The organism is Halomonas sp. JB37, assembly GCF_002332255.1.
GTDB classification, from domain to species: Bacteria; Pseudomonadota; Gammaproteobacteria; order Pseudomonadales; family Halomonadaceae; genus Vreelandella; species Vreelandella casei.
Window position 1 is genome coordinate 283,832 of sequence record NZ_NRGW01000001.1, and the last position, 115,343, is coordinate 399,174.

Annotated in this window: 100 protein-coding genes, 4 tRNA genes, 3 rRNA genes, 1 other RNA gene and 1 pseudogene (2 of these 109 running past the window's edge); 54 read left to right on the plus strand and 55 right to left on the minus strand. The window is 54.3% G+C overall.

Going from position 1 to position 115,343, the window contains the following annotated elements:
* From fusA to CIK78_RS01545, 17 genes are all read right to left on the minus strand, one after another.
* Nucleotides 1–797 carry the start of an elongation factor G gene (gene fusA, locus CIK78_RS01465; RefSeq protein WP_096276534.1) on the minus strand. 1,327 nt of this gene lie to the left of the window's left edge, so only the first 797 of its 2,124 coding nucleotides appear in the window; it begins with the start codon at nucleotides 795–797; its stop codon lies beyond the left edge, outside the window.
* Nucleotides 798–1,020: 223 nt separating this feature from the next.
* Nucleotides 1,021–1,491, minus strand: coding sequence for a 30S ribosomal protein S7 (gene rpsG / locus CIK78_RS01470; protein ID WP_096276536.1), 471 nt, complete (start codon nucleotides 1,489–1,491; stop codon nucleotides 1,021–1,023).
* 132 nt (nucleotides 1,492–1,623) lie between these two features.
* Complete coding sequence (rpsL, locus tag CIK78_RS01475) at nucleotides 1,624–1,998, minus strand: 30S ribosomal protein S12 (protein WP_008959173.1); 375 nt, start codon at nucleotides 1,996–1,998, stop codon at nucleotides 1,624–1,626.
* 237 nt (nucleotides 1,999–2,235) lie between these two features.
* Complete coding sequence (rpoC, locus tag CIK78_RS01480; RefSeq protein WP_096276538.1) at nucleotides 2,236–6,450, minus strand: DNA-directed RNA polymerase subunit beta'; 4,215 nt, start codon at nucleotides 6,448–6,450, stop codon at nucleotides 2,236–2,238.
* Nucleotides 6,451–6,460: 10 nt separating this feature from the next.
* Nucleotides 6,461–10,537: a DNA-directed RNA polymerase subunit beta gene (rpoB, locus tag CIK78_RS01485; protein WP_096276540.1), complete on the minus strand. Its 4,077-nt coding sequence runs from the start codon at nucleotides 10,535–10,537 to the stop codon at nucleotides 6,461–6,463.
* Between the two features lie 278 nt (nucleotides 10,538–10,815).
* Nucleotides 10,816–11,184 carry a 50S ribosomal protein L7/L12 gene (rplL, locus tag CIK78_RS01490; RefSeq protein ID WP_096276542.1) on the minus strand — a complete coding sequence of 123 codons (369 nt, stop codon included), beginning with the start codon at nucleotides 11,182–11,184 and terminating at the stop codon, nucleotides 10,816–10,818.
* Between the two features lie 111 nt (nucleotides 11,185–11,295).
* On the minus strand, nucleotides 11,296–11,802 hold the full coding sequence (gene rplJ / locus CIK78_RS01495) for a 50S ribosomal protein L10 (RefSeq protein ID WP_096276544.1): 507 nt from the start codon (nucleotides 11,800–11,802) through the stop codon (nucleotides 11,296–11,298).
* A 327-nt stretch (nucleotides 11,803–12,129) separates the two neighbouring features.
* Nucleotides 12,130–12,822 (minus strand): 50S ribosomal protein L1, encoded by a 693-nt coding sequence (rplA, locus tag CIK78_RS01500; protein ID WP_096276546.1) that lies wholly within the window; start codon nucleotides 12,820–12,822, stop codon nucleotides 12,130–12,132.
* 2 nt (nucleotides 12,823–12,824) lie between these two features.
* A complete protein-coding gene (gene rplK / locus CIK78_RS01505; RefSeq protein WP_007112017.1) occupies nucleotides 12,825–13,256 on the minus strand; it encodes a 50S ribosomal protein L11 in 432 nt (143 codons plus the stop codon).
* Nucleotides 13,257–13,366: 110 nt separating this feature from the next.
* Nucleotides 13,367–13,900 (minus strand): transcription termination/antitermination protein NusG, encoded by a 534-nt coding sequence (nusG, locus tag CIK78_RS01510; RefSeq protein ID WP_096276548.1) that lies wholly within the window; start codon nucleotides 13,898–13,900, stop codon nucleotides 13,367–13,369.
* Nucleotides 13,901–13,908: 8 nt separating this feature from the next.
* Nucleotides 13,909–14,292: a preprotein translocase subunit SecE gene (gene secE / locus CIK78_RS01515; RefSeq protein ID WP_096276550.1), complete on the minus strand. Its 384-nt coding sequence runs from the start codon at nucleotides 14,290–14,292 to the stop codon at nucleotides 13,909–13,911.
* A 71-nt stretch (nucleotides 14,293–14,363) separates the two neighbouring features.
* Nucleotides 14,364–14,439 (minus strand) — tRNA-Trp (locus CIK78_RS01520).
* A 164-nt stretch (nucleotides 14,440–14,603) separates the two neighbouring features.
* Nucleotides 14,604–14,678 (minus strand) — tRNA-Thr (locus CIK78_RS01525).
* Nucleotides 14,679–14,691: 13 nt separating this feature from the next.
* Nucleotides 14,692–14,765, minus strand: a tRNA-Gly gene (locus tag CIK78_RS01530).
* Between the two features lie 145 nt (nucleotides 14,766–14,910).
* Nucleotides 14,911–14,994, minus strand: a tRNA-Tyr gene (locus tag CIK78_RS01535).
* A 131-nt stretch (nucleotides 14,995–15,125) separates the two neighbouring features.
* Nucleotides 15,126–15,965 (minus strand): type III pantothenate kinase, encoded by an 840-nt coding sequence (locus CIK78_RS01540; RefSeq protein WP_096276552.1) that lies wholly within the window; start codon nucleotides 15,963–15,965, stop codon nucleotides 15,126–15,128.
* On the minus strand, nucleotides 15,962–16,969 hold the full coding sequence (locus CIK78_RS01545) for a biotin--[acetyl-CoA-carboxylase] ligase (protein ID WP_096276554.1): 1,008 nt from the start codon (nucleotides 16,967–16,969) through the stop codon (nucleotides 15,962–15,964). Before CIK78_RS01545 ends, CIK78_RS01540 begins: the two co-directional genes overlap by 4 nt.
* Before the next feature lie 234 nt (nucleotides 16,970–17,203).
* Here CIK78_RS01545 and typA point away from each other — a divergent pair, with 234 nt between their 5' ends.
* The 6 genes from typA (at nucleotide 17,204) to CIK78_RS01575 (ending at nucleotide 24,781) form a co-directional block, all read left to right on the plus strand.
* The gene (gene typA, locus CIK78_RS01550) at nucleotides 17,204–19,054 is read left to right on the plus strand and encodes a translational GTPase TypA (RefSeq protein WP_096276556.1); all 1,851 of its coding nucleotides are present in this window, start codon (nucleotides 17,204–17,206) and stop codon (nucleotides 19,052–19,054) included.
* Nucleotides 19,055–19,328: 274 nt separating this feature from the next.
* A complete protein-coding gene (locus CIK78_RS01555; protein WP_096276558.1) occupies nucleotides 19,329–20,777 on the plus strand; it encodes a sodium-dependent transporter in 1,449 nt (482 codons plus the stop codon).
* A 46-nt stretch (nucleotides 20,778–20,823) separates the two neighbouring features.
* Entirely contained in the window at nucleotides 20,824–21,594 is a 771-nt protein-coding gene (locus tag CIK78_RS01560; protein WP_096276560.1) for an ABC transporter ATP-binding protein, read from the plus strand.
* A gap of 181 nt (nucleotides 21,595–21,775) precedes the next feature.
* Nucleotides 21,776–22,435 carry an ABC transporter ATP-binding protein gene (locus CIK78_RS01565; protein ID WP_225734381.1) on the plus strand — a complete coding sequence of 220 codons (660 nt, stop codon included), beginning with the start codon at nucleotides 21,776–21,778 and terminating at the stop codon, nucleotides 22,433–22,435.
* Nucleotides 22,436–22,451: 16 nt separating this feature from the next.
* Nucleotides 22,452–23,456 carry a branched-chain amino acid ABC transporter permease gene (locus CIK78_RS01570; protein WP_096276563.1) on the plus strand — a complete coding sequence of 335 codons (1,005 nt, stop codon included), beginning with the start codon at nucleotides 22,452–22,454 and terminating at the stop codon, nucleotides 23,454–23,456.
* On the plus strand, nucleotides 23,456–24,781 hold the full coding sequence (locus CIK78_RS01575) for a branched-chain amino acid ABC transporter permease (RefSeq protein ID WP_096276565.1): 1,326 nt from the start codon (nucleotides 23,456–23,458) through the stop codon (nucleotides 24,779–24,781). The genes CIK78_RS01570 and CIK78_RS01575 overlap by 1 nt, the downstream gene beginning before the upstream one ends.
* A 107-nt stretch (nucleotides 24,782–24,888) precedes the next feature.
* Here CIK78_RS01575 and CIK78_RS01580 read toward each other — a convergent pair whose 3' ends face one another.
* The 6 genes from CIK78_RS01580 to CIK78_RS01600 all read right to left on the minus strand — a co-directional run bounded on the left by CIK78_RS01580 (nucleotide 24,889) and on the right by CIK78_RS01600 (nucleotide 30,273).
* A complete protein-coding gene (locus CIK78_RS01580; protein ID WP_096282223.1) occupies nucleotides 24,889–25,869 on the minus strand; it encodes a Fic family protein in 981 nt (326 codons plus the stop codon).
* A 290-nt stretch (nucleotides 25,870–26,159) separates the two neighbouring features.
* Nucleotides 26,160–26,807 (minus strand): YdcF family protein, encoded by a 648-nt coding sequence (locus CIK78_RS01585; protein WP_176483344.1) that lies wholly within the window; start codon nucleotides 26,805–26,807, stop codon nucleotides 26,160–26,162.
* A 49-nt stretch (nucleotides 26,808–26,856) separates the two neighbouring features.
* Nucleotides 26,857–27,078 carry a hypothetical protein gene (locus tag CIK78_RS17725; RefSeq protein ID WP_141393017.1) on the minus strand — a complete coding sequence of 74 codons (222 nt, stop codon included), beginning with the start codon at nucleotides 27,076–27,078 and terminating at the stop codon, nucleotides 26,857–26,859.
* Nucleotides 27,079–27,134: 56 nt separating this feature from the next.
* On the minus strand, nucleotides 27,135–28,343 hold the full coding sequence (locus CIK78_RS01590) for an ABC transporter substrate-binding protein (protein WP_096276569.1): 1,209 nt from the start codon (nucleotides 28,341–28,343) through the stop codon (nucleotides 27,135–27,137).
* Between the two features lie 159 nt (nucleotides 28,344–28,502).
* Nucleotides 28,503–30,050: a phospholipase D family protein gene (locus CIK78_RS01595; protein WP_225734363.1), complete on the minus strand. Its 1,548-nt coding sequence runs from the start codon at nucleotides 30,048–30,050 to the stop codon at nucleotides 28,503–28,505.
* A complete protein-coding gene (locus tag CIK78_RS01600) occupies nucleotides 30,037–30,273 on the minus strand; it encodes a hypothetical protein (RefSeq protein WP_096276573.1) in 237 nt (78 codons plus the stop codon). The genes CIK78_RS01595 and CIK78_RS01600 overlap by 14 nt, the downstream gene beginning before the upstream one ends.
* A 77-nt stretch (nucleotides 30,274–30,350) precedes the next feature.
* Here CIK78_RS01600 and CIK78_RS01605 point away from each other — a divergent pair, with 77 nt between their 5' ends.
* A complete protein-coding gene (locus CIK78_RS01605; protein ID WP_096276575.1) occupies nucleotides 30,351–31,154 on the plus strand; it encodes a TlpA disulfide reductase family protein in 804 nt (267 codons plus the stop codon).
* Between the two features lie 112 nt (nucleotides 31,155–31,266).
* Entirely contained in the window at nucleotides 31,267–34,212 is a 2,946-nt protein-coding gene (gene rapA, locus CIK78_RS01610) for an RNA polymerase-associated protein RapA (RefSeq protein ID WP_096276578.1), read from the plus strand.
* 13 nt (nucleotides 34,213–34,225) lie between these two features.
* On the opposite strand, the gene CIK78_RS01615 is transcribed toward rapA, so the two are convergent.
* On the minus strand, nucleotides 34,226–35,128 hold the full coding sequence (locus tag CIK78_RS01615) for a TIGR01777 family oxidoreductase (RefSeq protein WP_096276580.1): 903 nt from the start codon (nucleotides 35,126–35,128) through the stop codon (nucleotides 34,226–34,228).
* Between the two features lie 225 nt (nucleotides 35,129–35,353).
* Between CIK78_RS01615 and CIK78_RS01620 the strand changes: the two genes are divergently transcribed.
* From CIK78_RS01620 to fabB, 11 genes are all read left to right on the plus strand, one after another.
* A complete protein-coding gene (locus CIK78_RS01620) occupies nucleotides 35,354–35,527 on the plus strand; it encodes a hypothetical protein (RefSeq protein ID WP_176483345.1) in 174 nt (57 codons plus the stop codon).
* Nucleotides 35,528–35,773: 246 nt separating this feature from the next.
* A complete protein-coding gene (locus CIK78_RS01625) occupies nucleotides 35,774–36,694 on the plus strand; it encodes a MerR family transcriptional regulator (protein ID WP_176483346.1) in 921 nt (306 codons plus the stop codon).
* Between the two features lie 77 nt (nucleotides 36,695–36,771).
* A complete protein-coding gene (gene phrB, locus CIK78_RS01630) occupies nucleotides 36,772–38,184 on the plus strand; it encodes a deoxyribodipyrimidine photo-lyase (RefSeq protein WP_096276584.1) in 1,413 nt (470 codons plus the stop codon).
* 37 nt (nucleotides 38,185–38,221) lie between these two features.
* Nucleotides 38,222–38,653, plus strand: a complete 432-nt coding sequence (locus CIK78_RS01635) for a nuclear transport factor 2 family protein (RefSeq protein WP_096276586.1) — start codon at nucleotides 38,222–38,224, stop codon at nucleotides 38,651–38,653.
* A 36-nt stretch (nucleotides 38,654–38,689) separates the two neighbouring features.
* Entirely contained in the window at nucleotides 38,690–39,475 is a 786-nt protein-coding gene (locus tag CIK78_RS01640) for an SDR family NAD(P)-dependent oxidoreductase (protein WP_096276588.1), read from the plus strand.
* The gene (locus CIK78_RS01645; protein WP_096276591.1) at nucleotides 39,472–40,839 is read left to right on the plus strand and encodes an FAD-dependent oxidoreductase; all 1,368 of its coding nucleotides are present in this window, start codon (nucleotides 39,472–39,474) and stop codon (nucleotides 40,837–40,839) included. The genes CIK78_RS01640 and CIK78_RS01645 overlap by 4 nt, the downstream gene beginning before the upstream one ends.
* A 17-nt stretch (nucleotides 40,840–40,856) precedes the next feature.
* A complete protein-coding gene (locus CIK78_RS01650; protein ID WP_225734364.1) occupies nucleotides 40,857–41,612 on the plus strand; it encodes a DUF1365 domain-containing protein in 756 nt (251 codons plus the stop codon).
* Nucleotides 41,609–42,877 (plus strand): cyclopropane-fatty-acyl-phospholipid synthase family protein, encoded by a 1,269-nt coding sequence (locus CIK78_RS01655; RefSeq protein ID WP_096276593.1) that lies wholly within the window; start codon nucleotides 41,609–41,611, stop codon nucleotides 42,875–42,877. Before CIK78_RS01650 ends, CIK78_RS01655 begins: the two co-directional genes overlap by 4 nt.
* Nucleotides 42,878–43,387, plus strand: coding sequence for a DUF2878 domain-containing protein (locus tag CIK78_RS01660; RefSeq protein ID WP_096276595.1), 510 nt, complete (start codon nucleotides 42,878–42,880; stop codon nucleotides 43,385–43,387). It begins immediately after the preceding gene.
* 294 nt (nucleotides 43,388–43,681) lie between these two features.
* Entirely contained in the window at nucleotides 43,682–44,197 is a 516-nt protein-coding gene (fabA, locus tag CIK78_RS01665) for a 3-hydroxyacyl-[acyl-carrier-protein] dehydratase FabA (protein WP_096276597.1), read from the plus strand.
* Between the two features lie 13 nt (nucleotides 44,198–44,210).
* Complete coding sequence (gene fabB / locus CIK78_RS01670) at nucleotides 44,211–45,434, plus strand: beta-ketoacyl-ACP synthase I (protein WP_096276599.1); 1,224 nt, start codon at nucleotides 44,211–44,213, stop codon at nucleotides 45,432–45,434.
* Nucleotides 45,435–45,575: 141 nt separating this feature from the next.
* Here the strand turns inward: fabB and CIK78_RS01675 are convergent, their stop codons facing one another.
* From CIK78_RS01675 to CIK78_RS01690, 4 genes are all read right to left on the minus strand, one after another.
* Entirely contained in the window at nucleotides 45,576–46,310 is a 735-nt protein-coding gene (locus CIK78_RS01675) for a lysophospholipid acyltransferase family protein (protein ID WP_096276601.1), read from the minus strand.
* Nucleotides 46,307–47,197 carry a sugar nucleotide-binding protein gene (locus CIK78_RS01680; protein WP_096276603.1) on the minus strand — a complete coding sequence of 297 codons (891 nt, stop codon included), beginning with the start codon at nucleotides 47,195–47,197 and terminating at the stop codon, nucleotides 46,307–46,309. The genes CIK78_RS01675 and CIK78_RS01680 overlap by 4 nt, the downstream gene beginning before the upstream one ends.
* A 52-nt stretch (nucleotides 47,198–47,249) precedes the next feature.
* A complete protein-coding gene (ssb, locus tag CIK78_RS01685) occupies nucleotides 47,250–47,915 on the minus strand; it encodes a single-stranded DNA-binding protein (protein ID WP_096276605.1) in 666 nt (221 codons plus the stop codon).
* A 78-nt stretch (nucleotides 47,916–47,993) separates the two neighbouring features.
* Nucleotides 47,994–49,373 carry an MFS transporter gene (locus CIK78_RS01690; protein ID WP_096276607.1) on the minus strand — a complete coding sequence of 460 codons (1,380 nt, stop codon included), beginning with the start codon at nucleotides 49,371–49,373 and terminating at the stop codon, nucleotides 47,994–47,996.
* A gap of 204 nt (nucleotides 49,374–49,577) precedes the next feature.
* Here CIK78_RS01690 and uvrA point away from each other — a divergent pair, with 204 nt between their 5' ends.
* From uvrA to CIK78_RS01710, 4 genes and pseudogenes are all read left to right on the plus strand, one after another.
* A complete protein-coding gene (gene uvrA / locus CIK78_RS01695) occupies nucleotides 49,578–52,424 on the plus strand; it encodes an excinuclease ABC subunit UvrA (RefSeq protein WP_096276609.1) in 2,847 nt (948 codons plus the stop codon).
* 162 nt (nucleotides 52,425–52,586) lie between these two features.
* Nucleotides 52,587–53,330: a Crp/Fnr family transcriptional regulator gene (locus CIK78_RS01700; RefSeq protein WP_096276611.1), complete on the plus strand. Its 744-nt coding sequence runs from the start codon at nucleotides 52,587–52,589 to the stop codon at nucleotides 53,328–53,330.
* Between the two features lie 47 nt (nucleotides 53,331–53,377).
* Complete coding sequence (locus tag CIK78_RS01705; protein ID WP_096282225.1) at nucleotides 53,378–53,908, plus strand: hypothetical protein; 531 nt, start codon at nucleotides 53,378–53,380, stop codon at nucleotides 53,906–53,908.
* Between the two features lie 155 nt (nucleotides 53,909–54,063).
* Nucleotides 54,064–54,330 (plus strand): annotated as a pseudogene (locus tag CIK78_RS01710) (short-chain dehydrogenase); the annotation flags it as partial.
* Between the two features lie 52 nt (nucleotides 54,331–54,382).
* On the opposite strand, the gene rrf reads toward CIK78_RS01710, so the two are convergent.
* From rrf to CIK78_RS01725, 3 genes are all read right to left on the minus strand, one after another.
* Nucleotides 54,383–54,498 (minus strand): 5S ribosomal RNA (gene rrf / locus CIK78_RS01715).
* Nucleotides 54,499–54,661: 163 nt separating this feature from the next.
* Nucleotides 54,662–57,559: ribosomal RNA gene (locus CIK78_RS01720) — 23S ribosomal RNA — on the minus strand.
* A gap of 245 nt (nucleotides 57,560–57,804) precedes the next feature.
* Nucleotides 57,805–59,337, minus strand: a 16S ribosomal RNA gene (locus tag CIK78_RS01725).
* The 16S, 23S and 5S rRNA genes sit together here, the layout of an rRNA operon.
* Before the next feature lie 22 nt (nucleotides 59,338–59,359).
* Between CIK78_RS01725 and CIK78_RS17730 the strand changes: the two genes are divergently transcribed.
* Complete coding sequence (locus CIK78_RS17730; RefSeq protein ID WP_141393013.1) at nucleotides 59,360–59,689, plus strand: hypothetical protein; 330 nt, start codon at nucleotides 59,360–59,362, stop codon at nucleotides 59,687–59,689.
* 250 nt (nucleotides 59,690–59,939) lie between these two features.
* The gene (locus CIK78_RS01730) at nucleotides 59,940–60,965 is read left to right on the plus strand and encodes an aspartate carbamoyltransferase (protein ID WP_096276613.1); all 1,026 of its coding nucleotides are present in this window, start codon (nucleotides 59,940–59,942) and stop codon (nucleotides 60,963–60,965) included.
* Here CIK78_RS01730 and ruvX read toward each other — a convergent pair whose 3' ends face one another.
* The 7 genes from ruvX to CIK78_RS01765 all read right to left on the minus strand — a co-directional run bounded on the left by ruvX (nucleotide 60,966) and on the right by CIK78_RS01765 (nucleotide 65,636).
* A complete protein-coding gene (ruvX, locus tag CIK78_RS01735; RefSeq protein WP_096276615.1) occupies nucleotides 60,966–61,421 on the minus strand; it encodes a Holliday junction resolvase RuvX in 456 nt (151 codons plus the stop codon). It abuts the gene before it with no gap.
* Nucleotides 61,421–61,978 (minus strand): YqgE/AlgH family protein, encoded by a 558-nt coding sequence (locus tag CIK78_RS01740; protein WP_096276617.1) that lies wholly within the window; start codon nucleotides 61,976–61,978, stop codon nucleotides 61,421–61,423. The genes ruvX and CIK78_RS01740 overlap by 1 nt, the downstream gene beginning before the upstream one ends.
* A 71-nt stretch (nucleotides 61,979–62,049) precedes the next feature.
* Entirely contained in the window at nucleotides 62,050–63,006 is a 957-nt protein-coding gene (gene gshB / locus CIK78_RS01745) for a glutathione synthase (RefSeq protein WP_096276619.1), read from the minus strand.
* An 89-nt stretch (nucleotides 63,007–63,095) separates the two neighbouring features.
* Nucleotides 63,096–63,788: a S1-like domain-containing RNA-binding protein gene (locus tag CIK78_RS01750; RefSeq protein WP_096276621.1), complete on the minus strand. Its 693-nt coding sequence runs from the start codon at nucleotides 63,786–63,788 to the stop codon at nucleotides 63,096–63,098.
* Between the two features lie 124 nt (nucleotides 63,789–63,912).
* Nucleotides 63,913–64,668 carry a 16S rRNA (uracil(1498)-N(3))-methyltransferase gene (locus CIK78_RS01755; protein WP_096276623.1) on the minus strand — a complete coding sequence of 252 codons (756 nt, stop codon included), beginning with the start codon at nucleotides 64,666–64,668 and terminating at the stop codon, nucleotides 63,913–63,915.
* A 3-nt stretch (nucleotides 64,669–64,671) separates the two neighbouring features.
* Nucleotides 64,672–65,172: a protein-export chaperone SecB gene (gene secB / locus CIK78_RS01760; protein WP_096276625.1), complete on the minus strand. Its 501-nt coding sequence runs from the start codon at nucleotides 65,170–65,172 to the stop codon at nucleotides 64,672–64,674.
* A gap of 41 nt (nucleotides 65,173–65,213) precedes the next feature.
* On the minus strand, nucleotides 65,214–65,636 hold the full coding sequence (locus CIK78_RS01765; protein ID WP_096276627.1) for a rhodanese-like domain-containing protein: 423 nt from the start codon (nucleotides 65,634–65,636) through the stop codon (nucleotides 65,214–65,216).
* A 202-nt stretch (nucleotides 65,637–65,838) separates the two neighbouring features.
* Here CIK78_RS01765 and gpmI point away from each other — a divergent pair, with 202 nt between their 5' ends.
* The 3 genes from gpmI (at nucleotide 65,839) to CIK78_RS01780 (ending at nucleotide 70,047) form a co-directional block, all read left to right on the plus strand.
* Complete coding sequence (gpmI, locus tag CIK78_RS01770) at nucleotides 65,839–67,431, plus strand: 2,3-bisphosphoglycerate-independent phosphoglycerate mutase (protein WP_096276629.1); 1,593 nt, start codon at nucleotides 65,839–65,841, stop codon at nucleotides 67,429–67,431.
* Nucleotides 67,432–68,577 (plus strand): peptidoglycan DD-metalloendopeptidase family protein, encoded by a 1,146-nt coding sequence (locus tag CIK78_RS01775; RefSeq protein ID WP_096276631.1) that lies wholly within the window; start codon nucleotides 67,432–67,434, stop codon nucleotides 68,575–68,577.
* A 159-nt stretch (nucleotides 68,578–68,736) separates the two neighbouring features.
* The gene (locus tag CIK78_RS01780) at nucleotides 68,737–70,047 is read left to right on the plus strand and encodes a S41 family peptidase (RefSeq protein WP_096276633.1); all 1,311 of its coding nucleotides are present in this window, start codon (nucleotides 68,737–68,739) and stop codon (nucleotides 70,045–70,047) included.
* Here the strand turns inward: CIK78_RS01780 and CIK78_RS01785 are convergent.
* The 4 genes from CIK78_RS01785 to CIK78_RS01800 form a co-directional block, all read right to left on the minus strand.
* The gene (locus CIK78_RS01785; RefSeq protein ID WP_225734528.1) at nucleotides 70,044–71,339 is read right to left on the minus strand and encodes a UbiH/UbiF/VisC/COQ6 family ubiquinone biosynthesis hydroxylase; all 1,296 of its coding nucleotides are present in this window, start codon (nucleotides 71,337–71,339) and stop codon (nucleotides 70,044–70,046) included. The genes CIK78_RS01780 and CIK78_RS01785 overlap by 4 nt on opposite strands.
* A gap of 25 nt (nucleotides 71,340–71,364) precedes the next feature.
* Complete coding sequence (gene ubiH, locus CIK78_RS01790) at nucleotides 71,365–72,594, minus strand: 2-octaprenyl-6-methoxyphenyl hydroxylase (RefSeq protein ID WP_096276635.1); 1,230 nt, start codon at nucleotides 72,592–72,594, stop codon at nucleotides 71,365–71,367.
* 90 nt (nucleotides 72,595–72,684) lie between these two features.
* Nucleotides 72,685–74,025, minus strand: coding sequence for a Xaa-Pro aminopeptidase (pepP, locus tag CIK78_RS01795; RefSeq protein ID WP_096276637.1), 1,341 nt, complete (start codon nucleotides 74,023–74,025; stop codon nucleotides 72,685–72,687).
* A gap of 20 nt (nucleotides 74,026–74,045) precedes the next feature.
* A complete protein-coding gene (locus tag CIK78_RS01800; RefSeq protein WP_096276639.1) occupies nucleotides 74,046–74,624 on the minus strand; it encodes a YecA family protein in 579 nt (192 codons plus the stop codon).
* Between the two features lie 158 nt (nucleotides 74,625–74,782).
* Between CIK78_RS01800 and CIK78_RS01805 the strand changes: the two genes are divergently transcribed.
* The 3 genes from CIK78_RS01805 to CIK78_RS01815 all read left to right on the plus strand — a co-directional run bounded on the left by CIK78_RS01805 (nucleotide 74,783) and on the right by CIK78_RS01815 (nucleotide 75,987).
* Nucleotides 74,783–75,082 (plus strand): cell division protein ZapA, encoded by a 300-nt coding sequence (locus CIK78_RS01805; protein ID WP_096276641.1) that lies wholly within the window; start codon nucleotides 74,783–74,785, stop codon nucleotides 75,080–75,082.
* Between the two features lie 53 nt (nucleotides 75,083–75,135).
* Nucleotides 75,136–75,319: non-coding RNA, 6S RNA (gene ssrS / locus CIK78_RS01810), on the plus strand.
* Nucleotides 75,320–75,357: 38 nt separating this feature from the next.
* Nucleotides 75,358–75,987, plus strand: coding sequence for a 5-formyltetrahydrofolate cyclo-ligase (locus CIK78_RS01815; protein WP_096276643.1), 630 nt, complete (start codon nucleotides 75,358–75,360; stop codon nucleotides 75,985–75,987).
* A 449-nt stretch (nucleotides 75,988–76,436) separates the two neighbouring features.
* Here the strand turns inward: CIK78_RS01815 and ilvA are convergent, their stop codons facing one another.
* A complete protein-coding gene (gene ilvA / locus CIK78_RS01820) occupies nucleotides 76,437–77,951 on the minus strand; it encodes a threonine ammonia-lyase, biosynthetic (RefSeq protein ID WP_096276645.1) in 1,515 nt (504 codons plus the stop codon).
* Between the two features lie 149 nt (nucleotides 77,952–78,100).
* On the opposite strand from ilvA, the gene rpiA reads away from it, so the two are divergent.
* On the plus strand, nucleotides 78,101–78,772 hold the full coding sequence (gene rpiA, locus CIK78_RS01825; protein ID WP_096276647.1) for a ribose-5-phosphate isomerase RpiA: 672 nt from the start codon (nucleotides 78,101–78,103) through the stop codon (nucleotides 78,770–78,772).
* Between the two features lie 75 nt (nucleotides 78,773–78,847).
* Here the strand turns inward: rpiA and waaA are convergent, their stop codons facing one another.
* The 3 genes from waaA to CIK78_RS01840 are packed head-to-tail and all read right to left on the minus strand — an operon-like array spanning nucleotide 78,848 to nucleotide 82,658.
* Entirely contained in the window at nucleotides 78,848–80,140 is a 1,293-nt protein-coding gene (gene waaA, locus CIK78_RS01830; protein ID WP_096276649.1) for a lipid IV(A) 3-deoxy-D-manno-octulosonic acid transferase, read from the minus strand.
* Entirely contained in the window at nucleotides 80,140–81,570 is a 1,431-nt protein-coding gene (gene hldE, locus CIK78_RS01835) for a bifunctional D-glycero-beta-D-manno-heptose-7-phosphate kinase/D-glycero-beta-D-manno-heptose 1-phosphate adenylyltransferase HldE (RefSeq protein ID WP_096276651.1), read from the minus strand. Before hldE ends, waaA begins: the two co-directional genes overlap by 1 nt.
* Nucleotides 81,567–82,658: a glycosyltransferase family 9 protein gene (locus CIK78_RS01840; protein WP_096276653.1), complete on the minus strand. Its 1,092-nt coding sequence runs from the start codon at nucleotides 82,656–82,658 to the stop codon at nucleotides 81,567–81,569. The genes hldE and CIK78_RS01840 overlap by 4 nt, the downstream gene beginning before the upstream one ends.
* Here CIK78_RS01840 and CIK78_RS01845 point away from each other — a divergent pair.
* A complete protein-coding gene (locus CIK78_RS01845; protein WP_096276655.1) occupies nucleotides 82,657–83,361 on the plus strand; it encodes a 3-deoxy-D-manno-octulosonic acid kinase in 705 nt (234 codons plus the stop codon). The genes CIK78_RS01840 and CIK78_RS01845 overlap by 2 nt on opposite strands.
* Nucleotides 83,362–83,384: 23 nt before the next feature.
* Here the strand turns inward: CIK78_RS01845 and CIK78_RS01850 are convergent, their stop codons facing one another.
* On the minus strand, nucleotides 83,385–84,314 hold the full coding sequence (locus CIK78_RS01850) for an IS30 family transposase (protein ID WP_052703882.1): 930 nt from the start codon (nucleotides 84,312–84,314) through the stop codon (nucleotides 83,385–83,387).
* A gap of 93 nt (nucleotides 84,315–84,407) precedes the next feature.
* Here CIK78_RS01850 and CIK78_RS01855 point away from each other — a divergent pair, with 93 nt between their 5' ends.
* Genes CIK78_RS01855 through CIK78_RS01865 form a run of 3 tightly spaced genes read left to right on the plus strand, consistent with a single transcriptional unit; the run spans nucleotide 84,408 to nucleotide 86,629 of the window.
* Complete coding sequence (locus tag CIK78_RS01855; RefSeq protein ID WP_096276657.1) at nucleotides 84,408–84,620, plus strand: hypothetical protein; 213 nt, start codon at nucleotides 84,408–84,410, stop codon at nucleotides 84,618–84,620.
* Nucleotides 84,617–84,973, plus strand: a complete 357-nt coding sequence (gene tnpB, locus CIK78_RS01860; protein WP_096276659.1) for an IS66 family insertion sequence element accessory protein TnpB — start codon at nucleotides 84,617–84,619, stop codon at nucleotides 84,971–84,973. The genes CIK78_RS01855 and tnpB overlap by 4 nt, the downstream gene beginning before the upstream one ends.
* Before the next feature lie 45 nt (nucleotides 84,974–85,018).
* Nucleotides 85,019–86,629, plus strand: a complete 1,611-nt coding sequence (locus CIK78_RS01865; protein WP_096276661.1) for an IS66 family transposase — start codon at nucleotides 85,019–85,021, stop codon at nucleotides 86,627–86,629.
* A gap of 198 nt (nucleotides 86,630–86,827) precedes the next feature.
* On the opposite strand, the gene CIK78_RS01870 is transcribed toward CIK78_RS01865, so the two are convergent.
* Nucleotides 86,828–87,727, minus strand: coding sequence for a glycosyltransferase family 9 protein (locus CIK78_RS01870; RefSeq protein ID WP_096276663.1), 900 nt, complete (start codon nucleotides 87,725–87,727; stop codon nucleotides 86,828–86,830).
* Complete coding sequence (locus CIK78_RS01875; RefSeq protein ID WP_225734395.1) at nucleotides 87,724–88,761, minus strand: glycosyltransferase family 4 protein; 1,038 nt, start codon at nucleotides 88,759–88,761, stop codon at nucleotides 87,724–87,726. Before CIK78_RS01875 ends, CIK78_RS01870 begins: the two co-directional genes overlap by 4 nt.
* Nucleotides 88,762–88,843: 82 nt before the next feature.
* Between CIK78_RS01875 and CIK78_RS01880 the strand changes: the two genes are divergently transcribed.
* Both CIK78_RS01880 and CIK78_RS01885 read left to right on the plus strand, forming a co-directional pair.
* Nucleotides 88,844–89,596, plus strand: coding sequence for a glycosyltransferase family 2 protein (locus tag CIK78_RS01880; RefSeq protein WP_096276667.1), 753 nt, complete (start codon nucleotides 88,844–88,846; stop codon nucleotides 89,594–89,596).
* An 87-nt stretch (nucleotides 89,597–89,683) separates the two neighbouring features.
* Nucleotides 89,684–91,327 (plus strand): sulfatase-like hydrolase/transferase, encoded by a 1,644-nt coding sequence (locus CIK78_RS01885; RefSeq protein ID WP_096276669.1) that lies wholly within the window; start codon nucleotides 89,684–89,686, stop codon nucleotides 91,325–91,327.
* Here the strand turns inward: CIK78_RS01885 and waaF are convergent.
* Together waaF and rfaD are read right to left on the minus strand one after the other, a co-directional pair.
* Nucleotides 91,317–92,360, minus strand: a complete 1,044-nt coding sequence (waaF, locus tag CIK78_RS01890; protein ID WP_096276671.1) for a lipopolysaccharide heptosyltransferase II — start codon at nucleotides 92,358–92,360, stop codon at nucleotides 91,317–91,319. The genes CIK78_RS01885 and waaF overlap by 11 nt on opposite strands.
* Complete coding sequence (gene rfaD, locus CIK78_RS01895; protein ID WP_096276673.1) at nucleotides 92,353–93,309, minus strand: ADP-glyceromanno-heptose 6-epimerase; 957 nt, start codon at nucleotides 93,307–93,309, stop codon at nucleotides 92,353–92,355. Before rfaD ends, waaF begins: the two co-directional genes overlap by 8 nt.
* A 109-nt stretch (nucleotides 93,310–93,418) precedes the next feature.
* Here rfaD and glyQ point away from each other — a divergent pair, with 109 nt between their 5' ends.
* The 5 genes from glyQ (at nucleotide 93,419) to gmhB (ending at nucleotide 98,207) form a co-directional block, all read left to right on the plus strand.
* Nucleotides 93,419–94,378 carry a glycine--tRNA ligase subunit alpha gene (gene glyQ / locus CIK78_RS01900; RefSeq protein WP_096282227.1) on the plus strand — a complete coding sequence of 320 codons (960 nt, stop codon included), beginning with the start codon at nucleotides 93,419–93,421 and terminating at the stop codon, nucleotides 94,376–94,378.
* Nucleotides 94,379–96,445, plus strand: coding sequence for a glycine--tRNA ligase subunit beta (gene glyS / locus CIK78_RS01905; protein ID WP_096276675.1), 2,067 nt, complete (start codon nucleotides 94,379–94,381; stop codon nucleotides 96,443–96,445). It abuts the gene before it with no gap.
* Between the two features lie 396 nt (nucleotides 96,446–96,841).
* Nucleotides 96,842–97,135: a hypothetical protein gene (locus tag CIK78_RS17980; protein ID WP_225734394.1), complete on the plus strand. Its 294-nt coding sequence runs from the start codon at nucleotides 96,842–96,844 to the stop codon at nucleotides 97,133–97,135.
* A 36-nt stretch (nucleotides 97,136–97,171) separates the two neighbouring features.
* Nucleotides 97,172–97,630, plus strand: a complete 459-nt coding sequence (locus CIK78_RS17985) for a hypothetical protein (RefSeq protein WP_225734393.1) — start codon at nucleotides 97,172–97,174, stop codon at nucleotides 97,628–97,630.
* Between the two features lie 13 nt (nucleotides 97,631–97,643).
* A complete protein-coding gene (gmhB, locus tag CIK78_RS01915) occupies nucleotides 97,644–98,207 on the plus strand; it encodes a D-glycero-beta-D-manno-heptose 1,7-bisphosphate 7-phosphatase (protein WP_096276677.1) in 564 nt (187 codons plus the stop codon).
* A 130-nt stretch (nucleotides 98,208–98,337) separates the two neighbouring features.
* Here the strand turns inward: gmhB and gyrB are convergent, their stop codons facing one another.
* From gyrB to dnaA, 4 genes are all read right to left on the minus strand, one after another.
* A complete protein-coding gene (gene gyrB, locus CIK78_RS01920; protein WP_096276680.1) occupies nucleotides 98,338–100,758 on the minus strand; it encodes a DNA topoisomerase (ATP-hydrolyzing) subunit B in 2,421 nt (806 codons plus the stop codon).
* Between the two features lie 51 nt (nucleotides 100,759–100,809).
* Nucleotides 100,810–101,913: a DNA replication/repair protein RecF gene (gene recF / locus CIK78_RS01925; protein ID WP_096276682.1), complete on the minus strand. Its 1,104-nt coding sequence runs from the start codon at nucleotides 101,911–101,913 to the stop codon at nucleotides 100,810–100,812.
* A gap of 138 nt (nucleotides 101,914–102,051) precedes the next feature.
* On the minus strand, nucleotides 102,052–103,155 hold the full coding sequence (gene dnaN / locus CIK78_RS01930) for a DNA polymerase III subunit beta (RefSeq protein WP_096276684.1): 1,104 nt from the start codon (nucleotides 103,153–103,155) through the stop codon (nucleotides 102,052–102,054).
* A 60-nt stretch (nucleotides 103,156–103,215) separates the two neighbouring features.
* On the minus strand, nucleotides 103,216–104,685 hold the full coding sequence (gene dnaA / locus CIK78_RS01935; protein WP_096276686.1) for a chromosomal replication initiator protein DnaA: 1,470 nt from the start codon (nucleotides 104,683–104,685) through the stop codon (nucleotides 103,216–103,218).
* 534 nt (nucleotides 104,686–105,219) lie between these two features.
* Between dnaA and rpmH the strand changes: the two genes are divergently transcribed.
* From rpmH to CIK78_RS01990, 11 genes are all read left to right on the plus strand, one after another.
* A complete protein-coding gene (gene rpmH, locus CIK78_RS01940) occupies nucleotides 105,220–105,354 on the plus strand; it encodes a 50S ribosomal protein L34 (RefSeq protein ID WP_008959105.1) in 135 nt (44 codons plus the stop codon).
* Nucleotides 105,355–105,367: 13 nt separating this feature from the next.
* Nucleotides 105,368–105,760, plus strand: a complete 393-nt coding sequence (gene rnpA / locus CIK78_RS01945; RefSeq protein WP_096276688.1) for a ribonuclease P protein component — start codon at nucleotides 105,368–105,370, stop codon at nucleotides 105,758–105,760.
* 121 nt (nucleotides 105,761–105,881) lie between these two features.
* Complete coding sequence (gene yidC, locus CIK78_RS01950) at nucleotides 105,882–107,570, plus strand: membrane protein insertase YidC (RefSeq protein ID WP_096276691.1); 1,689 nt, start codon at nucleotides 105,882–105,884, stop codon at nucleotides 107,568–107,570.
* Nucleotides 107,571–107,723: 153 nt separating this feature from the next.
* Nucleotides 107,724–109,094: a tRNA uridine-5-carboxymethylaminomethyl(34) synthesis GTPase MnmE gene (gene mnmE / locus CIK78_RS01955; protein WP_096276693.1), complete on the plus strand. Its 1,371-nt coding sequence runs from the start codon at nucleotides 107,724–107,726 to the stop codon at nucleotides 109,092–109,094.
* A 411-nt stretch (nucleotides 109,095–109,505) separates the two neighbouring features.
* The gene (locus CIK78_RS01960; RefSeq protein ID WP_096276695.1) at nucleotides 109,506–110,828 is read left to right on the plus strand and encodes a tyrosine-type recombinase/integrase; all 1,323 of its coding nucleotides are present in this window, start codon (nucleotides 109,506–109,508) and stop codon (nucleotides 110,826–110,828) included.
* Complete coding sequence (locus CIK78_RS01965; RefSeq protein WP_096276697.1) at nucleotides 110,828–111,442, plus strand: hypothetical protein; 615 nt, start codon at nucleotides 110,828–110,830, stop codon at nucleotides 111,440–111,442. The genes CIK78_RS01960 and CIK78_RS01965 overlap by 1 nt, the downstream gene beginning before the upstream one ends.
* Before the next feature lie 135 nt (nucleotides 111,443–111,577).
* The gene (locus CIK78_RS01970; RefSeq protein WP_096276699.1) at nucleotides 111,578–111,787 is read left to right on the plus strand and encodes an AlpA family transcriptional regulator; all 210 of its coding nucleotides are present in this window, start codon (nucleotides 111,578–111,580) and stop codon (nucleotides 111,785–111,787) included.
* A 10-nt stretch (nucleotides 111,788–111,797) separates the two neighbouring features.
* Nucleotides 111,798–112,118 (plus strand): helix-turn-helix domain-containing protein, encoded by a 321-nt coding sequence (locus CIK78_RS01975; RefSeq protein ID WP_217990261.1) that lies wholly within the window; start codon nucleotides 111,798–111,800, stop codon nucleotides 112,116–112,118.
* On the plus strand, nucleotides 112,111–114,615 hold the full coding sequence (locus CIK78_RS01980) for a DUF3987 domain-containing protein (RefSeq protein WP_176483347.1): 2,505 nt from the start codon (nucleotides 112,111–112,113) through the stop codon (nucleotides 114,613–114,615). Before CIK78_RS01975 ends, CIK78_RS01980 begins: the two co-directional genes overlap by 8 nt.
* Nucleotides 114,612–115,073 carry a hypothetical protein gene (locus CIK78_RS01985; protein ID WP_096276703.1) on the plus strand — a complete coding sequence of 154 codons (462 nt, stop codon included), beginning with the start codon at nucleotides 114,612–114,614 and terminating at the stop codon, nucleotides 115,071–115,073. Before CIK78_RS01980 ends, CIK78_RS01985 begins: the two co-directional genes overlap by 4 nt.
* Nucleotides 115,070–115,343 carry the 5' portion of a DUF5681 domain-containing protein gene (locus tag CIK78_RS01990; protein ID WP_096276705.1) on the plus strand. It continues 140 nt past the right edge of the window, so the window shows 274 of its 414 coding nt (coding positions 1–274); the start codon lies at nucleotides 115,070–115,072; the stop codon falls past the right edge of the window. Before CIK78_RS01985 ends, CIK78_RS01990 begins: the two co-directional genes overlap by 4 nt.

Here is a 115,343-nt window from a genome sequence, read left to right on the forward strand (position 1 = left end):
CAGGTGACTAGCACGATGTCGTTACGCAGAGTACGCGCGCGCAGACCAGCCTTGATCTCTTCGATGCTGAGCTCAGTACCGTCGAGATACTTCTCCATCAGCTCATCAGAGCCTTCGGCAGCGGCTTCAACCATTTCTTCGCGATACTTCTCAGCCGTTTCTTGCAATTCAGCTGGAATATCGACGAGCTCATAGTTCATACCCAGACTTGCCTCATCCCAAAGGATGGCTTTCATCTGAATAAGGTCGATAACGCCTTTAAAGTCTTCTTCCGTACCCCAATTGATTTGGATCGGTACGGCGTTGGCACCCAGGCGCTCTTTCAATTGGTCAACAACCATGAAGAAATCAGCGCCGGTACGGTCCATCTTGTTGACGAAGACCATACGCGGCACTTCGTACTTGTTGGCCTGACGCCATACGGTTTCGGTCTGCGGCTGAACGCCGGAAGAACCACACAGCACAACGACCGCACCATCAAGGACACGCAGTGAACGCTCAACTTCGATTGTGAAGTCAACGTGCCCAGGGGTATCGATGATGTTGATACGGTGCTCGTCAAACTGCTTAGCCATACCTTGCCAGAAGGTGGTTACAGCAGCCGAGGTGATAGTAATACCACGCTCTTGCTCCTGCTCCATCCAGTCTGTAGTCGAAGCACCTTCATGCGTTTCGCCCAACTTATGGGAAAGGCCGGTATAGAACAGTACCCGCTCAGTTGTCGTGGTTTTACCCGCGTCAACGTGAGCGACGATACCGATATTGCGATAGCGATTAAGTGGTGTCTTGCGTGCCACGGTAAAACCCCCGTTAGTTGGCGATGCTCGTTAATTTAGCAGCGGCGAAAGTGAGCCTTACGCTACCGCCACCATCACAGCGGCGGGGTGTTGCAACAAAGCGACTCGACTTACCACTTTCAACGACGCCATGCTGAAACAACGTGCATATATAAACGCGAACTTTGTAAACACTGCGCTTACAAACGCCGTACTTAAAAACGCCGTTCTTAAAGCGACGCTCTTAGAAACGATAGTGCGAGAAAGCTTTGTTGGCTTCGGCCATACGATGCACGTCTTCGCGCTTCTTAACAGCAGAACCTTTGCCTTCAGCGGCATCCAGCATTTCACCAGCCAGACGGTGCACCATGGTTTTCTCACCGCGACGACGCGCAGCGTCTACCAGCCAGCGCATTGCAAGCGCTTGACGGCGTGACGGACGAACTTCAACCGGCACCTGATAGGTCGCACCACCCACACGGCGCGACTTCACTTCGACCATAGGCTGGATGGCTTCCAGCGCCTTGTCGAAGATTTCCAGCGGATCTTCTTTACTACGCTCAGCAACCTTGTCCAACGCACCGTAAACGATGCGCTCAGCTATGGACTTTTTGCCGCTGACCATCAGGTGGTTCATGAACTTCGCCAGACGCTCACTTCCGAACTTAGGATCCGGCAGGATGTCGCGTTTAGCTACTACTCTTCTTCTAGGCATGATAAGCCCTCAATTAAGGATCTTTCAGGTAAACCCGAGACTCGTGCTGCGCCTACTAGCATTCGCAGCGCCCGACCTTACTCTTATCAGACCGTCAAATTCGTGATAATCGTTACTTAGCAGACCCTAAACTTAGGACTTAGGACGCTTAGTACCGTATTTAGAACGACCCTGACGACGATTTTGAACGCCGGAGGTGTCAAGGGCGCCACGAACAGTGTGATAACGCACACCTGGCAAATCCTTTACACGGCCGCCACGAATCAAAACGACAGAGTGTTCTTGAAGGTTGTGACCTTCACCACCGATGTAAGAAGACACTTCGAAACCGTTGGTAAGGCGCACACGGCAAACCTTACGCAGGGCCGAGTTAGGCTTCTTCGGGGTGGTAGTGTAAACGCGCGTACATACGCCGCGTTTTTGCGGACAGGCCTGCAGCGCTGGCACGTCACTTTTGGTGACGGGGCGCTTGCGCGGCTTGCGCACTAGCTGATTAATCGTTGCCATGGTGTTTAGCTGACTCCAATGGTTGCCTTAGCCTTTTAACAAATACAAGCAGCAGATGCGGGCGCACCCACCCCACTGTTAAAGGCTGCGCATTCTAAAGGCTGACCCTATGTGGCGTCAAGCCTTGCCGGCGGTTTAACCGGCAAGACTGCGCTTTTCAGGTCAGCTATTCGTTTTACTTACTTTTTCACTTGCGATTTTACTTACTGTCTTCACTTACTATTTCTAGCCCCAACGTTACAGCTCATCGTCAGAATCGAGAGCGGTTAGCTGAGCACCTAGCTCCTGCTCTACCTCGGTGGCCGAGGGGTTGAACAGTTGCTCAACGTCTTCGCGCTTGCGACGACGTTCCGCGTGGTGAGTTAACCCCGTACCGGCTGGTATGAGACGACCCACTACCACGTTTTCTTTCAGACCGCGCAAATAATCGCGCTTACCGGTCACCGCTGCTTCGGTCAGTACTCGCGTTGTCTCCTGGAAGGAGGCCGCAGAGATGAACGACTCGGTGGCCAGACTAGCCTTGGTAATACCCAGCAGCATACGCTGATACTTAGCCGGGAATTTCTTCTCTTTCTCAAGACGAGCATTCTGTTCCAGCACGCGAACCAGCTCAGCTTGGTCACCAGTGATGAAGTCAGAGTCACCTGAGTCGGTAAGCTCTACCTTGCGTAGCATCTGACGCACGATTACTTCGATGTGCTTATCATTGATACCTACGCCCTGCAGACGATAAACGTCCTGCACTTCGGCAGTGATGTACTTGGCAAGTTCCTCAACACCCAGCAAACGCAGGATATCGTGGGGATTGCTCGGGCCATCAGAAATAACTTCACCCTTTTCGACGGCTTCACCTTCGAAGACGGCGATTTGACGCCATTTCGGAATCAAGGCTTCAAACGGATCGCCAGACTCCGGGGTAATCATCAAACGACGCTTACCTTTAGTTTCTTTACCGAAGCTAACAACACCGCTGATTTCCGCCAAGATAGACGACTCTTTCGGCTTACGCGCCTCAAACAAGTCAGCAACCCGTGGTAGACCACCGGTGATATCTTTGTTAGCCGAAGCCTCTACAGGAATACGGGCAACCACTTCACCCACACCGATAGTGACACCGTCATCAACCGAAATAATCGAGTTACCAGGCAGCAAGTACTGTACCGGCGTATTCGAACCGGAAACAGACACGTACTCGCCCGCGCTGTCTTGCAGCATCACCATCGGGCGCTTATCGCGACCAGAGATCGGACGTGCCGCCGATTCGATAACTTCAATAGAGGACAGGCCGGTCATCTCATCGACGCTGCGGTGCATGGTGACACCTTCGTCGAGATCGATAAACTGCGCCTTACCTTCTACTTCAGCAACGATCGGATGAGTGTGCGGATCCCATTTAGCAACAATGGCACCGGCGTCGACTACATCGCCGTCACGCACAGAAAGCTCGGCACCGTAAGGCAGCTTATAGTACTCACGCTCGCGACCATGATCGTCGGCAACGGCCAGGGCACTGGAACGCGAAACCACCACCAGCTTGCCATCGGCACGCTCAACGTGCTTGATGTTATGCAGGCGAACCTTGCCGCCGTGCTTAACCTGTACGCTGTCAACCGCAGATGAACGCGAAGCCGCACCACCGATGTGGAACGTACGCATGGTCAGCTGGGTGCCCGGCTCACCGATCGACTGAGCAGCGATCACGCCGACTGCTTCACCGATGTTGACCTGGTGGCCACGCGCCAAGTCACGGCCGTAACAAGAAGCACACACGCCGTGAGAGGTCTCACAGGTGATGGTGGAGCGCACGACAATTTCGTCGACACCCATGGTGTCGAGCTCGGCACACCACTTCTCATCCAGCAACGTTGTGCGAGGAATCAAAATTTCGCCAGTACCAGGATGCACGACTTCTTGTGCAACCACACGACCCAGCACACGCTGAGAGAGCGGTACAATGATGTCGCCGCCTTCGATGATCGGGTGCAGCGTCAAACCGTTCTCGGTGTCGCAATCGACTTCAGTAATAACCAAGTCTTGCGCCACGTCGACCAGACGACGGGTCAGATAACCGGAGTTAGCTGTTTTCAGTGCCGTATCCGCCAGACCTTTACGCGCACCGTGAGTCGAGATGAAGTACTGAAGTACGTTCAAACCTTCACGGAAGTTGGCAACGATCGGCGTTTCGATGATCGAACCATCCGGCTTGGCCATCAGGCCCCGCATACCGGCCAACTGACGGATCTGGGCAGCAGAACCACGTGCCCCGGAATCAGCCATGATGAAGACGCTGTTAAACGAATCCTGTTCAACTTCGTTGCCATCACGATCGATGACGGTTTCTTTAGAGATACCCACCATCATCGCCTTGGCGACTTTATCGTTGGCCTTGGACCAAATATCGATAACCTTGTTGTACTTCTCACCCGCTGTTACTAGGCCAGAAGAGAACTGGTCTTCAATTTCTTTAACTTCGGCTTCAGCGGCGTCAACAATTGCGGTTTTTTCATCGGGAATAACGAAGTCGTTAACACCGATAGAAGCACCGGACCATGTGGCCAAACGGAAGCCTGTATACATCAGTTGGTCAGCGAAGATAACAGCCGGCTTCAGACCAGCACGACGATACACTTCGTTGATCAGGCTGGATATCGCCTTCTTCTTCATCGGCTGATCAATCAGCTCGAACGGCACGCCTTCAGGCAGAATACGGAACAGTAGCGCACGGCCTACCGTCGTGTCATAAATGCGGCGATGGAAGCTACGCTCACCGGTCTCTTCTTCAACATCGATCTCGTCTAAACGCACTTTGACGCGGGCGTGTAGTGCGACTGACTGAGTACCAAACGCGCGCTCTACCTCGTTGAGGTCAGAGAACACCATGCCCTCGCCTTTGGCGTTGATCTTTTCGCGGGTCATGTAATACAGACCCAGAACAACGTCTTGCGACGGTACGATGATCGGCTCGCCGTTAGCAGGCGACAGCACGTTGTTGGTCGCCATCATCAGCGCACGCGCTTCAAGCTGCGCTTCCAGCGTCAGCGGTACGTGTACCGCCATCTGGTCACCGTCAAAGTCGGCGTTGTAGGCAGCACAGACCAGCGGGTGCAGCTGAATCGCTTTACCTTCGATCAACAGCGGTTCAAACGCCTGGATACCCAAACGGTGAAGCGTCGGCGCACGGTTAAGCAGTACCGGGTGTTCGCGGATAACATCGGCAAGGATGTCCCACACTTCCGGCAACTCGCGCTCAACCATCTTCTTGGCGGCTTTAATCGTTGAGGCGTAGCCCAGCGACTGAAGCTTAGAGTAGATAAACGGCTTGAACAGCTCTAACGCCATTTTCTTCGGCAGACCACACTGGTGCAGGCGCAGCGTCGGGCCCACGGTGATTACCGAACGGCCAGAGTAATCGACGCGCTTACCCAACAAGTTCTGGCGGAAGCGGCCTTGCTTACCTTTGATCATGTCGGCAAGTGATTTCAGCGGACGCTTATTAGAGCCCGTGATCGCACGGCCACGACGACCGTTATCGAGCAACGCATCAACGGCTTCTTGAAGCATGCGTTTTTCGTTGCGCACAATAATATCCGGCGCATTAAGATCCAGCAGACGCTTCAAACGGTTGTTGCGGTTGATCACACGACGGTAAAGGTCGTTGAGATCAGAGGTCGCGAAGCGGCCACCGTCTAGCGGTACCAGCGGACGCAGATCCGGCGGCAGCACGGGCAGCACTTCCATAACCATCCACGCAGGCGCATTGCCAGAGTGGTAGAACGCTTCAAGCAGTTTCAGACGCTTAGAAAGCTTCTTAATCTTGGTCTCAGAGTTAGTCTGCGGAATTTCTTCACGCAGATGATTAATCTCTTCTTCCAGATCGATGTCTTTCAGTAGTTCTTGAACAGCTTCGGCACCCATGCGGGCATCAAAGTCGTCGCCAAACTCTTCCAGCGCCTCGAAGTACTGCTCGTCGTTCAGCAGCTGACCGCGCTCTAGCGTGGTCATGCCAGGATCGATCACCACAAAGCTTTCGAAATACAGCACGCGCTCGATATCACGCAGCGTCATATCGAGGAACATGCCGATACGTGACGGCAATGACTTCAGAAACCAAATGTGAGCAACCGGTGAGGCAAGCTCAATGTGCCCCATGCGCTCACGGCGCACGGCGGCTTTGGTGACTTCAACGCCACATTTTTCGCAGATAATACCGCGATGCTTCATGCGCTTATATTTGCCGCACAAGCACTCATAGTCCTTTACCGGGCCAAAAATCTTGGCGCAGAACAGGCCGTCCCGCTCCGGTTTAAAGGTACGGTAGTTAATGGTCTCAGGCTTCTTCACCTCGCCAAACGACCAGGAGCGAATCATGTCCGGCGACGCCAGGGTAATCTTGATCGCGTCAAATTCTTCGGACTGAGACTGCGATTTGAGTACTTTCACCAAATCTTTCATGGGACGGCTCCTAGCTCTCTAACTCGATATCGATGCCCAGCGAGCGGATTTCCTTCACGAGTACGTTGAAGGATTCCGGCATGCCTGCCTGCATGGTGTGGTCGCCATCCACGATGTTTTTATACATCTTGGTGCGGCCTTCGACGTCGTCCGACTTGACGGTGAGCATTTCTTGTAGCGTGTATGCCGCGCCGTAAGCTTCCAACGCCCACACTTCCATCTCACCGAAGCGCTGACCACCGAACTGCGCCTTACCACCCAAGGGCTGCTGGGTAACCAGCGAGTAAGAACCGGTAGAACGCGCGTGCATCTTGTCGTCTACCAAGTGGTTAAGCTTCAACATATACATGTAGCCGACGGTGACCGGACGATCAAAGGCGTCACCGGTACGGCCATCAAACAGGGCCATCTGACCCGACTCAGGAATGTCCGCCAGTTTCAGCAGATGCTTGATTTCGTGCTCTTTAGCACCGTCAAACACCGGCGTCGCCATGGGCACACCGCCTTTCAGGTTCTTTGCCAGCGCGATGATTTCATCATCGGTCAGAGAATCGAGATCTTCAACGCGAGTACCTGGCGTATTGTAGATCTGACCCAAGAAGTCGCGAATTTCGGCAACTTGTTGACCGCGTGCATCGCGCAGCATGGCTTCGATCTTGACGCCTAAGCCGCGTGCCGCCATACCCAAGTGAGTTTCAAGGATCTGACCGACGTTCATACGTGACGGTACGCCCAGCGGGTTAAGCACCACGTCGACCGGCTCGCCCTTCTCATCGAACGGCATATCTTCGATCGGCATAATCGCCGATATAACACCTTTGTTACCGTGACGACCGGCCATCTTATCGCCCGGCTGAATGCGGCGCTTGACAGCCATATAGACTTTGACGATTTTCAGCACGCCCGGCGCGAGGTCATCGCCCTGGGTTAACTTGCGCTTCTTATCTTCAAAGCGCTCGTCCATTTCTTTACGACGGTTTTCCAGCTGTTCGTCGGCCTGAGCAAGCAGCTCATTAAACGACTCATCCTGCATACGCAGTTTGAACCACTGCTGACGTGGCAGCTCTTCAAGATAGGCATTATCAAGCACATCGCCTTTCTTAAGGTTCGGGCCGCCGTTAACCGCTTGGCCTTCTAGAGTGCGCTGAAGACGCTCAAACGTCGCTTCTTCGGCAATACGGTATGTTTCTTGAAGGTCCTTACGAACTTCATCAAGCTGCATCCGTTCAATGGTCAGCGCGCGCGAATCTTTCTCTACGCCATCACGGGTGAAGACCTGGACATCAATGACCGTCCCTTTCATGCCGGTAGGGGCACGCAGCGAGGTGTCTTTAACGTCAGACGCTTTCTCACCGAAGATGGCACGCAGCAGCTTCTCTTCTGGCGTCAGCTGGGTTTCACCCTTCGGCGTTACCTTACCCACCAGAATGTCACCAGGGCCTACTTCAGCACCGATGTAAACGACGCCGGCTTCATCCAGCTTGGAGAGCGCAGATTCGCCTACATTAGGAATATCGGCGGTGATTTCTTCCGAACCCAACTTGGTGTCGCGAGACACGCAGGTCAGTTCCTGAATATGAATCGTAGTGAAACGGTCTTCTTGAACCACCCGCTCAGAAAGTAGGATGGAGTCTTCGAAGTTGTAACCATTCCAAGGCATGAACGCGATGCGCATGTTCTGACCCAGGGCCAGATCACCCATATCAACAGACGGACCGTCGGCAAGAATATCGCCGCGCGCTACGCTGTCACCAGGACGCACGATGGGGCGCTGGTTCATACAGGTGTTTTGGTTCGAGCGGGTGTACTTGGTCAGGTTGTAGATATCAACGCCGGCTTCACCGCCGATGATTTCATCTTCATTGACACGTACGACCACGCGACGAGCGTCAACGGAGTCAATCACGCCGCCACGGTTCGCAACCGCACAAACACCGGAGTCACGAGCCACGAAGCGCTCCATGCCGGTACCTACGAGAGGTTTATCAGCACGCAGTGTCGGCACCGCCTGACGCTGCATGTTCGAACCCATCAAGGCGCGGTTGGCGTCATCGTGCTCCAGGAACGGAATCAATGCCGCGGCGACCGACACTACCTGACGAGGCGATACGTCCATCAGGGTAACCTGCTCGGGACGCATAAAGGTGGTTTCACCGCGGTGACGCACCTGCACCAAATCATCGGTCAGCTTGTTAGACTCATCGACCGCCGCCGACGCCTGAGCGATAACGAAATCGCCCTCTTCGATCGCCGAAAGGTGAACGATGTCGTCAGTCAGCTGGCGATCAACCACTTTCCGGTACGGCGTTTCTAGGAAGCCGTAGCTGTTGGTGTGGCTATACGTTGCCAGGGAGTTGATCAGGCCGATGTTCGGGCCTTCTGGCGTTTCGATTGGGCATAGGCGCCCATAGTGCGTGGCGTGTACGTCACGTACTTCGAAGCCAGCACGCTCACGGGTCAAACCACCGGGGCCGAGTGCAGACACACGACGCTTGTGGGTAACCTCAGAAAGCGGGTTGTTTTGGTCCATAAACTGCGAAAGCTGGCTGGAACCGAAGAACTCTTTCACCGCCGCCGCTACGGGCTTGGCGTTGATCAAGTCTTGGGGCATCAGGCCTTCGCTTTCCGCCATGGAAAGACGCTCTTTAACGGCGCGCTCTACGCGCACTAAGCCAACGCGGAACTGGTTTTCGGCCATTTCGCCTACACAGCGAATACGGCGGTTACCCAGGTGATCGATATCGTCAACGTCACCGAAGCCGTTACGAATACTGATCAGCTCGCGCAGCACGTCGAGGATGTCTTTGCGATCCAATACGCCAGAGCCCGTGTCAGTCTCGCGACGCAGGCGACGGTTGAACTTCATGCGGCCAACGCCCGACAGGTCGTAGCGGTCCTCAGAGAAGAACAGGTTGTTGAACAGCGTCTCTGCAGACTCTTTAGTAGGCGGCTCGCCGGGACGCATCATGCGATAAATTTCAACCAATGCTTCAAGCGCGGAATTCGTAGCATCCAGCTTCAAGGTATCGGAAACGAAAGAACCACAGTCTAGATCGTTGGTGTACAGGGTCTCTATCAGCGCAATGCCGCCCTGAGCCATACGCTCCAGCACTTCCGGGGTGATCTCGGTATTACACGGGCAGATCAGCTCACCGGTTTTAGTGTCGATTTGGTCTTTGGCTAGCGTTTTACCAAAGAGATACTCCATCGGCACATCCAGGCGCTCAAGGCCGGCTTTTTCAAGCTGACGAATGTGCTTCTGGGTAATCCGGCGACCTTCTTCAACAATCGTCTCACCAGCGGAATCTTTGATGTCGAACGTTGCGGTTTCACCGCGTAGACGCGACGGTACGAGCTCCACAGAGAAACCTGATTTCTCGATGTGGAAGACGCTGGTTTCAAAGAATTCGGCCAGGATCTCTTCGGTGCTCATTCCCAGCGCACGCATCAATACCGAGGCCGGTAATTTACGGCGACGGTCAATACGCACAAAGACGTTGTCTTTGGGATCAAACTCAAAGTCTAACCAGGAGCCACGGTAAGGAATAACGCGGGCTGAGTAGAGCAGTTTGCCAGAAGAGTGGCTCTTGCCTTTGTCGTGATCGAAGAACACACCGGGCGAGCGGTGGAGCTGGGAAACGATAACCCGCTCAGTACCGTTTATAACAAAGGTACCGTTCTCGGTCATCAGGGGGATTTCCCCCATGTAGACTTCCTGCTCTTTTATATCTTTGATTGCTTTGTTCGAAGAGTCGCGATCATAGATGATCAAGCGAACCTTAACGCGCAGCGGAGCGGAGTACGTGACGCCGCGTAGCTGGCATTCCTTAACATCGAACGCCGGCGTGCCGAAACGGTAGCTGACATACTCAAGCGCCGCATTGCCGGAGAAGCTCTCAATCGGAAACACGGACTTAAACGCCGCGTTCAGGCCGACTTCGTGACGCTCGTCGGGCGAACGATCTTGCTGGAGGAAGTCGTAATAGGAATCAAGCTGGATAGCCAACAAGTAAGGCACATCCATCACTTGGGGCAGTTTGCCGAAATCCTTGCGGATGCGTTTTTTCTCAGTATATGAGTAAGCCATCTGTATTCCCCAGCTTGTTCACCATGGGTGACCGATGCGTGGTCATCGCTGCCCGGCGGGCTTCGTCAGACGCAGACAGCAAGCTCCTAAATCGGTAGCTCGCCGTCGAAAATCTAGTTCGATAACACTGTAGTCGATAACACTATATTCAATAACGTTCTTACATTTCTGTCGCTGCTGCTAACAAACATCAGTTACAACAGAAAAAGGCCGGCAGCGGGATATCCCGCCGCCAGCCGTGGAAGCTTACGCAGCGCGCAAAGCCGTCCGCACAAAAATTACTTGAGCTCGACGGTGGCGCCCGCTTCTTCCAGCTTAGCTTTAGCAGCTTCAGCGTCGTCTTTAGACAGGCCTTCTTTGATGGTCGCAGGAGCGCCATCAACAGCGCCTTTAGCTTCTTTCAAGCCAAGACCGGTGATCTCACGAACTGCTTTGATCACGTTAACTTTCTTCTCACCAGCAGAGGTCAGAACAACGTCAAACTCAGTCTGTTCTTCAGCAACTTCGCCGCCAGCAGCAGGGCCAGCCATAACGGCAGCTGCTGCAGAAACGCCGAATTTCTCTTCCATTGCTTCGATCAGCTCGACAACTTCCATTACGGACATGTCGGCTACTGCATTGATGATATCGTCTTTGGTCAGTGCCATTGTCTCATTCCTAACTTTGCGGAGTCTCGGTTAGCCGAGAACTCAGGATTCATTGCTTGGTTCAGGCAGCACGCCGATAAAACAGTTCACGCCGCCTGCAAGAAACGCTGCTTATGCAGCTTCTGCTTCTTGCTTCTGATCGCGCAGGGCGGCCAGAGTACGAACCAGCTTGCCAGCGGAGGCTTCTTTCATTACCGACATCAACTTGGCAATTGCTTCGTCGTAAGTCGGTAGGGTTGCTAGACGATCGATGTCAGCAGCCGGAATCAGCTCACCTTCGTAGGCCAACGCTTTCACTTCGAAGTTTTTGTCTACTTTAGCAAACTCTTTGAACAGTCGAGCGGCAGCGCCCGGGTGTTCTGTAGAGAAGGCCAACAACGTAGGACCAACGAAGCTATCGTTTAAGCACTCCCACTGAGTGCCCTCGAGTGCGCGGCGAGCCAGCGTGTTACGTACAACACGTAGCTCTACACCATTCTCACGCGCCTGCTTACGCAGATCGGTCATTTTACCAACCGTTACGCCGCGAGAATCAGCAACTACGACGGAGAGTGCGCCCTTGGCCGCTTCACTGACCTCGGCAACAATCGCTTTCTTGCCTTCAAGTGCTAGTGGCACAGTGATCACTCCTTCGTGCCGGAACCCAAGAAGGTTCCGGTGGTTACCATCTCTTCCCACACTGCCCTGCCGTATAGCCAGAAAGCGTGAGAAGCCTTAGGGATGGTGCTCACCAGAAAGCTGCTTAAAGCTTTAACCAACTGGCGGCCACACCATCTGCGCAGGCGCTTATGGGGCAATTAAGCCGCTCTTGTTGAGCACAAACATCGTGCTAATCAGGAGCGGCACCTGCGGTCTTTGACGATGCCCCGGCAGTTTTATTAACCAAACGGGGGACCGCAAAGTTCTTGCTCGGTTCTCTTACTTTAACGCTAACGACCTCTCACTTTACGCGAAAGAGGAGTGATCGATAGTCAGACCTGGGCCCATGGTAGTGGACATGGTCATTTTCTTAAAGTAAATGCCTTTCGACGCACTCGGCTTGAGGCGCTTTAGGTCAGCAACAAGGGCTTCCAGGTTGCCGTTAATGGCTGCAGCATCAAAGTCCACTTTACCCAGGGTAGTGTGGATGATGCCGTTTTTGTCGGTACGGAAACGCACCTGACCAGCTTTAGCATTCTTAACCGCTGTCGCGACGTCAGGCGTCACGGTGCCAACTTTGGGGTTAGGCATCAGGCCGCGTGGACCTAAAATCTGACCCAACTGACCGACAACACGCATTGCGTCAGGAGAAGCGATAACGACGTCAAAATCCATCACGCCTTTTTTCACTTGCTCAGCTAAATCTTCCATGCCCACAATGTCGGCGCCCGCTTCTTTAGCGGCTTCGGCATTGGCACCCTGGGTGAAGACCGCGACACGTACATCTTTACCAGTGCCGTTAGGCATAACCGTAGCGCCACGCACTACCTGGTCGGATTTACGTGGGTCAACGCCTAGGTTGATGGCAATATCAACAGACTCTTTGAATTTAACGGTAGACAGCTCAGAGAGCAGCGCTACAGCTTCTTCAATAGAATAAGCTTTGTTAGTGTCTACTTTCTCGCGAATTACCTTCGCACGCTTAGACAGTTTAGCCATGATCAAAGACCCTCCACGTTTAGGCCCATGCTGCGAGCACTGCCAGCAATGGTGCGCACTGCGGCGTCAAGATTAGCAGCCGTCAAATCAGGCTCTTTCGTCTTGGCGATCTCTTCAAGCTGCTCACGCGTAACGGTACCGACTTTCTTCTTGTTCGGCTCACCGGAACCCGACTTGATACCAGCGGCTTTTTTCAGCAGCACGGCAGCAGGCGGTGTTTTGGTGACGAACGTGAAGCTACGGTCTGAGTAGACAGTGATCACAACTGGCGTCGGCAGGCCCGGCTCAATTTCTTGAGTCGCGGCGTTGAACGCTTTACAGAATTCCATGATGTTCACGCCGTGCTGACCCAGTGCTGGGCCTACCGGCGGACTTGGATTGGCTTTACCTGCAGCAACCTGCAGCTTGATGTAAGCCTGTACTTTCTTGGCCATCGTTTTTACTCCAATTGGGTAATAGCGCCCGAAGGCTCCCCGGTACCAGCGAACCGGCTATTTAGCCGCCTCGCACGAATATCGTGCTTACTCTTTCTCAACCTGCGAACTTACTCTTTCTCAACCTGCGAGAACTCTAACTCAACAGGCGTAGAGCGCCCGAAGATCAGCACGCTGACCTGCAGGCGACTCTTTTCATAATTCACTTCTTCAACGACGCCGTTGAAATCTGCAAACGGACCGTCGACAACACGCACTGACTGACCCGGCTCAAACATTGTTTTGGGCCGCGGCTTGTCAGTACCGTCTTTAACGCGCAGCAAAATAGCATCCGCTTCGCGAGAGGTAATAGCAGCCGGCTTTTCTTTGGTACCGCCAATGAAACCCATAACTCGGGGCGTCTCATTAACCAGGTGCCATGTTTCGTCGGCCATCTCCATCTCGACCAATACGTAGCCGGGATAAAACTTGCGCTCACTCTTGCGTCGCTTACCGTCACGCATCTCGACGACTTCTTCTGTCGGCACCAGGATTTCGCCAAAGCGATCTTCCATGCCATACATCTTCACACGCTCAATCAATGAACGCATGACATGCTTTTCAAACCCAGAATAAGCGTGAACGACGTACCAACGTTTGGACATGAAAACTCCTAACCAATGACGCCGGACATTGCCCAGCCAAGAAGAGTGTCAATCAACCACAGCATCAAACCCACCACAACAACAGCCACCAGAACAATTGCGGTGGTCTGAATTGTTTCGGGACGGGTCGGCCATACAACGCGCTGAATCTCTTTCTTGGCGCTAACGGCTAGCTCCACTAAATCACGACCTTTGGTAGTGGTCAGCGCGATCAAACCAGCAATCACACACAACACCACTACGCCAATGACGCGGTAGAGCAGGCCAATATCGGCGAAATAGGTATTACCAACGACAGCAACGACAAGCAGCGCTATAACCGCTGCCCACTTGAGCCCGTCATGGCGCGCCTGTTGCACCTCGGTACCGTGCTTTACAGAACCAGGCTTCATAAAACGAGACTCCTTAGGGTGCAGCTACAGTAAAGGAATTCTGAAAAATAACATGCCAACCTGGGGAAGGTTGGCAGGCCAGGAGGGACTCGAACCCCCAACCTGCGGTTTTGGAGACCGCTGCTCTGCCAATTGAGCCACTGGCCTGTATCATCACACTGCGCAAGCGCTTTACAAAACGCCTAGACAACAGCGGGCGCCATGGTAGCGAAGAAAACCACTCCTGACAACCCCTACCCTGCACTCAGGCACCAATCTCCGCCTAACTGCAGAAACAAAAAAAGCGAGCTCGGCTCGCTTTTTTCGCAATATGGAGCTCATGGACGGAATTGAACCGTCGACCTCACCCTTACCAAGGGTGTGCTCTACCCCTGAGCTACATGAGCGAAACACATCAACTGGAGCGGGCGGCGGGAATCGAACCCGCACCATCAGCTTGGAAGGCTGAGGTTCTACCTTTGAACTACGCCCGCGAACCTGTCTCGAATGACAACCCGCTGCGCCGCTCTGCCAACCTACAGCTTGGTAAAACTGAACTGTAGACCGTGCCCGCTACCGGCTTTTCATTCTACGCCATCGAAAACAATTTCATCGAAAACAATCGCTGGCATATAAATCTGGTGGAGAGAGAAGGATTCGAACCTTCGAAGCTTACGCGGCAGATTTACAGTCTGCTCCCTTTGGCCACTCGGGAATCTCTCCAACGTGGCGGCACATTATGCCAACCTCTATCGCAGTGTCAAGCCAGATAATCACTTATTTATCAAAGCTTATCGCATAACTTTTAGCGAAGTGGTGCATCTGCGACACGCCCTAGAGCGCGCTGCATTTTGTCAAAGCAGCATTGAAAATGCAAGACCTGCACGAATCTTTTCTAGAGAAACAGGTTCAGGTACTCGCGGTGCGCCGGACATTTTACCCGCTCGCTCAGCGAAGGTCATTGGAAAACAGGCCTCTAGTCCGCCATAAACCATATCCGGCCATACCGCATGAGGCACCTGCACACCCCGCGACACTACCCGCGCATCGCCACCGGTTAGCAGCATCGGCAGTGCAATGCCCTCCTGGTCGCACACTTCACTATAGATGCGATTAATAGCACTGACCGCCGCCATATAGATACCGTGATTCACCGCGTCAACCGTCCGCCGGCCAGGCTCTAGCAGCTCGTCGGCTTCGCTTTCTGGATCGATCGCCACGTTGCGGGTGCCAAGTTTTAAACTCTCTTTCATCAGCCGCAGCCCGGGAATGATATAGCCACCGAGATGGCTGCCTCCCGGCAGTACGAAGTCGATAGTAATTGCGCTGCCGCAGTCCACCGCGCAGCACCCACCGGCCAACTGATAGCCCGCCAGCGCTCCCATCCAGCGATCGACACCTAAGCGCCCAGGCTCTTCATAGCCGTTAATAACTCCCAGCGCCTCATACGTCGAGTGGGCAACGTGCACATGGCGAACGCGGCGGCGCAGTAACGCGACCGTCTCCTCCAGCACCGCCGCTCGCGCCACGCTGGAAATACGCACCGCCTCGACGACATCGAGATCGGGAATATCAGCTCCGGGGCGCCACTCTTCACGCGTCCAGACTGCCCCGCGTGAACGTATCTCGCTACTCTCGGCATCCTTCAGCCGCCATTTAGACAGCGTGTTGCCGATATCAAGATCCAGAATCATAAACGCCTACGCACGCTGATCTCACCGCCAGCTAGGCGTCGAGAGTGATCATTTTCAGTAACCCATAGATTACCACTCTCATCCACGTCCCCTGCAACGGCATCACTGGTTTGCTGTCCTTGGATAACGCGAACGGGCAGCCCTGCATAGGCATGACGATCATTCCAGTCATCGCGCCAAGCGCTAAAACCCACTCGCTCAAAATCAGCCAGCATGGACAATAAACCCGCCACCACTTCGGAGGCCAGCTGGTTACGCGAGATATCGGGCAAGCGCTCGAAAAGCGCCGCTACAGGTTGATCAATCGCGGCACGCTGGGCAGCCGGTAGCCACAGATTCATACCCATGCCGATCACCACTTCACACGGGCCGCCAGCATCCCCCGTGACTTCGATAAGAATACCGGCCAGCTTGCCCAACTCACTATGCACGCCAGCGTCGCCCGTCGGTGCCTGCTCAGAGAGCAAAATATCGTTCGGCCATTTCAACTTCGGCGCCACGCCGTGCTGCTCAAGCACCTGGGCCACGACCACGCCGACCGCCAGACTCAACCCTTCCAGCACCGCAATACCGGATTCAAACCGCCAGCCCAACGAGAGCATGAGGCTTTGCCCCCAGGGCGTCGACCAAACCCGCCCACGCCGTCCGCGCCCAGCGGTTTGCAGCTCAACCAAGCAAACTTCGCCATGCCCGGCACCCTGCTCAAAACGCTGGCGCAAATACTCATTGCTGGAGGGCAACTGGTCTTCAACAAACAGCCGCGTAAGGTGATGACGCGCTTGAGCCGGCAGCCGCTCAACGATTTTAGCGCCCTCCAGGGGCTCCAGCCGCTGCGACAGTCGATAGCCGCGGCCTTTCACTGCGATAATTTCAACGCCCAGCACTTCTAATTTTTTTAACTGCTTCCACACCGCAGCACGAGAAATACCCAGCGTCTCACCCAGCTGCTCGCCAGAATGAACCTCGCCATCGCTTAATAAACGCATCAGATTACCGATGGTCATGCTCCTGCCCCAGTGGGAAAAGCGCTATTCTAGCGGATGGAGCCCCAGTCCGAAAACTTTCCTGGGGGCGACGAAGGTCGATAAGTGCGCCAGTAATATCAGCGAAGCCTTCAACATGGTAGAATAATCGTTGGACGCAAGCCCTGAGCCAAGATGGTCGGCATTTGCCAGCCCTTGCGACCCGCATTTTCCGACCCGTGGACAAACGGGTGTTCACAAGAGTTCTCTCCCAGCATGCAAAACCAGCAAAATTCCAGCGCGGTTAATAACCTGCGCAACGTAGCGATCATTGCCCACGTTGACCACGGCAAAACAACTCTGGTCGATAAACTCCTGAGCCAGTCCGGCACTCTTGACCGCAAAGCGGAAGGTCAAGAACGCGTCATGGACTCAAACGATCAGGAAAAAGAGCGCGGCATTACTATTTTGGCCAAGAATACGGCCATTCAGTGGCAGGACAGCCACGGTAATGACTACCACATCAACATCGTGGATACGCCTGGGCACGCCGATTTCGGCGGTGAAGTTGAGCGCGTTATGTCGATGGTCGACTCGGTACTACTATTAGTAGACGCCGTGGACGGTCCGATGCCGCAAACTCGCTTTGTAACCCAAAAGGCGTTCGCCCAAGGCCTTCGGCCGATCGTGGTCGTCAATAAAATTGACCGCCCCGGCGCTCGCCCTGACTGGGTTATCGACCAGATTTTCGATCTTTTCGACAACCTGGGCGCATCCGACGAACAGCTCGACTTCCCGATCATCTACTGCTCTGCCCTAAACGGCATTGCGGGTATGGATCCTGACGCGCTAGCTGACAATATGGACCCCATGTTCCAAGCCATCGTCGATATCGTTGAGCCGCCTCAGGTTGAGCTTAACGGCCCCTTCCAGATGCAGATCTCTGCACTGGACTACAACAGCTACGTAGGCGTTATCGGCCTTGGCCGCATCAAGCGCGGCGCGGTGAAGCCGAATCAGCAGATCTCAGTGATCGGCGTTGACGGCAACGTACGCAAGGGCAAAATCGGCCAGGTCATGACGCATATGGGTCTTGAGCGTGTGCAGACCAACGAAGCCACCGCAGGCGACATCGTTTGCATCACCGGCATCGATGACCTGTCGATTTCTGACACCCTGTGTGATCCTGCGAATGTCCAAGCACTGCCGCCGCTATCTGTCGACGAGCCGACCGTTTCGATGACCTTCCAGGTCAACGATTCACCGTTCGCAGGTAAAGACGGTAAGTTTGTGACCAGCCGTAATATCAAGGATCGTCTTGAGCAAGAGCTGATTCATAACGTAGCGCTGCGCGTTGAACAGGGCGAAACCCCTGAGAAATTCAAAGTGTCGGGCCGTGGCGAGCTGCACCTTTCGGTGCTGATCGAAACCATGCGTCGTGAAGGCTTTGAGCTGGCCGTTGGCCGCCCAGAAGTTATCATCAAAGAAATTGACGGCGAGAAGCAAGAGCCGTACGAAGAAGTCATCATCGACTGTGAAGAGCAGCACCAGGGCTCTATCATGGAAGAGCTGGGCTATCGTAAAGGTGAGATGACCAACATGCTGCCCGATGGTAAAGGACGAGTTCGCCTCGACTTTATTATTCCTGCACGCGGCTTGATTGGTTTCCGTGGCCAGTTTTTAACCCTGACCTCGGGCACCGGCATTTTGACCAGCCGTTTTGATCATTACGGTCAACTGAAGCCTGATGCCTCTATCGAGCGTCGTAACGGTGTACTGGTCTCAATGGTCGACGGTAAAGCCCTTGCTTACGCACTTTATGCGCTGCAAGAGCGCGGCAAGCTGATTATCGATCACGCCACGGAAGTTTACGAAGGCATGCTGATTGGTATTAACAACCGTGCTAACGACATGGTGGTTAACCCCACTAAAGGTAAGAAGCTCGACAACATGCGCTCTACCGGTAACGACGAGAACATCGTGTTGACGCCGCCGGTGAAGTTCTCGCTGGAGCAGGCGATCGAGTTCCTCGATTCCGACGAGCTAGTTGAAGTAACGCCGGTACACATCCGGTTACGTAAAAAGCTGCTCAAAGAAACCGAGCGTAAGCGTTATAGCAAGAAGTAAGCCTATTAGTCGTATAGGTAAATCATTAAAGCCCGCGCAAGCGGGCTTTTTTGTGCCTGTACGCCGCGCTTTTCAATGTTTCATTAACCGCGAGCCAATTGCCAAGCCATGCTCCTTAACGCAACCTAAACGCTAGTGCTCTGGAAAGACAGCGCATTCTATCGCACAGTAACGTTAACTTCGGCGCGTCCACGGCAAGCTGACTTATCTATCTTCATACAGGTGTTTGGATACTTATCTCCGTTCTTTCACCCAAACCTGGACACTCTTACCCATGAGCGGTCATAACGTCTGGACACACAAAGGCACGTTTCTTCTGGCCGCCGTTGGCTCTGCCGTCGGTCTGGGCAATTTATGGCGTTTTCCTTATCTGGTCGGTGAAAACGGCGGCGGCGCTTTTATTCTGATTTACGCGCTGACAATTTTCGCGGTCGGCATTCCTATTTTGATTGCTGAAACCATGCTGGGGCGCACCAGCCGTCAAAGTCCGATTATGGGTATGCGACACCTCACCAAAACTCACCGCACTTCGCGTGCGTGGGAATCGATTGGCTGGCTGGGCGCCGCCTCAGCATTTTTAATTTTAAGCTTCTACTCCGTGATTGCCGGCTGGGCGATTCACTACACTTGGCTGATGCTCACCGGCTCGCTCGTCGGTGCCGATGCGCAAACGATTAGCCAAGGCTTTGATGCGCTACTGGCGGCACCGGGCTTGATGACGCTCTACCACACGCTATTTATTGCCGCCTCTGCGCTTATTGTCGGCATGGGCATTCATAGCGGCATCGAAGCCGGGCTACGCATTATGATGCCTGCGCTGTTTGTGATTCTGCTGGTAGTGCTGGTCTACAGCGTGATCAATGGTGACGTGGGCGCCGCCGCTGCGTTCTTGTTCACGTTCAATCTTGCCGATCTCAGCTTAGAGGGCTGGCTTCAGGCAATGGGGCAATCATTCTTCACGTTGAGCCTAGGGATGGGGGCGATCATGGCCTATGGCGCCTATATGCCCAGCAACGTATCGCTAACCCGCACGGCCTTTGCCGTGGCCATTGTTGATACCGCCGTAGCGATGGTGGCCGGCTTAGCTATTTTCGCGCTGGTATTTGGCGCAGGCCTGGAAACAGGACAAGGCCCTGGGCTTATGTTTGTTACCTTACCGTTAACGTTCTCCAATATGCCGATGGGTGCGCTGGTCGGCGGCGTATTCTTTATATTGGTGCTTGGCGCCGCGATCAGCTCGTCTATTTCGCTGATTGAACCCGTTGCGGCTTTTCTGGTGGAGCGCTTTGATATGACCCGCCCGCAGGCGGTCGCTATTATGGCCACCGCCGCCTGGGCGATGGGGCTATTAACCGTCGTGAGCTTTAACGTGTGGGCCGAGGGGACGATTTTCCACCTCCTCTTTGGGCGCAGCGCGTTTGATTTCATTGAACTACTGACCAATATCTTTATGCCCATAGGGGGCCTGATGATTGCCTTGTTTGCAGGGTGGGCGCTTACCCAAAGTGAGGTGATGAAAGAATTGGGCACCAACGTCACTTGGTTTAGATTCTGGCGGTTCCTGGTGCGCTTTGTCGCACCCGCGGCGGTAGCCTTTGTGTTTTTACGCACGATTTCTCAGGTGGATGGCTATCTTATCCCCACCCTTGGCGCGCTACTGATCGTCGGCGCGTTTGCGGCCAGCCAGCGGTGGCTCAAAAAACCACGACAAACAACTTTATAATAGTGCGCCGGCGGCTTTTTAGCCGCCTGCATCGCGTGGAGATACCATGACCCCTCTTATTGAAGTACAGCGAGTCAACAAAGCATTTGGGGGCCTGCAGGTTATTAACGACTGCTCTATACAAGTAGAAAAAGGGTCTATTACCGGCATGATCGGTCCCAATGGCGCGGGCAAATCGACGCTATTTAATCTGATTGCCGGCTCACTGCCCCCCGACAGCGGTCGCGTGTTGCTTGATGGTGAGGATATAACGGCGCTCAGCGCCGACCAACGGTTTCATAAAGGATTGCTGCGCACCTTTCAGATTGCCCACGAATTTAGCCAGATGAGCGCGCTGGAAAACCTGATGATGGTGCCGCCAAAACAAGCCGGTGAGGATTTATTTAGCGCATGGTTACGGCCTGCCACGGTGCGCAGGGAAGAAGCCGAGGTGCGCCGCCGCGCACTGGAAGTCATCGACTTCGTTGGTCTGCACCATGTGCGTAACGAGCTGGCGGGCAATCTGTCGGGCGGGCAGAAAAAGCTGCTTGAGCTAGGTCGTACCATGATGAGCGATGCCAAAGTCGTGCTCTTAGATGAGATCGCCGCCGGGGTAAACCGCACGCTGCTGGGCGATTTAATGGGCAATATTGAGCGCTTGAACCGCGAGATGGGCTACACCTTTTTAGTCATTGAGCACGACATGGAAATGATTGCCCGATTGTGTGATCCGGTCATTGTGCTGGCCCAAGGCAGCGTCATGGTGGAAGGCCACATTAGCGATATTCAGAATAACCCGGAGGTCATCGAAGCTTACTTTGGCAGCGATGCCGCCTAAGCGTGACCGAATCTAGCCATACCCAATGATTACAATGATGTCGCTTCCTGTAAGTGACCTAGCAGAGACTCCTTACCCTATGCCTGCAAACATCGCCCCCCCAACAGCCGGGGCTTCAACCATTGAAACGGCACACCGGCCATTAATCGATGCGCGCGATGTGCACGGTGGCTACGGCAGTATGAATATCCTTAACGGGGTAAACATGACGCTAGCCGCGGATGAAATTGGCGTTATCGTCGGCCCTAACGGGGCAGGTAAATCCACCATGCTGAAGGCGATCTTTGGCCTTTTACATGTTAACCAGGGCGAAATACTGCTCCTCGGCCAGCCGATTCATAACTTGCCACCTAACCAGCTGGTACAGCGTGGTATGGGCTTTGTGCCTCAGGAGAAAAATATTTTCCCTAGCCTTTCTGTGCAGGAAAACCTAGAGATGGGTGCATTTTTAAAGCCGCAAAACGTCAAGCGGATGCTCGCGCAGGTTTATGAGTTCTTCCCGCCGCTTTATGAGAAACGCCGCCAGCCCGCCGGCGAGCTTTCTGGCGGTCAGCGCCAAATGGTCGCCATGGGTCGCGCGCTCATGGCCGAACCTAGCCTGCTGTTACTCGATGAGCCCACCGCAGGACTGTCACCGCTGTACATGAATGAAATTTTCGATCGCGTCAAACAGATCAATGCCGCAGGCGTTGGCATTTTGATGGTGGAACAGAATGCCAAGCAGGCGTTGGCGATTGCCGATAAAGGCTTTGTGCTAGCCGCTGGCCAAAACCGCTTTACCGACACAGGGGCCGCACTGCTGGCTGATCCGGACGTCGCTAAAAGCTTTTTAGGCGGCTAGCCCCAGGGAGAAACACGTGAACGAACTGGCTTTTTTTATTAATAATGTGGTGATTGCGGGCAGCGTGAGCGGCTCCATCTATGCCATAGGGGCCGTCGGCGTAACGCTGATATTCAGCATTATGCGCTTTGCCCATTTTGCCCATGCCGACATGATGACCTTTGGTGCCTTTATGGTGCTACTGCTCACCACCCTGTTTCCAGCCGCAGGTGCAAGCATTGGCGTCCCCACCGCTATCTTAATGCTACCGCTGGCTATGCTGCTGACCGCTGCATTAGCGGTAGGCATCGACAAAGCGTTCTACAAACCACTGCGCGCTCATGGAGTGAAGCCCATCGTGCTGGTTATTGGCTCGCTGGGCGTCACACTTATCCTGCAGGGGCTTATCCGGCTATTTGCAGGCACTAGCGGGCAAAGTCTGTATGTCGATGACCGTAAAGAAATCTTTCGCCTCGCCCTGCCCTTTGAAGGTGCTCGCGCGCCCATCGTGATCACCGAGCCGCAAATTTATCTGTTTGTGCTTACGCTGGTTGCCGTTGTCGCACTGCATCTATTTCTTCATCGCTCACGGCTTGGCAAGGCGATGCGGGCGATGTCAGACAACCCTGAGCTTGCCCAGGCATCGGGGATTAACACCAACACCATTGTGGCCGTGACATGGGTGATTGCAGGAGCGCTGGCCGCTACTGCCGGCACCCTGCTCGCCCTGGACGTAACCTTCAAGCCCGACCTAAGCTTTTTTCTGCTGCTGCCTATTTTTGCTGCGGCCATTGTGGGCGGCGTGGGCCACCCTTATGGCGCGATTGCCGGGGGCTTTGTGGTGGGGTTTGCGGAAACGCTAGCGGTATTTAACTGGAACGTACTGCTGCGCCCCTTTCACGACAGCCTGCCGGCCTGGCTGGAGCTACCGTCGAACCTGGCCTTTGTAGGCACAGAATACAAAATCGTGGTGCCGTTCTTCATTCTCGTGGCCATTTTGGTATGGCGTCCCACCGGACTCTTTAAGGGCAAGGTGATCTAATGAGCAATTCAGCCAAAACGCGCAACCCTGCCTATACCCCTAAAGATGCCACTCAGGAGCGTCGCTTCCCGCTGCGCGAGCTCATTTTGTTTGGGGTGCTGCTAATCGCCGTGTTAGCGGTGTACGCCACCATGGGCGCCGCCTACAGCACGCGAATGTTAGTGGAAGCTGCCTGCTATGCCATTCTTGCCCTAGGCCTCACCATTCAGTGGGGCTACGCCGGCCAGTTCAACGCCGGGGTCATGGGCTTTGTCGCGCTCGGCGGTTTCTGCGCGATGCTGTTCAGCGTACCGGTCAACGATGCCTTCTGGGGAACCGAGCTGCCGGGCGAGCTAGGGCGCGTATTGCTCTATGGTATCGCGGCCACGCTTCTGGTCGTCGCAGCCACCAAGCTTGACCGCCTGGGCGTGCCTAAGAAGCTGCGTACGTTGATCGCCGTTGTCTTGGCACTCGTGCTTTATATGGTGGTTATCAGCCTGCTGCGTGAGGTCACCGGTGAAATTCAATCGCGGGCAGGATTTGTGGGCGGCTTTGGCCTACCCCCCTGGACCGGCTGGATCGTTGGCGGCGCATTAGCCGGCGGCGTAGGCTACTTTATCGGCCATATATGCCTAGGCTTACGCAGCGACTATCTTGCTATCGCCACCCTAGGCATTGCCGAGATTATTAAAGCGTTTCTGAAAAACTCGGACTGGCTCACACGCGGCACCGCCACGGTGTCTCCCCTGCCTTGGCCAACGCCGGGGCCGGCGGAGCTTGGCTTCACGCTCTCCCGGGCCATCTATCTGTCATTTACCGCGGTAGTGATTGCCGCCATCTTCTTTCTTCTCCATCGCGCCTACCATGCGCCTTGGGGGCGAATGATCCGGGCGATTCGCGATAACGAAGTCTCCGCTGCCGCGATGGGCAAAGATATCAATAAGCGCCGCTTAGAAATCTTTGTACTGGGCTGCGTGCTAATGGGATTAGGCGGCGGCATGCTTGGCACCTTTAACAGCCTTTTTGACCCCCAAGGCTACCTGCCACTCAACCACACGTTCCTGGTGCTAGTCATGGTGATCCTTGGTGGGCCGGGCAATAACCTGGGCACGATTTTAGGTGCCGTGGCGGTGTACATCATCTGGATTATGTCCGAGCCGCTAGCGCTGTTTTTGATGCAACTTGCGGTGGCTTTCGGTGAAGGCGCCTTCGGCTGGGATGCACCCAGCAATATGGATAGCCGCGCCCTACAGGCACGCGTACTGGTGATTGGCCTGCTGATCACGATGGTGCTGCGCTTTGCGCCCAAAGGCCTGCTGCCGGAAAAGATCAAGAACCACAGCTGATGGAGTAAGCTTAGCATGACCGGCGGGCTAAGCCTGGCCCGCCATTCAGCGCCAGCGGAGAAGCTTGGTGGTCCACAGCAGCGCCAGATCTGGCGCTGGTTAGGTGTTCACTTATTGATGACCTCCCAATGACCAGACTTATCTGGCCCTACCCTTTTCAACCTACCCGCTTGCTGTAACTTAGTCATCGCACGGCCAATAGTACGTATGTCTTTACCTATAGTATCGGCTATTTGCTGGCGTGTGATCGCCGGGTTATGTTGAATTAACGCCATGATCGCTTCAGGTGTTTTAAGCCCTGAGACAATTACAGGGGCGTTTTCAGGGGCTTTTACAGGGGCGTTTTGTGCTAAGGTCTGGTCGATGACCGATAGCATAAAATGAATAAAGGACGTGCTTTCGGCTTGCTGGTCAGCTTGTTCAAGCGCTTGGTAATAGCGCTGTTGATTGTCTTTGATAACGCTTTCCAATGGCAACGATAAAAACAGCGGATGCCATTGCGACAAAATCAGTGTTTGCCACAAGCGCCCCATCCGCCCATTGCCATCGCTAAAAGGGTGGATAAATTCAAACTCGTAATGAAAGACACTACTGGTAATTAAGGGATGGTCTTTAGCCTGTGTTAGCCAATGGTTTAAGTCCCCCATTAGCCCAGATACCTGATGGGCAGGTGGCGCAATATGATGTACCACATTCCCTTTGTGTATCCCCACCGATTTATGGCGAAACTTCCCAGCATTTACCAGAACATCTGACATCATCAGGCCATGGGCAGTGAGTAAATCATCAATGTTATCAGGCTTCAGCCTGGGTAAGGCGTCATAAGCCTGAATCGCCCCTTTAACCTCGGCCAACTCCCGCATACTCCCCATCACGCGCTGGCCGTCCACAATAGCGGTGATCTGCTCTTCGGTCAGGGTATTACCTTCAATCGCCAACGTTCCGGTGATGGTTTTGATGCGGTTTTGCTTGCGCAACTGGGGCGAAGCATCCAGCGCATTAGCATTCAGTCTGCCAACCTGCTCGCTGATCTCTGCCACCAGATTGAGAATATCGGAGGTAATGGTAAACGGGGGTTTATAGCTCATCAGTTTAATCATCCCCTTAAACGTGGGGTCCTAACCCTTAAGAGCAGCACCCGGCGAGGCGCTATGCTTGGCGCACCATCAAAAAATACCCAGTTGGTAATAGCGCATTACTGCGTTTCGAACCAGTAGTCGAACAGCACAACCCCGACCGACTCAGGAAATAGTACAATTTCAGCGTTACTTGTTCTGAGTATCTTACATTAAATAACTGCGGCTGCACGGTGGATAGAGCAAGCAAACCCATGTAGCCTTTCGAAATAATCGATTGATTTTGATTGTATAGCTTTCCACTATAGCATGTGTTTTGTATATCCTCGCTTGATCAGCGTATCGTACGCTTTCACAACTTCTTCGGGTGGTTTTTGCTCAATCTGGAAACCAAGTTTTGGGTATTCTTGTATTCGCTGCAGATCGCCGACCATGACATTAGCGACATAATCAAATGGGTACATTTCATCGCTACAATATTCACCGAGTGAAATATCTATAGCAGAACATTGAATATCAGGCTTTATATCGTCAGGCCATTGCTTCATAAATGTCGCATAGGCTCTGCGTAGCATATATGGCTTCGTGACAAGGATGATTGACTTTACATCAATGACTTTTTCTTGTAGTAACTTGTGTGCATAAACAATATTTTCACCAGTATTTGTTGCATTTATTTCCCTCAACATGACATCGTCAGGTATATCCAGTTCTAGTGCACGCTTTGCATATACATCTGCCTCATTATCGGTGAATGCCTCCCGCGTCGTTCTCCCACGAGAACCTGTAAATAAAATGAGAGGCGCATATCCTTGATTATATAGATTTGCAGACCACTCAGCAGTGCGAACATCGGCACTACCGAGACCGATAATAATGTCAGCTTTTTTAAGTGGTTGCTCAAAACGCATATATTCCCAAATTATCTGAGCGTTTTCGAAGTCTGTCATTATCACTTCCATTTTTAATATAAACTTTCTGCTTTACGCGCGAGCTCACTTATCTCATAAACGTTGCTAAAACAGCAACAGGCACTAAAAGCTCGAAGTTAATTTTTTGCCAGCATTCATTCTTGTGATTTTTATCGCTCATGAAATGTTTAAAATAGGGCGGAAAACTTCTAAACGGGGCCGCAGTGGCCCCATATCTGGCCGCTACTTTTGTAATAGGACAGCCATGGATGGCGCCAATGCCGTAAAGATAAGAAACACTTTCCGGCATTGACAAAAGCCTCCGCTACGGCCCTTAGCTCGAGCTCACCAAGCTAATGGCTTTTCTTAAAGATCAACCAGACCTTTACTGGTAAAGGTGCCATCTTCAACTACCATTTCAACCACTACGCCGGGCACATCGCCGTTGTCGTCGAACTCATGGGAGCCGGAGGCGCCTTCGTAGTTGATGTCAGTACCTGACGCAATCAGCTCAACCGCTTTTTCCCACTCGCCGGGCAGAATGACCTCACCCGGTGCGCTGGAAACACTGCGCAGCGCCTCAGAAAGCCCTTCACGATCAGCGCTGCCATTTTGCTCAATGGCCAATGCCACCAGGAACGCGGCATCATAAGCCTGGGCGGCAAACACCGCGCTCGGGTCTAGCTCTGCAGCCTGCGCCGCTTCAATAAAGATATTCGTACCGGGTAGGTCGGGGCTACCGGGGCGTGTAGCGATCATGCCATCAAGCACGTCAGCGCCAATAGCCTCAATGAGGCTATCACCTACCATTCCGTCAGCGCCCACGTACTGCGTAAACATGCCGCTTTCATAGGCTTGACGCAGCACGGTTTGACCCGAAGTGTCGGCATAGGCCAGCACTACCAGCGTCTCGACACCGCTGGCCGAGAGCGAACCCAGCTCAGAGCGGTAGTCCGCACGATTATCTTCGTGGGCAAGGTTTTCCGCCACCTCACCGCCGCCTGCTTCAAAGGCCTCGCCAAAAGCATCCGACAGGCCTTGACCGTAGTCGTTATTGACATAGGTGACGGCGACCGCATCGATCCCTTTGTCGAGCAATAGCTTAGCGAGCATCTCGCCTTGGAAAGCATCAGAGGGGACCGTCCGGAAAACTAAGTCATTGTCATCAAGCTCGGTGACTGCCGGTGCCGTTGAGGCTGGCGAGACCATCAGAACGCCGCCAGGAACGGCGGCGTTATTAGCCGCGGCAATCGTGGCACCGGTACATAGCGCACCGACAATAGCGGTAACGTTCTCAGAGTTGACCATACGGTCGGCGGCGTTAGAGGCAGCCGATGCATCGGAGCAGGTGGTGTCGCCAGATGGCATCACTAACGTTTGGCCGTCTAAAATGCCGCCCTGCTCATTCACTTGCTGAACGGCCAGCTGCGCACCGGCAAAAATCGGTGGCGTTAAGCTCTCAATACCGCCCGTGAAGCCGCCCAAGAAGCCAACCTTCACCTCGGCCTGAGCAAATCCGGCCATTGCCAGCGAAGAGGCCGCCACAGCGGTGGCTAATACGCGCTTATTGATCATATTGTTTGTCGCTCCCAGTGAAAAAACCTGTCTGTTTTTTTAATGCGCCCCACTGTTCACATGCAGGGCTGCTATTAATCTGGAACTGGAACGCCAAAAATACAAGCGCCGGTTTCTAACGCTACTTTGATAAACAAGCTAAAACCAGCGACAAACACACTACAACCAGCGCTCTAGCTTGAGCGTATGGCTTAACCATGCGTTGAAGTGACGCCAAGCGCTGCCGGGCTCAGCGGTTAAAACCTCCATTTCACCCTCGCTTTCAAGGTGCCAACTCAGTTCACCGTCCGGCGTCAGATCAATCCGGTAGCTTAGCGACGGCTCTTGCCCTACGGCCACCAGCTCGTTAAATGCCTGCATTAATGACTCACTACGCGCCAGCACGCCAAGCTCAGTATTCCAATAGATAGACCGCGGGTCAGCGTTAAATGACCCCACGAAAAGCTGATCGTCAAAACTTAGCGCCTTGATATGCAGCGCCGAGGCAGAGGCGCCGGGCACGCGCATACCATCGTCGCTGCCGGCTTCTTGCTCTGGTCGCAGCTCGTACAGCCTGACACCGTGCTCTAGCAGCGTTTTACGCCAGGGGGCATAAGCGCCGTGCACCACGGCGGCATCCGTGGACTCCAGTGAATTGGTAATAATCTCAACGGTCACGCCGCGGTCTGCTAGCTCGGTTAGGCGTTTAACGCCGGGCTCGGTGGGCACAAAGTAGGCCGAAATAATCACCAGCCGCTGGCTAAGCTCGGTGGCCTCGGTTAACTCACCAAGCAGAGTGTCAGACCACTCAGGTGTCGCGGACGACAGCTTGCCCGGAGAATCCCACATAGCCAGCCCTTCTCCCCAGTGCAACGTTTCCCAAGGCGGGGCATTACGCGACCGGTGGCGCAGCTCGTTAAAGTATTCCGAGTCGGCATTATCATCTAACCACGCCGCAAGCCCGGCTTTAAGCGTTTGCCAAGCATCGCTATTGACCGCGTGATAGCGCTCAATCGGCTGCGCCAAACCGTGATTCCAATACACATCAAAACTGCGCGAAAGCTCGGGCACGACGGCGCCAATGGTCGCAAAATCTAAATCAGCAAAATTGCGCGAGTCGTTGGCATCAAAATACTCGTCGCCCAGGTTACGCCCACCCACGATAGCGACGCTGTTGTCAGCCACCCACAGCTTGTTATGCATACGCCGATGCTGCTGCGCGGGGTTCACAGCGGACGCCAATACCCGCGTGAGTAGATGCCCCCGTCCTACCGGCAGCGGGTTATAAACGCGTACATGAATACCCGGATGGCTTGATAGTGCCGCTAGGCGCTCACCCTGCCCAATCGCGCCGATATCATCGACCAGCAGCCGCACGCGAACGCCCTCTTCAGCCGCCTCGAGCAACTGCGATAAAATCAAGCGTGTGGTTTGTCCATCGCCCAACAGATAGGTTTGAATATCTAACTCGCGCTGTGCTTGGCGAATCAATCCGACCCGGGCGGCAAATGCTTGCTGCCCATTGGCCAGTAACGCAAAACCATCAGGCTCCGTTTGCTCCGCTAGCGCCTGATGCGCTCGCGTGCCGAGCCAGGTATCCCGCGCGTCGGTTAAGGAAAGCGCGGTATGATGTTCGCGCACCACCGCGTGAGTGCAGCCTACCAACAGGCTGCACAGCCACAGCAAGCAGAACCATTGAGACCAGCGGCCAGCGCTAGGCATCGTCATGATCGTCCAGGCGCTGAGCCCAACGTTTGCGAGCTTGATTACGCCGATAAAGGCGCACCAGCGCGAGCGCTAGCGCCGTCACAAGCATGACGGCTAGAACAACGCCCTGCCAGGGACGGGCCGCATCCCGCATGACTGTTTCCAGGGTAATAATCAATATCAAGCCAATCGCTTGGGAGCCGATCGCTAACGCGCGCAGCCGATCAAAAGCGGGGGGGGGCATAACGTCTCCGTAATGTTCTGCTCGCCGGGTATGGTCTGCTAGTGTACCTGCTTCACGGAAAACATAATTGGAAACTCATGAACGCTATTGCTCTTGGGCCACTGTTAATTTCGCTGCCTCGGCTTTATGCCATTGGCTGTGCATTGCTGCTGTTGCTGTGCGCCGGGTGGTTGTTAGGACTTTCACGCCAGGCCCAACAGCGCTGGTTTTACGGGCTGATTATTGCCTGGCTCATCGGCGCGCGAGCAGGCCACATACTGCTCAATCTTGATAGCTACAGCAGCGCACCGCTTGAAATACTAAAAGTTTGGCAACCGGGTTATCACGGCCTATGGGGCCTCGCTGCGGGATTAGCATGGACCGCCTGGAACTTACGCGCACGGCTAATGGCAATGGGCGGTGCGATGGCGCTACTCGCCGCTGCGTCTAGTCTATGGCTGATGCTGGTCATGCTTGGACCTTTGGGCAATGACTTTGTCGTTGATAGCCTGCCGGACGTGACCTTGGAAGATGTGGACGGTAATGACGTGCATCTACCCTCGCTGACGAAAAGTGGTGATCTCATTATCGTCAACTTGTGGGCCACTTGGTGTCCACCATGCCGACGCGAAATGCCGCTACTTGAGGCCGCCGCACAGCGTGAGGGTATTAGCGTCGTCGTCGCCAATCAGGGCGAGGACCTACTGCCCACAGTACGCTACCTGGACGATCAGCAGCTGAAGTTTCGCTATGCGCTGCGTGATCCCAGCCAGCAATTAATGGCGCTTTTTAAAGCCCCCGGGCTGCCCACCACCGTGCTGTTCGACCGTCAGGGCAATACGCTGGATGTTCACGTGGGTGAGCTCACCCGCGCCCATCTGGACCGCTGGTTAGAAGATTGATAGCGATACACCTTAATCCCCCCGCCGCTTTGCGTTAGAATCCCCCGCCCTGTTGCCGCCGGTTTCCCCTCCGGCGGTAGACAACCCGTTTTGCAGACTCCCCCGAGGCATCATGAGCGATTTTTCTCCCGGCCAACGCTGGATTAGCGACGGCGAAGCTGAGCTTGGGCTTGGCACCGTGCTTAACTGCGACGCCCGTAGCGTTACCATTTTGTTCAGTGCCAGCCAGGAAACCCGTACCTACAATACCCGTCAAGCCCCGCTCACCCGCGTGATGTTCGGTAGCGGCGACCGCGTGCTTTCAGCCGACGGTTGGCAGATCATTGTCGATGACAGCAAAGAATCCCATGGCCTGATCACCTACATTGGTGAAGACAAAGAGGGCAACACGCGCGAACTGCCCGAAGCCAAGCTCGCTGATACCATGCAGTTTGACCAGGCTCGCGACCGTCTGTTGACCGGTCAAGTCGATCGTAACGACTGGTTTGACCTGCGTTTTCGCACCCTGCACCACTACCAACGCGTTGAGCAGCATAGCGCGCTGGGCTTTTCTGGGCCGCGGATCGATTTAATTCCCCACCAGCTCTACATCGCCGATGAAGTCGCCCATCGCCACGCCCCACGCGTGCTGCTGGCGGACGAAGTGGGTTTGGGTAAAACCATCGAAGCCGGCCTGATTCTGCACCGCCTGTTGCTCAATGGCCGCGTAGAGCGCGCGCTGATCCTGGTGCCCGACAGCCTTACTCACCAGTGGCTAGTCGAACTACTACGGCGTTTCTCACTCAAGGTCTCGCTGTTAGATGAAATCCAAAGCCAGGCCTACGGGAACGAGAACCCGTTTGAAAATGCCCAGCTTGTACTGGCGAGCCAAGGCTGGCTGTTTGCCAACCCGAAGCGTCAAGAACAGGCACTCGCCAGCCAGTTTGATCTACTGATTGTCGATGAAGCCCACCACCTCGACTGGAACGAGGAAGGCAGCGGCCCCGGCTATCGGTGTGTAGAGCAACTGTCCGCGGCCATTCCGGGCCTATTGCTGCTTACCGCTACGCCAGAACAGATGGGCATCAAAAGCCACTTTGCCCGTCTGCGCTTGCTGGATGGCGAGCGCTACCACGACCTAGCGCGCTTTCAGGCAGAAGAAGGCCATTACACCGACGTTGCTCGCGCCATCGATGCGTTAGAGACACTGCCAAGCGATCCTAACGCGCGCGCCGCCGTTTCCGCCGTCGCCGATGACCGTGATAGCCAGGCGCTGTTGGCCACCCTCTGCAACGTGGAGGCCAGTAGCGAACAGCAAGATGCCGCGCGCGCTCAGCTGAGAGAGGCACTGCTTGACCGCCACGGCACGGGGCGCGTGATGTTTCGCAACAGCCGACGCCACGTAGGGGGCTTTCCTGAGCGGCGCTTAAACTTAGCCCCGCTAGCGCTGCCCTCAGCTTACCGCCGCGTCGTTCGCCGCCTCGAGCGTGACGACGACTACCTCGATGAACTGCTAATTGAGACCGGGATGGATCACCCGGATGTGCTGATCTATCCCGATGCCGCCTACCGCGAACTCAGCAACGACCCGCTCAATAGCGAAGACTGGTGGCACATCGATCCTAGGGTTAATTGGCTGCTGGAAAAACTCAGCGACGATAGCGACAGCGGCTTCGCCAACGAAAAAGTCCTGGTCATTGCTCACCATCGTGAAACCGCAGAAGGTCTCGCCGAAGGGCTGCGTGTACTGGGTGGCTACAACGCACCGGTATTCCACGAAGACCTTTCACTGATAGAGCGTGACCGTGCAGCGGCGGCTTTTGCCGATGAAGATGAAGGCGTACAGGTGCTGGTGTGCTCGGAAATTGGCTCAGAGGGGCGCAACTTTCAGTTCTGCCGCCATCTGGTTATGTTCGACATGCCCCAACACCCGGATCAGTTGGAGCAGCGTATTGGCCGCCTGGATCGTATTGGCCAGCGTCATGCGATTGAGCTGCATATCCCTACCTTTGAAGGTAGCCCCGGCGAACGCTTGCTGCGCTGGTATCACGAAGGTATGGATGCTTTTAGCGCACCTCACGGGGTCGGCAACGATTTGTATGATGCCTTTGGCGACGCCCTGGCTGACGCACTGCTGGATGATGAAGCGCTTGACGAGATTATCGCTGAAACGCGCACGCTATTTAACGCCAAACTGGCCGAGCACGATGCGGGGCGTAATCGCCTGCTGGAGCTGAATGCCTGCCGTCCAGCCCGCGCTCAGCAGGTCATTGATGCCGTACGCGAGCTTGACGATGACACCGCCTTGCCGCGCTATCTTGAACGCGCGCTGGATATTTTCGGGGTAGACAGCCAGGAGATTGGCAAGGGTCTGATGCACCTGCAGCCCAGCCAACACATGCTGGATGGGCTGCCCGGCCTGGTGAAAGGCGAAGAAGGCTTTACCGCCACGTATAGCCGCAGCCAAGCGCTAGCGCGCGACGATGTGCAGCGGCTTTCCTGGGAGCACCCGCTGGTACGCGAAATGATGGGCCGCGTACTGGACGGCACTATGGGTAACTCGGCGCTCGCGCTGCTGCGCCACGACGCTATTCCCAGCGGCCGTTTGATGACCGAACTGGTGTTTCGCACCCAGTGTCCTGCGCCCAAAAAACTGCATCTAAACCGGTTCTTGCCGCCCACTGCCGTGCGCGTATTGCTGGATGAATCAGGCGCCAATCTGACCAGCAAAATCTCCTTCACTGGGCTGAGTAAAAATCTGCAGAAGGTCAATAAATCGCTGGCGCGCGACCTGATCAAAAGCCGTCACGATCAGCTGCGTGGCCTGCTCACTCAAGGTGAGAGCGAAGCTGAGCGCCAGCTGCCCAGCATTGTAGAAAATGCCGAGGCGCGCATGCGTGATCAGTTGGACGCTGAGCTTGCTCGTTTAACCGCGCTGGCCGAGCACAACCCGGCGGTGCGTAGTGTTGAAATCGACGCACTGAAGGACGAACGCCAGGCGCTCAGCGACGCGATTGAAAACACCCGTCTGCGGCTTGATTCCGTGCGGGTGATTATCACCGTTGACGCCGATCGTTAAGCTTTTTTGTTGCTCAAAGAATGGCCCCAAGCGCCTTGTCCAAGGTGGGATACTGGAAAGTAAACCCAGCGGCCTCAAGGCGTTCCGGGCGCATGTCGGCACCGGTCAGCAGCAGCCGTGACATTTCACCAAATCCCGCTTTGAGTACAAAGGCGGGTACCGGGAAAATGGCCGAGCGGTTGAGCTGCTTGGCCAAGGTTTTGGTAAAGACAGCATTGGTGACAGGATGCGGCGCGCTGGCATTAAAAGCACCGCTTAGGTTGTTCTGGTGAACCAGAAATAGCAGCGCTGCGACTAAATCATCGCGGTGAATCCATGGCATAAACTGCTCGCCACTGCCAAAACGGCCCCCTAAACCCAGCTTAAATGGCGGCAGCATCTTTTGCAGGCTGCCTCCACCTGTCTCCAGCACTAATCCAATCCGCACAATCGCTAAGCGCACACCCAGCGCCTCAATCGGCTGGGCCGCAGCCTCCCATTGCTGGCATAGCCGATGGGCAAACTCCTCGTTGGGCGCCGTGTCTTCGCTTACCTCACGGCTGCCCTGATCGCCGTAATAGCCCATTGCCGAGCCAGACACCATAACTTTCGGCAGCGGCTGGCCGTTAGCCTGCAACTGCTCACACAGCGCTACTAGCTGTTGTGTCGCCGCCTTTCGCGAGTTAATCAGCTTGGCTTTTTGCTCGTCGCTCCAGCGCTTGGCAGCAATTGGTTCGCCGGCTAGATTAATCATGGCGTCCGGCGGCGATTGAATAAATGCCTGAGCGCTATCGCGTATGTCACAGCCGCTAGGCAGTCGTTGACGTACCTTGTGCGGGTGTCGGGAAACCACCTGCACCTCATGGCCTTGCTCAATCAGCTGCTGGCATAGTCGCTGGCCGACAAAGCCACTGCCGCCGGTTATTAATACGCGCATGCTATTACTCCTGTTGATGCCGCCTGAGCAAACTCATCACCGCGTCACGCGGCATCGTAAAGTGTCCCTTACATTGTACGACATCTATACCAACCTGCTACAATTTGACTAATACACGCCTAACTATCGTGAAAACTATGTTTGCGAAAGACTAAGGCCTAGAGGAACTATGATGACATCGCAAGCATTCTGCCGACCCCTTCCCTGCTGCCATCGGTCATTGACATGGGCGCCCATCGCTGGCGCTACGCCGAGCTGGCGACGCCCTGCGACAGTGAATACTTATACAGTCGAGATGGGTTGGCGTTATGCGGTGACAGTTTTAGCGATGGCCGTGTTGAAGATGCCTGGTTATCAGGGCATCGCTTAGGAGAAGCGCTAATAGGCCGGTCGGTTTAATAGTTACAAATATTTACTAGTAAGAAGGATTCTTATAAAGGTTGTACCGAGTAGCGACAAGTTGTACAAATGGGCATACAGTACCGTGTTCATGTTCAGCTTTTTAATCGGACAACGTTACATGGAATATGAATCATCTTCGCCGCGGCGAACAATGCGATGCGCCTGTAGCCCTATGCTGCAGCTAACGACGATGCCAACGCTTACGACTCAACGGCAGTTAACTAAGAAGAGGTACTGGCGCCCATGAGTTTCAAGGCGACCCACCCACCCGATACACCGCTTTACCCCATACGGGAAGTGTCTCGTTTAACCGGCGTGAACTCCGTCACCCTCCGCGCTTGGGAAAGACGCTACGGGCTTATTCGCCCCCAGCGCACGCCGAAAGGCCACCGCCTCTATGCCCAGAACGACATTACCCGCATCGAACGCATTCTGCAGTGGTTAAATCGTGGTGTGCCGGTCAGTCAAGTCGTGGACTTGCTTGACCAGCCAGAAACAATTGAAGCCCCTGCGACAGATGCCGGTGACTGGACCAGCCAGCGCCAGCAGCTGCAAGGCATTATAGAAGCGCTAGATTTGCCGAAATTAGAGGCGTTTTATCATCAAAGCCTGGCGCTTTACCCGCTAAGTATTGCGATCGACGAGCTGTGGCAACCGGTTATTTTAACGCTAGAAGCTAAATGGGCGATTAGCCCAGATCCGCTAGTGCGCCGCACCTTGGAAGCCTTTTTACGCAGCCAAGTCGGCATTCGCTTGCACTATGCTAATCAAACCACTCGCGGGCCGCTGATTTTACTCAATGCGATGCCCGATGATCCGGGGCCTCTGTGGGTGCTGATGTCCGCGTTAATGGCCAGCGAGCAGGGCTACCGAGTGCAAATGCTAGATCACTCATTGCCATTAGAGGCGCTACCACAGGCCGTGGCGCGACTGCACTCATCGATGGTGCTGCTTTCCAGCGGCCAGCGTGAAAGCGATCGCTATATCAAGCACGAGCTACCCAATGCGGCTAAGGCGCTCAACGTACCTATTGGGGTGTGTGGCGAGGTCGCTCGCCTGCGTGCGGACGACTTGCGCGATGGGCCGCTACATCTGCTGGGCGATGATCTTCCTCAAGCGATTGCTCGCTTGCGCCCTCTGCTACGCGAGTCAGGCGTACTGTAAACCGCCCATTTTTATCTTGGCCGTTCGCCCTCGCGGTGAGCGGCCATTTTTTTTGTTTATGCCGCGCCGGAGACTCTATGAAACGACAGTTGATTTGGCTGCGCAGCGACCTGCGCATTGATGACAACAGCGCACTCGCCGCCGCTGCAGCCAAAGGCCCTGTAATAGCGGTGTTTTTGCGCAGTATTCCCCAGTGGCAAGAGCACGGCCACGGTGCCAATAAGCTAGATTTTTGGGGGCGCGGCGTAGCAGCGCTGAAAACAGCGCTCAACGGCTTGAATATCCCGCTGCTGCATCGCGACATTGAGCGCTATGACCAGGCGCCAGCGGTATTGCTTGAAATCGCACGCGAACACGACGTAGAACAGCTGCATTTTAATCATGAATACGCACTCAACGAACGGCGCCGAGACCAAGTCGTGCAGGACGCCTTTAAGCAGGCCGGCATTGCGGCCCATGGCTATCACGATAGCGTGGCTTTCGCACCCGGCAGCCTGCTAACAGGCAAAGGCAGCTACTATGGCGTATTTACACCGTTCTCCAACGCATGGCACAAGCACATCACCGCCGATCAGCTCGCGCTGCGCGATACGCCCAGCGTACAGGCCAAACTGGCGATTAATAGCGACCCGCTGCCGTCACTGCCCAAACTTAACGAGACGCCTATTGATGAGCGCCTTTGGCCGGCCGGTGAAAGCGCTGCGGCCGATAACTTAGCGCGGTTTTTGCGCTTTCGCGGGCGCCATTATAAGGCCCAACGTGACTTGCCTAAGGTGCGCGGCACCAGCGAACTTTCCCCTTACCTAGCGCTAGGCATGATCTCCCACCGCCAGTGTTTACAAGCGGTAATGGCCGAAAATAGCGGTCATTTAGGCGATGGCGACCTGGGTTTAACCACCTGGGTCAATGAGCTGATCTGGCGCGAATTCTATCAACACGTCGCAGTTGGCTTTCCCCAGGTCTGCCGCTATCACCCCTTTCAGGAACACACAAAACAGCTGGCATGGCGTGATGATGATGAAGGCTTTCAGGCCTGGTGCGAAGGGCGCACCGGCTATCCTCTCGTCGATGCGGCCATGCGCCAGCTGGTAAACACAGGCTGGATGCATAATCGCCTGCGTATGGTCACGGCGATGTTTTTGAGCAAGCATCTATTGATTGATTGGCGGCGCGGCGAAGCCTTCTTTATGCGCCATCTGGTGGATGGGGAGTTCTGCGCTAACAACGGCGGCTGGCAGTGGGCAGCGTCAACGGGCACGGACGCCGCACCTTATTTTCGTATTTTCAATCCTACGACCCAGTCGACCCGCTTTGATGCAGAGGGTGAGTTTATTGCCCATTGGCTGCCCGAGCTGGCTGAACTGCCGGCGAAGGTGCGCCATGCGCCTCGCCAAGACCTGCTCACCGATGTGGACTACCCTGCCCCCATTGTCGATCACAAGGCGGCTCGCCTGCGTGCCTTAGATGCCTTTAAAGCGCTCAGTAAATAGCCACTACTATATTCACGGTACAGTTAGGGAGATTTCTATGGCTGATCCTACGGCGCTGGCAGCATTTTGTAGCTTCTTCAACAAACTAGACAAAACCTGTACAGAAAAATTATACGAGGTATATACTGAAAATATTGTTTTCAACGATCCACTGCACCACATTGAAGGTCGCGACGCCTTAGGGCGCTATTTTTCCAGCATGTATGAAAACGTTGAGCGCTGCCAATTCACCTATCACGTTCAACAATGTCAGGGTGACCAAGGATTCGTGACTTGGACCATGGCGTTTGTGCATCCAAAGTTAGCTGGCGGACGTACGATAGAAATAGACGGATGCAGCGCCTTAACGTTTGCTGAAGATGGCCGCGTTTCTAAACATCGCGATTACTTTGATGCTGGCGCCATGCTTTATGAGCATTTACCGCTGATGGGCAGCATCATTCGCTGGTTAAAAAAACGCCTTAACTAAGCTGATATATAGCATTGGGGCGCATTAGGAGGTTTGATGAGCACATGGAAAACGCCCCAACGCATTTGGTTAACCGGCGCGACGTCCGGCATTGGTGAGGCGCTGTCACGCAAGCTCATTGCCCAAGGCCATCACGTGGTGCTTAGTGCACGCAACGTTGAGGCGTTGGAGGCTCTGTGCGAGGGCCATCCTCATGCTTCTTATCTGGCGCTGGACATTAGCGATCGTCAGGCGGTGCTTGACGCTGGTGAGACCATCCGCGAGCGCTTAGGCGCGCTGGACTTGGCGCTGTTTAACGCAGGCACCTGCGAATACCTTAATGCTCAGCAGTTCGATATGGATTTAGTCGAGCGGGTATTTAAACCGAATCTATTGGGTACGCTGTACGGCGTTGAGGCCGCGCTGCCGCTACTGCGAGCGGCACGCCAAGAAGGCCTGCCCGCGCGACTGGCGGCAACGTCTAGCGCCTCCGCCTACCTCCCGCTTCCCCGTGCGGAAGCCTACGGGGCATCGAAAGCCGCCGTCAGCTACTTTCTGGAATCGCTGCGCTTAGATCTTGACCAGGAAGGCATCGATGTTAGCGTTATCCACCCTGGTTTTGTGAAGACACCGCTTACCGAACGTAATGACTTCCCCATGCCAATGCAGGTGACCGCAGAACAAGCGGCCGACGCCATTATTGCAGGGCTAGTGAAAGGTCGCCTGGATATCCACTTTCCGCGCCGCTTTACGTATCTCGTCAAGTTCCTGGGCATTTTGCCCCCCGCCGTACGCCGCCTAATTGGCCTGCGCATGACCCGCGCTCAGAAGGAATCGTCATGATTTCCACGGCAGCCCACGGGCCAGTGGCATCGCAGCGTATTGCGATTGTAGGTAGCGGCATTAGCGGTATGGCCGCTGGCTGGTATCTGTCAGCTCAGCATGAAGTGACGCTTTTTGAGGCCGACTCGCGCCTGGGAGGCCATACCGCCACCATGGACGTGGACGTTGAGGGTCGCTCATACGCTATCGACACCGGCTTTATTGTGTTTAACGACTGGACCTACCCGCACTTTCAGCGTTTGCTGGCGACGCTGGGCGTTGCCGCTCAGGCGACAGAAATGAGCTTTTCGGTTCACGAAACGAAGCGCGATTTTGAGTACAACGGGCATACCTTAACGTCGCTATTTGCCCAGCGGCGTAATCTGTTCAATCCGTCTTTCTATCGCCTGCTGGGCGATATCATGCGCTTTAATAAACAGGCGACCAAAGCGCTAGAAAGTCAGCAGCTTCCCGATCACATGACGCTGGGCGAGTATCTAGACCAACATCATTACAGCCGCGATTTTCAACGCCACTATTTGCTGCCCATGGGGGCCGCGATTTGGTCAGCCAGCATTAGCGATTTGCGCGCCTTTCCGCTGGCCTTTTTTGTACGCTTTTTTCGCAATCACGGCCTGCTGTCGGTCAGTCATCGTCCTCAGTGGTACACCTTGATCGGGGGTTCAAAAAGCTATATCCCCAGCTTAACGGCGCCCTATGCGTCGCGCATTCATCTCAATACGCCGGTGACACGTATTACCCGCGAAAGCGCTGGTGTCACGATTACCACCGCATCCGGTTCTCAGCACTTTGATCAGGTAGTGCTGGCCTGCCATGCCGACCAGGCACTGGCGATGCTGGGCGACGCGAGTAACGTCGAGCGCGACGTGCTCGGCGCCATGCCGTATCAAACTAACGACGTTGTGCTGCATACCGATACCGCCCTTCTACCGCGCCGTAAGCGCGCCTGGGCGAGCTGGAATTACCGCTTAGATAAGCGCGATAGCGATGAGCGGGTTTCTGTCACCTATGACATGAATATTCTTCAGCGCATAGAAAGTGACACCACGTTTTGTGTCACCTTGAACGACAGCGCCAGCATTGACCCCAGCAAAGTGCTGGGGCACTACCGCTACGCGCATCCACAGTTCACGCTGGAGGGCCAAGCCGCCCAGGCTCGCCACGCCGAGATATCGTCCACGGCTCAGCGGACTCACTTTTGCGGCGCCTATTGGCGCAACGGCTTCCACGAAGACGGCGTATGGAGTGCTCTGCGCGTCGCCCAAGCGCTGGGGTGTGATGAGTCGGCCCCAACACCCGACGAGCCATCCGCACTGCCTGCCCATGAACTGGTGACGCCGCAAGGTGCTGAGGGGCTGGGATGATGGCGGGGACAACTACCATGCCCCGCTCGCGCATTTATCGCGGCACCCTTCGCCACCGCCGCTTTATGCCGAAGTCTCATACCTTTAGCTACCAGGTGTGGATGGCGTGGCTGGATCTTGATGAGCTGCCAGAACTGTTCGACAAGGTGCCGGGGTTTAGCGCCCGGCGGCCGGCACTAGCCCGCTTTCGCCGCGAAGACTATCTCGGCCCGGTAGACCGCCCGCTTAAAACGGCTGTACGCGAAGAACTCATTCGCCAGCTGGGTAGCGCGCCAAGTGGTCGAATCTGCGTATTGACCCAACTGCGCACGTTAGGCTGCATGTTTAATCCTATTTCAGTCTATTACGCCTTTGATCAGCAGGGGCGACTGGCAGCGGTGTTAAGCGAAGTGACTAACACCCCTTGGCGTGAACGGACTCGGTACGCTAGCGCCGTGGACCCTCTAAGGCACAGCCATCATGCGCATTTTGATAAAGACCTGCACGTATCGCCCTTCAATCCGATGGACATGACCTACCGTTGGAAATTTAACACCCCGGAAGACATGCTCTTTTTACATATGGAGAACTGGCAAAACGAGCAGCGCCATTTTGACGCCACGCTGATGCTCAAGGCCGCCCCGGCTACCCGCCCGGTGCTCATTAAAACACTGCTCCGCCAGCCATGGATGAGCTTAAAAACGGTCGCAGGCATCCATTTTGAAGCGCTGCGCGTATGGTTAAAGGGTGTCCCCATTCATAACCATCCTAAGCGCAAGGAGAGCTCAAAATGACCACGCTGAATTCCACGCCACCGAACGTTCAACCGGTTAGCCAGGATCGCTTTACTCGCTGGTTAAAACCACGGCTCATGGCTCAGTTGAATACTTTTCGCGGCGGTCGCATCACGCTGATTGAAGGCGACCAGTGTCATCATCTGGGCCAAGAAGGATCACTGCAGGTCACCGTGGTCATTCGCCACTCCAGGGCCTGGAAACGGCTGGCTTTCGGGGGCACCGTCGGCGCGGCTGAATCTTATATGGACGGCGATTGGGATGCAGACGACCTCGTCGCCCTGGTACGCCTGTTCGCTGCCAACCTTGAGCAAGTGAATGGCAAAATGGAAAACGGCAGCGCGCGCTTAGCTCGTTGGCTGCTAGGTGCGGCCTATCGCTTTCAGCGCAACAGCCTAAGCGGCTCTAAACGCAACATCGCCGCGCACTACGATATAGGTAACGATCTATTTTCGACTTTTTTAGATCGCCATCACTGGATGTATTCCAGCGCGGTGTTCCCTCATCCAGAAGCTAGCCTGGAAGAGGCCTCCACCTATAAGCTTGATCTGATGCTTGAAAAGCTCGACGTACAGCCAGAGCATCATCTGTTAGAGATCGGCACAGGCTGGGGAGGATTGGCCATTCACGCAGCAAAAACTCGCGGCTGCCGTGTCACGACAACCACTATTTCGGATGAGCAGCATGCTCACACCCAGCGCCGTATTCAGGAAGAGGGCTTGGCCGACAGAATCACTCTGCTAAAGCAGGATTATCGTGAATTAACCGGCCGCTATGACCGGCTCATTTCGGTAGAGATGATAGAGGCGGTAGGTCATCAGTATCTCGACACCTATCTAAATAAGTTGGATAGCCTCCTGACCGATGATGGCCAGGCCATGCTGCAAGCAATCACCATTCGTGATCAGCGCTTTGAAGATGCAAAGCGCGACATGGATTTTATCAAACGCTACATTTTTCCCGGTGGGTTTTTACCTTCGCACCATGCCATGCTAAGCAGCGTTATGCGCAAAACGTCGTTTAACGTGCTGGCATTAGACGAAATCGGCCCACATTATGCGCGCACGCTGCGCGAATGGCGCCATCGTTTTGAAGCCAACCTTGAGCAAGTGCGCAAGCTGGGCTATGACGAGCGTTTTATCCGCATGTGGCGCTATTATCTGTGCTATTGCGAGGGCGGCTTTATTGAACGCTCTATCGGCACCTGCCACCTCCTGCTGGCGAAACCAGCCGCCAAACCAACGCCGTTAACGGGCGCACTGTAAATGGCAGCACGCCGATGGCAAGCACTGCTGTTTAACGCCCTGCGCTTTGAGGCGGGCTGGCTGCTCTGCGTGTTAGGTGGCCCATGGGTTGCAGCGGTTGCAGGAGGCGGATTATTAACATGGCACCTGTGGCGCTTCAGGCGGCCAGGGGAATGGCAATTTATCGCCGTGTTTACGCTGCTCGGGCTGGTCATTGATGGCAGCTTACGCCTACTAGGCGGCTTTGATTTTCATAACCAAGCACTAGTGTTTGGCCTAATACCGCTTTGGCTGTGGATGCTATGGCCACTGTTTGCCACGCTGGTTTATCACTCGCTTGCCTGGCTGTGGCGCTTCCCGTGGCTGGCCGCACTGTGTGGCGCCGTCAGCGCCCCGCTGTCTTATTACGGCGGCGCACTGCTCGCGGGAGTGAGCCTAGCTCCCTGGCTTCTTCCCGTTCATGCGCTTGTCTGGGCAACGCTTTGTTACGGCATTAGCCGGTATATTACTATTCGGCAAAGTAGCCTCTAATGATTACCTCGCCTTTAGCAAGCCATAATGCTCTATTTAAAGTACGAAATCGCAAACTCCTCCTATTTAATAGAATAGCCATCTCTTATTACACGCTTTCAGACGCAGCAAGGAAGTGGTAAAAATACAGGGCAGGTAGAGGATGGCGTGCATTCAGCGGTTTCGGGAAGTAGACTAGGCTTTGCCTTGCGGGCCGAGCGTTGACGCTAGACTCACGTGTTATGCTCCGGTGCTATGCCTCGGCTCTAGGTGCCGCATGCGGCCAACAACCATCTTGATACTCGGAACGATTCAGTGACCAAGCAACATTCCTTTAATCGCGAAGAACTGCTGGCCTGCTCGCGTGGCGAGCTCTTTGGCCCTGGAAATGCACAGCTTCCAGCTCCTAACATGCTGATGCTTGATCGCATCAAGCACATTCACGAAGAAGGCGGTGAGCATGGCAAGGGCGAACTGATCGCTGAGCTGGATATCGCCTCTGATTTGTGGTTTTTTGACTGCCACTTCCCTGGTGATCCTGTCATGCCTGGCTGTTTAGGCCTTGATGCCATGTGGCAACTGGTCGGTTTCTATTTGGGCTGGCTAGGCCATCCAGGTCGCGGACGCGCGCTGGGCTGTGGTGAGGTCAAGTTCAGCGGACAGATCCTGCCTGAGGCTAAAAAAGTGACCTATAGTATTAATATTAAGCGTATTATTACCCGCCGCCTCATTTTGGGTATCGCCGACGGAACGGTAACCGTCGACGGACGCGACATCTATCAGGCTAATGATCTGCGCGTTGGCCTATTCACCTCCACTGCGAATTTCTGAACAGGAGGCTCCCATGCGACGAGTGGTAGTCACCGGCCTTGGCATTGTATCTTGCCTTGGCAATGACCAACGACAGGTCCTGGACGCGCTCAAAAATGGGCGTAGCGGTATTCGTTTTAAGGAAGAGTATGCTGAGCGTGGCTTCCGTAGCCATGTAGCGGGCAGCGTCGATATTGACCTTGACGCGCTGATCGACCGTAAGCTGCGTCGATTTATGGGTGACGCCGCGGCCTACGCGTATGTTTCTATGGCGCAAGCTATCGAAGATGCGGGTCTCAGTGACGAACAGGTATCCAATGAGCGTACTGGCCTTATTGCCGGCTCTGGTGGTGCCTCAAGCGCCAACCAAGTCGAGGCAGCCGATGTGCTGCGCGAAAAAGGCCTGCGCCGCGTTGGGCCTTATCGAGTCACGCGTACAATGGGTAGCACCGTTTCTGCGTGCTTAGCGACGCCGTTCAAAATCAAAGGCGTGAATTTCTCTATCTCTTCTGCCTGTGCGACGTCTGCACACTGTATTGGCAGTGCAATGGAGCAAATTCAGCTAAACAAGCAGGACGTGGTGTTTGCCGGCGGCGGTGAAGAAGAGCACTGGACACTTTCCTGCCTCTTTGATGCCATGGGTGCTCTCTCGACCCACTACAACGACACGCCTGATAAGGCATCGCGCCCCTACGATAAAGCGCGCGATGGCTTTGTCATTGCAGGCGGCGGCGGCATGCTGGTACTGGAAGAGTTGGAGCATGCTAAAGCGCGCGGCGCCAAGATCTATGGCGAGCTGGTGGGTTACGGCGCGACCTCCGACGGCCATGATATGGTCGCCCCTTCCGGCGAAGGTGCCATGCGCTGCATGCATCAAGCGATGGCCACGGTTGACGGCACTATTGATTACATCAATACCCACGGCACGTCGACGCCGGTAGGTGATGTTGCGGAGTTAAAAGCCATACGCATGGTCTTTGGCAACACAACGCCTGCGATGAGCTCAACTAAATCGCTCACCGGCCACTCGTTAGGCGCTACTGGCGTGCAGGAAGCGATCTATTCACTGCTGATGATGCAGCACAGCTTTGTAGCGGCTTCGGCGAATATCACAGAGTTGGATGAGCAGGCTGATGGCTTTGATATTGTCACCGAACGCCGAGATGGCGTGACCATCAAGCGCGCGTTATCTAATAGCTTTGGCTTTGGCGGCACCAATGCGTGCTTGGTCTTCCAACGCTATAAAGATGGACGCTAGGGCGACGACCGGCTTGATAAGTACCGCAGGGTAATATCGACGGTTGATACAATAATGGCGCCCTATGGGCGCCATTATTGGTTCAAAGCTATGTCGTTAAAAACAATGTTGTTAAAAACAATGTTGTTAAAAGCTATGTCGTTATCGAGAGGTAGGTCGTGGCACCTCAGAAATTTCTTGCAGCTGTGCCTCGATCCATACTTCCACTTCGGCGAGCACTTCATCGGGCATACGCCCCGCTGTTTCAATGGGCTTGCCAATGCGCACACGCAGCACGCCAGGACGCTTAACCCAATGACGCCCAGGCCAACGCTCCCCTGCGTTATGGGCAACGGGCAACACCGGCACGCCAGCACGGCATGCCACTACGCTGCCACTTTTGTTGTAACGTTTACGCTGACCGGGGTCAACCCGCGTGCCTTCCGGAAAAATAAGTACCGATAGCCCGGTGCCCAGCCGCTCAACGCCTTGAGTCAACACCTGCTTCATCGCTCGCGCTGGTTTAGAGCGATCCAAGCTAATTGGGCGCAACAGTCGTAGCCCCCAGCCAAAAATAGGCAGACGCAGTAATTCGCGTTTCAGCACGGTGCATACCGGTGGTTTCATCACCTGTAGAAACACGGTTTCCCATTCGCACTGATGATTGGCTTGAATCACACAGGGGCCGCTAGGCAGATTTTCTCGCCCTTGAATATCGTAGCTCACCCCGCACGCGATTCGAAACCACACCATTAAGAAGTAGTTATACAAATTCAGTAATCGATAGCGGCCCGACAGCGGCAAAAAGGGAGCGATCGGTAAAAAGAGTACGCCAATCATCAGCATAGCTAGAAAATAGCCAGCATAAAAGATCAGGCTGCGAACCACATTTATCAAGCCGATGCTCCTGTATCGTCAGCACGGTCATTCTCACGGGTCAAACACCATGCATCGAGCATACGCCCCGCCTCTAAACGCCAAGGTTTTTGATGAACACCGAAGACATCGAGCACTCGCCGACAGTTTAAAACGCGCCGTAGCTTAGCATCGTGATGGTGCTTCAGCGGTTGCACCTCACCCAGCACAATCTGCTCGCCACGCCCTTCAAGGTGCGTTAACAGCTGGGTGCGTATCATCGAGGTGAACGTAAAAGCGCTGACGGGCTCGGTGCCGGCAAGATGATACGCCCCCCAAGCATTCGCACCACCGATCTGTTGCTGAAGCATGCCGATTAGCGCCATCGCGACAGCATCTGCAGATGTCGGGCAAAAAATCACGTCTTCCGCCGCGCGTACCGCTTCTTGAGCGACCAAACTATCGATGATGTCATTGAGCCACGCATGGCTGCCCTCTAAAGCAAACAGCGGGCCTAGGCGCACAATCAAATGACGCTGCAGCTCGGCGCGGATACGATCCCCGGCCTGCACCAGTCGACGCAGGCTTTCGTCTCGCGGGGCAGGCACGACATGTTCGTCGATAGGAACGTCCAAACCATCTTCATAGAGCTGATCAGAGACACACCATATCAGCGCTACGTCTTGCGATATGCAGGCATCCAAACAGGCATCAACCGCATCAGCATGAGCCGTGACCTCCGCTGGCGCCATCTCCAGCGGACGTGCCAGCGGCGGAATAATCACAGCGTCAGGCGCGATTGTCTCAAGACGTGACGCCGAGATAGACGTACCTTGCTCAATGACCAGCTCTGTGTCGGTGCGACGACTTACTTCCCGGGCCAATGCCAGGCTCAGGCAATGTCCGGCATCCAGTATCAGCAGCTTCAAGACAGCATCTCCTCGTCACGCCTCATTCTAAGGTGCGCGGCTAATAGCGCTCTCAGAACGGAATCTCGTCGTCGAAGTCATCGAAGTTGCCCGGATCTGGAGCGCCATAGCTGTTGTTTTGCTGGTGAGGCTGAGGTGCTTGATTGCCCTGATGCGACGGTGCTGGCTGCGCAGGGCGAGGCGTCGACTGAGGGCTATTCTGCTGAGAATAACCGCCCCCCTGATTATGCTGGGCCGGGCTGCTCGGTGCGGCATGATTTTGAACCGGGCTATTCTGAGCCGGTGCATTCTGAGCCGGTGCATTCTGGGCAGGGCCGTTCTGAGCAGCATTATTTTGAGGATAGCTATTTTGCGGCGCGCCGCCGCCCTGGAAATCACCCGTACGGCCGTCCAGCATCTGCATATCGTTAGCAACGATTTCAGTTGAGTAGCGATCCTGGCCGTTCTGATCCTGCCATTTACGCGTTTGCAGGCGCCCTTCGATGTAGACTTTAGAGCCTTTTTTCAGGTACTGCTGGGCGATTTCGGCCGTCTTATTGAACATAACGACACGGTGCCATTCGGTGCGCTCTTGGCGCTGACCGCTCTGGCGATCCATCCATGTATCGCTGGTCGCCACGTTCAAATTTGCCACGGCTGTACCGCTTGGCGTGAAGCGCATCTCAGGGTCTTGCCCGAGGTTACCAATCAAAATGACCTTGTTAATACCGCGAGCCATAAGGTGCTCCTTTTATCTTTTAATAAGTGTCACGTAGGGTTAATTGCCAGCCAAGGCCAATGTCGCGGCCCTGCTTGGTTATGATTGGGGTGGCGACATTAGCCTAGTCAATGTCGCTCGATCCAGCTGCTGGCGATTCACTTTCAAATAGACCAAGCGTTCTTCCGGCACCAGCATAACGTCTTCAACACCGACCACGTCGGCTAAATGCTCCATGAGTAGGTCCAGCGTATCCGCATGCGTGTCATCTAACGCAACTATTTCACTGGATAGCGGCGGTGGCGACGGCATCCACCACATTGCCACCCACCAGCAAAGGGCCAGCCCTGCACAGCCAATAAAGACTGCATTGAGCCCTCCGAAATGGGCCAAAAGCCCCCCCAGAGTACCGCCTAAAAAAGCACCTAAAAACTGGCTGGTAGAGTAAACCCCCATCGCCGTGCCTTTCGCTCCGGCTGGCGCCAACTTACTGAGCATGGAAGGTAATGTGGCTTCCAGCAAATTGAAGCCGGTAAAGAACACAAACAGCCATACAAACAGCCAATCTCCTGCGAAGAATGGCAACCCGAGCCCTGCCAAGCTAATGACAATAGCGCCGATTGCCAGCAAACACATCAGCCGCATTTGCTGCTTTTTTTCCGCCACAACAATGAGCGGCACCATAGCTACAAACGAGAGTGCCATAATGCCTAGATAAGCCAGCCCATGATACTCAATCGGAACACCGGCACCCAATAGACGGAAAGGAACCGCCACAAAGATCGCCATCAGTACCAAATGCAGTGAAAAAATCGACACGTCAAGCCGCCATAAATCGGGGCGCATAATCACGCTTTTGAACTGCTGACGATCCATGCTGACATCACGATGGCGGCGACGGCGTGGCGCGGCAGGCACCCAACGCCACAGCACTAGCAACCCCACCAGCGTCAGTAGCGCAGTAAACCAGAAAACGCCGGCTAATCCTGCCCAGGCCGCCAGCCAAGGGCCTAACACCATGGCAATCGCAAACGACACGCCAATCGATAACCCAATGATCGCCATAGCGGCCGTACGAACCTCTTCACGGGTTTGATCGGCAAGAAGCGCCATAATAGCCGCTGCAACGGCGCCCCCGCCTTGGAGGGCCCGCCCGGCGATGATGCCCACCATGGTGTCGGAAAGGGCCGCCACCATGCTGCCAAGCGCAAAAATCACCAGCCCCAGTGCAATCACCCGTTTGCGACCGATACGGTCTGAAAGTAAGCCAAACGGAATTTGCAGCGTCGCCTGAGTTAGACCATAAATACCCAGCGCCACGCCCACTAGCAGAGGTGTCGATCCTTCCAGCGTGTCGGCGTATAGCGCCAACACCGGCAGCACCATGAACAAACCCAGCATACGAGACGCATAAAGCCCGGCCAAACCGCTAATTGCACGGCGTTCAGAGCCCAGCAATAACGCGGAAACCTTGCGCATAATGCCCCTGTGTACAATGAAAAATAGCTACGTGATGGATAAACATGCGGTGAATAAGCATAACGTTTTGAGATAATCCTCCATTCTAGCGGTTTGCGCTCACGCTGGAAACGTCGCACGTTGCCGCAGGTTAATAATGCGGTTTTGCCGGGAGGGGCACGACAAACGTATAATCACGTTTTTACCGCGCGATTCGAGGTGTTGATGGACAGCATTCTGGTCAGGGGTGCCCGCACCCACAACCTCAAGCAGATCGATGTGGAACTGCCCCGTAACAAGCTCATTGTGATTACCGGCCTCTCTGGGTCGGGCAAATCGTCGTTGGCGTTCGATACGTTATATGCCGAGGGCCAACGCCGCTACGTGGAATCGCTTTCCACCTATGCGCGTCAGTTCCTGTCGATCATGGAAAAGCCCGATGTGGATCACATTGAAGGGCTTTCGCCTGCGATCTCTATTGAACAGAAGTCCACTTCCCACAACCCACGCTCAACCGTGGGCACGATTACCGAAATTTATGACTATCTGCGCCTGCTGTTTGCCCGCGCGGGAACGCCGCGCTGCCCAGAACACGGTGAAGACTTAGAAGCGCAAACTATCTCGCAGATGGTCGATCAGGTCATGAATCTCGCCGAAGGCACCAAGCTGATGCTGCTGGCGCCGGTCGTTAAAGGTCGCAAAGGTGAGCACCTTCAATTATTAGCTGAGCTGCGGGCCCAGGGGTTTGTTCGCGCACTCGTCGACGGCCAGGTGCTTGAACTCGATGACATTGCACCGCTCGATAAGCGCAAAAAGCATGATATCAGCGTGGTGGTTGATCGCTTTAAAGTGCGCGATGACCTTGCTCAACGGCTGGCGGAATCTTTCGAAACAGCGCTAAATCTAGCCGATGGGACCGCCATGATTCACTTCATGGACGGTGAGCGCGGTGATCTTGCCTTCTCCTCGCGCTTTGCCTGTCCGGTGTGCGGCTACTCGCTGGCAGAGCTTGAGCCGCGCATGTTCTCGTTCAACAATCCAGCCGGCGCCTGCCCCACCTGTGATGGCCTGGGCGTGCAGCAGTATTTCGATCCTGACAAGCTGATCAGCCATCCTGAGCTTTCCTTGGCGGAGGGCGTTATCAAAGGCTGGGATCGACGCAATATTTACTACTTCACTCAGCTCCAGGCGTTGGCTCAGCACTATCGCTTTGAGCTTGAAACCCCGTGGAAGGAGCTCGCTCGCCACGAGCAGGAAATTATCTTAAACGGCAGCGGTGATGAGCAGGTGCCGTTTGTCTACGTGGGTGATCGTGGTCGCAAAGTCACCCGCGAGCATGCTTTCGAGGGCGTTCTGCCCAATATGCAGCGCCGCTATCGGGAAACCGAGTCCAACATGGTGCGCGATGATCTGTCTAAGTATATCGCGGTGCAGCCCTGCGCTACCTGTAGTGGCTCGCGACTACGCCAAGAGTCGCGCCATGTGTACGTGGATGATCACAACATTGCCGAGATTGTGCGTTTCCCGATTGGCGAAGCATGGCGCTACTTTGCCGACCTCAGCTTACCGGGGCGCAAGGGTGAGATTGCCGATAAAATCGTTCATGAGATCCACGCTCGGCTAGAGTTTTTGGTCAATGTAGGGCTGGACTATCTCAACTTGGAGCGCAGCGCTGACACGCTTTCCGGCGGTGAAGCGCAGCGTATTCGCTTAGCCAGCCAGATTGGCGCTGGCCTCGTCGGCGTTATGTATATTCTTGATGAGCCTTCAATTGGCTTGCACCAGCGCGACAATGACCGGCTGTTGAAAACCCTTGAGCGACTGCGCGATTTGGGCAATACCGTGATTGTTGTCGAGCACGACGAAGACGCTATCCGTGCCGCTGACCACGTGCTGGACATTGGCCCAGGGGCTGGCGTCCACGGCGGCGAGATTGTCGCCCAGGGCACGCCGCAAGATGTGATGGACAACCCTAACTCGCTGACCGGTCAATATCTTTCTGGCACGCGTGAAATCGCCGTACCGCCTTGGCGCATTCCCGGCAACCCGGAGAAACAGCTGATTGTGCGTGGCGCCACTGGCAACAACTTGCAAGACGTTACGTTGACGCTGCCATTAGGGCTGTTTATCGCGATTACCGGCGTCTCTGGGTCAGGCAAATCGACGTTGATCAACGGCACCTTAATGCCGATTGCGGCAAGAGAACTGAACCGTGCAACGACGCTAACCCCGGCGCCTTATCAAAAAATTGAGGGGCTCGATCAGCTGGATAAGGTTATCGATATTGACCAAAGCCCGATTGGGCGAACGCCGCGCTCCAACCCAGCGACCTATACCGGCATTTTCACACCGATTCGCGAGCTGTTCGCGGGCACCCAGGAAGCGCGCTCGCGAGGCTATAAGCCAGGGCGCTTCAGCTTTAATGTCAAGGGCGGGCGCTGTGAGGCGTGCCAGGGCGAAGGCATGATCAAGGTGGAAATGCACTTCTTGCCGGATATTTACGTGCCCTGCGACGTGTGTAAAGGCAAGCGTTATAACCGTGAAACGCTTGATATCCACTACAAAGGCAAAACGATTCACGAAGTGCTGGCCATGACAGTGGAAGATGCTTTGGCGTTCTTTAGCCCGGTGCCCGCCATTGCTCGTCGCCTACAGACGTTGCTAGATGTAGGGCTCTCCTACATTCGCCTGGGGCAAAGCGCGACGACCCTATCGGGTGGTGAAGCACAGCGGGTTAAACTCGCTCGTGAATTAGCCAAACGTGATACGGGTAAAACCCTCTATATATTGGATGAGCCCACCACCGGCCTGCATTTTGAAGATATTCGCCAACTGCTCACGGTGCTCCACCGCCTGCGCGACCATGGCAACACCATCGTGGTCATTGAGCATAATTTGGACGTGATCAAAACTGCTGACTGGATTGTTGATCTAGGTCCCGAGGGTGGCTCAGGTGGCGGTCAGATTATTGCAGAAGGCACGCCTGAACAGATCGCCAAGCTTGAGGTCTCGCATACTGGCCACTTCTTAGCACCATTGCTGGCACGCGGTAATCGCGCGACTAAACGCTGACCGCCAGAGAAGGCGGCTAAATTTAGTTGCACAGGGTAACAAGGGAGCCCCTCCTGGCGACAAGAGGGGTATAGTGGCCATGCATTTTTGGTAGCCATATTTTTGTAGTATTGAGCAAAAACAGGAGAGAGAAATACTTGCTCTCTCTTAAAGGGACACGTTATGGGCCATGAAAAAAGCTGTATTATCAGTCACTTTAGCCACTATTGCTCGCTAACCGATGAGGAGAAACAGCTGCTCATCAACCTCGAGGAAAGCCCTACTGAGATTAAGTCAGGCACGCTACTTTGGGAGGTGGGCGATACCGCCAATGAGTTCTGCACGTTGAAAAGCGGCTGGGCCTATTCTTATCGTCACCTTGAAAACGGCGATCGACAAATTCTTGAAGTATTTTTGCCTGGCGATATTATTGGGCTAAGCGAGTTTGCATTCTCGCAACGGCTTGAGAGTGTGCGCATGATTGAGGATGGCGTTATTTGCCATTTCCCGCATAAGCGCATGCTGGAAATATTTCGTCAGTCGCTGCCACTCACATCCGTTATGTTTGCCATTAGTAGCCGCCAGCAGGCACTGCTAACCGAACGGTTGATCACCCTCGCTAGACGCAGCGCTCGTCAGAAAATGGCCCATTTTCTTTACGAGATGTTTCTGCGGCTGCGCCAAACTAACCCGGATATTAGCAACCAGTTTCGCCTACCGCTTTCACAAGAGCAGTTGGCCGATGTGCTTGGCCTCAGCCCGGTACACGTTAGCCGCACCTTCACCGCGCTCAGTGATGATGGGCTGGTCTTTCGCGATCGCCATCATTTAACGATTCCGGACTTACAAGCACTCAGCGACGAAGGTGAGTTTGACAACTGCTATCTCAACGACAACGTCCGGCCCCTATTAGGGGACGCTGTATAATGTCTGCGATTCACCCTCTGCGCTCTTGCTCGATAACGCTTGCTACTATGACGGCCATCACATGGATGGCCGCTACGCCCTTGGCAAACGCGGTGACGTTTCATACCGATGACATGCAAAGCCATGAAGATTGGCAGTCAATGACACTCTCGCTGGATGGTGAACAGCACTATCGTGCGGTTGAAGCCTCTAGCTACTCGGACGCGATGCTGAGCCTAAACGCGACGGCTGGCATATGCGATCTACCGTGGCTAGAAATGCGCGTCACGCTTGATCAGCAGCAGGATGAGAGCCGCACGGTGAACTTAGTACCCTCTCGGCTACGCATCGATGAGCAGCCGGTGATAGATACCATGGCCGAGTTTATTACCGAACGCGGCGACGATGGATTTTACGCACATTTTTACTTAAGCGACTTAACGACGTTAATGGCCGATATGCGTCAGGGTGAGCAGCTGTTTCTTGGCTTTGATCAAGAAGACCGAGAGCCTTGGTACATGACCTTTAGCTTGAAAGGAGCCGACACGGCCATTAATCATATGCTTGGCCAGTGTGAAGGTGCGGGTGATTCTAAATAATCGCGGCAGAGCGTTGTACTCAATTAACGCCCCTGACTGATCACGCCATTCTCTCGACAAACTCTGCACATGACGTTTCAATGGAAGCCTTGATCTAGCGGACATTCAAAGGCCTCTCATGTTTAGCTTGCTGCCTCATCACTATACGGCGCTGCTACCGTGCCAGCAAAGCAGCACACAATATGCTGTTCAAAACCGCCGCCATAGAACTTAAGCGGCTTAACAAACAGACGGTCGTACTTTGCCTGCATCCAGGCACCACCGATACCGCCCTCTCTAAACCCTTTCAGGCAAGAGTGCCTAGCGAAAAGCTTTTTAGTCCCGCATTTGTAGCCGAACAGCTGCTCGCGGTGATTTCACAGAGGACTCCCGATGACAGCGGAAGTTTTTGGGATTGGAATGGTAAGCCTATTGAATGGTAATGCAAAAAAAAATCCCCCGGGGCATGTGCCCTGGGGGATTTTTCGTATAAGTGCCTGACGATGACCTACTCTCGCATGGGGAGACCCCACACTACCATCGGCGCTAAGCGGTTTCACTTCTGAGTTCGGCAAGGGATCAGGTGGTTCACGCGTGCTATGGTCGTCAGGCGTAACTGGTCGTATATCATGCTGATGTGATCGTTTCTTGCTGTCGTGCCGCCTGCTTGTTCACTCTTGATGAGTGGGCTGGGCCACACGCTGCGTATCCGGCTTTTTTTTGATGCGTTAACATCATAACGTTATCACTGCGACCAGACCCCTTGGGTGTTATAGAGTCAAGCCTCACGGGCCATTAGTACACGTTAGCTCAACGCCTTGCAGCGCTTCCACACCGTGCCTATCAACCAGCTGGTCTCGCTGGGCCCTTCAGGAGGCTCTAGGCCTCAGGGATGTCTCATCTTGAAGGGGGCTTCCCGCTTAGATGCTTTCAGCGGTTATCCCGTCCGACCATAGCTACCCGGCAATGCCACTGGCGTGACAACCGGAACACCAGAGGGTCGTCCACTCCGGTCCTCTCGTACTAGGAGCAGCCCTTCTCAAACATCCAACGCCCACGGCAGATAGGGACCGAACTGTCTCACGACGTTCTAAACCCAGCTCGCGTACCACTTTAAATGGCGAACAGCCATACCCTTGGGACCGACTTCAGCCCCAGGATGTGATGAGCCGACATCGAGGTGCCAAACACCGCCGTCGATGTGAACTCTTGGGCGGTATCAGCCTGTTATCCCCGGAGTACCTTTTATCCGTTGAGCGATGGCCCTTCCATACAGAACCACCGGATCACTAGAACCTGCTTTCGCACCTGCTCGACGTGTCTGTCTCGCAGTCAAGCACCCTTATGCTCTTGCACTCAATGCACGATGTCCGACCGTGCTGAGGGTACCTTCGTGCTCCTCCGTTACTCTTTAGGAGGAGACCGCCCCAGTCAAACTACCCACCACACACTGTCCTCGATCCGGATAACGGACCTGAGTGAGAACGCCAATGATGCCAGGCTGGTATTTCAAGGTTGGCTCCCTTCGAACTGGCGTCCAAAGTTCAAAGCCTCCCAGCTATCCTACACAGGCAACATCAGCGTCCAGTGTGAAGCTATAGTAAAGGTTCACGGGGTCTTTCCGTCTAGCCGCGGGTACACCGCATCTTCACGGCGATTTCAATTTCACTGAGTCTCGGGTGGAGACAGCGTGGCCATCATTACGCCATTCGTGCAGGTCGGAACTTACCCGACAAGGAATTTCGCTACCTTAGGACCGTTATAGTTACGGCCGCCGTTTACCGGGGCTTCAATCAAGAGCTTCGCCTTGCGGCTAACACCATCATTTAACCTTCCGGCACCGGGCAGGCGTCACACCCTATACGTCCTCTTACGAGTTAGCAGAGTGCTGTGTTTTTAATAAACAGTTGCAGCCACCTGGTATCTTCGACCGGTTCGGGCTAGGAGAGCAAGTCTCTTCACCCTACGCCGGCGTGCCTTCTCCCGAAGTTACGGCACCATTTTGCCTAGTTCCTTCACCCGAGTTCTCTCAAGCGCCTTGGGATTCTCTCCCTGACCACCTGTGTCGGTTTGGGGTACGGTCGCACATGATCTGAAGCTTAGAGGCTTTTCCTGGAAGCGTGGCATCAGTGACTTCCTGACCGTAGTCAGTTCATCTCGTGTCTCGGCTTTAAGATCCCGGATTTTCCTAAGATCTCGGCCTACTCACTTTCACCAGGACAACCAACGCCTGGCTCACCTAGCCTTCTTCGTCCCCCCATCGCAACCATGTCCGGTACGGGAATATTAGCCCGTTTTCCATCGACTACGCCTTTCGGCCTCGCCTTAGGGGCCGACTCACTCTGCTCTGATTAGCATCGAACAGAAAACCTTGGTCTTCCGGCGAGGGAGTTTTTCACTCCCTTTATCGTTACTCATGTCAGCATTCGCACTCGTGATACCTCCAGCAGACTTCTCAATCCACCTTCATTGGCTTACACGACGCTCCTCTACCGCGCATCATTATCGAAATAATGACGCACCCGTAGCTTCGGTACCTGGTTTAGCCCCGTTACATCTTCCGCGCAGGCCGACTCGACTAGTGAGCTATTACGCTTTCTTTAAAGGATGGCTGCTTCTAAGCCAACCTCCTAGCTGTCTAAGCCTTCCCACATCGTTTCCCACTTAACCAGGATTTCGGGACCTTAGCTGACGGTCTGGGTTGTTTCCCTTTTCACGACGGACGTTAGCACCCGCCGTGTGTCTCCCACGCTGTACTCACCGGTATTCGGAGTTTGCCTCGGGTTGGTAAGTCGGGATGACCCCCTAGCCGAAACAGTGCTCTACCCCCGGCGGTAATACGTGAGGCGCTACCTAAATAGCTTTCGAGGAGAACCAGCTATCTCCGAGCTTGATTAGCCTTTCACTCCGATCCACAAGTCATCCAAATCTTTTTCAACAGATCCTGGTTCGGGCCTCCAGTTGATGTTACTCAACCTTCACCCTGCTCATGGATAGATCGCTCGGTTTCGGGTCTATATCCAGCGACTGTGTCGCCCAGTTAAGACTCGGTTTCCCTACGGCTCCCCTATACGGTTAACCTCGCCACTGAATATAAGTCGCTGACCCATTATACAAAAGGTACGCAGTCACAGAACAAGTCTGCTCCTACTGCTTGTACGCACACGGTTTCAGGATCTATTTCACTCCCCTATCCGGGGTTCTTTTCGCCTTTCCCTCACGGTACTGGTTCACTATCGGTCAGTCAGGAGTATTTAGCCTTGGAGGATGGTCCCCCCGTCTTCAGTCAAGGTTTCTCGTGCCCCGACCTACTCGATTTCACATGATCAGATTTTCGACTACAGGGCTATCACCTGCTACGGCCAGACTTCCCAATCTGTTCGCCTAATCATTCACATGCTTAAGGGCTGGTCCCCGTTCGCTCGCCGCTACTAGGGGAATCTCGGTTGATTTCTTTTCCTCAGGGTACTTAGATGTTTCAGTTCCCCTGGTTCGCCTCTTACACCTATGTATTCAGTGTAAGATACTGACCTTATGGTCAGTGGGTTTCCCCATTCAGAGATGTCCGGGTCACAGGTTGTTGCCACCTCACCGAACCTTATCGCAGGCTACCACGTCTTTCATCGCCTCTGACTGCCTAGGCATCCACCGTGTGCGCTTCATTGCTTGACCCTATAACCCGAAGGAGTCTGGTGTCTCGCAATGATAACGTTCATTTGCCGGATACGTATAAAACGTATCACAATTTAAGAACCCACCTTGCGGTGCGTTCTTGTCAGCATGATATACATTGTTAAAGAGCGACTGCTATAAGCAGTGATAAGACAACGCCGGAGGCGGCTGGCTTATCACTGCTCATCAACAGCATTTTGATCAGGTAATTCATTGTGGACGCTTACTAACTGTGACGCATCGTTTAAGGAGGTGATCCAGCCGCAGGTTCCCCTACGGCTACCTTGTTACGACTTCACCCCAGTCATGAACCACACCGTGGTGATCGCCCTCTTGCGTTAGGCTAACCACTTCTGGTGCAGTCCACTCCCATGGTGTGACGGGCGGTGTGTACAAGGCCCGGGAACGTATTCACCGTGACATTCTGATTCACGATTACTAGCGATTCCGACTTCACGGAGTCGAGTTGCAGACTCCGATCCGGACTGAGACCGGCTTTAAGGGATTCGCTGACTCTCGCGAGCTCGCAGCCCTTTGTACCGGCCATTGTAGCACGTGTGTAGCCCTACCCGTAAGGGCCATGATGACTTGACGTCGTCCCCACCTTCCTCCGGTTTGTCACCGGCAGTCTCCTTAGAGTTCCCGACATTACTCGCTGGCAAATAAGGACAAGGGTTGCGCTCGTTACGGGACTTAACCCAACATTTCACAACACGAGCTGACGACAGCCATGCAGCACCTGTCTTATAGTTCCCGAAGGCACAATCGCATCTCTGCAATCTTCTATAGATGTCAAGGGTAGGTAAGGTTCTTCGCGTTGCATCGAATTAAACCACATGCTCCACCGCTTGTGCGGGCCCCCGTCAATTCATTTGAGTTTTAACCTTGCGGCCGTACTCCCCAGGCGGTCGACTTATCGCGTTAACTTCGCCACAAAGTGCTCTAGGCACCCAACGGCTGGTCGACATCGTTTACGGCGTGGACTACCAGGGTATCTAATCCTGTTTGCTACCCACGCTTTCGCACCTCAGTGTCAGTATCAGTCCAGAAGGCCGCCTTCGCCACTGGTATTCCTCCCGATCTCTACGCATTTCACCGCTACACCGGGAATTCTACCTTCCTCTCCTGTACTCTAGCCTCACAGTTCCGGATGCCGTTCCCAGGTTGAGCCCGGGGCTTTCACAACCGGCTTATAAAGCCACCTACGCGCGCTTTACGCCCAGTAATTCCGATTAACGCTTGCACCCTCCGTATTACCGCGGCTGCTGGCACGGAGTTAGCCGGTGCTTCTTCTGCGAGTGATGTCTTTCCTAATGGGTATTAACCACTAGGCGTTCTTCCTCGCTGAAAGTGCTTTACAACCCTAAGGCCTTCTTCACACACGCGGCATGGCTGGATCAGGGTTGCCCCCATTGTCCAATATTCCCCACTGCTGCCTCCCGTAGGAGTTCGGGCCGTGTCTCAGTCCCGATGTGGCTGATCATCCTCTCAGACCAGCTACGGATCGTTGCCTTGGTGAGCCATTACCTCACCAACTAGCTAATCCGACATAGGCTCATCCAATAGCGGGAGCCGAAGCCCCCTTTCTCCCGTAGGACGTATGCGGTATTAGCCTGGGTTTCCCCAGGTTATCCCCCACTATCGGGCAGATTCCTATGCATTACTCACCCGTCCGCCGCTCGTCAGCATCTAGCAAGCTAGATCTGTTACCGCTCGACTTGCATGTGTTAGGCCTGCCGCCAGCGTTCAATCTGAGCCATGATCAAACTCTTCAGTTTACAATCATTGTGATCCTTACTCGTGTCTTCCGAGGAAAACACAAAAGCGAATCAAACTTGGCTCAAGGTTCAAACGAATTCATTCAAAACGGATCAAAAAGGCAATGCCTTTAAAACCTTATTGCTTGAGTCGCTTGCCTTGATATTGGGTGATTTGTCACCAACATCAGCAAGCGCCCACATGAATTACCTGATCAAATTGTTAAAGAGCGTTTCGCTGTGGCTATCGTGTTGTGATAGCGGGCCAACCGTTGAACTGTTTGGCCTCAGCGAGGAAGGCGTATTCTACGCACTTCCGAGTGTTTGTCAATCGGCAATTTCTGGGGCCGATTCGGGAAACATTTTTCGATGACCTGAAAACGCTAACCTGCTGACAAACCGAAGGTTTTCACCTTCATCCACCGCTGGTAACGCTAGGCGTCCCCGGCAGCGGATGCGTACTTTACGGACTCGCTAACGCCTTGGCAAGGGCTATTGAAAAATAACTGTAAAAAGAATGATTGGGCCGTTATTTGTTAACTGACATTCGTAGGTAAAACCCCTTCGGCACACCCCTCATTGGCGGTTACACTAGCCTATCTACCACCCTGCCGAGGTCCCTTATGAGCCACCATCTGCTAACTGTCGATTCATTAAATCGCGAAAGCGTTGATCACCTATTACGCGTCGCCGCGCGCATGGAGCCGATTGCCCAGCGCCGCCAGGTGACACGCGTATTAGAAGGGGCGGTACTCGGGAATCTGTTTTTTGAAGCCAGCACCCGCACACGGGTAAGCTTCCATACCGCTTTTTGTCGCTTGGGCGGCAGCGTATGTGACACGACCGGCTTTACCTTCTCATCGATGGCAAAGGGGGAGTCGCTTTACGACACCAGCCGCGTAATGAGCGGCTACTGCGATGCTATCGTGATGCGCCATCCTGATCAGGGCTCCGTCGCAGAGTTTGCGGCCGCGACCAATGTACCAGTCATCAACGGCGGAGACGGCCCTGGCGAACATCCCAGCCAAGCGCTGCTGGATCTTTATACGATTGATAAGGAGTTTCAGCGTCTGGGGAAATCGCTTAGCGGTGCGCATATTCTGCTGACAGGCGATTTAAAGTACGGCCGCACGGTGCATTCACTGATTAAGCTGCTGTCACTTTATGATCCGCTGCGTATTACTCTGGTGTCACCGCCAGGCCTGGAGATGCCTTCACGACTCATTGATCTAGTTGCATCGCGCGGTCACCGCATTGAGCAGCGTGAGTCATTGGCCAATGACTTTGCAGACCTGGACGTGGTTTACACCACGCGCATTCAGAAAGAACGCTTTACCGACGAAATGAACGAGAGCTTCCAAGGGCTCTCCGATGATTTTATGGTCAATCGCGATTTTCTCGATCAGCGTTGCGGCCAGAGCACCATCGTGATGCATCCGCTGCCCCGCGATAGCCGCCCTGGCGCCAATGATTTGAATGTAAATCTTAACGGCGACCCGCGGCTGGCGATCTTTCGCCAAACAGATAACGGCATTCCCATGCGTATGGCAATTTTCGCAACGCTGCTAAAGGTTGACGAACTGATCGAAAAAGATCTGCGCCCCGTGCGCTGGTATGTTCCAGCCCAAGTAGGCACGCTGGATCGCTAGTTACAAGGAAAGACGCCCGCCAGGCAAGCCTTCCTGGTGGGCAAACCAACCTTCAAGAATAAGAATAGCGGCAATACCATCGACACTGTCTTGACGATAGTTGCCTTTATGGCCTGCCTCGCGAGCGATCGTTTTCGCCTCCCGCGTAGTGCCGCGCTCATCGACCATTGCACACGGTTTACCGAAGCGGCCGTGTAAACGATTACCAAACTTGCGAGCGCGAATACTCATCTCCGACTCGGTACCGTCCATATTAAGCGGCAGACCTACCACTAACAGGTCCGGCTGCCACTCATTGAGCAGCCGCGCAACGATGTCCCAGTCTGGAATGCCCGCGCGCGCCGTGAGAGGTGTCAACTCACGGGCGCTACGCAATAGCTCATTGCCCACGGCAACGCCAATGCGCCGGGTTCCATAGTCAAAGGCAAGCACTAAGCGTTGGCCCTCATCGGCCATTACGCGTGCCCCGCATCTCGAGTCATCAGATTAAGGTCTACGCCTAATAAGCCAGCTGCGGTCGTCAATCGCTCGACCGGGGGCGTGTTAAACAGCACGTGGTGCTGGCCTTCTACGGTCAACCAGGAATTTTCTTTTAGCTCATCCTCAAGCTGCCCAACGTCCCAGCCCGCACAGCCTAGGCAGACTAAAAACTGCTCAGGACCATCGCCATCGGCGAAAGCCTGCAAAATATCCAGCGACGTGGTGAGAGCAATGCCATCTTCCACCTGAACACTAGAGTCCCACTGCTGGCTATCGCCAACGTGCAGAATAAAGCCACGGTCTTTGTGCATGGGCCCACCGTAATAGACCGGCGCATTACGATGCGGACTTGCGTCACCACCCAGCTCTAATTGATCAAATAAAGCTTCCAGCGTGATCTCCAGCGGGCGGTTAGTAATCACCCCCATACAGCCGTTGTCATCGTGATCGCAAAGATAGATAAGGCTACCGGCAAAATTAGGATCTTCTAGATGTGGCATGGCCATGAGAAAATGATGTTTCAAACTTTGCATGCGTCTCCCACCGCCTGCCGGGGCTCCAGCAGGCGTAGCGTAATAAATGAGTTAGAGGGTGCAGCACTGATTTAGGCTAAGCGACGCTCGATGGCATCCAGCAGCAAACCGACAATATTCGTACCGCGTTGATCGTCAATCTCACGCACGCAGGTGGGGCTAGTGACGTTGATTTCGGTAATATAATCACCAATCACATCTAGTCCAACGAACATTAATCCCTTCTCCCGGATCATCGGCTGTACCTGCTGAATCAGCCAGTGGTCGCGCTCGGTTAGCTCACGGCTAACGCCACGCCCGCCGGCAGCCAAATTGCCGCGGGTTTCGCCCGCCGAGGGGATGCGCGCCAATCCATAGGGCACCGGCTCGCCATCAACGAGCAAAATGCGCGTATCACCGTCTTTAATTTCGGGCAGATAGCGCTGCGCCATAATTTGGCGCTGACCCCGCAAGGAAAGCTGTTCAATCACGGCGCCAATATTGCGACCTTCTGGGCCAATATGAAAAATGCCCGTGCCACCCATGCCGTCAAGCGGCTTGAAAATCACATCGCCATGCTCAGCGTGAAAGGCGCGCAGCACATCATCGCGGCTGGCTACAATGGTGGGTGCGCAGCACTGAGGGAACTGCTGAGCAAACAGTTTTTCGTTGCACTGCAAGAGCGCCGCGGTGGGATTCACTACCAGCACGCCGTCACGCTCAGCAAAACCCAGCAGGTGTACCGCATTGGTAAAATCGGCATCCACCGGCGGATCTTTACGCATCAGCACCACATCCAGCTCGACTAAGGGAAGAGCAGAAGGCTCACCTAAGTCGTACCAGTGGTCGGGATTACGGTGCACGGTCAAAGGGCGCATCCGCGCGTAGGCTTGCCCTGCGTTTAAGAAAAGGTCTTCCTGCTCCATATAGTGCAGGATATAGCCACGCTCTTGGGCGGCCCACAGCATGGCAATGGTCGTATCTTTCTTATAAGCGATGTCGCTGATGGGATCCATCACAACGCCGAGATGCAAATTTGAGTGGCTCATCGGGCATTTTCCAAACATAAACAATTGACGCTCAGTATGCCGTACTGCCCGTCCGGCTCCAACTGTCCCAGCTAACTACTCGCTAAGAACTACTCGCTAAGAGCACCGGGCACTAAGCGAATAGCATCAGGTTCTAAGGTAATCAGTTGCTGCTTATAAAGACGTCCAATCGCTTGTTTAAAAGCGCTTTTGCTGACGCCTAGTCGGGCTTTAATTTCATGTGCCTCACTTTTATCACCCAAAGCCAAATAGCCGCCACTCTCACGCAGTGCCTGAATAATTTTATCGCCGACGATATCTAAGCGCGCGGCACCTGGCGGCAGCAGCGAGATATTCAAGCGGCCATCTTCTCGACGTTGCTTAACATAGCCTTTAACGGCTTGGCCACGGCGCAATGGCTGGGTAACGTCATCTTGATAAATAAGTCCCCAGTAGCGGTGGTTCACAATGACTTTCATGCCCAGATCGGTGCGCTCGGCCACCACCACGGCCACTTCATCGCCTTTTTCTAGCGCCCAAGCGTCATCGGTCAAAAAACGATCAAGTTTCATGGTAGCCACTGGCCGACCCTGATCATCGCTGTACAGCATGACCAGAACACGCTTACCGGGATCAGGGCGAAAATGTTGCTCGCTAAACGGTAGCAACACATCTTTAGGCTGCCCCCACTGTAAAAAAGCACCGACGTTATTAACGGCCGTTACCGTTAGGTATGCCACCTCACCCAACTGGGCGGATGCATCGCTAGCGGATCGAGGAGAGGAGTGTGACTCGCGGACCATGGGGAACGTCCTTCAGAAAATAGACCAGGATGACGGTGTCTTAGGGAGTAAGCTAAAACGCAAATATTGGGGATCAATAAGCCATTATAGAGGATAACTAAAGGCTATAATCGAAAGTGAGTACTTACAAATCTCCAAAATAGTGCTGGAGAAGAGAAAGCGCCACGACGGGGGCGGTTTCCGTGCGCAAAACGCGCGGACCAAGCGTTAAGGGCGTAAAGGAGGCGGCCTGTGCGGCGGCGATGTCGCTGTCACTCAAACCGCCTTCTGGGCCGATCAGCAGCGCCACCGCAGCGGGCCGACTGTGCTGATCAAAGGCATTGCCCGTAGCCAAGTGCAGCATCAAGCGCAGCGGCTCTTGGCGCTCTTCCAGCCATGACGACAGCGCCATTGGCGCATGTACGCAAGGCACCACGGCGCGCCCACTCTGCTCACAGGCACTGGCAGCAATCGCCTGCCAGTGCGCCTGCTTTTTATCTTCACGATCGCCTTTCAAACGCACATCACCACGCTCTGTGTAGAGCGGCGTGATGGCCGCAACGCCCAGCTCAACGGCCTTTTGGATGGCATAGTCCATGCGATCCCCTTTAGAGATCGCTTGACCTAAATGCACCGTTAACGGCGACTCGCCGCTGCCCGCCCACACGGCCTCAACATGCGCCAGCGTCTGCTTACGACTCACCGCCGCCAGCCGTACGCCAGCCTCCTGCCCATGGCCGTCAAACAGCACCAGAGGCGCGCCTTCGGCCATGCGCAATACCCGAGTGACATGGCGAGCAGGCCCTTCAGGCAATGCAACGTCGCTGCCTACTACAAAAGCAGCAGGCACATAGAGACGCGGCATTTTGCCATGCTGGGCGTACCAGTCAGAGGCGTGCATCGCTTAGTGCGTATTCTCAGCGGCTTGCTTAGCTTCGCGCTGTTTGCGCTGGGCGTACATTGCTTCGAAGTTAACCGGTGCCAGCATCAGCGGCGGGAAGCCGCCACGGTTGACCAGGTTATCGACGCACTCGCGGGCGTAAGGAAACAGCAGGTTCGGGCAAAAAGCACCCAGCGTTTGTTCAAGCTGCGCGCCTTCAATCCCGGCAATGCGGAATAAACCCGCTTGCTCAACTTCCGCTAGGAAAGAGGTAGTGCCGGTTTCGTTGTCGTTGACCTGGGCTGTCACTTTGACGACTACTTCGTACTGATCATCGGCAATTTTAGTGCTAGTCGTATTAAGATCCAAATTGACCTTCGGCTTGAACGACTGTTTAAACACCGACGGAGAATTAGGCGCTTCAAACGAAATATCTTTTACATAAATGCGCTGCAGCGAAAACTTAAGCTGCGGTTTTTCATCAGCTGCGGCACCAGCCTGCGGGGTGTTGTTATCTTCCGCCATGAGAAAACTCCTGATTATTTATTAAATAAAGATAGCAATGCTTACTTTTTAACCACTGGCAGGCCATCGCCTTGCCACTGCGCCATGCCACCCTTCAACTTAAAGGCTCGCTCGAAACCAGCTTTCGCAAGCTTGGCCTGCGCGGCACCCGAGCTCTGGCCGTGCTTGCACACCACAATGATCGGCTGGGCTTTGACTTTTTCCAGTTCGTTCATGCGGCTATCGAGGTTGCTTTGCGGAATATTGCGCGCCCCCGCGATATGCCCGGCTTTGAAGTCTTTGTTTTCACGGATGTCCAGCACCACCGCGTCTTCACGGTTAATGAGCTGAGTGGCCTGGGTTGAGGTCAACGCATTGGTGGAAGCACTGCGCGTTTCGTAGACAAGCCACGCTATCAGTACCAGCAAAAATGCCCCAACGAGCAGGGGGTGGTTCTGTACGAATTCGAACACTTGATCGATCATCGCGAACACAATCTCTTGGTCAATGCAGAAAAAAGCGGCCTAACCGCTGCCAAAACGCGACAAGTATACACGTCCGATAGCTTCCCGCGCAGGCCTTGATCATGACGCCTGGCAGTTGCCTGCGTTATGATGCCCCAAGCGTGCGCCCGTCGCGACCCTGAATTATCGAGTCGGTCGACTTGCCAATCCTAACGAGGTTTTCATGGACACTTCTCGCACCCCGCGCCCAGTGGCGCTGATTATTCTTGACGGCTACGGCCACAACCCTGACAGCGCCCACAATGCGGTGGCGTCTGCCGCTACCCCGGTGATGGACAAGCTTTGGGAAAATCGCCCCCACGCCTTCGTTCATACCGACGGTCTTCACGTAGGTTTACCCGACGGCCAAATGGGTAACTCTGAAGTCGGGCACATGAATATTGGTGCTGGGCGGATTGTTTATCAGAACTTCACTCGCATCAGCAAAGCGATTGAAGACGGCGACCTAGATTCAAACGACAACCTCACGCAGCCAATTGATGAGGCCGTCGCGAATAATCGCCCGGTACACTTAATCGGGCTGCTGTCTCCGGGCGGCGTGCATAGCCACGAAGGCCACTTTATCGCACTGGCCGAGCTCGCTGCTCGGCGCGGTGCTCAGCGTATTTTTATCCACGCCTTTCTCGATGGCCGCGACATGCCACCGCAAAGTGCCCTGCACTCCATTGAGCGAGCCAATGCCCGTCTAGCCGAGCTGGTGGGCGCTGACAACGGCTTCGTCGCTTCAATTATTGGCCGCTTCTTCGCCATGGATCGTGATAATCGCTGGGAACGCGTTGAGCAAGCTTATCGCTTGCTAACAGATGGGCACGCCGAGCATTACGCTTCCAGCGCCGAAACGGCGCTACGCGATGCCTATCAGCGCGGCGAAACCGACGAGTTTGTATCAGCCAGCAGCATACCGCTCAAAGACGGCTCCAAAGATAATGCAGTTACTCTGCAGGATGGCGATGCGGCAATTTTTCTTAACTTTCGCGCCGACCGCGCGCGCGAATTAACCCGCGCCTTTGCCGAGCCCGATTTTAAAGGCTTCGAGCGTCGGGCTTGCCCTAAGCTTGCCGGTAAAGGGCTGGTGATGATGACCCAGTACGCGGCGGATATCCCAGCGCCTGCGGCGTTTCCGCCGTCTGACCTCAGCGATACCTTAGGTGAAGTGGTGGCCAAGCGCGGCTTAACGCAGCTGCGTATTGCCGAAACCGAAAAGTATCCGCATGTCACCTTCTTCTTTTCCGGTGGCCGCGAAGATGCGTTTGATGGTGAAACACGCACTCTCCTGCCCTCCCCGCAGGACGTTCGTACTTACGACGAAAAGCCTGAAATGAGCGCCTATGAGATTACCGAAAGGCTCGTAGAGGCGATTGATGGCGGCAGTTTTGATCTGATTATCTGTAACTATGCCAATGGCGATATGGTTGGTCACACCGGCGACTTTGACGCCGCGGTGAAAGCCATTGAAACGGTCGACATATGCGTAGGGCGCGTGGTTGACGCTATCGAGCGCGCGGGCGGCGCCTGTTTAATTACCGCCGATCACGGCAATGCCGAGCAGATGGTGCATCCGGAAACAGGCGCTCCCCAAACCGCGCATACTACCTTTGTGGTACCGCTTATCTACGTCGGCGAGCGGGCGGCCTCGCTGAAAGAAGGCCGACTATGCGATCTGGCACCCACACTGCTCAAGATGATGAACCAATCCCAGCCCGTAGCGATGACCGGCAAACCATTAATTCACTTTCAGTCTGACACTCAGCAATAAATGCAGCGTACACGGCGATATTCGGCAGTCGTTGCCCTGCTTGCGCTGTGCTATGCGCCAGCCGGATTGGCCCAGCAGGATGAAAGTACGGCGCGCCAGCAGCTCGATGCGATCGGTCAAGAGATTAAATCGGTTGCCGAGCGCCTTACCTCGACAGGCCAGGCGCGAGAGAGTGCCGAACGTGAGCTGCGTGAAGTCGAAACAGAGCTTGCCGCAACGCATCAGCGCTTAGACACCCTGCAGGCCGAGCGGCGTCAGCTTAATGACGAAACGACCCAGTTGCTTGAGCACCGTGGCCGGCTGGAATCTGAGCGCGCCAGTCAGTATGCCGCGCTTGGCCAGCAGCTTTCTGCGCTTTATCGCCTGGGCCCAACGCCACAGCTCAAGCTGCTGCTTAATCAAGGCAATCCCGCTGAGCTTGACCGTATGCAGGCGTATATGAATCGTCTGACCGAGGCACGCAATCGCCGGTTAAGCGACATCGCGCGTCTTGATACTGCCTTGGCTGATACTCAAAGCGCGTTAAGTGAACGCCAAGACCGCCTTGATTTGCTCGCCGAGGAGCTAGAGGATCAAAGCGCGCTACTCGCTCAGCGCACCACCGATCGCCGCGGCGTTGTTTCCAACTTGGATGACCGCTACGGTAGCGAAGAGGAGCGGCTGGCGGACCTCAACCAGAGCCGTGAAGAAGCGGAAAGCGTTCTGCGCAATATCCAAGCCGAGATGGCAAAGCTTGCTGAACCAACGCCAACTACGCATATTGTGAGTACTCGGGGCGACTTGCCGTGGCCAGTACAAGGCTCCATCAGCAGCGATTTTCACTATCGCGATGGCGTGCACTATAACGGTATTGTGATTCAAGCCAGCGCCGGTACGCCGGTGACGGCCGTTCACTCTGGCCGCGTGGTCTTTGCTGACTGGATGCGGGGGTTTGGTAACCTGTTGATTATCGATCACGGCGACCAGATCATGACGCTACACGCTCACTTACAGCAGTTCAGCGCAAGGCCGGGACAGCAAGTCAACCGAGGTGATGAAATTGGCCGTGTTGGCGATAGCGGTGGCCAGAGTCGTGCGGCGCTTTACTTCGAGGTTCGCCGCGGCGGCGAACCAATTAACCCTCAGCGTTGGATTGCACGCCGCTGACGGGATAAGCTGCATAACGATTGACTATGTCAGCTATCGTTTTAACGATAGCTTGTAACAACGGTTTTTAATGACGATTTTAAACGACAGTTTTCAACTATAGCTTTTCCACTACAGGGTGGCGCGCTACGGCGCTACCTATCGCCTTGCGGAGTCTGCATGACGCTATCTGTTATCGGGGTATCAGCCCCCGCCAAGCGTTTCTTGGCCACCCTGCTCCCGATTGCTTTTTTGTCGGTTCCGCTACCGTTGTTCGCTCAATCCAGCGCTAGCGGGGCGAACCAAAATGCCGGCGACACGCTGCCATTAGAAGAGATTCAGACCTTCGCCGAAGTGTTCGAGCGTATTAAGCGCGCGTACGTTGAAGAAGTGGATGATCGCACGCTGCTGCGTAACGCCATGCGAGGCATGCTTAGCGAACTGGACCCGCACTCGGCCTACCTGGATGAGGAGGAGTTCCAAAGCCTGCGTGAATCGACTCAGGGCGAGTTTGGCGGCATTGGGATTGAAGTCGGCATGGAAGATGGCCAGCTCATGGTGATTACACCCATTGATGACACGCCCGCCTCACGCGCGGGGCTGCTGTCTCGCGATATTATCGTCGCCATTGACGGCACGCCCACCGCGAATCTGTCGCTACAGGAGGCGGTGACGCTAATGCGCGGCGAGCCGGAAAGCGAGCTGCGTATGAGCATACTCCGTTCAGGGGAAGACACTCCGCGGGAATTCATCCTAAAACGTGAAATTATTCGCAGCGAAAGCGTTAAACATGAGCTGCTTGAGTCTGGTTATGGCTATCTTCGCATTAGCCAGTTCCAGTCGCGCACTGCGGAACAGGCTCGCGACGCATTGGCGATGATGGCCCGTGAACAGCCGCTAGAAGGGCTGGTGCTCGATTTACGTAATAATCCTGGCGGAGTGCTTCAGGCTGCCGTAGGTATTGCCGACCTGTTCCTGGATCAAGGGCTAATCGTGTATACCGAAGGGCGTCTCTCGGATACCGCCATGTCGTTTTCCGCCTCTTCCAACACCCCCTCTGGCGATATCCCGCTGGTGGTGCTGATCAACGGCGGCAGCGCCTCGGCCGCCGAGATCGTGGCGGGTGCGTTGCAGGACCAGCGGCGCGGCATCATTATGGGAACCGACAGCTTTGGTAAAGGGTCGGTGCAGCAGATTATGCCACTGGGTAATGGTGAGGGGCTAAAGCTCACCACCGCGCTTTATTACACCCCTAATGGGCGCTCTATTCAGGCCCAAGGCATTGAGCCTGACGTCGAAGTCGTCCGCGGGCGTTTAGAAGTCGCCGAAAGCCGTCGTGAAATTCGCGAGGCGGATCTTGACGGGCATCTAAGCGCTCAACAGGCACCGCGTGACCGCCAAGAAATGGCCGAGCGCCTGCTTGACGACTATCAGCTCAGCGAAGCGCTTAACCTGTTGAAAGCACTTAACGTGGTTGATCGCCGCCGCTAACGACAGCTCAGTGGTAGGCGGCCCCGCTCTCCGGTCGCCTGCCGCATTAGCATCCGCTTTAAAGGCACTTGCTGATTCATACCACTCATGCCCAGGTTGCGCGCCAGCGTCAACACAGGATGATGACTGCCAAACAGCACTTTAAATCCCTTCATCAACGCCAGCATGGCAGCGTTATCAAAGCGCCGCCGGCGCTCATAGCGCTTTAGTGTGCTTATCGCTCCCCAAGGTGCGCCGCGCTGCCAGGCATGCACGACCTCTTCAGCCAGTACCGCGGCATCCATAAGCCCCAAATTGACACCCTGACCTGCCAGCGGGTGAATGCTGTGGGCAGCGTCACCGACCAGCGCAAAATGCTCTTGAACATACTGACGGGCATGGCGCTGCACAAGCGGAAAACGATGCGCCTGATCGCAGACCGTAACAGAGCCTAGGCGGTAGCCTAACGCTTGGGCCAGCGTATCGCCCAGCGCTGATCGAGAGCTGCCGCACAGCTCAGCTGCATGCTCCGGGGTTGTCGACCATACAATTGAGCAGTAGCGATCGTCGCCCGCCACCGTTAAGGGCAGAAACGCTAGAGGACGACCATCGATAAACGCTTGGCGCGCCGTACCGCCGTGCGGCTTAGCACACTGCACGGTGGTCACCACCGCGTCTTGCTGCATAGCATCGCTAGCCACTTCAATGCCGGCCATTTCGCGCAGTGACGAATGCGCGCCATCGGCCGCTACGATCAGCGGGGCGTGTAGTTGGCGCCCGTCATCCAGCACCAGCCAATCCCCACCGGTCTGCTTGTCGGCCTTCTGATTAGCGCGTTGCAAGGCCTCAATACTGACACCAAAAAACGTCGTAACGTTAGGATGATCGACCACATGGCTATTGAGCGCGGCTAGCGTGACCGCATTTTCCACAATATGCCCCAATACCAGAACACCCGCCTCATCGGCCGAAAACGCAATGTCACCGCTACCCTCAGCATCCCAGACCTGCATACCGCGATAAGGCGTTATCCGGGTTTGCTGCATCGCAGGCCAAACCCCTAAATGCGTCAACAACCGCTGTGAAACCGGCGTTAATGCGCTGACTCGCGGGGCGGGCAGCGCGCTAGCTGCCTGCTTCAGACTAATGGGCGTGGACAGTGCTTCAACAAGCGCCACCCGCATGCCTGCTTGAGCCAACAGCGCGCAAAGCGCGGTGCCGACCATGCCGCCACCGACGATAACGGCCTCAAACTGCTCAACCCGCGGCGCTTCTGGTGCAGCATTCATCTGCCATGCCGTGTTCGTGTGCATCGTTTTGTGTTCCTTGTTTGCGGCACTAGCGCTCTAAGCCCATCGCGCGTCTCGCAAGGCTGCGACGCAGCGGCCCGATGAGGTTCAGGCCAATTAGTCCCGCAGCGCGAGCGTGGGGCAGTAGCGGAAACGAAAGACCAAACAGCCGCACTAGGCCATCACTAAACCGGATCACGTTAGCGCGATCTTGGGAGCGCTGCTGCTCGAAGGCTAGCAGAGTCGTTATGTCGCCCAATGGCCGCTGATCAAGCGCGCCTTGTGCTAGCGCATCGACTAGATCCATGACTCCGCGCAGCGCCAAATTAAATCCCTGGCCAGCAACCGGATGCAGCGCGTGAGCAGCATTACCTAATACCGCAAGCCCTGGGCGAACCGGCTCGTCAGCAGTCACCAATGAAAGAGGATAGACGTGACGAGCCCCCACTCGGGTAAAGCGCCCTACGCGATCGCCGAAGGCATGCTGTAATTGCAGCAGAAATTCACGCGCAGACAGCGCCAGCCTTGCTTGCTCGCTACCGCTGGGGTGCGTCCATATCAGCTCCATCGCCTGCCCAGGAAGCGGTAGCAATGCCATAGGGCCCAGCGGTGTAAAGCGCTCGTAAGCAACGCCTTGATGGGGCTGGCTAACACCCACATGAGCAATTAAGGCGGTTTGCTCATACGATTCGCGGCGACTGCCGATGCCCAGCTGCTCTTTAAGTCCCGAGCGGCCACCGTCAGCAAGCACCGTTAGCCCTGCCGTTAATTGACTACCATCGGAAAGCTGCAAATGATGCCCGCCCGCCACAGGCGTAAGCTGCTCAACCGTGGCGGGGCAGTGCCAGGCTAACGGCAGCTGAGTAAGATGCTGATGAAGTACACGCCCCATCCATGCATTGGGTATCACATGGCCAAGCGCGGCAATGCCCAGTTCATCGGCGCTTAGCCGCGTCGCGCCTAAGCGGCCGCGCTCACTGATGTGGATACGCCGTATCGGTGTTGCCTCGCGACGCATCGCCTCCCAAACACCCAGCTGCTGAAAGCGCTGCGCAGAACCTTCCGCAATAGCGCTGGCGCGAGCATCAAAGCTGGGCTGCCACTGCGTTTCCAACGGTTTCGCCGGTAGCGGAGCAGATTCGACAATCGCTACCCGCCAGCCATAGCGCTCTATCAACGGTGCCAGGGCGCAGCCTAAGCTTGCACCGACCAACCCTCCCCCGATGATCACAATGTCATGGGTCAATGGTTGCTCAGCCGCTGAATCAGACTGCTGCATTGGCTTTCCCCTCTCACTATCGCCACCCAAAGGCAACTAATAATTCGTAACGTAAATTACATAAAGGCTATTATAAAAAATTTGAATTGCTTAACTCTTAGCCATTAATGCTTCAATTTCATTTACCTGTTTAGGCACATCGACCGTCAGCACTTCGTGACCATCGCTTGTCACCACCACGTTGTCTTCAATGCGAATGCCAATACCGCGAAAGGCAGCAGGGATGTCGTTATCGCTAGGTATGTAAAGGCCTGGCTCAACGGTAAGCACCATGCCAGCCATCAATGGCTGGGGCGTCTGTTCGTCTAACCGATAGGCCCCGACATCGTGCACATCTAGGCCTAGCCAGTGTGACGTTGAATGCAGATAAAAACGGCGATAACTCTCGTCATCAATGCGCGCCTGAACCTCTCCATCCAGCAAGCCCAACGCTATTAGCCCAGCCGTTAAATCGTGCACCACGCCAGTGTGAATATCTGCGAGCGATACTCCCGGCCGTATAGCGTTCACGGCCTTTTCTTGAGCGGTTAATACTACTTGATAGAGTGCTCGCTGAGCGTCACTAAATTGCCCGGTGACGGGAAACGTGCGGGTAATATCCCCAGCGTAAAGATCGAATTCGGCACCGGCATCAATGAGTACTAAAGACTCATCGGCGAGCGGCGCGCTGTTCTCAATATAGTGCAGTACACAAGCGTTGGCGCCGCTGCCGACAATCGTGCTGTAGGCGGGGCCGCTGGCGCCTTGCCATACAAATTCATGCTCTAACTCGGCCTGTAGCTGATATTCACTCAGCCCAGGCCGCGATACCTGCATGGCACGCCTATGGGCGCGGGCGGATATCAGCGCCGCATGACGCAGCAGAGCAATCTCCGCCTCGCTTTTGATCAAACGCATGGCATGAATCAACGGGCTCACGTCCAGCCAGCCTTTTAGCGGCGGCTTTCCGCGTCTCAGCCCTGCCTGTGCTGACATCAACGCATCTTCTGCAATGGCCACGGCCTCGGCGCTGTCTAGAGGTAAATAAAGCAGCTCACGCTCGGCTAACAGCTCGGGCAGCCGTTCATCGCGGTCAGCGTTTTCGAACGCCTGATCAATCCCATGCTCTGAGATCACGCCGGCAGCGCCCAAGCGGCGCCCTGTCCACGCCTCCAGAGTAGGATCCCGATCCTGACAGAACACCACACTCTCGTTGCCCGCTTTTCCGGGGAGCAGCAGCAATAGCGCATTGGGCTCACGAATGCCGGTGAGATAGTAGAAATCGCTGTTCTGACGAAAGGCGAACTCACTGTCGCGTGACCGGGTCATTAGTCCGGCACCTACAAGAATAACGGCGGCGTTATTCGGCAGCTGGGCCATTAAAGCGTCACGGCGTCGGCGATATTCAGCCACGCCTATCGCAGATGGCCGAGGTAACAACTCAGGCAGCATAAAGCCTCCAAGCAGCAGAATTAATGAACGGGTGCGTCAGTTTGTTCTACTTGCGGCATGCCGGGATGCTGCTCGGTATAAAGCAGCATAGCAGCCATGCGGGCATGCTCGGTAAGCGCAAAAAGATCATTTTCGTTTTCGGGGCTGTCGTCGATATCGGTCTCCATTCGGCCGACCCCCTCTAGGTCCTCAATTGCCTCGCACAGCGCTTGCGACCAGCGCTCGCGAAGCTCGTTATCGGCCACTTCATCGACCACTTCGATAAAGCCTTGCGTCCATTCTTTAAGCCCCTGCGCCTGCTCTCCTAAAGAGAACAATTCATCAGGCAGCAGCGGCGTGTAATCCAGATCGCTGGCGCTTAAGGCCTCCAACGTTTGGCGCCGCCAGCCTAGTAGGCGCTCGGCGCTGGCAGGATCACGGGGCTGTTCAATGCCCAGACTCTGGCAAACCTCTTCAAGCCATGTCGCTGCGCTAACATCTCGCAGTGCTAGCAAAGCGCAAAGGCGGCCATCTAAAAATGCCGGCGACTGCATGCTGCCATGCAGTAAGAAAACATCCGCTACGTCAGAGAAATCCTGGCGCTCATCAATCAATGACATCGTTTCACGTGCTCCACTGGATAGGTTGGGATCGTATTGGCGATAGTGCTTACGCGTTGACCGCGTACAAGCGCCTCTCTTATAGTGAGCGACGTCTATCTTCCTATGCTGTGATGTTAACGCATTGGGCCCCTTGCTGGCCCGTGCTGGAGTCTTTGATGAGTAACGCCAAGCGGCCAACCAAAGAAATAACCCTGTTAGGGCGCGGTTATGTCATTGCCTGCGACACGGGCCAAGAAGCCAAACTGGACCGTGCCGCGCGCTACCTAGATCGCGCTATGCAGGGCATTAATGCGCAAAGTAGCGCCTTGGGAAGTGAGCGTGTTGCTATCATGACAGCGCTCAATATTACCCACGAGTTGCTCGAAGCAATAGATGAGCACCGTGCTGGCGAAGCGAATCTTAATCGCCTCAACGATCGACTTGACCAGGTGCTCGCCAAAACCCGTCAGCGCTAGTTAACGTTTTAACCAACACTTTGGCATTAGCCACGGCTCTGTTAGGATGACGGAGTTCTCTGGGGTGTACGCCAGTCGTTATAGTCCCTCGAGCCTATGCGCAGTACCCAGGGGGCCAAATGCTAGCCAGACCCGTGTGCATGTCCGTGCGTCGGAAAGCCTGACGGTCTGGCTGCGGCCACCCACCTTGAACCAGTAGGTTCAGGGCCAGAACGGCAGCGGCACCTTGGAGAACACCTCTGTATGAGCGTAAAGATATAGGGGAATAGCGGTTTATGAACAATCTCCATCACGCTACCGCACTACCCGACGTTGATAAGCGCGCACTACGTCGCTTTTTACGTCATCAGCGCAATGCCCTTTCCCAGCAAGAGCAGCGTGTTGCGGCACAACGCCTGTGTGATCAGCTTAAAACCCTGCCTGAAGTTCGCCGCGCGCGACGCTTAAGCCTATATCTGCCTATTAACGGCGAAATCGATCCAACCCCGCTCCTTGCCTGGTTACGCAAGCGCCATGTGGATGTGTACTTGCCCGTTTTACGGCCATTTAGTGACAATAATCTTTGGTTTGTTGCCTACCGCTCGGACACTCCCATGATCAAGAACCGCTTTGGCATTTGGGAGCCTGACCAGCGATTTAGCGCCAAGCGTTGTAATCGCCTGCCCGCCTGGGCCTTAGACACGCTCATCGTGCCGCTGGTAGGGTTTGATGCCCAGGCCAATCGCATGGGCATGGGTGGCGGCTTTTATGACCGCAGCTTAGCGTTCATGCACCGCCCCGGCCCTTCACCAGCCCTGATCGGCGTCGCCCACGCGTGCCAGCAAGTCGCTTCGCTGCCGATTGAACCCTGGGACGTGCCTTTAAAGGCCGTGGTGAGCGACAAAGGCTGTGTACGCCGTCGATAAACTGCCATAAAAAAAGCTGATTCTGTCAAGAATCAGCTCATATGCTGCCTATCAACTGCACCTTGTCGGTTAACGGCGCTGCTGCAAAACGCTGTGGATTAACTTCCCGACAACGCCTGCGCATAACCCGTGGCGAGCACTCCTAATGCAAACACCACCATCAACGCCATCACCATATCAGGCTTCTTCCGCCGCATGCCGCTTCTCCAACACCTTTACTGTCACCGAATGTCTTAAACCTGCCCTCTATTTCCGATCAAAACGTCGTGGCAGATTCGATTAATTTCGGCCACGACTATAGGGCTATAAGGGCACCGTTGACAACAGCATAACCAACATTTTTTCACGCTTAATGAAACGTTTTCGTTAACAAATGTTGCCTAGCTGCTCTGGCGTTCAGGGTAAGCAACCACTTACAATCGGGCAAATGATCACTCGGGCAAACGATATTAGGCCATGAATAAACGATAAGCGGGGTTATCACTCTCCCGCCAATAGCGGTAGCCAATAGCGTCTAAATGCTCAGCCACATGAGACCTGTCTCCATTAGGCACTTGCATGCCCACCAGCACACGACCATAGGCAGCGCCATGGTTGCGATAGTGGAACAATGAGATATTCCAGTCATGGGGCAGCTGGGTAAGGAAGTTCATTAGCGCGCCCGGGCGTTCAGGGAACTCAAAGCGATAGACTTCCTCTTCAAAACGCTCGCTGGGGCGTCCGCCGCTAAGGTGGCGAATATGCAGCTTCGCCAACTCGTTATCGGTAAGATCTTCTACCTGATAGTCATTTTCACGAAGTTTGTCGATCACCGCCTGGCGGTCTTCTCCACCCGGCTTCACCTGGATCCCCACGTAAACATGCGCTTCAGTGCTGTCGGCATAACGGTAGCTAAACTCAGTCACCATACGCTTGCCTAGCGTACGGCAGAACTTTTTAAAACTGCCGGGTTTTTCGGCAATAGTGACCGCCAGGATCGCTTCGCGCTGTTCGCCTAGCTCCGTGCGTTCGGCAATGTGCTGCAGGCGGTCAAAATTGGTATTTGCGCCGGAGTTAATGCACAGCAGCGTTTGCCCTTCAGCACCGGTTTGCTGAATATACTTTTTCAGTCCTGCCAGCGACAGCGCGCCAGAGGTTTCCGCCACGGCCCGAGTGTCCTCAAAAATATCTTTCACCGCCGCGCACATTTCATCGGTATTGACGGTAATGACATCATCAACCAGGTCTTTCACTAGCGAAAAAGGCACCTCGCCAATTTGCGCTACCGCGACGCCTTCGGCAAACACGCCCACTTGATCGAGCACGACCCGCTCCCCGGCTTCGAGAGCCGCTTTGAGGCATGCGCTGTCTTCGGCTTCCACCCCGATTACTTTGATATCGGGACGCAAATATTTAACGTAGGCCGCCACGCCGGCAATCAGCCCGCCGCCGCCAACCGGTACAAAGATGGCATCTAGCCGCCCGGCGTGTTGGCGCAAAATCTCCATCCCCACCGTGCCCTGCCCAGCGACCACATCAATATCGTCAAAGGGGGGAATATAGGTATAGCCATGCTCGCTAATCAGCTCCTGCGCATACTCCGCCGCCGCAGCGAAAGCATCGCCTTTAAGTATGACCTTGGCGCCCCGAGCGCGTACCGCCTGCACTTTAATCTCGGGCGTGATACGCGGCATCACAATCACGGCCTTAACACCCATGAGCTTCGCGGCCATGGCAAGCCCCTGCGCGTGATTACCGGCAGAAGCTGCAATCACACCTTTGTCTTTTTGCGCCTGGGTTAGCTGCGCCATTTTGTTGTACGCACCGCGAATCTTGAACGAAAAAACCGGCTGTAGATCTTCACGCTTAATCAGAATCTGGTTGTTGAAGCGACGCGACAAAAAGGGAGCAGGGGAAATCGGGGTCTCACAAGCGGCTTCATAGACGCGGGCTTGGAGGATCTTTTTGACGGTTGCTTCTAGCATGCGGGTATCCCAAGGGAAGAACGTGAACGGACAAAGCTTTTATTGGTAGCAGATTACGGCTAGCGGCGTCTAGCCGTGTTTCCATCGGCAAGCACCGTTTAGGCCGTTATACTAACGTCACTACCTCATTTCTAATGCACAGGCTTGCTATGAATCAGGATGAATTGAAGGCCGCGGTGGCGGACGCTGCGATTGAAGAAATTAAATCTCAGCTCGAAAAAGATACCATCTTAGGCATTGGTACGGGCTCTACGGCCAATCTATTTATTGATCGCCTCGGCCCGCTACGTCATCTATTTCAAGGTGCCGTGGCCAGTTCCGACGCCAGTGCTAAACGTCTCGAAAAACTCGGCATTGAGGTATTTGAGCTCAACAGCGTTGGCACAGTACCCTTTTATATCGACGGCGCAGACGAAGTGAATGCTAACTTACATATGATTAAAGGCGGCGGCGCTGCGCTTACTCGTGAAAAGATTGTCGCCGCCTGCGCCGAGCGCTTTATCTGCATCGCAGATGACTCAAAGTACGTGCCTCAACTAGGCAACTTCCCCTTACCGGTTGAAGTCATTCCCATGGCACGCTCCTATGTCGCCCGTGAGCTAGTGGCGCTGGGTGCAGAGCCGGTTTACCGCCAGGGAGTGCTGACAGACAACGGTAATCCTATTATCGACTGCTACGATTTCATGATTAGTGACCCTGTCGCGATGGAGGCCAAAATCAACGCCATCGTCGGCGTCGTCACCAACGGTCTGTTTGCAGCTCGCAGCGCCGATGTTCTGCTGTTGGGTAAACCTGGAGGCGTAGAGCGCATAGTTCTGTAAATAAGTTTTTTTAAATAAGTTCTTTAAATGAGCCCGTTAAATGGGACCGCTAAATTAGCCTCCTGAATCAGTGCACTAACGAGGTAACAACGCTTCCAGCCCTTCAAGCGTGCGGGCCAGTGCACCAGTATGGCGATGAATCACTTCACGACCGGCTTGCCCCACTTGAAGGGCAAGCTGCGGATTAGCGAAATAATGCGCTAAGGCACTCGCCAAAGCCTCCGGGGTTTCGACCAGCGTTAGCGCCCCTGCCGCCTGTAGCGGCTCAGCCACATCGGCAAAATTTTCGATATAAGGGCCGCTGAGTACAGGCCTTCCTAGCGCTGCCGGTTCTAGCACATTGTGCCCTCCAAGCGGCACCATACTACCCCCCACAAAGGCAACATGGCCCGCCGCATACAGCGTTGCTAGTTCGCCCAGCGTATCACCTAGATAAACCTGTGTTTGCGCCGTCACGGGCTGCTGTTGGCTGCGGCGGCTGAGCGCCCAACCTGCGGCAAGGCACGCGTTGGCTACGTCATCAAAACGCTGGGGATGGCGGGGTACCATTACCAGTAACGCCTCAGGATAGCGTCGCAGCAGCAGGCCATGGGCCTCAAGCAATAGCGCTTCTTCGCCTTCTCGAGTGGAACCCGCCACCCAAATCGGACGCTCTTTCCACTCATGAAGTAAGCGCTCACCCTCGCTGAGCGCCTTTTTCTGACTGGCCATTTCGAACTTTAACGAGCCAACGACGTTGATGGCTTCTGCACGGCAACCCAGCGCTTTAAAACGCTCGGCGTCTGCCGGTGATTTTGCGGCTAGCCAGCGAATATCGGCCAGGGTGCTGGTCATTAGCGGGCGTAAGCGCCGGTAGCGCTTGAAAGCCCGTGGCGATAAACGCCCATTAACGACAGCCACCGGCACGTCTTGTTGGCGACAGGCGTGTATCGCGTTGGGCCACAGCTCGGTTTCAAATAAAATAGCTAGCTCAGGCTGAACACGCCGCACAAAGCGTTTAGCCGCGCCGGGAAAATCCAGCGGCAGAAAGCAATGCGTCAGCCGAGCTTGATCGTGGGAGGACTGCTCATCGATCAGTGACTTGACCTGCCCGGCGCCACTAGCCGTCATGGTAGTCAGCACAACGCTGTGCCCTGGATAAGACTTTAAAAGCCCTTCAATCAGCGGCCGGGCGGCGCGCACTTCACCCACCGAGGCACAGTGCAGCCAGATACGTGGCGCGGGCGGAAGCTGCCCAAGCCTTATTCCAAGACGCTGCCAGCGTGAGTGAGTGCTTACTTGCTCTCGCCAGATACGCCAGCCGATTAGCGGCGATAGCGTATAGAGCGCCGCTGAGTACGCAAGCCGTGGCCAAGCCGGCGAGGCCATTAGCGCTCGCGATCTAGAATGGAGCTAATCATCGCAGAGGTCGAGACGCCGTCTTCAAACCCAAGCACCTTGACCTCGCCTCCATTGGCAATAACGGCGGCCCCTCCGGCGATATCTTCGGGCCTATAGTCCCCCCCTTTCACCAAAATATCCGGCAGGATCAATTCGATCAGCGCTTGGGGCGTGTCATCACTAAACGGCACAACCCAATCCACGGCGCCGAGCCCCGCTAACACCTGCATACGTCGGATTAGCGGATTAATTGGCCGCTTAGGCCCCTTCAGACGGCCAATGGAAGCATCGTCATTGACTGCCACGATTAAACGGTCACCGAGCCGCTTGGCCTGCTCCAGGTAGGCAACGTGTCCGGCGTGCAAAATATCAAAGCATCCGTTGGTCATCACCACCCGCTCACCGCGCAGTTGAGCGGCACGCACCGCATCCGCCAGCACAGTGGGTTCAATCACGCCAAACTCGGCCAGTTTGTCACCGTGTAACGCAGTATACAGCTCGGCAATCGACAGGATCGCCGTGCCAGGTTTGGCCACCACTAACCCCGCACCTAAATTAGCCAGCATCATGGCCTCGGGCAGCGCGTGCCCCGCTGCTAATGCCAACCCCATCAGGCCGATAACGGTATCGCCCGCGCCGGTCACATCAAATACTTCCTGGGCACGCGTCGGTAAATGCAGCGGCGGCTGGCCTTCGCGGATCAGCGTCATGCCTTTTTCGCTACGGGTAATGAGCAGCGCTTCCAACGCTAACTCAGCGCGCAGCGCTTCACCGCGGCTTGATAACTCAGCATCGGTGGCGCAGGGGCCAACGACCGCTTCAAACTCAGCTAGATTGGGGGTCATTAAACTCGCCCCGCGGTACTTGCTGAAATCTTGCCCCTTGGGATCAATTAACACGCGCTTACCGCTGGCACGCGCCTTAGCGATGAGGCTTTCAACTTGGTTCAGCGTGCCTTTGCCGTAATCAGAAAGGATCACAATATCGCAGTGAGGTAGCGCCGCTTCCACGTGAGCTAAAAGCTCGGAGGTGTCGACATTATCCAAGCGCTGTTCAAAGTCCAGACGCAGCAGCTGCTGATTACGACTCATCACACGAAGCTTCGTAATCGTTGGCACATCGGCACTATGCTGAAAGTAAGTGCTCACACTGGAAGCCAAAAGGCTAGCTTCCAACAGCTGAGCATTATCGTCTTGGCCCACCACTCCAGCCAATACGGCGTGGCCTCCTAGCGAGGTAATGTTCAATGCCACATTAGCGGCTCCGCCCGGGCGGTCCTCAACGTCTTCGACGCGCACCACCGGCACCGGCGCCTCTGGCGAAATACGCGAAGTACCACCGTGCCAATAGCGGTCTAACATCACGTCCCCCACGACCAGCACACGGGCATGCTCTAGGGCAGTTAAATCAATTTTCATGGGTGCTCCTTAACGCTAGCCGTTACAGCGGTATGCGCCAAAAGTGCATCTAACTTGGCGATAACATCATCTGCTTTAATCAGCATCATGGCGCTGGGATGACGAACTCGCTGGCCCCAATTAACGTCCTCCACCGATTTGTGGAGATAGGTACGCACAGCCTCTGGATAAGCGTTGACCGCGAAGTCACGCCAGCAATAGGGCGCCGCGCGCATAGGATTGGTCGATGCATATAGCCCCAGCGCCGGCGTGCCCACGGCGTTGGCCATATGAATAGGCCCAGTATCCGGTGCGATCACTGCGCGTGCTTGGTCAATTAGCGCCAGAACCCCTTTCAAGGACGTGCCGCCAATAGCATTAATGACGCTGTCAGGCTGACAAAGCGTTTCAATGTGATCGCCTATTGCACGCTCTTGAACACTACCCCCGCCGGTCAACACGCTTTTAAGACCGTGATGTACCCAAGCATGTTCAATAACACTGGCGTAGCCTTCTACCGACCAATTGCGGAAATTACGCAGGCGAACGTTGCTGCAAGGATTAATCACTAGATAAGGCGCCTCGCCGCTAATCACGCGCGCCTCGTTTAGCGCCGTCGACGAGATGGGTAAATCCCATTCCAATCGATCGTCTTCTACCCCCAGCACGCGTGCAAAGTCCATAAACGACTCCAGCACGTGAGCATTGGAATGGGGCGCTAGCTGATACTGGGTAAACCAGTGCTGGGCATCTTTGGCACGCGCTTTGTCGTAACCCACCCGCACATTGGCCTTTAGCCCCAGTGACAGAACGCTGGCGCGAATGGCCTGTTGCATATGCAGCAGTACGTCAAAGCGAGTATCGGCAAGCTGACGCCACAGCGCGCGCATGCCGGCAAGGCCGGTTGATTTGTCGTAAACGACGAACTCGACCCCGGAAAGGCCTGCCAGTAGACTGTGCTCCCCCTTACCTATAATCCAGGTAATACGTGCGTCAGGCCACTGGCGCTGTAACGCCCGCACCGTGGGCACCAGATTGCATACGTCTCCTAAAGCAGAGAGGCGCAAAATGGCAATGTGTTTGGGCTGAACAGGCAGAGAGGGCTTCATGCGCTTAGCGGCACTCCGGCAGAAAAATAGTCTGATTTTACATGATGCAGACAGTTTATGTGACGCACCGGGAACACACCAAATTCATCCGGGCTTATTCACGAGCGATTATTGGCGCAGGCAGGGGCTCATTGTGGGTGAAGCCCCGGGGCGAGGTAGCAGCTTTTTTCTGCAGGCAACGCCTACTGAACAATGGGTATTAAGGCCTTATCGACGCGGTGGTATGGCGGCCAGGCTAAGTGCGAAACGCTACCTTTGGACAGGAACTGAGCGTACACGAGCGTTTCGTGAGCTGCGCTTAACCGCTACTCTTTTTGCGCAAGGGCTCCCCGTACCGCGCCCCGTCGCCAGCTGCGTTACCCGGCATGGTTTAACCTATGAGGCTGCGTTGATGACGGTACGCATCCCCGGTGCACGGGCGCTAGCCGAGCTGCTTAACCATCGTCAGGCAGATGATGCGTTATTGCAGCAAGTAGGCTCGATGGTTAAACGCTTTCATCAGGCAGGGCTTGATCACGTGGACTTAAATGCCCGCAATATCCTGATCGATAGTAACGACACGCCGTGGTTGATCGACTTAGATCGCTGCCGGCTACGATCGCCGGGCAAGTGGCAGAACGACAACTTAACTCGCCTGAAGCGATCGCTCATAAAATTTAACGCGGAAAATAGCTATTCATCAATACTAGACGGCTATCAGTAATTACATAGCTTTTACACCTGAATTCAAGTAATAAGTGCAGCACCTGCGGTATCCAGGGCACCTGAGTACTCACCCAGGAACACCTGTGCCGGTGTTCGATAACCGAGCCGTTTTCTCGGACGGTCATTCAGTTTTTTGACGACCTTTCTTAGCTCGCCATCTGTCACCTGCCGGAAGTCAGTCCCCTTGGGGTAGTACTGCCGGATGAGGCCATTCGTATTTTCATTGGTCCCACGCTGGCCGGAACAGTAAGGATCACAGAAGTAAATTGAGGCGCTCACCGCCTTGGCCACTGCCTCGTGGTTGGCAAACTCCGAGCCGTTGTCCAGCGTCACGGTTTTGACAGCGCCACGCCTCGGCGTTAGCAGTCGGATCATAGCCTTCTGTGTCAGCTCGGCAGTGATATGGGATAGCCGAGCTGCCAATAAATAGCCACTGCGGCGCTCAACGAGGGTGACTAACCCTGACTGTTTGTGCCCCTTGAGCACCGTGTCGCCTTCCCAGTGGCCAATCATGAGCCGGTCATCCACATCGGCGGGGCGATGTTCGATACCGACCCGGTTAGGGATTTTACCGAGCCCAGCGCTCTTGGCATGAGCACGGTGCTTGCTGCGCCGCTTAGGCTGACGAAGGTGTCGCCAAAGATCGCCGCCACGGACTTTGTCATCCCAGATCAAGGAGTAGATCCACTGATGGCTGACGCCAATGCCGATCAAAGGCGCCATGAAGCCGCTAATTTGCTCTGGACTCCACTCCTCACGTAGTTGCTTGGCGACGATGTTGACCATGCTGGGCAGGCGCTTTGTCCATTTCCAGGCGGTACGTCGCCGGTCGTTACTACGGCACTGAGCCATCTCAGGTTCATAACCTTCGCCTGTCGCATTACGACGCAACTCACGGCTTATCGTGCTGTTATGAACGCCAAGGTTTTTAGCGGCCTGTCGCTGGCTCATCCCTACCCCAATACAGTAAACGCGCCACTAACCACATCTTCTCAAGCGGAGTTTTGCTGACCACACTGAGGTTTCTTCATCCAGGAGATCCTCATGATCCAAGAACTCAACTCCATGCAGGCGTTTTGGCTCGGGCATCTGTATCACGCCTCGGTGCGCGAGATTCCCCTCAGCGAATACGCCTCGCAACAAGAACTTACCTTAGCCGATCTACTGCTCTGGGAAAAACGTTTGAACGTTCGCGGCTTACCGGTGCCACCCCGTCATCGTCCTGCCCGCTTTGTAAAAGTGGCGGTGGCGCCATGATCCGTCCGAGCACTCACCTGACCGTATACCTTTGTCGCGAATCGGTGGACATGCGCAAACAGATCGACGGGCTGGCCTTGTTGGTTCAGGAGGCCATGGAGCTGAACCCGTTTGATAAGGCGTTGTTTGTCTTTGGCAATCGCCAGCGGGATAAAATCAAACTACTGTTCTGGGAGCGTAACGGCTTTGTCGTCTGGTATAAGCGCCTGGAGCGTGAGCGATTCAAGTGGCCAACGCACCTGGACGGTGACGCCGTGACCTTAAGTGGCCAGGAACTGAACTGGCTGCTAGACGGCTATGACCTGAAGGCCATGCAGCCTCATAAAGCATTGAATTTTAAGTGTGTTGGCTGATTTTTTTGCTCCGCTTTTTAATGGTTTTTTGATACACTTCAAGGCATGAAAAGCACCACGCCCCCCGCCCAGGACATCTCCCAACTGCAGCGCCAGGTCAAAGCGCAGCAGCAAGAGATTGCGCAACTTCATCGCCTGATGGAGAAAAAAGAGGCGCAGTGGGAAGCCACCAAACAGTCACTTTATGAGCAGTTCCGCCTGGCATTAGAACGCCAGTTTGGCCCTTCCACGGAAAAGTACGGCATCAAGCAGGGCGATCTGCTGATTAATGAGGCCGAACTCATCGTCGATGACGACGAAGGTGCCGCAGATGAGGCGCCCGCTGACGTCGCCGATGGCGACGCTTCTGCAACGCCGCCTGATAATGTCGCACCTTCGGCCAACAAGCGTACCCGCGGCGGACGCGTCGCCTTGCCGCCTGAACTGCCTCGTGTCGAGGTGGTGCATACGCTGGACGCTACCGAGCGTTGTTGTGCCGAAGACGGCACCGAGCTTAAGGTCATCGGTGAAGAGGTCAGTGAAGAACTTCATGTTGTGCCCGCACGGGTAGAAGTGATCCGTCATGTGAGGCGTAAATACGCCTGCCCAATCTGCGAAGGAAACGTCAAGACCGCCCCGGCACCGGCCAAGCTGCTGCCCAAGAGCAATGCCAGTGCCACCTTACTGGCCTATGTCGCTACCGCGAAGTACCAGGATGCCTTGCCGCTTTACCGGCAGAGCCAGATCTTTACCCGCCACGGTGCCCATCTGCCTCGAAATACACTGGCACGCTGGATGGTGCAGACCGGTGAGCGCCTCTTGCCGCTGATCGAGACGCTGCGTAAGCAACTGCTAAACGCCCCGCTGATCCACATGGATGAGACCACCCTGCAGGTTAATCAGGAAGAAGGCCGCAAGGCCAGCGCCACCTCGTACATGTGGGTGCAGCGCGGTGGTCCGCCGGGTCAACAGGTCGTGTTGTTCGACTATGACCCCAGTCGTGCCGGGCGTGTGCCCCTACGCTTGTTGGGCGATTACAGTGGCTGCCTGCTCACCGATGGTTATGAAGGCTATGCCGAGGTCGTGCGGCGTAATGACATCACCCATGCTGGATGTTGGGCGCATGCTCGCCGCAAGTTCATCGAGGCTCAGAAAGCGCAGCCGAAAAATAAAACCGGCAAGGCCGGATGGGCGCTGAACCAGATCAGCAAGCTCTATGGCGTTGAAAAACAGGCCAGAGCGCTGGCACCTGCAGCACGCCAGGCGTTACGCGATCAAAAGAGCCGCCCACTGATCACTCAACTGCGCACCTGGCTCGACAAGTCCCAGGCGCAGGTGCTACCCAAAAGCACGCTAGGGAAAGCCCTGCACTATCTGGATGGCCAGTGGCCACGCCTGACCCGCTTCCTTGACGACGGGTGCATCCCGCTGGATAACAATCCGGCCGAAAACGCCATCCGTCCCTTCGTGGTTGGCCGTAAGAACTGGCTGTTCAGCCACACGCCAAGCGGAGCGCAAGCAAGCGCGGCAATCTACAGCCTGATCGAAACGGCCAAAGCCAACGGCCTGTCGCCTTACGGCTACCTGCAGCACGTCTTCGAAACGCTGCCGACGCTGAACGAAGACGATCTCAGTGCACTGTTGCCCTGGCACTGGAAAGAAACCTTACCTACCTGAGAAATGCTTAGCTAGATGTGGTTAGTGGCGCGCTTACCCAATACAAGCGTGAATCTGGTATCGTTGGGCCTGGGTCAGTTGTCGGTATCCCATGCTCTGCTTCACTTTGGTCGGTAAAGCAGGGAGGGTACCGGCGCTGGCCCTCCTGCTTCTACCGGGTGGTCCAAAGTGCTGCAGTTATTCTATGAATCCAGGACACTAAGCCTTTTGCTCTAACAGCTCTTTTGCTAACTGCATCACGTCATCAACCGCAATAGCAGGCACGCCAATAGAGCAAGAAACAGAGCGGCTATTGTCTCTCGTCAAAAACCACTCGGGCAGAGATTCTTTAAATAGAACAATTTGCCTGACACCTAAAATGTGGGCAATGTGAGAAGGCCCACAGTCATTGCTAACAAAAATCTTACATCCTTCTACCATGCTAAACAGAAGATCGACACTCGGCTGATTAAAGACCGTATATCCTTTGCTTTTTAGTATGCTTGTTTCTTCAGTTTCTTGCGGGCCCGTAATGAAAAACACGTTTTTTTCACCGCTTTCGACAAACTGATCAGCCAACTGCATGTATTTTTCTATTGGCCACTTCTTTTCCTCTTTACCTGCCCCCGGAACGAGCAAAACACTGTCTAAAAAACGTTCATCGTGGCTAATAAACCGTTGCAAATAAGGGACAGAAGATGCGCATTTTTCATTCATTAATTGTAAAAATAAATCTGCTCTATAGATAGATACATCTAACGGTAGCGTGTGCGTGTAAAAAGCCCCCGTTTTCTTAAATCCAATGCGATGAGGTATCTTCAACAACAGCATTTGTAGAGCAACACCAATACTCGAAGGCCTCAAATTGAATCCGATATCAAAATTATATTTTTTAAGTAAATAAAATTTATCTCTTTTCTCAACAACTTCTAAACCATCTAAAAATCCACTATCGACAAGAAAACTAGCACTATTGTTTTTTGTTACGCCAACCAATGTAGCCCCTGGGTACTTTTCCCTTAGCATCACTAAAAATGGCACGTGCACTAAATGGGCACCAAAAAAAGGCCTGTTATGTAAAAAAATCACAATATGGCGTTCATTTAATAGCATTGTCATTTTTGGGCTAGCTCTTTATATCGCTGACTATACTTCTCAGCCATCGCATCACTACTGTAAAGATGCAGTGATGAAAATGCAGTATCTACAACATGATGCCTTAACATAGCGTTGTCTCTGAGCATCAAGAGCCGATCTTTTATTTCACTAGCACTGCCAACAGAAACCAGAAAACCTGTTTCATTAGTTTTTATAAGATCAGGAATGCCGCCGACATTGCTCGCTATAATAGGAACCCGAGCGTTCATCACGTCCAAAAGCACCGATCCTAACCCTTCATTTCTTGAGGGGAATACAAACACATCAAATCCAGACAAATAATCATTAATATTATCTTTAAATCCCGCCCAGACAATATTACTAATACCTTCGCTTTCTTTTTTTAGCGCTGCCTCGTCTTCGCCTTTACCGAAAAAAACAAAAACATACTCAGGGTAATCATGCTCTAAACTTTTGGCTACTTCCATTAACACGCGTTGCCCTTTATGACGATCCACAAGCGCACCAGCATGCCCAATAATAATTTTGTTTGGATATTGCTGCCTAAACTCAACGGCTACTTTCGGGTCGTTTACAGCGCCAGAATGAGCACTTGGAATCGTGTATATAGAAGACGTGGTAAAACTTTTTAGCTGCTCGGCAATAACGCTAGAAATTGCCACGCAGTAGCCTGCATTTCGATAAAAAACAGTATTGCTCCATTTACGCTTAATCGGCGTATCGACACGGCGAGTAATAATATAAGGCGTTTGATAAAGCTTATTATGCAGCCAGGCCCAATGCACTGCTTTGGCTTCATGCGCATGGACAATATCAGCGCTGCCTGCTTGCCTATGGCCAGCCAATTGATGACCTGCATTAACAAAGACCACGCCCGGAGTATCGGCTAGTTCAGCGCGTAGCGGTGAGGACAATTGACACACGAGTGTTTGGCGCTTTATCTCACTTATCTTAGCGAGTGCTTGAATTAAAAGAACTGTTTGACGCTCTCCTCCACGAAAGCCTTTGGCTAGATTGACATGAATAATGTGCAAAAGCGCCTCCTGGGAGTCATTTGGCTTTAAAAGCCGATATAATAGCATTGCTTTCTCATTCTCTAACAGGACAGACATCCTCATGCCCGCTGGCGTTAGCGTAGTTATCATCACTCGAAATGCTGCCTCGACGCTGCAGCGTACTCTGGATGCCGTGCAATGTTTCGATGACGTTGTGGTTTATGACAACGGCTCAAGCGACGACACAATGCATATTGCCTCTGGCTATTCGAACGTTTCACTGCATGAGGGTGACTTTCTTGGCTTTGGCCCGACAAAGCGTTTTGCGGTCTCTCTAGCAAAACATGACTGGATCTTGTCGCTAGATGCCGATGAGGCTCCCTCTGAAGAGCTTATAGAGGCCATCGCTTCATGGTGCCCCAGCGCAGCCTCTAACGATCTTGGACAGATACGACGCGAGAATTGGATGATGGGCAGGCCTGTTCGCTATTCAGGGTGGGGGAAAGACTGGCTCGTGCGTCTATTCAACCGACGCTGCCATAATTTTAATGATGCGATGGTTCACGAATCTATTCTACTGAGCGAGACCAGCCGTCTTCAGCGCTTGTCAGGCATCATTGAACATACTGCGGTGACAGATTTGTCTCAGTTTCTTGAAAAAATAAACCGCTACTCGAGCCTTCGCGCCGAGTCAGGAAAGCTTAAACACTATCCTGCAGCCATCGTTTTTCTAAAAGCCATCTTTGCTTTTCTACGCACCTATGTACTACAGCACGGTTGGCTCGATGGCTGGAGAGGATTAGTCATTTCTGTTTCAAACGCCAACGGCGTATTTTGGAAGTATATGAAACAGTCGGTAAGAAACCACCCATGACCTCAGAGCTGTCCCTGAGACTCACCCTTTTAAAAAACAGGCAACACTAGATTGTTTACGGAATTCGCCTGACACAATAGGTTATCTATGCATTCTCGTGCTATTCAAAAAATAGCGTTAGTTATTATTGGTTTATGTCTTGGTTATGCGGTCACTGTACTGACACGCCTGCCGTGGTGGACACTGTTTATTGTCGCTGCCGTGTGGATTGGCCTGGGGCTCAAACTGCGCTGGGGCCAACCCGCTAATGCTCGCTATCGCAAAATCTGGCCGTGGTCACTGTTACCGCTAAGCCTTTGGGGTATCTACGTTTACTTGGCAGATAGTTTTGGCATTGTCGACTTAGGGGCGGTGTTTTTCCATCTCCAGGCTGGCATCGCCGAGCACGGTGGCGCGGGTAAAATGTTTACCGCTGTGCTTTATACGTTGGTCATGATCGGCGTGCTGGCAGCTGTCACTTGGCTATCGCGCCACGACCAACGCTGGCGCTTAGCCGAGCGTTTTTTCGCTATTGTACTACTGGCTAGCAACCCGCTGCTGTTTGGCTTAGGCCAGCGCAGCGCATCAATTGTCACTGATGATGGAGCTTGGCTGGACCGGCGCTATAAGGCACCGCCTACCGAAGAGCTACAAGATCCGCCCAATTTACTCATCATGTATCTAGAGAGCCTCGAACGAACTTACTCCAATGAGCTTTTCGGCGATGTCTACGCAGACCTTGATGCGCTTGGAGAGCGAGGCGCAGTCTTTGAAGGTATACGTCAGATGGATAACACCGGCTGGACGATGGCCGGAATGATCGCCAGTCAGTGTGGCGTCCCTTTAATGCCAGCAGGCCTTATCCACGACTCTCAATTTGAGCCGCTTTCAAAAGTTGCACCTGGCGTCGATTGTCTTGGTGATGTACTTGCTGCGCAGGGCTATCAACTGAGCTATCTAGGCGGTGCCAGTACTCAGTTTGCAGGTAAGGGGCTGTTCTATCGTGGCCATCAATTCAATAATGTGAAAGGCCGTGAAGATCTAGAACCACTGCTAGATGACCCTGAGTATGTCAACAGCTGGGGGCTGTATGACGACTCGCTTTACGATATTACCGCCGATGAAATACGCCGACTAGATAGCGAAAATAACGGCCCCTGGGGCGTTGTGAGCCTCAACCTTGCTGGCCATGCGCCGCACGGCTACCCCTCGCAAGCCTGTGTGGAGCAACAGGGCGAGTTCGATGGGCAGGATATCCTGTATTCCGTGCAGTGTTCGGCGTGGCTAGCGCGCAGTTTTATTGAGCGCTTAGAGGCAGAAGGACTTCTCGATAACACGCTCGTCATGGTGCTCAGTGATCATCTTACAATGCGCGTGTCGGTCTGGGATCAGCTGACGGCGATGGATCGTGATAATACGCTGATTATGTTCGGAGAAGGCATTGAGCCCCGGCGTATTCGCCGCGATGCGACCACGCTGGATATCTTTCCCACGCTGTTGGATGCGCTTGGGTTTAATTTAGCAGAGCAGCGAGCCGGCCTCGGAACGTCGTTATTCAGTGATAAGCAGACGCTGGTCGAGATTCATGGCATTGAAGTAATAAATCAGCGCCTAAGAGAAGAGACTGCGCTTCAGCACCGCCTTTGGGAAGGAATATCGCCTCAGCGCCGCGAGCCTCAAGAAGCTGCCCCCCTAGAGCAAACGCTGGAAACGCCAGCGGATATTGCCGACGAAATTGATATCATTCATTAGTCATCATACCGCCCTGCTGCCGATCAGCGTGTATTGCTTGATACACCTGATCAACGCTCAGCTGATTAAGGCAATTGGTATGCCCTAATGGACAAGTGCGCTCAAAGCAGGGCGAGCAGGATAGTGCAAGATAATGGATGGCGGCGTTATCCGTCATTGGCGGCGTGTAGATGGGCGATGAAGAGCCATAGAGCGCATGAACGCGAACCCCTACCGCCGCCGCCACGTGCATCAAGCCTGAATCGTTGGTAACCACCTGTCGGCAATCGGCGAGTAGATCAACCGCATCGGCAAGCTGCGTTTTACCGCAGAGGTTATGGGCATGGGCAAGCCCTTGCACTATCGCCTCCCCTGCCGCGTGATCTTTTTGCCCACCCAGCACGCGCACCTCAAAACCGTCTTGCACCAGCCGTTTTGCTAAAGCATGAAAATAACTGACGGGCCACTGTTTGGCGGGGCCATACTCCGCGCCCGGCATCAAACCAACGGCCGGGCGTGATGAAAGCGAGTGAGCTAGACGCAAGTTCACCAGGTTATCGCTGTCAATCTGCAAACGAGGCTTGGGTAATAAAAAGTCACCTCTCTCCGTTTCAGCCAGCGGTAGCCCAAGCGATACAAAGCGCTTTACCGTTTGATCAAGCACTTGCTTATTGAGCTTACGGCGCTCTTTAAGCAGCCCGTAGCGGTGCTCGCCTATAAAGCCAACACGCTCGGGTATCCGCGCCATAAAGGGGACGAGCGCGGCCTTCCAAGATCGGGGCAGCACAATAGCGCGATCAAAGCGCCCACGCAGCTGTTTGGCAAGCTCCCGACGGCTAGCCAAGCCAAACTCTCCGTGGCCCACCGTCAGTGGCAAGACCTCATCCACTTCGGGCATGCGCTCTAAAATAGGCTGTGACCACGCCGGTGCAACGACGGCAATCGTCGCACCGGGCTGGCGGGCTTTTAAGGTCATAAACAGGCTTTGTGCCATGACCATATCGCCCACCCATGAAGGGCCAATAATCAGCAGACGCGGCGCTGGATTAGCCATTCAACCACCCCAGGTAGGCCTTAACCCCTTGAGCAACGGTTTTAAATTCAACATTACAGCCGCTGCCACGCAGCGCATCAATATCGGCACGCGTATAGCTCTGATAGCGTCCTTTAAGCTCGTCAGGAAAGGCGATGTAGTCGATCTCACCTTTGCCGTAAAAACCGATTACCGCCTCGCCTATCGCTTTAAAAGGCTCCGCTCGTCCGGTACCCAGATTGAAAATGCCTGACTTATCGGGATTATCCAAAAACCATAGGTTTACATCGACGACGTCACCGACATAAACGAAGTCGCGGCTCTGCATGCCCGCCTCATAGCCTCCATAGGCGCCAAACAGCTTCAGCGTTTCATCGTTACGTACTTGCAGATGATTGTGATACGCCACGCTGGCCATTTTGCCCTTATGCTGCTCACGGGGCCCATACACATTGAAATAGCGAAAGCCCACCACCTGCGTCGTCAGCTCGCTCCAGCGCGAACGCACATGCTGATCAAACAGCAGCTTTGAATAGCCATAAACGTTGAGCGGCTTTTCACACTCGGGGGTTTCTTTGAATACCTCGCTTCCACCGTAGGTCGCAGCAGAGGATGCGTATAGAAATGGGATACCCTGCTGTTCGCAATAATTCAGCAACACCTTGGAGTACTCGAAGTTATTTTCCATCATGTAATGGCCGTCCCATTCGGTCGTATCCGAACAAGCGCCTTCATGGAAAATGGCTTCAATCTTCGGTAAGTCGACGCTCTCGCCTCTCAGCGCTGCTTTTATCCTAACGAGAAAATCGTCTTTATCCAGGTAGTCGGCCAGCGTGCAGTCGGCTAAATTGACGAATTTGGTGCCGTCGCGCAAATCGTCGACCACCATCACGTCGTTTCTGCCGCGCGCATTTAACGCTTTAACCAAGTTAGCTCCGATAAAACCGGCACCGCCTGTGATCACAATCATGCTGTTCTCCTTATCTAAAGCGGCTTGTTGGCATACGTGCCTATAACCCATCTGCCTAGGATTGTATACTTGACGCCTTATGAATTCATGGCCAACGGTGCTTTCCGCGATGAGTGTCTCGACAAACCAATCGACACCTGATGTGTCGACCTTTCAAGGCTTGATCCTTGCTCTGCAGCAGTACTGGGCAGAACAGGGTTGCGTCATTCTCCAGCCGCTCGATATGGAAGTCGGCGCAGGCACTTTCCACCCAGCGACGTTTCTGCGCGCCATTGGGCCAGAAACGTGGAATGCTGCCTACGTGCAACCTTCCCGACGCCCCACCGATGGTCGCTATGGCGAAAACCCTAACCGCCTGCAGCACTATTATCAGTTCCAAGTGGTGATGAAACCATCGCCAAGTAACTTCCAAGACCTTTATCTAGGCTCGCTCAAGCGGCTAGGCCTAGACCCGCTGGTTCACGATGTGCGCTTTGTAGAAGACAACTGGGAGTCTCCTACACTGGGCGCTTGGGGCCTTGGCTGGGAAATCTGGCTAAACGGTATGGAAGTTACGCAGTTTACCTACTTTCAGCAGGCAGGTGGCATTGAGTGCTACCCGGTCACCGGCGAGCTCACCTATGGGCTTGAGCGTATCGCCATGTACCTGCAAAACGTCGACAGCGTTTACGACCTTGTGTGGGCCACGGCTCCAGATGGTAGCAAGGTCACCTATGGCGACGTTTACTTGCAAAATGAGCGCGAACAATCCGCCTATAACTTTGAACATGCCGATGTCGATCAGCTATTTGCCTCCTTCGACCATCAGGAAAAAGAGTGCAGTAAACTGCTCGCAGCAAGCTTGCCCTTACCTGCCTACGAGCAGGTGCTGAAAGCATCGCATACGTTTAACCTATTGGACGCGCGTCACGCCATTTCGGTCACCGAACGTCAGCGCTTTATTTTACGCGTTCGGACCATGGCCCGTGATGTTGCCACCGCTTACTTTGAGTCGCGTAAGGCAGAAGGTTTCCCCATGGCGCCAGAAATACTTCGCCGCGAACTACTCGCCGACCAGGGAGACGATTAAATGGCTGTTAATACGCTCTTATTAGAACTGGGTGCTGAAGAGCTGCCGCCGAAAGCGTTGGACGCGCTGTCGGATGCCTTTGCCGCCGGCATTGAAAAAGGCCTACAGGAAGCCGACGTTCCCTTTGCCAGCGTTGCCGCTTTTGCGACACCGCGGCGCCTGGCAGTGCAGGTATTCGAGCTTGCGGACAAGCAGCCCGATCGCGACGTTGAACGGCGTGGCCCCGCTTTAGCAGCCGCCTTTAAAGATGGCGTTGCTACGAAAGCAGCCGAAGGTTTTGCCCGCTCCTGCGGCGTCACGGTGGACGATCTAATTCATTTAGACACCGATAAAGGCACCTGGCTGGCTTTTCGCGAGCAGCAGCAAGGCGAGTCGATTCAGGCACTGCTACCTGAGATTCTGCGCAAAACTATCAGCGCACTTCCGGTCCCTAAATATATGCGCTGGGGTGCGTCGCGCATTGAGTTTTCACGGCCCGTGCATTGGCTTTTAGCGCTTTACGGCAACGACGTTGTGGCCGTCGAAGTGCTTGGCTTGCAGGCCAGCCGCACGACCTTCGGTCACCGCTTTCATGCGCCGGACGCCATTCAGCTGGCGCATGCCGATGACTACGTCGCAAGCTTGGAAAATGCGTACGTGTTGGTAGACCGCGCGCAGCGCCGTGAGCGCATTCGCGAGCAGGTGTTGGCGGAAGCCGAAGTACAAGAAGCTAATGCCGTTATCGACGAAGATCTTCTCATAGAAGTAAGTGGTTTAGTCGAGTGGCCGGTAGCCCTCACCGGAAGCTTTGATGAGCGCTTCCTGGAAGTACCGGCTGAATGCCTGATTTCATCCATGAAGGCCAACCAAAAATATTTCCACCTTTTAGATGATGCCGCCAGGCTGAAACCGCTATTTATCACCATTGCCAATATCGACAGCGCGGATCCGGATCAGGTTATTTCTGGTAATGAAAAAGTGATTCGTCCGCGCTTAGCCGACGCCGCTTTTTTCTACGAAGTCGATCGCAAGCGGACCCTTGCCGCCAGGACGCCACTGCTGGAAAGCGTTATATTCCAAAAGCAGTTAGGCACCCTGGCCGACAAAGCGCGTCGCAGTACAGTTGTGGCGACCTTTATTGCAGAAAATATCAATGCGAACGTTGCTCATGCTCAGCGCGCCGTGGCGCTGGCCAAGTGCGACTTAGTCACCGAAATGGTGCTCGAATTCCCCGAGCTTCAGGGAATTATGGGGCGCTATTACGCTGAGTTAGATGGTGAGCCTGCCAACGTTTCTCAAGCACTTGAAGAGCAGTACTTACCGCGCTTTGCCACCGATGCAATCCCCCAAAGCGCAACCGGCAAGGCACTAGCTTTGGCTGACCGCCTGGACACCCTGGTCGGTATCTTTGGGATTGGTCAACGCCCCACTGGCGCAAAAGATCCCTTCGCTTTGCGTCGCGCCTCTATCGGCGTGCTTAATATTCTGGTTAAGGGCGAGCTTAATCTTGATCTGCGCGAGCTTCTTAACGTTGCCGCAGAACAGTACAAGAGCCTGCCTAAGGCAGACGGGCTTGTGGAGGATGTGCTGACTTATATGTTGGATCGTTTCCGCGCCTGGGGTCAGGATGAAGGCATTACTGCTGAAATGTATCTTGCTGTACGCGCACGCCCGGTGACGAACCCGCTTGATTTCGCTCGCCGCCTTCGCGCTGTTAAAGCCTTTGCTCAACGCGATGAAGCCGCAGCGCTGGCATCCGCCAATAAACGAGTTTCTAATATTTTGGCGAAGCAGGCCAATACCGATATCACTCAGGTGGACTCAACATTACTGGCAGAAGACGCTGAGAAAAAGCTGTTCCAAGCGGTAACGGCTAACCAAGCGCTGGTGGCTCCACTGTTTGCACTGGGTGACTACCAGAAAGCTCTCGATATACTGGCTACCCTTCGCGAGCCCGTGGATGCCTTCTTTGACCAGGTAATGGTCATGGCAGACGACCCTGCTATTCAGCGCAACCGGTTAGCGCTACTGGCTAGCCTGCAAGGTCTGTTTTTAGAGGTAGCCGATATCTCGCTACTGCCTCAATAAGCTTTTACACCACCCTCCTCTAACCGATGGCATCGCGCCATCGGTTTTTTTGTTTCACGTGAAACATTTTAATAATCCACAATGCCTTCAATACGAAGTTCCTCATGCAGTCAGGTGGAAACAATTACCTAAACTTATGTCTAATGATCTGTATCTAGCTTGGAACACTTTCAATGAACATATCTAGCAATGTCTCTCAAATGCTTGCATGAGGTGATATGGGTGGATAAACAAGCTTCAGACTTAATTACTCCACTGGTCAGCTTTTTTGTTTCCAGGTCAATTTATGAGTAATATAATCGATATTGATGAATCAAAACGTTTTATATAGATAAGTCGTTTTCGTGGCAGCAATTTATCCGACTTGTTTGACCGTTAGCCGCGAGGATCCAGCCCATGTATGATCTTTTTTTACTCGACTCTCTCCCACGCCAGCAGGCAACCATGGCGCCACATATGCTTAATGGCGATAAGCTGTGGCTAAAGCGGGCGGCAAAGCGCAACTCGCGCTGGGCTTATGCTCCGCTGAAATTATTGGCCGCGTGGCTCAAGCTAGATACGCTTAAACCTGTTCCTAACATAGGCGGTGAAGAGAGTATCCTCATTGAAGCTAACCGTATCGAAACCCTACAAAAGGCGGGTGTTGCGGTGCCGACTATTCTAGCGAAAACACCTCAGGCGCTGCTGTAGGCCGATGCGGGCACGCCAGAGCAACCCGCTGTCACATTGCTAGAGAAAATTAAAAGTACGAATGACGCTGCTCAAATTGATAAAATTTTAGCACTTAGCATTGAAGCGCTTAATAGCGTTCATCGTCGAGACTGCTACCTGAGCGAAGCCTTCGCACGCAATATTCTGATCACTGATGATAAAGCCGTTTTTATCGACTTTGAGACCGACCCTGGGCAGGTTCATGCACCGGTTGATTGCATGGTGCGCGACTGGTACTGCTTTACTTTTTCGCTATACGGCAAGCTGTATAAATCACCAACGCAGTACGAGCGTTTAACCCCGGCGCTAGTGGAGGGTTTGAAAAATGCGAAACAGGACGTACGCGAGCGCTTTTGCGAAACACTTCCTAAACTGCTTCACTTACGGCGCATACCCTTCAAATTCTTCGGTAGCGACGGACGTAAGTTAAGCGTTACCCTTCAGTCTCTTGCAGCACTCAATCAGCGCCTATGACGATGAGATTTCGATGCCGATATACCCTCAACAGCTGGTTATTCTTGACCGTGATGGCGTCATCAATCAGGACTCGGATGCTTACATCAAATCCCTAGATGAATGGATACCTTATCCTGATTCAATTGATGCCATCGCTCGTTTGTCGCAGTCGGGCTATATCGTAGCCATAGCCACTAACCAGTCGGGAATTGCGCGGGGGTATTATGATGAAGCCGTACTTACCGAAATGCACGCTCGTTTAACAACATTGGTAGAGACCGCAGGAGGCAGTATTGCGCACATTGCTTACTGCCCACATGGCCCCGACGATAATTGCACTTGCCGCAAGCCGCTGCCTGGACTGCTTCATGACATCCAGCGCGTATTAGGATTATCGAGCCTGTCCGGAAGCTGGATGGTGGGTGATAGCCTTCGCGACCTTCAAGCAGGCCACGCTTGTGGCTGTAGACTTGTACTCGTTAAAACGGGCAAAGGCGCACAAACCGCTCAAAAAGACCTAGGTCTCAATGACGCATTAATCTGTACTAATTTAAAAGACTTTGCAGACAAGCTTCTCGCTGGACGACTAGGTTAAAGCGCTTATTAATTGAAACCCGCTTGATACGCCAGCATTATACGCAAATGGTTAAAACGAAAAAATGCCGCGGGCTTTACCCAGCGGCATTTTTATTTTCATTGTCTCACGTGAAACAAGTCATACGCTTTTATACGTCGAGATTAGCCACTAAGGCATTTGTCTCGATGAATTCGCGACGAGGCTCTACATCATCACCCATCAGCGTATTAAACATCATATCTGCACCCACAGCGTCTTCAATGGTGACACGCAGCATACGACGGCTGTCAGGATCCATGGTGGTGTCCCAAAGCTGATCAGGGTTCATTTCGCCTAGCCCTTTATAGCGCTGCACGGAAAGCCCACGCTGGCCTTCTTGCATAAGCCATGCGAGGACTTCGGAAAAATGAGCTACGGGCTTCTGACGCTCTCCTCGAGCGATATAAGACCCTTCTTCGAGGAAACCATCCAACACTGCGCCAAGCTCAGCAATCCCGCGATAGTCGGCGCTTTCGAAGAAATCGAGCCCCCAAACATAGTCGGTAGTCACCCCGTGGGCGACTAGCGAGACTGTAGGTAAGTACAGTGCACGCTCTGTGTCCTCCTGAAGATGGAAGTGATACCGCGGCCCACCTTCATAGGCCACCATATCGTCCATTGTCTTCTGAAGCTCATCAATCCAGTTCTGCATGGTGACACGATCTTTAAGACTCGCCTCCCCTTTCAATGCCGACGTATGGATAATCTGTTTAAGCACTTCATTCGGATAAACGCGCGATAAGCGATCAATTCGCTTCATCACGGTGCGGTACTGGTTGACCAGCGATTCAAGCTGGGAGCCGCTAATACCCGGTGCATTGGCATTAACATGCAGGCCAGCGCCATCCAACGCTGTCGTGGTTAAGTAATCAACCATCGCCTGCTCATCTTTAAGATACAGCTCTTGCTTGCCGCGCTTAATTTTATAAAGCGGCGGCTGAGCAATAAAGATGTGGCCACGCTCTATTAATTCCGGCATTTGGCGGAAAAAGAAGGTCAGCAACAACGTACGAATATGCGAACCGTCAACGTCCGCATCCGTCATGATAATAACGGAGTGGTAACGCAGCTTATCGGGATTAAATTCTTCACGGCCTATACCACAGCCAAGCGCAGTGATTAAGGTGCCCACTTCAGCGGACGAGAGCATCTTATCAAAACGTGCTTTCTCAACGTTTAGGATTTTACCTTTAAGCGGCAAAATGGCCTGAGTACGGCGATCGCGCCCCTGCTTTGCACTACCACCTGCAGAATCACCCTCCACCAGGTAAAGCTCAGATTGGCTCGGATCTTTCTCTTGGCAGTCTGCAAGCTTACCGGGCAAGCCGGCGATATCTAGCGCGCCTTTGCGCCGCGTCATGTCTCGTGCTTTGCGCGCTGCTTCGCGCGCACGCGCCGCGTCTAACATCTTATTAACAATTGCTTTAGCTTCGTTGGGTTTTTCAACAAGGTATTCAGAAAACAGGCGGCTCATTTCTTGCTCAACCGCTGTTTTAACTTCGCTGGAAACCAACTTGTCTTTTGTCTGAGATGAAAACTTAGGGTCCGGCACTTTTACTGAGATAATCGCCGTTAATCCCTCACGGGCATCATCACCGGTGGTATTCACTTTGGCTTTTTTAAGCAGATTTTCGGCGTCGATGTAGTTATTTAACGTCCGCGTAAGGCCGGCACGAAACCCCGCCAAATGTGCGCCGCCATCCCGCTGAGGAATATTATTGGTGTAACAGAAAATATTTTCAGTGAAGGCTTCGCTCCACTGCATGGCCACCTCAACTTCAACGCCATCATCACGGATAGCATTAAAGTGGAACACCGGGTTAATCACATTCTTATTAGTGTTTAGGTGATCAACAAAGGCCTTTAAACCACCTTCGTAATGAAACAGCTCCTCTTTGCCGCTGCGCTCATCCAATAAGCGTATGGCAACGCCGGAATTCAAAAAGGAGAGTTCACGCAGGCGCTTGGCCAATATATCGAAATGGAACTCAATATTGCCAAACGTTTCTGGCGAGGGGCGGAAATGAACGCGCGTGCCGCTTTTTTCAGTTTTTCCAACCACGCCCAGTGGCGCCTGAGGAACACCGTGACGATACAACTGCTCAAACACTTCGCCTTGACGCCAGATGGTGAGGCGCAGCTCGGCAGAAAGCGCGTTAACAACTGAAACTCCTACGCCGTGTAGGCCGCCAGACACCTTGTAGGAGTTGTCATCAAATTTACCGCCCGCGTGCAGTACGGTCATGATAACTTCAGCGGCGGAAACCCCCTCACCCTCATGAAGCTCGGTAGGAACACCGCGACCGTTATCACTAACGGTGACCGACTCATCAGGATGAATGACAACGCGAATTTCGCTGCAGTGGCCCGCCAAAGCTTCATCGATGGAGTTATCCACCAACTCGAAGACCATATGGTGCAGACCGGTTCCATCGTCGGTGTCACCGATATACATACCTGGGCGCTTGCGTACTGCGTCCAGCCCTTTGAGCACCTTGATGCTTGATGAATCGTAAGCCTGCTCGCTCATTGACCACTCCGTCGTGAAGTCTGTCTCGTTCCGTATCGCCGATGTTTCTGCTTAGCTGTCCTGCACTAATTGGCTTAACCCATGTTCAGCATGTTTCACGTGAAACATTTTTACCGCTGTATCAGGAAGCCACGTGCGTCGTAAAGCAGAAGACTCGACGCTGGTAATAAAAGCTTGGCACTGCATATCTTCCAGTAGCTGACAAAACTGATAACGATTTTGTTCATCAAGTTCTGCAGGCAAATCATCGATAAGATAAATGCAGTGTCGCTGTGCTGTTCTTTCCAGAAACCGGCCTTGGGCAAGCTTCATGGCGCTGACCACTAACTTCTGCTGGCCTCTGGAAAGCACTTCAACAGCCGGCTGTTTATTCACTCTTATGCGTAAATCGGCACGCTGCGGACCTTGCTGGGTAAACCCCATCTGCTGATCGGTGGCGCGGCTATCATGCAGCACTGCCGAAAGAGACCTTTCTTTATCCCACCCTCTCGCGTAGCGAAGTGAGAGGCCGGGCAAAGGAAACAGCATTTTTAAGGTTTCTTCAAATACAGGTAGAAAATCGCTGAACCAGGCCCTTCGCAGCATATCCATTTGCTCACCCCAGTTGGCAAGTTCTTGCTCCCAAACAACCATTTCCTGGGGTTGTATTCTACCACGCCTAAGCAGTGCATTCCGATGTTTCAGCGCACGGCGGGTACGCTTCCATATTCCCAAAAAGTCGTGTTCCACGTGAAACACACCCCAATCCAGAAACTCACGCCGTCCTGCCGGTGACCCTTCCAGCAAACGAAACGCATCCGGATTAATAAGCTGCAGCGGCATGGCCTCAACCAAGGCTGCTAACCGAGCGTTCTTATCGCCCTTTAAGCGCAATTCTAGCTCTCTCTGGGCACGTAGACGGCGAACGCCTAGGGCAACCTCAGGCTCACCGCTTAGGCGCCCAAAGAGCGTCATGTGCGGCTGCTCAGATTGAATGGCATGCTTCAACTGACGAGTACGAAACGAACGTCCCATTCCTAGAATATGCACGCCTTCCAGCAGGCTGGTTTTACCACTGCCATTAGCACCACTAATAACGTTGATACGAGGCGATGGCGTCATCTCAACCGGTAGAAGGTTGCGCAAGCCATGGAAATTAAGCAGTGTTAGGCTCATTTCGTTATCGTCACTTCTAATATCTCTAGGCTAGGTAACCAGTAAGACTAATTAGGCCAGTAGCATTCAAAGAAGAAACGGCGCTTCTGCTATCAGAAGCGCCGCTCAATTCTTCACGTTATTCTATACGTAATATAATTACAGGCGCATAGGCATTACGACATAAAGCGCGTCACCGCCGCCCGGCTCTTCAAGCAGCGCACTGCTGTTTGGGTCAGCCAGCGTAATTTGCACCCGTTCTTGATTAAGCACCGTTAACACATCAACGAGATAGCCAACGTTGAAACCCACTTCCATTGCACCACCGTTATACTCAATGGCGATATTTTCTTCAGCTTCTTCCTGCTCAGGGTTATTGGCCATTACTTTAAGATTATTTTCCTCAAGGTAAAGGCGTACCCCGCGATACTTCTCATTCGACAGAATAGCCGTACGTGAAAGCATCTGGCGCAGCTCTGCACGCTCAGCTATCAACACTTTATCGCCATTGCGCGGTACTACACGCTCGTAATCCGGAAATTTACCGTCGATTAACTTAGAGGTAAACGTGAAATCACCTGTGTGTGCACGAACATGACTGGAGCCCAACGTTAGGCTTACCGGCTCATCGCTGTCGTCTAACAAGCGCGACAGCTCCAAGATGCCTTTACGCGGGACAATCAGCTTTTGCGACTGGCTTACAGAGACGTCGATTGGCCGAGAGCACATCGCCAAGCGGTGACCATCTGTGGCTACCGTTCGTAGCAAGTTACTTTGAATTTCCAGCAGCATGCCGTTGAGGTAATAGCGCACATCCTGCTGTGCCATGGCAAATGATGTGGCTTCAATCAGATGCTTTAAAATACCGCGAGGCACGCTAATTTCCTGGCTGCCGTCGGCATCTTCAATATTTGGAAACTCGGCTACCGGTAGTGTGGACAGCGTAAAACGCGAACGACCGCTGCGCAGTATAGCGCGGCCGTCTTCAACGCTAAGCTGAATGTCAGACTGATCGGGAAGAGATTTACAAATGTCCATCAGCTTACGAGCGGGCACCGTGGCGGCGCCCGGCTGATCAACTTGGCTTGCTACGGTACGCCCAACCAGCTCAACTTCTAAATCAGTACCGGTGAGTGAAACCTGATCGCCTTCTATCTGAATCAACACATTAGAAAGCACAGGTAGTGTTTGGCGACGCTCGACGACACCGGCGACCAGCGTCAGCGGACGTAGCAGCGCCTCTCGGGAAATCGAAAATTTCATCAATGCTCCGGTTCTATATCCTGAAAGACCTGCGCATCGCAGGTCCGTCCTATGGAATGATTAACTGGTCAACAGGCGCAGTAAATTCTTATAGTCCTCACGAATGTCCGCACTTTCTTCCTGCAACGATTTAACTTTTCGGCATGCGTGCAGCACCGTGGTGTGATCACGCCCACCAAAAGCGTCGCCAATCTCTGGCAAGCTATGATTGGTCAGCTCTTTAGCAAGCGCCATTGCCACCTGACGGGGGCGGGCAACGGAGCGTGAACGGCGCTTAGAAAGTAAGTCCGCCACCTTAATTTTGTAATACTCCGCCACCGTACGTTGAATATTATCAACGCCAACCTGTTTATCTTGAAGGGCTAACAGATCTTTTAATGACTCGCGAATAAAATCTTGGGTAATGGTTTTGCCCATGAAATGCGAATCAGCGATGACTTTTTTCAACGCGCCTTCCAATTCACGCACGTTAGAGCGAATTTTTTGAGCAATAAAGAACGCCGCATCGTGAGGCAAATCGACCTTAGCTTGATCAGCCTTCTTCATCAAAATGGCCACGCGTGTCTCAAGCTCCGGCGGCTCAATCGCCACCGTCAGCCCCCAGCCAAAGCGTGATTTCAGACGCTCTTCTACACCGCTAATCTCTTTCGGATAGCGATCAGAGGTCAGGATCATTTGCTGGCCGCCTTCCAAGAGTGCATTAAACGTATGGAAGAACTCTTCTTGTGAACGCTCTTTGCCGGCAAAAAACTGAATATCATCAATTAGTAAGGCATCAACGCTGCGATAAAAACGTTTAAAATCATTAATCGCATTAAGCTGTAATGCCTTCACCATATCGGCAACAAATCGCTCGGAATGCAGATATACAACGCGAGCATTTTCGCGCCGGGTCGCTAACGCATTGCCAACAGCATGCATCAAGTGAGTTTTACCAAGTCCCACTCCACCGTATAAAAACAGCGGGTTGTAGGCACCACCAGGGTTTTCAGACACTTGGCGCGACGCAGCGCGAGCCAGTTGGTTCGATTTACCTTCAACAAAGGTATCAAAGGTAAAATTAGGATTAAGTCCGCTACCATGTTTCAGGCTGCCCTCAACTTGTACCTGTCGCTCATTGGGGCGCCGCGTAGCCGCTTGCTGCTCACGCAATTTATCGATCTCACGCTCGTCGGCGGCATCTGCCCGCGATGACGTATGCACCGATGCCGAAGCAGGTCGCGATGGTGAAGCCGATATAGGATTACCTAAATCACGATGCTGAGGCGCCTGCGTAGCCGGGCGGCGACTACCTACCGTCAGGCTGACCTTAGGCGGTTTCGCGGGGGCTAGTTCACGCATCAGCTCACTTATCCGCTTGGCGTACTTATCGCTCACCCAATCACGCACAAAGCGATTCGGCGCCAATAAGCGCAGCTCGTTGGACTCTCCTTCCTCTGCCTGCAGCGGGCGTATCCAGGTATTGAACTGCTGTGAATTCAGTTCATCCTGCAGGTTGTCCAGGCACTGTTGCCAAAGCGTCAGTGACACTCATCTCACCATCGGTTGAAAACGGCCGACCATTGTAGCGCTCAAAGCTCCGGTTATCCACATGGGTTTAGGAACCCATATTGGCCTGTGGACAACTTGCAATAAGCCTGCGGGACAACCTCGGGAGGAAAGGGGGATAAATATGAATAATAACGTTTTCTTAAAGGTTATAAACATCTAACCAACATGTTTTAGACCGCTTATACGACACTTACACACAGATTTTTTATCATTATAACTTACTGAAATATGGATATTAAAATCACTTATCCACAAATAGTATCCCCACTATTAATAACAACAGGTTTAGAACTACTAACTAGTAATAATAGTGGTAGCGTCGATTGCCCAACAATATCCCAAAAGCAGCGCTGCAATCCCTCTGCAAGGCTTTTTATGCAAGGAAAAATTGCACCCGGCGTAGGAAGTCTCTACAATTTCCGGTCTTGAATTGAATCTCCCCGGCTAGTTCCTCACTGGACCGGGCTTTTTGGAATTCACTTTCCGTCCTAAACCACGTGGGAATAACGAGTTATGAAACGCACTTTTCAACCTAGCGTTCTCAAGCGCAAGCGCGCGCATGGCTTCCGTGCTCGTATGGCAACCAAAAACGGTCGCGCCGTCCTAGCACGCCGCCGTGCCAAAGGCCGCAAGCGTCTGAGCGCCTGATTTCGGATTGCGTGTGCCGCAGCAAGGCTTTCCCCGGCAATTACGGTTACTAAATGCTGGGGACTTCAGTCACGTGTTTGAACAGGCCGACTTAAAAGTGCATGGCAAAGGTATGATGGCGTTAGTTCGCTTTAGTACTCGGGGTTACCCTCGCCTTGGACTGATAGTTAGCAAAAAAAATGTTAAACGCGCCGTAGACCGCAACCGTTTCAAGCGTCTCGTACGAGAATCCGTACGCCTTCGCCAAGACCATTTACCCTCTGTGGATATTGTGGTTCTTGCGCGGCGGGGTGTGCAGGATATCGATAACGACACCTTACATCGCCAGTTATACGGCATGTGGAAGCGACTCCAGCGTGACGCGCAGGCGGTGATAGCAGAACCAACGCCAGAGCGTAACACGTGACATTTGGTGCACACTTCGCCGCTCGACCTCGGCCTGCCCCCCGGCAGGCTTTCGTGTGTCAAGGGGCAAGTAAATGACACTGCGCCACTAGTATGTTCACCACCCAGCGGGCAGAACCCTCATGGACGTAAAACGACTTTTATTACTGATTCCACTAGCCGTACTAGCCTATTTGTTAGTCGTCCAGTGGAATCAGGATTACGGGCAGCCAAATTATGATTCGGCTCCTGAAATGACGCAACGCAGCAACTCGGCGGTGCCTAGCAATGTCGAAACTGACGATGGCTTAGCCGTTCCCAGCAGTTCTCCGCAGCAAGACCCGGTTGGAGAAGGAATCGCGAGCAGTACTGAAAGCGAGTCATCAAGCCGCGATTTTATTGCCGTCACGACCGACGTTCTTGATGTGCGTATCGATCCCCACGGTGGCGATATTGTTTATGCTGCTTTACCACAGCACAAGCAATCACTCGATTCAGAGCGCAACTACGTGCTGCTATCGGATAACAACAGCCGTAGCTATGTCGCACGCTCAGGGCTGCAGCTCGACGGTCAAGCTAGCCGCATCGCGTTCACTCCCGAAAATTCTGAGTATCGTTTAGGCGATAACGATGATGAGCTAAGCGTTAATCTAACCGCTGACGTTAACGGCGTTGAGATCATTAAACGCCTTACCTTTGACCGCGGCAGCTATGCGGTCAACGTCAATTACTACCTAGCTAACAATACCGATGCGCCCGTTACTGCGCGGTTTATTGGTCAGTTGGCACGAGATAATAGCCCCGACCCTTCCAGCGGCGTCTCAATGGGTATGAAGTCCTACTTGGGCGCAGCTTACTCAACGCCAGATGCTCGCTACGAGAAAATCAATTTTGAAGATATTCAAAATCGTGAGTTTGAAAACCGTGAAGCGCAGGGTGGCTGGATTGCTATTATTCAGCACTACTTTGTATCCGCATGGGCACCGCAGCAGGATCAGCAGAACCTGTTTTACGTCACCAGCGATTCCAGTAATCGCAACGTCGTCGCCTTTGCCGGCCCCACAAGCAATATTGCAGCAGAGGGTGAAGCTACTCTGGGCGCAACGCTGTACATGGGACCGAAGGTTCAGGACTACCTAGAACAGGTCGCTCCCAACCTGCAATTAACCGTGGATTATGGCTGGCTTTGGTTTATCGCTAACCCGCTGTTCTGGCTGCTGGATCATATCCATGAAATCGTTGGTAACTGGGGTTGGTCGATTGTTCTGCTAACCGTGCTGGTTAAGACCGTGCTGTTCCCGCTGTCTGCCAAGGCTTACAAGTCTATGGGCCGGATGCGTAAGCTTGGTCCGGAAATGCAGCGTCTAAAAGAGATGTATGGCGACGATCGTCAAAAAATGTCTCAAGAGATGATGAAGTTCTATCAGAAAGAGAAGATCAATCCGCTGGGCGGCTGTTTGCCTATCGTGATCCAGATGCCGGTCTTCATCGCTCTTTACTGGATGCTGCTAGAATCGGTTGAATTGCGCCATGCGCCGTTTATGTTCTGGATTCAAGATCTATCGATGAAGGATCCTTACTTCATCCTGCCGATCATTATGGGCATCTCGATGTTCGTTCAGCAGATGTTGAACCCGACGCCTCCGGACCCCATGCAGGCGAAGATTATGAAGATGCTACCCATCATCTTTACCTTCTTCTTCCTGTGGTTCCCAGCGGGTCTGGTCATCTACTGGGTGGTCAACAACATCATTTCGGTGGCGCAGCAGTACTACATTACGCGCAAAATCGAAAATGACCCGAGTATCGGCAAAGGCATGAGAACTAAGTAGTTAAAGAGACAGTGATTTACCGCTGTAATCTGCGCCTTCAGACCCCCGCCCCGTGCGGGGGTCTGGCGTTTTAAGACCAATAAATTCACACTAGTTGTGATCAATACTGGAACGATCCATTATTATTTCAGCCCACTGTTAAAGAGAGCCACCATGGCCGAACGCCTCTACACTCCTGACACCATCACGGCACTGGCGACTCCTCCTGGACGCGGTGGCGTCGGTATTATACGAGTCTCCGGCCCCGCCTGCCGCGAGATCGCCCAAGCTATGATTGGGCACTGCCCAGCACCAAGGTACGCCCATTACGGCCCCTTTCAGGGCGCTGAAGGCACTATTGATGAAGGTATCGCGCTACTTTTTAATGGCCCTTATTCTTTTACCGGTGAAGACGTACTCGAGCTTCAGGGGCACGGCGGCCCGATTATCATGGATATGCTGCTGGAACGTTGCATAGCATTAGGTGCTCGTTTAGCGCGACCAGGTGAGTTTTCCGAACGGGCTTTTTTGAACGATAAGCTGGATCTTGCCCAAGCAGAAGCCATTGCCGATCTGATTGATGCAACCTCACGCTCGGCGGCAGAAAACGCCGTTCGCTCGCTGCAAGGCGAGTTTTCAAAGCGGATCTCCGCGCTAGTGGAGCGCCTTATCGAGCTACGTGTTTATGTCGAAGCGGCCATTGATTTTCCAGAAGAAGAAATCGATTTTCTTGCCGATGGCCATGTGGCACAACATTTAAGCAGCGTACAGCAGGCGCTTAGCGATGTGCGTCAAGCCGCGGGGCAAGGTGCGCTGTTGCGCGAAGGTATGAGTGTGGTGATCGCAGGACGTCCTAATGCCGGCAAATCCAGCCTACTTAATGCGCTTACCGAGCAGGATACCGCCATCGTTACCGATATCGCCGGAACGACCCGCGACGTGCTGCGTGAGCATATTCATATCGATGGCATGCCGCTGCATATCATCGATACGGCCGGGCTACGCGATACCCCCGATGCGGTTGAAAAAATCGGCGTCGCTCGCGCCTGGGACGAAATAGAAAAGGCTGACCGGGTGCTGCTGCTAGTCGATGCCACGACCACCGATTCAATCGATCCAATGGAGATTTGGCCAGAGTTCGTGGCACGCCTACCGGATCAGCAGCGCCTAACCTTAGTCCGTAATAAGATAGACACCAGCGCTGAGCAGCCGTGTTTAGACCTATCCACAGGCACACCAATCGTGCGGCTATCTGTCAAAACGGGGGTGGGTGTGGATAACTTAAAGGCGCACTTGAAGGAGGTAATGGGCTTTGCCGCTACCACCGAAGGTCGCTTTTCTGCTCGTCGACGGCACCTGGATGCGCTTGACCGCGCCATGACAGCGCTCGATACCGGCCGTGCTCAGCTTGATGGCTATGGCGCAGGAGAGCTGCTGGCTGAAGACTTACGTGACGCCCAGCAGGCATTAGGCGAGATCACCGGCGAATTCAGCGCCGATGACCTACTCGGCGAGATTTTCGGCAGCTTCTGTATCGGAAAATAAACACCCTTCCTGAGCGTTCCGCCATATTCCACCAAACCCCCTCAAGCCAGCGTCATTGCTGGCTTTTTTGTCTGTCGCTGTCTATCATGTTCCGCATGAAGCCGCTTTAATGTGTGCCCTGATGTGTGCCCTTTACGGAATTTGGTGTGCCCTTTTGTTCTGGTGTGTGCCCTTCACTATCCACTGATAAGGGCGTTATCAGGGGGTAATCCGGGAATATTTAGGGCACACATGTGGGCACACTAAGGCAGTAAATAACGCACAACCTACTGGAACTAAAGCGTTAAGGCGGATGTGTGCCCATCACACAAATGCCAAGGGTAGGGGTGCCCCAAATGCGGCCTTCCCCCCCCAATCTGGGCGGTTTGCTACAGCTACAGTTGCTACTTTTGCTACAGATGAGGGCATGACATGGCGCTAACAGATGCGAAATTGCGAAAGCTGAAACCTGATGCCAAGGCGTATCAAGCATCGGACGAGGGCGGGCTGTTCCTGCTGGTGCAACCCGGCGGGCGGAAGTCATGGAAGCTGCGCTACCGGATGGGTGGGCGTAATGCCAAGCAAGAGAAAGCGACCCTCGGCGACTACCCCACCTATTCCCTGGCTGATGCCCGATCCTGGCGCGATGACTGCAAGGCGCTGATAGGGCGCGGGCTGTCCCCTATGGCGCTGCGGCGTGGCGATCCGATACCGGATGACGCGACCCCGGCGACAAAGGAGCTGTCAGAACTTTTCATCCGTCATTGGTGCGTGGCCGCCATCGAGAGGGCGCGGCAACAAGAGGCCGAAGCAAAGGCCAGCAACACGGTGGAAGCCTTCGCATGGGAATGGTTCCAGAAGATTGCAGAACCTGCGAACAGCAACCCCCGCAACATCAAGCGCGTTCTGGATAAGGACATCATCCCCGCCATAGGTGGCAAGGCGCTGGATGAAGTGACCGTCACGGATGTTCTGGCAATCACGGACAAGATAAAGAATCGTGGTTCCGACCAGATGGCACTTCAAACCCGCAACATCCTGAAGCGGCTGTTTTCCTACGCCATTGCGCGGGAGAAGATGACCAGCAACCCGGCGGCAGCCATCGAAGCAAAGTACATTGCCACAGCCAAAAGCCGCGATGTTGCGTTATCGTCGGATGAAGTCGGGAGGCTGTTGAGGGCAATCTATCAATCCAGCATGAACCGTTCCCACAAGCTGGCGCTGCACCTGTTAATCCTGTGCATGGTGCGCAAGTCGGAAATGATCGAAGCCCGGTGGGAAGAGATAGACCTTGCTAAGGCGGAATGGTTTATCCCCGGCGAGCGCATGAAGATGGATCATCCGCACTTTGTTCCGCTGTCACGGCAGGCCATTGCCATGCTGGAGGAATTGAAGGGGCTTTCAAGTGGTTCTGAATGGGTTTTCCCCAGCCGTAACACACTGAGCAAGCCCATATCTAAAACCACCCTGAACAGCGCTGTGCGTTCGCTGGAACATGATGTGCGGGATTTTGTTATCCACGACTTCCGGCGCACGGCATCAACCCATCTGCATGAAGCGGGCTTCAATTCCGACTGGATCGAGAAGGCGCTTGCCCACGAAACCAAGGGCATTCGAGGCGTTTACAACCGAGCGCAATACGCTGACCAGCGCCGGGAAATGTTGCAATGGTGGGCTGACTTTGTGGATAGCCAGATAGACGAAGGGCGCAAGGTAATTATCGGACGCTTTGGTAAAGCGTATCAGGCGGGGTGATGGAAATGGAAAAGAAAATTATTGGCCTATTGAAAGAAAGAGCAGCGCCGGGCGCTGTCACTGAGGAAACAATTTCAAATATCGCCACCGGTCTGGCTGAAAAAATAAGCCAGTTGGAAAGTGTGCTGCGCGATAGTGATATGACCGTCAAGACGTATGAAAGGGAGCTTCACAAAAATAACCTGAAAAAAGTGGATGATGCCTTCAAACATGCACACGCATTGCGAGAAAGTTGTTATAGCAATGAGGGCATGAGGGCTGAACTGAATAAGTTTCTGTGGGAAATGGACGCACTTAAGAAGTGCATGCAAGCAACACGCTCAACATCACAAGGGAAGCTTCCGAAAGCTGCACGGCTTTATCTTTGTGTTGAAATCATCGTGGCGTGGAAGCTGATAAAAAATACCGACAAGATCCCCCAACGGCAAAAGAACAAAGAACAAGATCCAGTTGGTGAGTTTCACTATTTTATTAAGGCACTACTTACGGCAGCTGGCGGCCATGTGGCAAACGCCAGTGTTGACGAGCTGCACAAGGATATTCTGGAAACCGCCAAGGAGCTGGGCCGGTTAAAGGAAAAGGCCGACAATCCTAAAATAACTTTTTTGGACTAATCCCTTTCCCCGCCTAACTCTGGGGGAAAATAGTAGGCCAAGCTACCAAAAACCCCCACGTCACACCGCAAATCTAACCCCCTATTGTGCCAGTTAAGGCGGAGCTGTTCCGTCGTAAGCTAAGGAGCATTTAGCATGACTGCACAAGCCCAAACAGCGCTTATTATTCTGCGGCGCAAACAAGTGGAAGCCCGTACCGGGCTGGCACGATCCACCATCTATCAACACGTTCGAGCAGGCACTTTTCCTGCACCCATAAGCCTTGGTGCTAAATCTGTCGGATGGCTGTCAACAGAAGTTGATGCGTGGATTGAAGCGCGCATTGGCGATAGCCGAAAGGCTTGAGGGGGCAACCATGAGAAAAGAAAAAGCCCCTATGACGGGGCGGGAAGATTGTTTGGCTGGCACCGATAATTTTACCGCAACCCGCAAACACCAATCCAGAGCTGCGCAACGAGCAGCATTACTTAATTGGCTTAAATATCACCAGCGAATCACCACCCTGCAAGCTCGCAATGAACTGGGAATTATGCACCCGGCAGGACGCATAAAGGAGCTTAAAGACGCTGGCAACGACATTGCCACCCATTGGCAGTGGGAAGCAGACGCGACCGGAAAGAAACACAGGCAAGGGCTTTATGTGTTGCTGTCCGGCAAAGGGGGGCGGTATGAATGATTTTGACCGTATCGGCACTGCCCTGAACTTTGTCCCAGCGGATGACCGGGAAACCTGGCTGCGCATGGGCATGGCGATCAAGTCAGAACTGGGTGATTCCGGCTTTGACCTGTGGGATGGCTGGAGCCAGCAAGCGGAGTCCTACAAAATCGGCGATGCACGGGGCGTATGGCGAAGCATCAAGCCTGACGGTGGTGTAACCATCGGCACCCTGTTCCATGAGGCTAGGGCCTGCGGCTGGCAGGACGATAACACCTATCAGCGCCCAACCCCGGAAGAGCTGGAAGAGCGCCAGCGCAAAGCAGCGGAGCGGGCGGCCCGTGAGCAAGAAACCATTCAGCGCGAACGCCAAGAGGCGGCCAGCAAGGCGGCGGCGATCCTGAAGGCAGCGACACCCGCACAAGCGGATCATCCCTATCTGGTACGCAAGCAAGTAGCGCCAGCGGACATCCTGCGGGAGATTGACGCCAGCGCGGCGGCTTCGCTTCTGGGCTATCAACCGAAGTCCGGCGGCGAGCCGCTGACCGGGCGCTTACTGGTGGTGCCCGTCAAACAGGGTGGCAACCTTTCAACCCTGGAATTGATCGACGGTGACGGACGCAAGACGGCGCTGGCAGGGCGTGGCACCAAGGCCGGTGGCTACTGGGCAACGGAGCGCCTACCGGGCGGCAACGGCCAAGGTGTGACCCTGTTGATAGGCGAGGGGGTGGCAACCGTTCTATCAGCCAGTGAGGCGACCGGGAACCCGGCGATTGCGGCGCTGTCGTCGGGCAATATGCCGGTGGTGGCAAAAGCCATGCGGGAGCACCACCCGGCGGCGGAACTGGTGATCCTGGCGGATGTGCTGAAGACAGACGGCAAGCCTGATCCCCATGCCATCGAGGCGGCGCAATCCGTAGGCGGGAAACTGGCGGTGCCGGAATTTGGCGCTGACCGTGACCCCGGCATGACCGACTTCAACGATATGGCTGTGAGCATCGGCAAAGGCACGGTGAAGCGCACCATTCAGAGCGCCAGCGCTGCGGGCACCCTATGGCCGACCCCCCAGCCCCTGACCGCCAGCCATGCGCCTGAGCCTTACCCCTTAGACGCATTGCCCGACACAGTACGGGCGGCGGTGGAAGAGGTGGCAGGCTTTGTGAAGGCACCCTTGCCCATGGTGGCATCATCGGCACTGGCGGCGCTGTCGCTGGCGATTCAAGCCCATGTGGACGTGAAGCGGGCGGAAAAACTGCACGGGCCTGCCGGGCTGTTCCTGCTGACCATTGCCGATTCAGGCGAGCGCAAAAGCACCTGTGACGGCTTTTTCACCAAGGCCATTCGAGACTATGAGGCAGAGCAGACAGAAGCCGCCAAGCCGGTTCTGAAGCGTTACAAGGCTGATATTGAGGCATGGGAAGCCAAGCGATCCGGCATCAAGGACAAAATCCGCCACCTTGCAAAGGACAGCAAGCCCACGGATGGCATGGAGTCAGCATTGCGCGAACTGGAGCAAGACAAACCAGAGCTGCCAAGAGTCCCCCGGCTGATATACGCGGACGCCACCCCCGAGGCGCTGGCGCATGGACTGGCGAAGCAATGGCCTTCCGGCGGCGTGGTATCGGCTGAGGCGGGCATTGTGTTTGGTTCCCATGGCATGGGCAAGGATAGCGTCATGCGCAATCTGGCAACGCTGAACCAGTTGTGGGATGGCACCAGCCTGACCATTGACCGGCGCACCAGCGAATCATTCACGGTACAGGGTGCACGGCTGACGGTGGCCTTGCAGGTGCAGGAACCCACCCTGCGGGAATTTTTCAGCAAGTCGGGAGCGCTGGCGCGTGGTACGGGCTTTCTGGCGCGGTTTCTGGTGGCGTGGCCTGCATCAACCCAAGGTTCCCGACCATTCACCGAAGCCCCTGCAAGCTGGCCTGCCCTAGAGACCTTCAATCGGCGATTGGCTGCGATACTCAACCAGCCCGAACCGATAGACGATGACGGTGCACTGACCCCGGCCATGCTGTCACTGTCCGCCGAAGCCAAGCGGGCATGGGTGGAGTATCACGACGCCATCGAGCGGGAGCTTGTCAGCGGTGGCGAACTTTTCGATGTTCGGGACGTGGCATCAAAGAGCGCGGATAACGCGGCAAGGCTGGCGGCACTGTTCCAGATGTTTGAGCACGGCACGGGCGCTGTCAATCTGGATTGCTTTGAGAGCGCCAGCCGGATCACGGCATGGCACCTGAGCGAAGCGCGGCGCTTCTTTGGTGAACTTGCCTTGCCACCAGAGCTTGCCGACGCGGCGCGGCTGGATAGCTGGCTGATCGAGTATTGCCAGCGGGAGCGCGTGGAAACCGTCAACAAGCGTTACCTGCGCCAGCATGGGCCGGTTCGGGATGGGGCGCGGCTGGATAGCGCCATCATGGAGCTGGCAGAGCTTGACCGGCTGCGACTGCGCAAGGACGGACGGCGCATTGACGTGGCGGTGAACCCGGCCTTGCTGGAGGTGCCCGCATGACGTTATCCGCACTGATCCAAAAACGGGAGAATGCTACAGCTACAGTTGCTACACCTGCTGCACATAACCTGAACAAGGCAGGAGCTGTAGCAAAAGTAGCAAGTGTAGCCGTAGCAACCCAGCTATTCCCAGAAGAGGAAACGGCTATCCGGGCATGGCTGGCGCATATCGAGGAAACCTACCCGGTCACTATTGCCGATGTTCTAGCAAAGTGTGCGGCCAATCCTGATGCGCGGGCTTATTGTCTGGAGCAAGCACGGCAGATACCACCCCCACTAGAACCCGATTACACGGCCACCTGTGGAACCTGTACGCACTTCCAGCGGATCGACCACCCCAACCTTGGGCATTGCGCCCAAGGAGAGCCTGAAGCCATTGCAGGGCTTTGGGACACTGACCGGCGGTGGTGCCGATCATTTAAGCAAGCACCTGATAAGCAGGAGGACAGCAGGCCATGAGCACACCAGTACGAACCAAGCGCGGCACCTTTGCCCCTGGCACCAGCGGCAACCCATCCGGGCGGCCTAAGTCTGAACATACAATCCTGCGCCAGAAGCTGGCAGCCCATGGCGAAGAGGTGGCGGCGGTGGTGGTGGAAGCGGCGTTACAGGGTGACATCCAAGCCGCCAAGATTGTTCTGGAACGGCTGTGCCCACCCCTGAAACCCAGCACGGCACCTGTCACCATCGAACTTCCAGAGAACCCCGGCATTGCCGACACGGCACGGG

Coding starts and splice junctions, on each gene's coding strand:
- CIK78_RS01740 (WP_096276617.1), bottom strand. CDS start 61,978: ATGCAAAGTTTGAAACATCATTTTCTCATGGCCATGCCACATCTAGAA.
- secE (WP_096276550.1), bottom strand. CDS start 14,292: ATGAAGCCTGGTTCTGTAAAGCACGGTACCGAGGTGCAACAGGCGCGC.
- rfaD (WP_096276673.1), bottom strand. CDS start 93,309: ATGATTGTGATCACAGGCGGTGCCGGTTTTATCGGAGCTAACTTGGTT.
- CIK78_RS01730 (WP_096276613.1), top strand. CDS start 59,940: ATGAGCCACCATCTGCTAACTGTCGATTCATTAAATCGCGAAAGCGTT.
- rpsL (WP_008959173.1), bottom strand. CDS start 1,998: ATGGCAACGATTAATCAGCTAGTGCGCAAGCCGCGCAAGCGCCCCGTC.
- gpmI (WP_096276629.1), top strand. CDS start 65,839: ATGGACACTTCTCGCACCCCGCGCCCAGTGGCGCTGATTATTCTTGAC.
- uvrA (WP_096276609.1), top strand. CDS start 49,578: ATGGACAGCATTCTGGTCAGGGGTGCCCGCACCCACAACCTCAAGCAG.
- CIK78_RS01800 (WP_096276639.1), bottom strand. CDS start 74,624: ATGTCATTGATTGATGAGCGCCAGGATTTCTCTGACGTAGCGGATGTT.
- CIK78_RS01645 (WP_096276591.1), top strand. CDS start 39,472: ATGATTTCCACGGCAGCCCACGGGCCAGTGGCATCGCAGCGTATTGCG.
- CIK78_RS01750 (WP_096276621.1), bottom strand. CDS start 63,788: ATGGTCCGCGAGTCACACTCCTCTCCTCGATCCGCTAGCGATGCATCC.
- yidC (WP_096276691.1), top strand. CDS start 105,882: ATGGACGTAAAACGACTTTTATTACTGATTCCACTAGCCGTACTAGCC.
- CIK78_RS01785 (WP_225734528.1), bottom strand. CDS start 71,339: ATGCACACGAACACGGCATGGCAGATGAATGCTGCACCAGAAGCGCCG.
- CIK78_RS01840 (WP_096276653.1), bottom strand. CDS start 82,658: ATGAAGCCCTCTCTGCCTGTTCAGCCCAAACACATTGCCATTTTGCGC.
- hldE (WP_096276651.1), bottom strand. CDS start 81,570: ATGAAAATTGATTTAACTGCCCTAGAGCATGCCCGTGTGCTGGTCGTG.
- CIK78_RS01690 (WP_096276607.1), bottom strand. CDS start 49,373: ATGCGCAAGGTTTCCGCGTTATTGCTGGGCTCTGAACGCCGTGCAATT.
- ssb (WP_096276605.1), bottom strand. CDS start 47,915: ATGGCTCGCGGTATTAACAAGGTCATTTTGATTGGTAACCTCGGGCAA.
- CIK78_RS01775 (WP_096276631.1), top strand. CDS start 67,432: ATGCAGCGTACACGGCGATATTCGGCAGTCGTTGCCCTGCTTGCGCTG.
- waaF (WP_096276671.1), bottom strand. CDS start 92,360: ATGGCTAATCCAGCGCCGCGTCTGCTGATTATTGGCCCTTCATGGGTG.
- rpsG (WP_096276536.1), bottom strand. CDS start 1,491: ATGCCTAGAAGAAGAGTAGTAGCTAAACGCGACATCCTGCCGGATCCT.
- CIK78_RS17980 (WP_225734394.1), top strand. CDS start 96,842: ATGTATGATCTTTTTTTACTCGACTCTCTCCCACGCCAGCAGGCAACC.
- CIK78_RS01885 (WP_096276669.1), top strand. CDS start 89,684: ATGCATTCTCGTGCTATTCAAAAAATAGCGTTAGTTATTATTGGTTTA.
- rplL (WP_096276542.1), bottom strand. CDS start 11,184: ATGGCACTGACCAAAGACGATATCATCAATGCAGTAGCCGACATGTCC.
- CIK78_RS01595 (WP_225734363.1), bottom strand. CDS start 30,050: ATGACGATGCCTAGCGCTGGCCGCTGGTCTCAATGGTTCTGCTTGCTG.
- rpoB (WP_096276540.1), bottom strand. CDS start 10,537: ATGGCTTACTCATATACTGAGAAAAAACGCATCCGCAAGGATTTCGGC.
- CIK78_RS01765 (WP_096276627.1), bottom strand. CDS start 65,636: ATGATCGATCAAGTGTTCGAATTCGTACAGAACCACCCCCTGCTCGTT.
- CIK78_RS01965 (WP_096276697.1), top strand. CDS start 110,828: ATGGAAATGGAAAAGAAAATTATTGGCCTATTGAAAGAAAGAGCAGCG.
- CIK78_RS01855 (WP_096276657.1), top strand. CDS start 84,408: ATGATCCAAGAACTCAACTCCATGCAGGCGTTTTGGCTCGGGCATCTG.
- CIK78_RS01650 (WP_225734364.1), top strand. CDS start 40,857: ATGCCCCGCTCGCGCATTTATCGCGGCACCCTTCGCCACCGCCGCTTT.
- CIK78_RS01580 (WP_096282223.1), bottom strand. CDS start 25,869: ATGAGCTATAAACCCCCGTTTACCATTACCTCCGATATTCTCAATCTG.
- CIK78_RS01560 (WP_096276560.1), top strand. CDS start 20,824: ATGACCCCTCTTATTGAAGTACAGCGAGTCAACAAAGCATTTGGGGGC.
- CIK78_RS01780 (WP_096276633.1), top strand. CDS start 68,737: ATGACGCTATCTGTTATCGGGGTATCAGCCCCCGCCAAGCGTTTCTTG.
- glyS (WP_096276675.1), top strand. CDS start 94,379: ATGGCTGTTAATACGCTCTTATTAGAACTGGGTGCTGAAGAGCTGCCG.
- phrB (WP_096276584.1), top strand. CDS start 36,772: ATGAAACGACAGTTGATTTGGCTGCGCAGCGACCTGCGCATTGATGAC.
- CIK78_RS01880 (WP_096276667.1), top strand. CDS start 88,844: ATGCCCGCTGGCGTTAGCGTAGTTATCATCACTCGAAATGCTGCCTCG.
- CIK78_RS01620 (WP_176483345.1), top strand. CDS start 35,354: ATGGGCGCCCATCGCTGGCGCTACGCCGAGCTGGCGACGCCCTGCGAC.
- CIK78_RS01635 (WP_096276586.1), top strand. CDS start 38,222: ATGGCTGATCCTACGGCGCTGGCAGCATTTTGTAGCTTCTTCAACAAA.
- rplK (WP_007112017.1), bottom strand. CDS start 13,256: ATGGCCAAGAAAGTACAGGCTTACATCAAGCTGCAGGTTGCTGCAGGT.
- CIK78_RS01970 (WP_096276699.1), top strand. CDS start 111,578: ATGACTGCACAAGCCCAAACAGCGCTTATTATTCTGCGGCGCAAACAA.
- rpoC (WP_096276538.1), bottom strand. CDS start 6,450: ATGAAAGATTTGGTGAAAGTACTCAAATCGCAGTCTCAGTCCGAAGAA.
- CIK78_RS01980 (WP_176483347.1), top strand. CDS start 112,111: ATGAATGATTTTGACCGTATCGGCACTGCCCTGAACTTTGTCCCAGCG.
- CIK78_RS01985 (WP_096276703.1), top strand. CDS start 114,612: ATGACGTTATCCGCACTGATCCAAAAACGGGAGAATGCTACAGCTACA.
- rapA (WP_096276578.1), top strand. CDS start 31,267: ATGAGCGATTTTTCTCCCGGCCAACGCTGGATTAGCGACGGCGAAGCT.
- nusG (WP_096276548.1), bottom strand. CDS start 13,900: ATGTCCAAACGTTGGTACGTCGTTCACGCTTATTCTGGGTTTGAAAAG.
- ubiH (WP_096276635.1), bottom strand. CDS start 72,594: ATGCAGCAGTCTGATTCAGCGGCTGAGCAACCATTGACCCATGACATT.
- CIK78_RS17725 (WP_141393017.1), bottom strand. CDS start 27,078: ATGCCGGAAAGTGTTTCTTATCTTTACGGCATTGGCGCCATCCATGGC.
- secB (WP_096276625.1), bottom strand. CDS start 65,172: ATGGCGGAAGATAACAACACCCCGCAGGCTGGTGCCGCAGCTGATGAA.
- gyrB (WP_096276680.1), bottom strand. CDS start 100,758: ATGAGCGAGCAGGCTTACGATTCATCAAGCATCAAGGTGCTCAAAGGG.
- CIK78_RS01615 (WP_096276580.1), bottom strand. CDS start 35,128: ATGCGCGTATTAATAACCGGCGGCAGTGGCTTTGTCGGCCAGCGACTA.
- CIK78_RS01660 (WP_096276595.1), top strand. CDS start 42,878: ATGGCAGCACGCCGATGGCAAGCACTGCTGTTTAACGCCCTGCGCTTT.
- CIK78_RS01845 (WP_096276655.1), top strand. CDS start 82,657: ATGCGCTTAGCGGCACTCCGGCAGAAAAATAGTCTGATTTTACATGAT.
- CIK78_RS01815 (WP_096276643.1), top strand. CDS start 75,358: ATGAACAATCTCCATCACGCTACCGCACTACCCGACGTTGATAAGCGC.
- dnaN (WP_096276684.1), bottom strand. CDS start 103,155: ATGAAATTTTCGATTTCCCGAGAGGCGCTGCTACGTCCGCTGACGCTG.
- CIK78_RS01565 (WP_225734381.1), top strand. CDS start 21,776: ATGAATATCCTTAACGGGGTAAACATGACGCTAGCCGCGGATGAAATT.
- fabB (WP_096276599.1), top strand. CDS start 44,211: ATGCGACGAGTGGTAGTCACCGGCCTTGGCATTGTATCTTGCCTTGGC.
- CIK78_RS01805 (WP_096276641.1), top strand. CDS start 74,783: ATGAGTAACGCCAAGCGGCCAACCAAAGAAATAACCCTGTTAGGGCGC.
- CIK78_RS01540 (WP_096276552.1), bottom strand. CDS start 15,965: ATGATTCTGGATCTTGATATCGGCAACACGCTGTCTAAATGGCGGCTG.
- recF (WP_096276682.1), bottom strand. CDS start 101,913: ATGAGCCTAACACTGCTTAATTTCCATGGCTTGCGCAACCTTCTACCG.
- CIK78_RS01605 (WP_096276575.1), top strand. CDS start 30,351: ATGAACGCTATTGCTCTTGGGCCACTGTTAATTTCGCTGCCTCGGCTT.
- CIK78_RS01590 (WP_096276569.1), bottom strand. CDS start 28,343: ATGATCAATAAGCGCGTATTAGCCACCGCTGTGGCGGCCTCTTCGCTG.
- waaA (WP_096276649.1), bottom strand. CDS start 80,140: ATGGCCTCGCCGGCTTGGCCACGGCTTGCGTACTCAGCGGCGCTCTAT.
- gmhB (WP_096276677.1), top strand. CDS start 97,644: ATGCCGATATACCCTCAACAGCTGGTTATTCTTGACCGTGATGGCGTC.
- gshB (WP_096276619.1), bottom strand. CDS start 63,006: ATGAGCCACTCAAATTTGCATCTCGGCGTTGTGATGGATCCCATCAGC.
- ilvA (WP_096276645.1), bottom strand. CDS start 77,951: ATGCTAGAAGCAACCGTCAAAAAGATCCTCCAAGCCCGCGTCTATGAA.
- CIK78_RS01585 (WP_176483344.1), bottom strand. CDS start 26,807: ATGACAGACTTCGAAAACGCTCAGATAATTTGGGAATATATGCGTTTT.
- CIK78_RS01705 (WP_096282225.1), top strand. CDS start 53,378: ATGACGGCCATCACATGGATGGCCGCTACGCCCTTGGCAAACGCGGTG.
- CIK78_RS01655 (WP_096276593.1), top strand. CDS start 41,609: ATGACCACGCTGAATTCCACGCCACCGAACGTTCAACCGGTTAGCCAG.
- CIK78_RS01960 (WP_096276695.1), top strand. CDS start 109,506: ATGGCGCTAACAGATGCGAAATTGCGAAAGCTGAAACCTGATGCCAAG.
- rpiA (WP_096276647.1), top strand. CDS start 78,101: ATGAATCAGGATGAATTGAAGGCCGCGGTGGCGGACGCTGCGATTGAA.
- glyQ (WP_096282227.1), top strand. CDS start 93,419: ATGAGTGTCTCGACAAACCAATCGACACCTGATGTGTCGACCTTTCAA.
- CIK78_RS01850 (WP_052703882.1), bottom strand. CDS start 84,314: ATGAGCCAGCGACAGGCCGCTAAAAACCTTGGCGTTCATAACAGCACG.
- CIK78_RS01545 (WP_096276554.1), bottom strand. CDS start 16,969: ATGACCATCGGTAATCTGATGCGTTTATTAAGCGATGGCGAGGTTCAT.
- mnmE (WP_096276693.1), top strand. CDS start 107,724: ATGGCCGAACGCCTCTACACTCCTGACACCATCACGGCACTGGCGACT.
- rpmH (WP_008959105.1), top strand. CDS start 105,220: ATGAAACGCACTTTTCAACCTAGCGTTCTCAAGCGCAAGCGCGCGCAT.
- CIK78_RS01975 (WP_217990261.1), top strand. CDS start 111,798: ATGAGAAAAGAAAAAGCCCCTATGACGGGGCGGGAAGATTGTTTGGCT.
- rplA (WP_096276546.1), bottom strand. CDS start 12,822: ATGGCTAAACTGTCTAAGCGTGCGAAGGTAATTCGCGAGAAAGTAGAC.
- CIK78_RS01755 (WP_096276623.1), bottom strand. CDS start 64,668: ATGCACGCCTCTGACTGGTACGCCCAGCATGGCAAAATGCCGCGTCTC.
- CIK78_RS01700 (WP_096276611.1), top strand. CDS start 52,587: ATGGGCCATGAAAAAAGCTGTATTATCAGTCACTTTAGCCACTATTGC.
- ruvX (WP_096276615.1), bottom strand. CDS start 61,421: ATGGCCGATGAGGGCCAACGCTTAGTGCTTGCCTTTGACTATGGAACC.
- CIK78_RS01555 (WP_096276558.1), top strand. CDS start 19,329: ATGAGCGGTCATAACGTCTGGACACACAAAGGCACGTTTCTTCTGGCC.
- typA (WP_096276556.1), top strand. CDS start 17,204: ATGCAAAACCAGCAAAATTCCAGCGCGGTTAATAACCTGCGCAACGTA.
- CIK78_RS01625 (WP_176483346.1), top strand. CDS start 35,774: ATGAGTTTCAAGGCGACCCACCCACCCGATACACCGCTTTACCCCATA.
- CIK78_RS01575 (WP_096276565.1), top strand. CDS start 23,456: ATGAGCAATTCAGCCAAAACGCGCAACCCTGCCTATACCCCTAAAGAT.
- pepP (WP_096276637.1), bottom strand. CDS start 74,025: ATGCTGCCTGAGTTGTTACCTCGGCCATCTGCGATAGGCGTGGCTGAA.
- CIK78_RS01640 (WP_096276588.1), top strand. CDS start 38,690: ATGAGCACATGGAAAACGCCCCAACGCATTTGGTTAACCGGCGCGACG.
- CIK78_RS01870 (WP_096276663.1), bottom strand. CDS start 87,727: ATGACAATGCTATTAAATGAACGCCATATTGTGATTTTTTTACATAAC.
- tnpB (WP_096276659.1), top strand. CDS start 84,617: ATGATCCGTCCGAGCACTCACCTGACCGTATACCTTTGTCGCGAATCG.
- CIK78_RS01600 (WP_096276573.1), bottom strand. CDS start 30,273: ATGCCCCCCCCCGCTTTTGATCGGCTGCGCGCGTTAGCGATCGGCTCC.
- CIK78_RS01865 (WP_096276661.1), top strand. CDS start 85,019: ATGAAAAGCACCACGCCCCCCGCCCAGGACATCTCCCAACTGCAGCGC.